This is a genomic window from Sphingomonas sp. SORGH_AS_0879 (assembly GCF_030819175.1).
Classification (GTDB): Bacteria; Pseudomonadota; Alphaproteobacteria; order Sphingomonadales; family Sphingomonadaceae; genus Sphingomonas.
In genome coordinates, this window is the sequence record NZ_JAUTBJ010000002.1 from 3,733,069 (window position 1) to 3,846,926 (window position 113,858).

Genomic DNA, 113,858 nt, shown 5'->3' on the forward strand with positions numbered 1-113,858 from the left:
CATCGGCGCTTGGAGGACCGGGATGCCCGCGATCAGGTCGGTCAGGCACACCGGATCAGCGGGGCGCCTTGGCCCCCTCGATCGCGGCCTGCGGATCGACCGAGGGCGCGCCCTTGGCGGGGGTGCCGGTATTGGCGATCGATCCGGTGTCGCCGCGCACATCCTCCTCGACCTTGTTGACCGCCGCGTCCGCGCCATTGGCCGGGGCGTCGCCTGCTGCGGGTTCCTTGGCCGCCGGGGCGGCGGGCAGCGGCAGGTTCGATCCCTGCTGGTTGAGGTACAGGATCACGTTCGCGCGATCCTGCGGATTGGAGAGACCCGCGAAGGTCATCTTCGTGCCGGGCGCGAACTTGCGCGGGGAGGTCAGCCACGCGTTCATCTTGTCCCAGTCCCAATTGCCGCCGACCGCCTTCAGCGCGTCGGAGAAAGCGAAGCCCGCTTTCCCCTGCGCGATCGCCTCGCCCATCGTGGCATAGAGATTGGGGCCGATGCCGTTCGCGCCGCCCTGGTTGATCGTGTGGCAGGCGGCGCATTTCTTGAACACTTCCGCGCCCTTGGCCGCGTCGGCAGTGGGCAGGAGGGACGCGATCGGCACCTCCGCCGCGGCCCCGCCGCCGCCTTCGGCCTCGACGCCCTCGATCGCATAGCCCATTTTTTCCGGCCGTTCGTCGTGGAACATCATGCCGCCGACGATCGAAAGGCCCAGTGCCGCGCCTGCCGCGCCCAGCACCCATCCCGCGATCGTATTGGTCTTTAGGTCCATCGCTTTTCGCTGCCCCGCCAATATCTCTCCTGAACGCGGACCTTAGGTGCCGCTTTCGCGGACGGCAAGTTTTGTGTCTCGGCTTCCCGCCTTGATCGCGTGCCGCGCCGCGATTAGGCCGCTGGCCCATGGAAAATTACGCCGCCCCCGCCCGCCCGATCGTCGAGGCGATGACGAACGCCGCGCTGGCCGAGCCGCACCGCGCCGTCGCCTTTCAGGGCGCACCGGGCGCGAACAGCCATGTCGCGGCGATGGAGGCCTATCCCGACGGCCTGCCGCTGCCCTGTTTCGACTTCGCCGACGCGCTGGACGCGGTGAAGAGCGGCAAGGCCGACCGGGCGATCATCCCGATCGAGAATTCGCTGCACGGGCGCGTCGCGGACATCCACTTCCTGCTACCCGAATCCGGGCTGGCGATCGTGGGCGAGCATTTCCTGTCGATCCGCCACGCGTTGATGGCGACGGGCACCCGCGAGGAACTGGCCGAGGCGATGAGCCATCCGCAGGCGCTGGGCCAGTGCCGCCACTGGCTTCGCGCGCATGGCATCCGCCCGATCGTCTATGCCGATACGGCGGGCGCGGCGGCGCGCGTGGCGGAGATGGGCGACCCCCGCGTCGCCGCCCTCGCCCCGCGACGCGCGGCCGAACTCTACGGGCTGAACCTGCTGGCCGAGGATATTTCGGACGGCGAGCGCAACATGACCCGCTTCGTCGCGCTGGCGCGGGGCAGCCAGCCGCCGGTCGGCGACGGACCGTGGATGACCAGCCTGATCTTCGAGGTGAAGAATATCCCCGCCGCCTTGTACAAGGCGATGGGCGGCTTCGCCACCAACGGCGTCAACATGACCAAGCTGGAAAGCTATCAGCGCGGCGGCAGCTTCGCCGCGACCGAATTCTATTGCGATGTCGTGGGCAAGCCCGGCGAACCCGCCTTCGACCGCGCGATCGAGGAATTGGGCTTCCATAGCAAATGGGTGCGGATGCTGGGTACCTACGCCCAGGCGCGCGAGAGGGGGTAACGGGGTGCCCTATTCCTCCCCTGCAAGGGGAGGTGGCAGGCCGCAGGCCTGACGGAGGGGTGTCACGGTTAGCGGGGACACCCCTCCACCACCGCTTCGCGGCGGTCCCCCTCCCCTTGCAGGGGAGGACTTACCTGGCCCATGCCTCCAGCAGCGTATGCGCGATCGCATAGGACGGCGGCACGCCGAAGCGCGACGCATCCCCGGCCAGCGCCGCGCGAACCTCGTCCCGCGACACCCAGATCGCATCCTCCAACTCGGTCGTGTCGATGGTCAGCCGGTCATCCACCGCCTCCGCGACGCAGGCGATCATCAGCGACGACGGGAAGGGCCAGGGCTGGCTGGCGATGTAGCGGACATTCCTCACCCGCACGCCCGCTTCCTCGAACAATTCGCGCGCGACCGCTTCCTCGATCGATTCGCCGGGTTCCAGAAATCCCGCCAACGCGGAATAGCGCCCCGGCGGAAAGGCGGGTTGGCGGCCGAGCAGCGCACGCCCTTCATGCTCCGCGATCATGATGACGACCGGATCGACGCGCGGGAAATGCTCGCTCCCGCAGGCAGGGCATTTCCGTCCCCAGCCCGCGCGGAACGGCACCGTCTCCGCCCCGCACCGCGCGCAGAAGCGGTGCCGCGCATGCCAGTCCACCACCGAGCGCGCCGCCGCATAGGTCGCCGCCTCCCCCGCCGCCAGCGCATGGAGCGCGGCGATCATCTCGAACGACCGGCCCAGCGCCGGTTGGCCGGTCAGCCGCGCGAAATGCGGCACAGCGTCCTCGATACCGAGCAGGACATGGTCCTCGGGCATGGCGTCGGGGGTGATACCGGTCCAGACCAGCCGCCCCTCCGCCATCTCCGGCTGATAGTCGTTCAGGACCAGCAGCCGCGCCGCCGGATCGGCCAGGGTCGCCGCGAACCCCTCGGGATCGTGGCGCAACGGATCGGCGCGGTCCAAGCGCCCGCCGGTAAAGCCGATCGTCACGGACGCGGCCGCCCCAGATCCTGATAGAGCGCCGCCGCCAGATCGCGGCGGAGAGGGTATTTGTCGGCGGGGAAATAATTGACCATCACCGTGCCGCGCAGATGCCGGGTCGGATCGACATAGGCGATGGTGCCCGCCGCTCCGCCCCAGCCATAGGTGCCCTTGCCCGGCCCGCCCGGCGTGTCGGCCAGCGTCACCGACCCGCCCGCGCCATAGCCGGTCGGCACCGCCCCCGCGCTGCCCCCGGTCGATCCCGACACGCCGCCAAAGGTCACCCCCTGGGGCAACAGGTTGGACATGGCGAGGCCGACCGTCTCGGCCTTCATCACCCGCACGCCGTCCACCTCCCCGCCATTTTGCAGCATCTGGAGGAAGCGGTCATAGTCCCGCGCCGACATGACCAGCCCCGCGCCGCCATAGGGGAAACTCGGCGCCTGGAGGAACACCGATCTCGCCGCCGGATCGAGCGGCACCAGATTGTCGCCGAGGAAGGTGTAATTGCCGACCAGCCGGTTGGCCGCCGACGCGGGCACCTGCCAATAGCTGGAATTCATCTTGAGCGGGGTGAAGAGCCGCGTCTGCACGAACCGCTCGAAGGGCATTCCCGACACCTTCTCGACCACCGCCGCCATCACGTCGAGGCCGATCGAATAGCTCCATTTGGTCCCCGGCTCGGCGATCAGCGGCAGGGTGGCGACCCGCTCGGCGAATTGCTGGAGGTTGGCGGGACGGGTCGGGCGGACCTGCGCCTCCACCCGCGCATTGGCGGCGAAGGGCACGATCCCCAGCCGCTCATATTCCTTGAGCAACGGCCCCTTGGTCACGATGCTGTATCCCAGCCCCGCCGTATGGGTCAGCAGGTTGCGGATCGTGATCGGCTTGGTCGCCGGGCGGCTGTCGAGCGAGGCGTCGGGGTCGGTCAGCACCCGCATCTGCCGATAGGCGGGATAGATGTCGGACAGCGGCTGATCGAGCTTTAGCTTGCCCTCCTCGATCAGCATCATCGCCGCCATGGCGGTGATCGGCTTGGTCATCGAATAGACGCGCCACAGGCTGTCGGGCGTGACGGCGGGGGCATTGGGCTCGACCCCCGTGCGCCCGGCGGACACGAACATCGCCGGCTTGCCCGGAAGCCCGATCGCGGCGACGATGCCCGGCATCTTCCCCGACCGGACATAGCTGTCGAACAGCGCCTGGGTCGTGGGCAGCGGGGCGACGGTTCGCGCCTGGGGTCGGGCTTGCGCGGCGACCTGCGCCGGGGCGGTGGCACTCAGCAGGGTCAGCATCACCCCGCCCGTCATCATCACACGGCGCATCATCGGCTTCAGACCCCTTTCAAACGATCGGCTGCCCGCGCGAACAATGTGGGCAGGCCAGCGGTTCCCAATTCGGCGATCGGCCACCATTCGCCCGCCCCCGAATCATCCGGTTCGCCCTCGCTCTTCGCAAGCGCCAATTCCAGCTCGAAATGGGTGAAGCCATGGACGACCGTCTCGTTCAGCATCGTCCAGGGCCCCTTGCCCGGCGCATCGGCCAGGCCCGGCCGATCGTCCTCCCAAGGCCCGGTAGGCAGCGCGCGCATCCCGCCCAGCATCCCCTTGTCCGGGCGGCGGACCAGCCAGACCCGGCCGTCCCGCTCGATCCAGAAGACCGTGCCGTGGCGATAGGGGCGCCTCTTCTTGGGGGCCTTGGCGGGCAGCGTCTCGGCGATCCCCTGCGCCCGCGCGTCGCAATCGGCGGCGAGCGGGCAGAGCAGGCATTGCGGCTTCTTCACGGTGCAGATGGAGGAGCCCAGGTCCATCATGGCTTGCGCGAAGTCCCCCGCGCGCGCGTCCGGCGTGATCCGGTCGGTCGCCTCGCGAATCGCCGGGCGCGCGGCGGGCAGCGGCGTCCGAATCGCGAACAGCCGCGCCACGACCCGCTCGACATTGGCATCGACCACCACCGCCCGCTCGCCGAACGCGATCGCCGCCACCGCCGCCGCCGTATAGGCCCCCAGCCCCGGCAGGTCGCGAAGCGCCGCCTCGGTCGCGGGGAAGCGCCCGCGATGCTCGGCGACCACCGCCCGCGCCGCCTTCACCAGATTGCGCGCGCGGGCATAGTAACCCAGCCCCGCCCAGGCGGCCATGATGTCCTCGTCGGACGCCGCCGCCAGACTCGCCACGTCGGGCCAGCGCTCCACCCAGGCGGTGAAGCGCGGGGTGACCGCCGCCACCGTCGTCTGTTGCAGCATCACCTCGGACAGCCAGACACGGTACGGATCGGGCGTCTTCCCCGGCCTGGCTCGCCAGGGCAGGTCGCGGGCATGCCGGTCATACCAGGCGAGAAGCCGGGCGGCGGGCGTTTCGGGTGATGATGAATGCTTGGCGTCCACCCGCCCGCTATGGCATGGGGGCGGATATGAGCAAGCGCGTCCGCGCCCCCCAGGAGCCGCCCCCCCGATCGAATCGCCCCCGCGCGGTGTCCGAACTACTGCCCGCGATCGGCGGCGCGGCCTTTCGCCGCTTCGGCTTCGTCCAGAGCGCGATCGTCAGCCGCTGGCCGGATATCGTCGGCCCCCGCCTGTCGACCGCCAGCGCGCCCGAATCGATCCGCTTTCCGCAGGGCGAGAAGCAGAATGGCGTGCTGACCCTGGTGGTGCGCGGCGCTCACGCGCCGATGATGCAGCATATCTCGCCCGAGATCATCGAGCGGGTGAACCGCTTCTTCGGCTATCCGGCGGTCGCACGGCTCCAGATCCGGCAGGGCGAACTGCCCATGGCCGCCCCCCGCCGCGCCGCGCCGCCCAAGCCCCAGCCGGTGCCGCCGGAAATGGGCGACGGGTTGCGCCAGATCGCCGACCCGGAGCTTCGCGCCGTTCTCGAATCGCTCGCCGCCGGCGTCGCTGCGACGCGCGGCATTCCCAAGGTGTCGTGATGCGTCTTTTCCTGTCGCTGGCCGCGCTCGGCCTTTCGCTGTCCCCCGCCTCCGGCGCCGACGCCGCCCAGGCGCGAGCCAAGGTCGACTGGACGACCCATATCACCCAGACGCCTGCGGGCGCCTATGTCATCGGCAACCCCGATGCGCGGGTGAAGCTGGTCGAATATGTCAGCTATACCTGCCCGCATTGCGCCGCCTTTTATGCCAGCGCGATGCCGGTGCTGAAGGGCCAGTTCGTCCGCTCGGGCTCGACCAGCATCGAGATCCGCCATTATCTGCTCAACCGGGTCGACCTGGCCGCGTCGCTGATCGCGCGGTGCGGCGGCGCGGGCAAATTCGTCGGGCTGACCGAGACGCTGTTCGCGCAGCAGAAGAGCTGGGGCCAGCGCGCCATGGAGTTCGATCAGGCCAATGGCCAGCGCATCGGCACCTATCCGCTCGCGGCGCAGATGCGCGCGATCGCCGATGGCGCTGGGCTGACCGCGATCGGCAAGGCGGCGGGGCTCGGCGATGCGCAGATCACCGCCTGCCTGTCGGACCGCGCCGCCACCGACCGGATCGTCGCGATGACCAGTTCCGCCCCCGAAAGCATCGAGGGGACTCCGGGCTTCTTCATCAACGGCAAACAGGCGATGGGCGTCTTTACCTGGGATCGGCTGATGCCGCTGTTGCGCGCCGCCGGTTCGCGCTAATTCCCTTTTTTTCCTCGGAGCATATGTCGATGAAGTTTCGCCTTCTCCTCCTCGCCCTTCCGCTCGCCCTTGCGGCCTGTGGCGGCGGCAACGGCGACGCCAACAGCACTGCCCCCGCCGCTTCGCCGCTGCCCGCGATCGCCGCCCCTGCGGGCCAGGACTGGACCCAGGTCGTCAGCAAGACCGACGAAGGCTATGTGATGGGCAACCCCAATGCGCCCATCAAGCTGGTCGAGTATGGCTCGCGCCTGTGCCCCGCCTGCGGCGCATTCGCGCGTGAGGGTTACGAGCCGCTGACGAACACCTACGTCAAGTCGGGCAAGGTCAGCTGGGAATTCCGCGAATTCCTGATCCACGGCGCGCCCGATCTGCCCCCGGCGCTGCTCGGCATCTGCGCGGGCGAGGCGACCTTCTTCCCGGTGCTGGAACAGATGTACCAGTCGCAGCAGGGCTTCAACGACAAGCTCCAGGCGATGAGCCCTGCGATGCAGCAGCAGCTTCAGAACGCCAAGCCGGTCGATGTCATCAAGGCGCTGGCCGATCAAATGGACCTGATCAACTTCGTCAAGCAGCGTGGCATCCCCGAAGCCAAGGCGCGCCAGTGCCTGAGCGACATGACGCAGATCGACCGCCTGACCAAGCAGACCCAGGATCGCGGCGCCGACGGCACGGTGACCGGTACGCCGACCTTCATCCTGAACGGCAAGCCGCTGAAGGGCGCGATCGGCTGGGCGGACGTGCAGGCGGCGCTGAAGAACGCGGGCGCGTAAGCAGGTCCGACTTTCGGATTGCGGGAAAGGCGGTCGGGCGAAGGTCCGGCCGCCTTTTTCCATGCCCCCCTTCGTACCCCGGCGGAGGCCGGGGCCTAGTTGCCATGTCTCCGATGGCGCGCGAAGCGGATGGCTGGGGAGCCAATGACGAGGCGGATCGCTGGGCCTCCCCCGCCGGTTTCGACGCCCTCCTCAGGCGCATCGAAACTGGGCCCCGGCCTTCGCCGGGGAACCGGGCCTTCCGATCGCTTCCCACCCCACCCCCCGTTCGCATTGTTCGGGGTCGAGGTGCGTGCCCCGCCGATTGAACTGCGCCCTGCCCATGGCCTTCGACTGCGCTCAGACTGAACGGATGGAGGGAGCGGGGCACCGGGCTCGATCCTGGAAGGTAAGCCTCACGCCCCCACCGCCGTTCGCACTGAGCGAAGTCGAAGTGTACGCCCCGCCCTCCCCCCGAGCGAGTCCCGTGGCCTTCGACTTCGCTCAGGCTGAACGACGATCGGGGAAGGTAAAGCGCACGCAAAAAAGGCCCGGGGATCACTCCCCGGGCCTTCTCTGGCTGTACCGCAAGGACAGGCCGGTCCGGTTCCCGGCGGGCAAGCCCCGCCGGTCCCCGATCCGACTTAGAAGTCCATGCCGCCCATGCCGCCCATGCCGCCACCGGCGGGCATGGCGGGCTTGTCTTCGGGCAGCTCGGCCACGGTGGCTTCCGTGGTGATGAGCAGACCCGCGACCGACGCCGCGTTCTGGAGCGCGGTGCGGACGACCTTGGTCGGGTCGATCACGCCGGCGGCGACCAGGTTCTCATAGGTGTCGGTCGACGCGTTGAAGCCGAACGAGGTGTCGTGCTGGTCGAGCAGCTTGCCCGACACGACCGCACCGTCATGACCGGCGTTCTGAGCGATCTGGCGAACCAGCGCGGTCAGCGACTTGCGAACGATGTCGATACCACGGGTCTGGTCGTCGTTGACGCCCTTGACGCCGTCGAGCGCCTTGGTCGCATAGAGCAGCGCCGTGCCACCACCGGGGACGATGCCCTCTTCGACGGCCGCGCGGGTCGCGTGCAGCGCGTCGTCGACGCGGTCCTTGCGCTCCTTCACCTCGACCTCGGTCGCACCGCCGACCTTGATCACGGCGACGCCGCCAGCGAGCTTGGCCAGACGCTCCTGGAGCTTCTCGCGGTCGTAGTCGCTGGTGGTGTTCTCGATCTGCGCACGGATCGCCTCGGTGCGGCCCTTGATCGCTTCGGCATCACCCGCGCCATCGACGATGGTGGTGTTGTCCTTGTCGATCGTGACGCGCTTGGCGGTGCCCAGCATGCCGACGGTGACGGTTTCGAGCTTGATGCCCAGGTCTTCCGAGATCAGCTCGCCCGCGGTCAGGATGGCGATGTCTTCCAGCATCGCCTTGCGACGATCGCCGAAGCCCGGCGCCTTGACCGCCGCGACCTTCAGGCCGCCGCGCAGCTTGTTGACGACGAGCGTGGCGAGCGCCTCACCCTCGATGTCCTCGGCGATGATCAGGAGCGGACGGCCCGACTGGACGACGGCTTCCAGGATCGGGAGCATCGCCTGGAGGTTCGACAGCTTCTTCTCGTGGATCAGGATGTACGGGTCGTTGAGTTCGACCGTCATCTTTTCCGGGTTGGTGATGAAATAGGGCGACAGGTAACCACGGTCGAACTGCATGCCCTCGACGACGTCGAGCTCGAATTCGAGGCCCTTGGCCTCCTCGACGGTGATGACGCCTTCCTTGCCGACCTTTTCCATGGCTTCGGCGATCTTCTCGCCGACTTCACGGTCGCCGTTCGCCGAGATGATGCCGACCTGGGCCACTTCCTGGCTGCCCGAGACGGGCTTCGAGCGCGACTTGATGTCCTCGACGACCTTGGCGACGGCGATGTCGATGCCGCGCTTCAGGTCCATCGGGTTCATGCCGGCCGCGACCGACTTCATGCCCTCGCGGACGATTGCCTGGGCCAGGACGGTCGCGGTGGTGGTGCCGTCACCGGCGATGTCGTTGGTCTTCGACGCCACTTCGCGCACCATCTGCGCGCCCATATTCTCGAACTTGTCCTTGAGTTCGATTTCCTTGGCGACCGAAACGCCGTCCTTGGTGATGCGCGGCGCACCGAACGACTTGTCGATCACGACGTTGCGGCCCTTGGGGCCCAGCGTGACCTTGACGGCATCGGCGAGGATGTCGACGCCCTTCAGAATGCGCTCACGCGCGTCGCGCGAAAACTTGACTTCCTTGGCTGCCATGGTGGCTACCCTTTCTCTGAAATTTCGTCACCCCAGCGAAGGCTGGGGTCTCGTGCGGGAGAAGATGCCAGCCTGCGCTGGCATGACGGGACTGTCCTCAGCCGATGACGCCGAGAATGTCCGATTCCTTCATGATCAGCAGGTCTTCACCGTTCACCTTGACCTCGGTGCCCGACCACTTGCCGAACAGGATGCGGTCGCCCGCCTTCACGTCCAGCGGGGTCAGCTTGCCGTCTTCGGCCTTCGCACCCGAACCGGCGGCGACGACTTCGCCCTCCTGGGGCTTTTCCTTGGCGGTGTCGGGGATGATGATCCCGCCAGCCGTCTTTTCCTCGGCCTCGACGCGACGGACGAGAACGCGGTCGTGCAACGGACGAAAGTTCATTGCCATGTCCCTTTATCTGGCATGTTACACTTTTCTGGCACTCGAGCCATGCGAGTGCCAACGCCCCGGATATGTGAACGACGGTTCGGGCCGTCAACGGTACATCCCAAAAAATTTCGACGGGCCGCCCGAAAGCCGGGAACAAAATCACAGGCCATCCACATCCGTATTGGCCCCATAATACGGACCATTGCCCAGCCTTCGCGGCTGGGCTAGCCATGCCGGATGACCGACGCTCGCGCAGACGCTCTTCCGCCCGCCTCCCCGCTCGACCAGGATTTCAGTCGCCCGGGGCGCAAGCCCGGCAAGCGCAGCGGCTGGCGGATCGTCAAGGCGGCTTGGCGGCTGCTGGTGGGGATCAAGGATTTCCTGGTCCTGGCGGCGATGCTGCTTTTCTTCGGGCTGATCTTCGCAGCGCTCAATGCGCGGCCGGGGACGAAGGCGATCAGCGACGGCGCGCTCCTCCTCAAGCTCGACGGCCCGATCGTCGAACAGCCCGAGACGATCGCCCCTCTCGCGCTGCTGTCGGGCGGCGACACCCCGCGCCAATATCGCCTGCGCGACGTGGTGCGCGCGATCGACACCGCCAAGGGCGATGGCCGGGTCAAGCTGCTGGTCCTCGACCTCGACGCGTTCGGCGGCGCCTATCCAGCGACGTTGCAGGAAGTCGGCGATGCGATCACCCGCTTCCGAAAGAGCGGCAAGCCGGTGCTGACCTATGCCACCGCCTATACCGACGGCGCCTATCGCCTGGCATCGAATGCCAGCGAGATCTGGGTCAATCCGCTGGGCGGCACGCTGTTCGCGGGGCCGGGCGGCAACCAGCTTTACTATAAGGGGCTGATCGACAAGCTGGGCGTCAACACCCATGTCTATCGCGTCGGCAAGTTCAAATCCTTCGTCGAGCCCTATATCCGCACCGACCAGAGCCCCGATGCGCGCGCCGCGTCGCAGGCCCTGTACGGCACGCTGTTCGCCCAGTGGCGCGAAGCCGTCGCCAAGGCACGGCCCAAGGCGCAGATCGACGCCTTCCTGTCGCAGCCCGACCGCGCGGTGCTCGCTACCCACGGCAATATCGCCGAGGCCAATCTGAAGGCCGGGCTGGTCGACAAGCTGGGCGACCGCATGGCCTTCGGCAAGCGGGTGGCGGAGATCGCCGGGGTCGAGGCGAACAAGCCCGCGGGCAGCTTCCGCACCATCTCCTATGCCTCTTGGGTGCGTGCCAATCCGCTGCCCACCAGCGGCGACGCGATCGGCGTGCTGACCGTCGCGGGCGATATCGTCGACGGCGAAGCGGGCCCCGGCACGGCGGCGGGCGAGACGGTGTCCAAGGCGCTGCTCGACGGGCTGGCTGCCAAGAAGCTGAAGGCGCTGGTCGTGCGCGTCGATTCGCCGGGCGGCTCGGTGCTGGCATCCGAACAGATCCGCCAGGCGATCCTGGAGGCCAAGCGGCAGAAGCTGCCGGTCGTCGTCTCGATGGGCGGTCTGGCCGCGTCGGGCGGTTACTGGGTCTCGACCCCGGCCGACATGATCTTCGCCGAACCCGGCACGATCACCGGGTCGATCGGCATTTTCGGCATCATCCCGACCTTCGAGAACACGCTGGCCAAGATCGGCGTGACCACCGACGGGGTGAAGACCACGCCGCTGACCGGCCAGCCCGACGTGCTGGGCGGCACCACGCCGATGCTCGACACCATCCTTCAGGCGGGGATCGAGAATGGCTATCGCCAGTTCCTGACCCGCGTCGCCCAGTCACGCCACATGACGCCGGAAAAGGTCGACACCATCGCGCAGGGGCGGGTGTGGGACGGCGGCACCGCGCGTCAGATCGGTCTGGTCGACCGCTTCGGCAATCTGTCCGACGCCATCGCCGAAGCCGCGCGCCGCGCCAAGCTGGACCCCGCCAAGGTCCATGCCGAATATCTGGAGAAGAAGCCGGGCTTCGCCGCGATGCTGGCCGAAGGGTTCGACAGCGACGATGACAGCCAGCAGGGCGGCGACGTCTTCGCCATCGCCGCCGCCGAACGCCGCGCGATCGTGGCGCGGGCGCTGGGCGACGTGACCCGGCTGGTGCGCGGCGGATCGGTGCAGGCGCGCTGCCTGGAATGCGGTGGCCTGGGGCCGATGGCCAGGCCGGGCGATCAGCGGTTGCTCGACATGGCGATCGCGAAGCTGGGGCTGTAACGCCCCCTTCCCCACCCCGGTTCAGCCTGAGCGAAGTCGAAGGCCACGCCCCGCCCGATCGGCAAGCGTTATCCCATGCACTTCGACTTCGCTCAGTGCGAACGGGGTGTGGGATTGGCACTTCCCGAACCGCCGCCCTTCACGCTAGGCAGGTCCATCACTTCCGGAGTCCCCGCCCAGCATGATCGCCATCCGCGCCGCCCGCCCCGATGACGCCGCCGCCATCGCCGCCATCTATGCCCCGCATGTTCTGGCCGGTGTCGTGTCGTTCGAGACCCAGGCCCCGGATGCCGACACGATGCGCGCGCGGATGGAGGGGGCGGACGGCCTTTATCCCTGGATCGTCGCGACCCTGGCGGACGAACAGGGGAATGAGGAGGGCGTGATCGGCTATGCCTATGCCGCCCGCTTCCGCGAGCGCGAAGCCTATCGCTGGGTGGTGGAGACGACCATCTATGTCGCCGACGTGTCGCAGCGTTCGGGCATCGGACGGCTGCTTTACGAGGCTTTGGTCGACACGCTGACCGCGCAAGGATTCACCCAGGCGATGGGCGTGATCGCGCTGCCCAATGACGGTTCGATCAAGCTGCACGAAGCGGTCGGTTTCCGCCGCGCGGGCGTGTTCCGCGAGGTCGGGCACAAGCATGGCCGCTGGATCGACGTCGGCTATTGGCAACGCGAACTCGCCGAACCCGCCCCCCATCCCGCCGAACCCAAGCGCTTCGCCGATGTCGGCGTGGTCCGCGATCCGGTGTCGGCGAAGCATCGCCAGGGCTGATCGACCCTCACCCGTCAGCGGAATACAAAGAACGCCCCGCCGGGCTTCCAATCGATCCGCTTGATCCAGACCGAGGCGACGGGCTGGCCATCGGCGGCGATGGCGGGCCGAAACCTGGCTCGCTTCGTCGCCGCTTCGCAGGTCGCGTCCTGGAACGCCTTGTCGCCCCCGGCCTTGGCCACTTCGCATTTCTGGACATTGCCGTCCGTTCCGACCAGCAGGCGAATGATGACGGCGCCCCCCATGCCCATCTGGCTCAATCCCGCCGGATAATCGTCGGGCCGGAACCAGCTGACAGGGCTCTCGACGGGCTCCGGCCCACTCTTCAACTGGCGTTGCTGAACCGGATCGAGCCCCCAGGAGGCGATCAGATTGTCCGAACATTTGTCGAGCGCGGCGAGCGCGTTCGCCATCGCCCCCAAATCCAGCCGGATGGCGTAGCGTCGCACGAAATTGATGCCCAACATGGTCGGCTTCCCCGCCGCGACATCCCCGCGCAAAGCCTTGGGCAGATCGACATCGGGACTGAACCGAAGCGTGGCGGGCGTGTTACGCATCCCCGCAAAGCCCTGCGCCCGCATGCCGGGGACTTCGGCGACGGTCGATGTCGACACCGACACCGCCTGCTTTTCATCGGTCGCGGGAATATGCGGCCCGGCCAGCGCCATTTCCAACCGGTCCAGGACATCATAGCGCGCGATCTGGAGCAGGATCTGCTCCTTGCCCTCACCGAACGTCCGCAACAGGCGGCATTCGGTCGGCGCGTAATCCATGTTCCATTTGGACGTCGGCACCATGGGAGGCTTGGGCTCCGCAGCGAAGAGCATGGACGATGTCATCGTCCCCAACATCGCCGCGCCCCCGGCAAGTGCCAAAGCCATTCGACCGCGCATCATTCCCCTCTCCCTCGGTTCGACCGGACCGGCCGATCGCCCGGCAGGATGCCATGACCCGTCCCACGGCCCAACGATATTGTGAAGCACTCGGCCTTTTCCTCTGCCGCCCTGTCCCCACCATACCAATCTAAGGCTTGGCTTTGCGCACCCGCTTTGGCTAACGCCGTGGGTGAACCCCGTTGGGGACGCATGAAAGGAACAAGCATCATGGCTGCCGACTGGTCGACGATCGAATCGCTCCCGCAGACCCCGCTTCTCGATCTTTTCGCGAATGATCCCAATCGGCTGGCATCGCTCAGCCTGGACGTGGCGGGTATCCATTTCGACTGGTCCAAGACCCATCTGACGCCCGACGCGGTCGCCGCCTTCGCCGAACTGGCCAAGGCCAAGGGGCTGGCCGCCAAGCGCGACGCGCTGTTCGGTGGCGAGGTGGTCAACGTGACCGAAGGCCGCGCGGTCGAGCACACCGCCGAGCGTGGCGAGGGCAAGGCCGAGAGCGTCGCCACCGCCCGCCAGTCCCACGCCCGGATGCGCGCGCTGATCGACGCGATCGAGGCGGAAGCGCTGGGCCCGATCCGCCATGTCCTGCATATCGGCATCGGCGGCTCCGCACTCGGCCCCGACCTGCTGGTCGACGCGCTGGGGCGTGACAGCGACCGCTACGACGTGGCGATCGTGTCGAACGTCGACGGCGTCGCGCTGGAGGAGGTGTTCAAGCGCTTCGATCCCGCCGCCACGCTGCTGGTCGTCGCGTCCAAGACCTTCACCACCACCGAGACGATGCTCAACGCCACCTCGGCGCTGCAATGGATGACCGAGCATGGGGTCGAGGATCCCTATGGCAAGGTGATCGCGCTGACCGCCAACCCCGACAAGGCGGTCGAATGGGGCGTGGACGAGACGCGCATCCTGTCCTTCGCCGAGTCGGTCGGCGGGCGTTATTCGCTCTGGTCGACCATCGGTTTCCCGGCCGCTTTGGGCCTGGGCTGGGACGCGTTCGAGGAATTGCTGGAGGGTGCGGCCGAGATGGACCGGCATTTCCGCCTGACCGACCTCAGCCAGAACGCCCCCGCGCTCGCCGCCTTTGCCGACCTTTATTACACCCAGGTCCGCCATGCCGAGACGCGCGCGCCCTTCGCCTATGACGAGCGGCTTCGCCTCCTGCCCTCCTATCTCCAGCAGTTGGAGATGGAATCGAACGGCAAGGGCGTGACGGTCGATGGCCAGCCGGTCGGCCGTCCCACCGCCGCGATCACCTGGGGCGGGGTCGGCACCGATGCGCAGCATGCGGTGTTCCAGTTGCTCCATCAGGGCACCCACCTCGTCCCCGTCGAGTTCATCGCCGTCATCGAGCCCGGCGATGTGCTGAGCGAGGATCATCATCGCCAGTTGCTGCTCAACGCCTTCGCGCAGGGGGCCGCGCTGATGAAGGGCAAGACGGTCGACGATCCCGCGCGCAGCTATTCGGGCGATCGTCCGTCCTCGACCATCCTGCTCGACACGCTCGACCCGCGCACGCTGGGGGCGCTGATCGCGTTCTATGAGCACCGTGTGTTCGTGAACGGCGTGCTGCTGGGCATCAACAGCTTCGACCAGTTCGGCGTCGAGCTGGGCAAGGAAATGGCCAAGGCGGCGGATCAGGGCGGGCAGGACTTCGACCCCTCGACCGAGGACCTGATCCAGCGGGCGTTCGGCGAATAATCGTCATTCCTCTCCTTGCCAAGGGGAGGTGGCAGGGCGAAGCCCTGACGGAGGGGTGTCACCGTGCGCGATAATGCCCCTCCACCCCCGCTTCGCGGCGGTCCCCCTCCCCAAGCTTGCTTGGGGAGGACTAAGAATGATTTCCGATCACTGTCAGGGGGACGCTGAACTTGGCTCGGCGTCCCCCGTTGTGCTTTTAGGGGGGCCTGTCGTCCCCAATTCCCCGGAGAAGTCTTTCCCATGGCTGAGTATGACTATGACCTGTTCGTCATCGGGGCGGGCTCCGGCGGCACGCGGGCGTCGCGGGTCGCGGCGGCGCATGGCGCGCGCGTGGCGGTGGCCGAGGAATACCGCGTCGGCGGCACTTGCGTCATTCGCGGCTGCGTGCCGAAGAAGCTGCTCGTCTATGGCGCGCATTTCGCCGAGGACCTGAAGGACGCGCGCCGCTTCGGCTGGCAGGTGCCCAGTGACTGCGAATTCTCTTGGGAGACGCTGCGCGACAACGTCCTGTCCGAAGTCGATCGGCTGAACGGCGCCTATAAGAAAACGCTGGAAAGCCACAATGTCGAGATCATCGATCAGCGCGCCACCGTCACCGGTCCGCACAGCGTCCGCCTGGCCGACGGGACCGAGAAGACCGCCGAGCGCATCCTGATCGCGGTCGGCGCGCACCCCGCCGTTCCCTCCTGCCCCGGCCACGAACATGGCATCACCTCCAACGAGGCGTTCCATCTCGACAGCATCCCGAAACGGGTGCTGATCGCGGGCGCGGGCTATATCGCCAACGAATTTGCCGGCGTCTTCCATCAGTTCGGCGCGCATGTGACCCTGATCAACCGCAGCAAGGAGATCCTGCGCGGATACGACCTGACCATCCGCGACCGGCTGCTCCAGATTTCGATGATGAAGGGGATCGAGTTCCGCTTCGACGCGACGTTCGAGGGGATCGAGAAGCAGGCGGACGGCTCGCTCAAGGTCTCCATGTCGGGCCATGCCCCGATCGAGGTCGATCTGGTCATGTTCGCGACCGGTCGCGTCCCCAACACCCATGGCCTGGGGCTGGAGACGGCGGGGGTCGAACTGGACGATCACGGTGCGGTGAAGGTGGATGAGGACAACCGCTCGACCTGTCCCAGCATCTATGCGGTGGGCGATGTGACCAACCGGGTGCAACTGACCCCCGTCGCGATCCGCGAGGGACAGGCCTTCGCCGACACCATCTTCGGCAACAAGCCGACCAGGGTCGATTATGAATGCATCCCCGCCGCGGTGTTCAGCCATCCGCCGATGGCGGGCGTCGGCCTGACCGAGGCGCAGGCCAAGCAGAAACTGGGGTCGGTCCGCGTCTACACCTCCGACTTCCGCCCGATGAAGAATGTGCTGGCGGGCCGCGAGGAGCGCTCGCTCTACAAGATGGTATGCGACGGCGATACCGATCGGGTCGTCGGGCTGCACTTGATCGGCCCCGACGTGCCGGAAATCCTTCAGGCCGCCGCCGTCGCGGTCAAGGCGGGTCTGACCAAGGCGCAGTTCGACGCGACCGTCGCGCTGCACCCGACCATGGCCGAGGAACTGGTGCTGATGCGCTGAACCCGCCTTGCGGGATGGAGCGGATGCCGCTCTGTCCCGCCAAGGCACAAAGGGGCCGATATGTGACAAATTATATATCGCGCTATATTTTATCGCGGTTTAATATTCGGCCGGTATAAGCAAGGCCGACTCGAGGCGCGGGCTTTGGGCAGGATGGCCATGGAAAGCGGAATGAACGATCAGACCACCACGTTCGAACAGGTGATCGCACTCGCCATCGCGGCGATGGAGGGCGCGGATGCGCTGGGCCACAGGCTGGCGGGCAATCACATCGCGGCCGGTCTCGACATGCTACGCGCCGCCCATCGAAAGCGGGAAGACGAGCGCCTTTCGGCCTGAGCCCGGTCGGCCAAGGTCGGCTCGGTCAGACCGCCTCCTCCATCCCGTCGTCAGCGCGCTGGCGCGACGATAGGCGGGGTGGTCGTCCCATCGATCGATATAGGGCGTTCAGCCCACCGATGACCGCGACGGCCCGATCGAAATCGCCATAGCCCGCCATATGGCCTTGATCCGGCGTCACGGTCACGCCGAACGCGCGATTCGCCGCCTCCTCCAGCATTCAGTGAGCGATCCGGCCGCGTGACCGAGGGTTGGTATAGAGCATCAGGTCGGCGGCCGTTTCGTCTCTATTGCGATCACGATTGCGCTGGCGCGGTCATGCGCGATCCAGATGACGGTGCAAAAAGGCGATCGTGCGGTCCCAGGCCTGCTTCGCGGCAGCGGCATCATAGCGTTGGGCGGAGCCGTCATTGTTGAAGGCATGATCGACGCCCGGATAGGTGAAGGCCTCGACCGGCTTGCCCGCCGCCCGCAAGGCCGTGACCCAGGGTTCGCCGGTCGCGTTCACCCGCGCATCCTTGCCCGCATAATGGAGCATGAGGGGCGCTTGCACCCTGGCGGCCTCCGACGGGGCGGGAGCGGGTCCATAATAGGCGACGCCCGCCGCCAGGGCCGGCCCCGCCGCCACCGCCAGCCGGTTGACGAACGCCCCGCCCCAGCAGAACCCCACGGCACCGACCCGGCCGGTGCCCGCCCTGTCACGGGCGGCATGCTCGATCATCGCCCGCGCCTGGGCGAGCGCCAGATCATAGTCGAGCGAGCCGATCAGCGTTCGCGCGCGATCCTCATCGGCCGGGGTGCCGCCTTGCGGTGCGAGCAGATCGGGCGCGACGGCATGGAAGCCCGCCAGCGCCACACGCCGCGCGACATCCTCGATATGCGGGGTGAGCCCCCGATTCTCATGGATGACCAGCACGGTGCCCAGCCGCTTCTTCGCACCCTTGGGCATCGCGATATAGGCCGCCGAGCGGGCGCCCGCCTCCATGCCCTCCCGCCGGTCGATGCGCAGGCGCGTGTCGTGCGGATCGACGATCGCGGCCGCGGCCGGGCTGGCGGCGATCCCCAGGATCAGCGCCTCTGCCGCCGCCACCGATCCCGCCAGCGCAGTCATCTGGCGAAGCAGGGTTCGCCGGTCGTGATGCTCATGGGTGAAGGCGTCGTAAATCCGGACGGCCTGGTCGTGCAGCGCATCGGTCATGCGGACTTCCTCCCTTCGGCCTGGTCCGGTCGTTCGCTGGGACGCGGGTGATGGCCGTGAGAGGAGTGTAAACGGCGCGGGATCAGAGGGCTAGTGCGGGATTGGGGGACAGGGATTCCCGTGGCCTTCGACTTCGCTCAGGCCGAACGGACGTTGGGGGGGCAGGAAGATCTGGAGTCGATCCGAGCCCCTCCCCTTCAGGAGGGGGGCGGCTCGACCTGCTATCATCCCGATCCAGGATATCAGGCGAGGCGATTCAGAGACATGGCCCCCAACCACCGTTCAGCCTGAGCAAAGTCGAAGGCCACGCGACCACCCCAGAGAAAAAGGACCGCCCCCGTGTCAGGAACGGCCCTTTTCGCAACCGAAAAGCCAATCAGGCCCCCAGCGGACTCGGCGAACCGAACGGCCCCGCCCCGCGACGGGTCTTCGGGATCGACGTCCCCGCCTTGGCGATCGGCACCGCCTTAGCCTTGGGATCGTCGCGACCGATATCGTCGCCCGCGATCAGCTTCTTGATCTCGTCACCCGACAGCGTCTCATATTCGAGCAGCGCACCCGCCAGCAGATGAAGCTGGTCGACATGCTCGGTCAGGACATGCTTGGCACGATGCAGGCCGCCCTCGACGATCGACTTGATCTCGTCGTCGATCAGTTGCGCGGTCTGGTTCGACATGCGCACCGGCTGGCTGGACGAATAGCCCAGGAAGCTTTCGCCTTCCGGCTGGGCATATTCGACCGGGCCGACCTTGTCCGACATGCCCCATTTGGTGACCATGTCGCGGGCGAGACCCGTCGCATATTGAATGTCGCCGCTGGCACCGCTCGACACCTTGTCATAGCCGAAGATGATTTCCTCGGCCACACGACCGCCCATGGCGACCGCCAGGTTCGCGTACATCTTGTCGCGGTGATAGCTGTACGAATCCCGCTCGGGCAGGCGCATCACCATGCCCAGCGCGCGGCCGCGCGGGATGATCGTCGCCTTGTGGATCGGGTCGGAGGCGGGTTCGTGCAGCGCGATGATGGCATGGCCCGCCTCGTGATAGGCGGTCATCCGCTTCTCGTCCTCAGTCATGACCATGGAGCGGCGCTCCGCGCCCATCATGACCTTGTCCTTGGCTTCCTCGAACTCGGCATTGGCGACCAGACGCTTGCCCTTGCGCGCCGCCATCAGCGCCGCCTCGTTGACCAGGTTGGCCAGGTCCGCGCCCGAAAAGCCCGGCGTACCGCGCGCGATGACGCGGGCGTCGACGTCGGGGGCCAGTGGCACCTTCTTCATATGGACTTCGAGGATCTTCACGCGGCCATCGATGTCGGGACGCGGCACCACGACCTGACGGTCGAAACGGCCGGGACGCAGCAGCGCGGGGTCGAGCACATCGGGGCGGTTGGTCGCGGCGATGATGATGATGCCCTCATTGGCCTCGAAACCATCCATCTCGACCAGCAGCTGGTTCAGCGTCTGCTCGCGCTCGTCATTGCCGTTGCCCAGGCCCGCACCGCGATGGCGCCCCACCGCGTCGATTTCGTCGATGAAGACGATGCAGGGGGCGGACTTCTTGGCCTGCTCGAACATGTCGCGCACGCGGCTGGCGCCGACGCCGACGAACATCTCGACGAAGTCCGAACCCGAAATGGTGAAGAAGGGCACGCCCGCCTCACCCGCGATGGCGCGGGCCAGCAGCGTCTTGCCGGTGCCCGGCGAGCCGACCAGCAGCGCGCCCTTCGGAATCTTGCCGCCCAGACGGGCGAACTTCGACGGATCCTTCAGGAACTCGACGATTTCCTGCAACTCGTCGCGCGCCTCGTCGATGCCGGCCACATCGTCGAAGGTCACCTTGCCCTCCTTCTGGGTCAGCATCCGGGCGCGGCTCTTGCCAAAGCCCATCGCGCCGCTGGCCCCGCCGCCCTTCTGCATCTGGCGCAGCACGAAGAAGGCGATGCCGATGAACAGGATGAAGGGCAGCGAATTGTACAGCATCAGCATCCAGACCGAGGGCGCTTCCTCGGTCTTGGCGGTGAAGGTCACGCCCTGCTTGCGCAGGCGCGGGATCAGTTGCGAATCGGGAACCGGCGTGGTCTTGAACCGCTCACCCGACGACAGCGTACCGGTGATCGTATCGCGCGAGATGGTGGCGGTCTTCACCGTCCCCTCGTCCACCTTGTCGAGGAAGGTGGAATATTCGATCTGGTTGCCGCTCTGCGCCGAGGAACCGGCGCCCGACAGACTGACGAACAGGGCGAGCGCCATCAGGATGCCTACCCAGATCAACAGGCTCTTCATCCAGGGGTTGCCGCCCCCATTGGGATCGGGGCTCTGCTGCTTGTCGTTGTCATTCATCGGTGCCGGATACCTTTCAGCCACCAAGATAGGCATGGTGAGGTTAATGGCAATGGAACAACGCCGATCAATGTGATCGGTGGGACGGACTTCATTCCTCCCTGCGCGAAGCGCGGCGGTCCCCCTCCCCAAGCAAGCTTGGGGAGGAATTGGAGGGTCAACCCGTTCGGCGCGGGGGTGCGGGGCGGAAGCGCCAGACGCCGGAGCGGACGCTGGCGATCACCCCCGCCTGGGTGGCGCGGCTGCCATGGTGCAGGGCTTCGAGCAGCTTCTCGATATTGCTGCCCTCGGTCCAGGCGGGCGACTCGATCGCCCCGGCGGCACGGACCGTGCCGATCGCGCGGCGGGCCAGCCTGCGCCCCAGTTCGCGGGGCAGGTCGGCGGCCTGGATGCGGACATTGTCGCCGTCGATCTGAACCCGCTGATCCCATAGCCAGTCGACGGTCGCGCGAAGATCGGTGTCCGCCTCCGCCAGTTGCTGCGCCGCACGCGCCAGTTGCGCCACGCCCAGCCATTCATGGCCATCGAGCAACTGGCGGAACCGGGTACGGTCGTGACGCGGATCGTGATTGGCGGGATCGTCCACGAACGGCGCTTCCGCCCTGCGCACGATCTGGCGCAGTTCGGCGCGACGCCAGTCGAGCAGCGGACGCAAGACCACCGCGCCCGCGATCACCGTCCGCGCACGCACGCCCGACAGGCCCGACAGGCCCGCCCCGCGCGCCGCGCGCATCAGGAAGGTCTCCGCCTGGTCGTCGGCATGATGCGCGGTCAGGATCGCCGCCGCGCCGATGGCCCGCGCCTGTTCGGCGAGCAGCGCATAGCGGGCGTCACGCGCCTGCGCCTGGATGCTGGCCCCCGCGATCGCCTCCGGGGGGCGTAAGGCGTGATGCGACACGCCCAGCTTTGCGCAATGCTCCGCCACCATCCGCACCTCACCCGCCGCCTCGGGACGAAGGCCATGGTCCACCGTCGCCACCGCGATCCGTCCCGGCAGCGCCGCCGCCGCCAGCGTCAGCATTGCCATGCTGTCGGGACCGCCCGACACGGCCAGCAACAGGTGCGCCGCATCGGCGGACGGATCGTGAAGAAGCGTCAGATCGGCGGCAAAGCGCGCAATCTGATCGACGGCCGTGGCATCGGTGGCCATGATGCTCTCAAATCTGGTCAGGGACGCGCGCGCTCTGGCCCTTCCGGAGGACGGGCGCAAGGGATTTTGCGTAGGATTTGGCGGTACCGCGAGACCCTCACTCTTCTCACCCGCCTTCGGCGGCGGGGCCCCTTCCCTCTCCCGTCGGGAGAGGGAAGGAGACGCGAAGCGCCGGAAGGGTGAGGGTGGAGGAAGCCCCGGACCTAGCCGATCACTGGCACTTGGCGGCGGTGCGTCCGGCGGTGATCTGCGACTTCATCGAAGCGGACAGCTTGGCGCCGTACACGTCGGACAGTTCGTCATAGACCTTGCAGGCGTCGGCGGCCTTGTTCAGCTTGGTCAGCGCCTGGCCCAGATAGAGCAGGCTGTCGGGTGCGCGCTCGCCGTCCGGGAATTTCTTGTAATTCTCGTAGAACGCCATCGACGCCAGGCTGGGCTTGCCCGAGTCGAGATAGGTACGGCCCAACAGATTCTGGGCATAGCTGGCGCGGCGGCTCTTGGGATAATCCGCGACCACCTTCTTCAACTGCGTCTCCGCCTCGGCATAGCGCTTGGCCGTCCACAGGCGATAACCATAGAGATAGGCGTCCTCCGCCGCATCACCGGTCGAGGGCTTGTCCACCGCCGCGCCACCCGTCGCGGGCGCGGTGCTGGCGGTGTCGCCGGTCACGACCGAAGCCGCCGCCGGGCTCTTGCCGCCCGTGGACGCCGCCGGGGCCGAATCGAGCGGCGCGCTCTGCCCGGCGGGCGCGATCGGCGCGGGGCCGGACTCCAATGCCTTCAGCCGCGCCTCGGTGCCGCGCCTATAGGCGTCGAACTGGTCCTGAAGCTGGCGGGTGCGATAGCCATTCTGTTCGATCTGACCGGTCAGGCTCGCCATCTGCTCTTCCAGCGAGGTGACGCGCGCGGTCAGGTCGCTCAGCGCGCTCGACGCGGGAACGCCGGGGGCCTGCGCCTGGGTCTGCGGCGCGGTGATCTCGGGCTGGACATAGCCGCCCGCGCCGTTCGGAAACACCTTGCGCTGGACCGCGCGCATTTCGCTTTCCAGCTTGCCGACGCGGCCCTCGACATTGGACTGCGCCATGGCGGCGGTCGGCAGGATCGTCAGGGCCGCAATCCCGGCCAGCAACAGATTACGCATCGGTCTCACCCCCCGCTGGGCATCATCAAGAACATAACGGACGCTATCCTGCTCCGTCACGGCTGTCTCCAGCCTGAAGGAGCCGGCCCCTTACAGATCCGCCGGGGCCGTGGTGGCGGTGGTCGGCGATGGCGCGGGGGCCGGAACCGTATCGCCCGCCTGCTCCGACGAGGGCCGTCGCGCAGACCGCTCGCGCGTCGTGCTGCGGCCCGTGCCGGTCGCCGCCGTCGTGGCGGACGGCACGGGCGCGCCGGACAGCCGCGCCGCGATCGAGGCGGGGTCGAGCCGCACATCCTTGATCGCCCGCGATCCGTCGCCCAGCGGCGCAAGCTCCTTGCCGTCCAGCGTCACGCCCAGCTTGTCGGGACGCCCGACATTGAGCAGCGGCCCCTTGGCATCGGCGGGCACTTCATATTGTTCGCCGGGCTTCAGCGTGCCCATCTTCAGCGTGACATTGTCCGCATCATAGACGCGCAGCCAGACCTCGCCCTTGGCGGTCAGCACCACCTTGCCCGCCGTCACCGGGGTCGGGCTGGGCGCCGGGGCGGCTGCGGCCTCGGTCGCGTTGGTCAGCGGGGTGGCGGCGGGCACCTCCTGCGCGGTGCGGTCGCGGCGGAACAGGTCGGTGCCGTACCACAGCCCCGCGATGATCAGCAGCGCCAGCGCCAGCCCGACCCCGACGATCGCCAGCCCGCGCGAGGGAACGCGGGCGGGGTCGGCGATATCCTGCGGCACATATTCGGTGGTACGGCGACCCAGCCGGTCGACATCGGCGCGCACCGCCTGTGCGATCGCCACCTCGTCCGCGCCGACGGCACGGGCATAGGCCTTGGCGAAACCGACCGCATAGGTGGCCGATGGCAGGCTCTGATAATCGGATGCCTCGATCGCCGCGAGATGGCGACTGGGGATGCGGGTGCGAGCCCCGATATCGCCCAGCGAAAGCCCCTGCGCCTCACGCGCCGTGCGCAGGACGTCACCGGCGCGGGCAGGTGCCGCCGGTGCGGCATCGTGGCCGGGATTGACCTCGTCCATTCTCAACTCCGAAGTGACCATGGCCCACCCCATGATCGCGGTCGTTCTTTCAGAGCCCCGTGCGCAAGTCAACGCGGGGCCCCGGCTTGATTTAGGCCAATTCCACACCGTTCGTCGCAGCCCAGGCACCAAGCGCCCCGCGCATGTCGCGCACGGGATGGGCCAGCAGCCGCGCCATCTCCTTGGCGATCGCCGAACGGTCGAGCGAGCGGATCATCGCCTTGACCGGCCCCACCGCGGCGGGCGTGATCGACAGGCGTTCGATGCCCAGCCCGATCAGCGCCATCGCCTCCAGCGGACGCCCGCCCATCTCACCGCATACGCCGATCGGCACCCCCGCCGCGCGGGCGGGATCGACCACCCGGCGGAGGAAGCGCAGGATCGACGGGCTCAGCCAGTCGTAACGCTCGGCCAGCTTGGGATTGGCGCGATCGGCGGCGAACAGGAACTGGGTCAGGTCGTTGGTGCCGATCGACAGGAAATCGACGTTCGGCAGGATCAGGTCGAGCTGTTCGGCGAGCGCGGGCACCTCCAGCATCGCGCCGTAGCGCACGTCGATCGGCGGGCGACGCCCGCGCGCGCCCAGCCAGGCCCGCTGCGCCTCGAACAACGCCTTGGCCTCGTCGAACTCCCAGGCTTCCGACACCATCGGGAACATGATGTGGAGCGTGCGTCCCGCCCCCGCCTCGATCAGAGCGCGGGCCTGTGCCTTCATCAATCCTTCGCGTTCCAGCGCGAGGCGAAGCGCGCGCCAGCCCATCGCCGGATTCTCTTCATCCGCCGCATCGGTGTTCAGATAGGGCAGCGCCTTGTCCCCGCCGATATCGATGGTGCGGAAGATCACCGGCCGGTCGCCCGCCGCCTCCAGCACGTCGCGGTACAGCCGCTGCTGCCGCTCGCGCTGTGGCAGGGTGGCCGATACCAGGAACTGGAATTCGGTGCGGAACAACCCGATCCCGTCCGCCCCCGTGGTGTCGAGCGCGGCGGCGTCGTCGCGAAGCCCGGCATTGACCATCAGCGTGATGCGGCGACCATCCTTCGTCACCGGCGGCACGTCGCGCAGCGCCGCGAAGGCCGCGCGCCGCTTCTGCCGGAGTTGCAGCTTCGCCTCGAACGCCTCCTCCATCGCGGCGGTCGGGCGGACCAGCACGCTGCCCTCGGTCACGTCGAGCAGCAACTGGTCGCCATCGGCGATCTGCCGCCGCATGTCGCGCACGCGGCCCAGCACCGGCACGCCCATCGCCCGCGCGACGATGATGACATGCGCGGTCAGCGACCCTTCCTCCAGAATCACGCCCTTCAATCGCCGCCGGTCATATTCCAGCAATTCGGCGGGCCCCAGATTGCGCGCGAGCAGGATCGTATCCTGCCGCAGCCCGAGTTGCGCCGCCGTGCCCATCTGGCCCGAGACGATGCGGAGCAGCCGGTTGGACAGATCCTCCAGATCGTGCATCCGGTCGGCGAGAAGCGGATCGTCGATCTGGCGCATCCGCTGGCGGGTACGCTGCTGCACCCGCTCGATCGCGGCCTCGGCGGTCAGGCCGCTGTCGATCGCCTCGTTGATGCGGCGCGCCCAGCCCTCGTCATAGGCGAACATCTTATAGGTCTCGATGACCTCGACATGCTCGCCCGCGACGCCGAACTCGGCCTCGCGCGCCATGCGGTCGATCTGTTCGCGCATCTTGTCGAACGCGGCATAGACGCGGCGGCGCTCGGCATCGATATCCTCGGCAACCGTATGCTCGATGACGATGCGCGGCTGGTGATAGACGGCGAAACCGCTGCCCATGCCATCGACCAGCTTTTGTCCGCTCAAACGGACCGAAGCGGTCATCTGCGGCCGCGTGCCCGCCGCCCCCGCCGCATCGATCAGCCCGGCATTGGCGATCAGTTCGGACAGCACCATCGCGACGGTCTGAAGCGCCTCGATCTCGACATCGGCATATTTGCGCGGTTCGCTATGCTGGACCGCCAATACGCCCACCGCCCGCTCGCGCCGGATGATCGGCACGCCTGCAAAGCTGTGGAACCGGTCCTCGCCCGTCTCGGGCTTATAGGCGAAGTCGGGGTGGCTGGCCGCTTCGTCGAGGTTCAGCACCTCGACATCCTCGGCGATGGTGCCGACCAGCCCCTCGCCCAGCGCCATCTTGGTGACGTGCACCGCCTCCTCGGCCAGCCCGCGCGTCGCGAACAGTTCCAGCACCCCTTCGCGCAGCAGATAGATGGAACACACCTCGCTGCCGATCGCCTCGCCGATGATCTGGACGACCTGGTTCAGCTTGGCTTGGGCGGTGGTGCGCGACGCCATGACGTCGTGCAGACGAACGAGGATCTCGCGGGCGGATGCGGCGGCCGAAACGGGCATGGCTACAGGGCTAACAGACGGGATGCGGGGGTGTCATGTCCTAATATCGCGGCACCGTGCCTTTTGGCCATCGGGCGACCCGAACAAAGTCGCTGATATGTATCATGTTTCAAATATTTATCAGGAACAGCGGAGGAAACGACCGGTTGCGTCAAGATCAGTCACGGGAGAGCATCATGCCCAAATTCCTAACCCTCGCGCTTGTCCTCGGCGCCGCCGCCGCGCCCGCCATCGCACAGACCCCGCCGCCCCCTCCCCCCGCCGCCGCCAAGGCGCAGGCCGCCGCCTATGTGAAAGCCGCCGGGATGAGCGATCTCTACGAGATCACGTCGAGCCGGATCGCGCTGCAAAAGTCGAAGAACGAGGACGTGCGGCGATTCGCCCAGATGATGATCGACCATCATATGCAGACGACCGCCGCGACGGTCCGCGCCGCCAAGCAGGACGGGCTGTCCCCCATGCCGCCCAAGCTGGGTGGCGCAGAAGCGTCGATCGGCGAATTGCGCCGCGCTTCCGCTGCGGATTTCGACCGGCTGTATATCGGCCAGCAACTGCCCGCGCATCAGGCCGCGCTCGACCTGCATCAGAGCTTCGCGACGAACGGCGACAAACCCGCGCTGAAGACCAGCGCCCAGAGCGCGGTGCCGATCGTGCAGCAGCATATCCAGATGCTCGAGCAGATGCCGCGTTGACCCTACTTCACTCCTCCCCAGGCCACGCTTGGGGAGGGGATCGCCGCGAAGCGGTGGTGGAGGGGCATTCCCACCAGCGGGGGCACCCCTCCGTCAGACCTTCGGTCTGCCACCTCCTCTTGCAGGGGAGGATTTACACCTCGCTCGCCAGCGCCGTGCGGTCGATCTCCGCGATCGATCGCACGCCGGTCAGGGTCATCGCCACGCGCATCTCCGCATCGATCAGGCGCAGCAGGTTGGCGACCCCGGCCTCTCCATCGGCGGCGAGCGCATAGATGAACGCGCGACCCAGCATCACCGCGTCCGCGCCCAGCGCCAGCATCCGCACCACGTCCAGCCCCGAGCGGACACCCGAGTCGGCCAGCACCTTCAACTCGCCCTTCACCGCATCGGCGATGGCGGGCAAGGCACGGGCGCTGGAGCGGACGCCGTCCAATTGCCGCCCGCCATGGTTGGACACGACAATCCCGTCCGCGCCGAACCGCACCGCGTCGCGCGCATCTTCGGGGTCGAGAATGCCCTTGATGACGATCGCGCCCTTCCAGACATCGCGAATCCATTCCAGGTCGCGCCAGGCGATCGACGGATCGAAATTGGCGGCGAGCCAGCCGATATAATCCTCCAGCGCTGTCGGCATGCCGCGATAGGCGGAGATATTGCCCAGATCATGCGGTCGCCCGCGAAGCCCCACGTCCCAGGCCCAGCGCGGATGCATCGCCGCCTGCACCATCCGGCGAAAGGCCGCGTTGGGCCCCGACATGCCCGCATGCGCATCCCGGTAGCGTGCGCCCGGCACCGGCATGTCGACGGTGAAGACCAGCGTCTTCACCCCCGCCGCCTGCGCCCGCTCCAGCGCATCGCGCATGAAGCCCCGGTCGCGCAGCACATAGAGCTGAAACCAGATCGGCGCGGAGGACGCCGCCTGAACCTCCTGAATCGCACAGACCGAGACGGTGGACAGAATGAAGGGCACCCCCTTCACCGCCGCCGCCCGCGCCGCCTGCACTTCGCCGCGCCTGGCATACATGCCCGCCAGCCCGACCGGCGCGAGGATGACCGGCATCGCCATGCGGGTGCCGAACAACTCGGTTTCCAGCGACAGGCCGGCGACGTTGCGCAGCACCCGCTGCCGGAGTTCGATGGCCGCCAGATCCGCGACATTGTGGCGCAGCGTATGCTCGGCATTCGCTCCCCCATCCAGATAATGGAACAGGAAGGGCGGCAAGCGCCGCCGCGCGGCTTCCCGATAATCGGAGGGGGCGGAAATAATCATCGGACGAAGGGTTCCAAATTCTTCCAGCTGGAGGCTGAGCGACGGGGCACGCGCCTGTCCGTACAACGCCCTATCCCGCGATACAAAGGGAGGCGAACGGCCTGGAGGATCGCCATCGAGCACCCCGGACCACATCCGCGCCACCCGAGCCTATCGCGGGCACGTCAAAGCCCAGCCAATCAGACCCCGAGCGAGAGATTCGGCAAGAGGCCGAACCAATGTTTTGGGTGACTCACCGGCAACAGCGGCCCGCCTGACGTGACCCCCGTTTCTTCATCCAACTGGAAGTAGAGACCGTCTCCTTAAAGGGACGGACGGAATGAAGCGGAAGCAGTTTTCGGAAGAGCAGATCATCGGCATCCTGAAGGAGGCCGAGGCGGGTGCGGTGGTGACGGAGCTGTGCCGCAAGCACGGGATGTCGAGCGCGACTTACTATGCGTGGAAGGCGAAGTTCGGCGGCCTGGAGGTATCCGACGCAAAGCGCCTGCGGTCGCTCGAAGAGGAGAACGCCCGGCTCAAACGGCTACTGGCGGACACGATGCTGGACAATGCGGGGTTGAAAGACCTGCTGTCAAAAAAGTGGTGACGCCCGCCGCGAAGCGGCAAGCGGTCGCGCATCTCCAGGCGACGTTGGGGATGAGCGAGCGGCGGGCATGCACGGTCGTTGGGGCAGACCGCACGAGCATGCGGTATCGCTCGTGCCGGGCGGATGATGGCGACCTGCGGTCGCGGCTGCGCGAGCTGGCGCAGCAACGCCGACGGTTCGGCTATCGGCGTCTGCACATCCTGCTGCGCCGGGACGGCATCACGATCAACCGCAAGAAGACCCAGCGGCTCTATCGTGAGGAGGGTTTGACGGTCAGGCGCCGGAAGGGACGAAGGCGCGCCACAGGCAGCCGTGCGCCCGCGTCAGTGCTGGCGCTTCCCAACCAGCGCTGGAGTCTGGACTTCGTCCACGACCAGCTCGTGACCGGCCGTCGGTTCCGCGTGCTCAACATCGTCGATGACGTCACGCGCGAATGCCTTCGGGCGGTGGTGGACACGTCGATCTCGGGCCGGCGGGTCGTGCGCGAGCTGGCCGATCTGATCGCCGAGCGTGGCAGGCCGAAGATGATCGTCAGCGACAACGGGACCGAACTGACGTCGAACGCGGTGCTCGCCTGGTCCGGCGATGCCCGCATCGAGTGGCATTACATCGCGCCGGGCAAGCCCACGCAGAACGGGTTCGTCGAGAGCTTTAACGGTCGCATGCGCGACGAGCTGCTCAACGAGACGCTGTTCTTCACCATCGGTCAGGCCCGCTCGATTCTGGCCCGCTGGGTCGACGACTACAACAACGAGCGTCCGCACTCCTCGCTCGGCTACGCCACTCCGGCAGCCTTCGCTGCCGGGCTCGAACAGCAACGGGCGGGGTTAACCCCGCCCGTTGCTTCACCTGCGCTTATGCGCGAAAACCACGGTCGGTCTCTGGTTGCCGCTGGATGAAAGACCGGGGTCACGTCACACCGGCAAAAGTTAACGCATCGCCCCAAGCAGCACCTGCACCTGCGCTCCAGGCATGGGACGCTGCAATGGCGCGGCTTCTAAATGCACAACATGAGGAAGCCCTTGAGGATGCGCGGTTCGATCTCGTACGTGCCGCATGGAAACGCACCGCGCCCGATGAAACTGCGGTCGACTGGGCTAAGCTGACGTTTGCCGATCGCCGCGATCTGATGAAGCTCGATATCGATGCATATCGCGCAACACTCATGGCCCCGCATTGGGAAAGACCTATCGTTGCCGACCGTATATCCCAGCGCCTCGCCGCCTTGGAGCAATTACGCGCCTACCGAGAGGCAATTCGAGCCAATGACGAGCGTCACGCTTATTCTCGTGCCGTCGAACGATGTGAATTGGCGATAGAGCGTACCTGCGAGGCAGAAGCCACGCTGATGAACATGCCTGCGCCACATTGCCAAGCCCTCTTGTGGAAGCTGCAAACCATTCTGGTGATCGATGCTGATGGCTCGACCTCCAGTTGGAGCGGTTCGTATGTCGAGCAGACGATAGCCGACATGAGTCGGCTTCTCGGCACCGATGCGCAATTCCACCCTTAGAAGGCCGAATGAAACGTTTATGCGTTCTCGGCGAACACATATTTGACAAGCCTGCCTGCCGGTGTCATGTTCATCAAGAACATAAAACGGGGTTCAGTATGAAACTTGGGATACTTTTGCACTTGGTGGGCCTGAACCGGAACACCTTCAACACCATGAACCGGCGCACGCCGCTGCGCTTCATGGAACGCAACCTTCTGGATGACCGATCCTACGACCGATACACGTTCACCCATGCAGTAGCGGTTGGATGCGTCGTTGAGTTGATGAACGCGGGCCTGCCAGCCAACAGAGCATCAAGCGTTGTCGACGCCACGTTCGACTTCATCGACGCGGCCGTTGATGAATTTTCCAAAAATATATCAAGCAACAATTGGTGGCTGACTGTCACAAATTTTGCCGATGGAAGCTATGGATGGGCTGGCGGCCAAGAAGACGCACGCCCCCTTGGCGATCAAATGGTCCTGAGCAAGTTGACCATTAACATTGAAGCCGTTTGGCAGTCGATGTCTCAGCGGATTGGAACGACGCGCGATCCAAGCAATAAGGATGACTGACATGAGCGATCGAGCCGTCGCCAAGCAGGCGGACCTTGAACGCACGCTGAAAGCTATGCGCAAGGCGGGCTACCCATCCGCGCGGGTTATCATGGAGCCGGGTCGGCTTACCATTGTTGCTGGTCCATCCGAAAACCCGCCCCAAACCAACACCTGTGACGCGCTGTTCGGATGAAATCGAAAAAGTGGCTTCCCGCTAATGTCGGCTCCTACCCAGATCGGCACGGAAAAATCCGTTACCGCTGGCGCAAGAAGGGCTTCAAATCCTACGCGTTCAAAAGTGCGCCAGGGACCGAAGCCTTCTTGCAGGAACTTCGCGCCTGCGAGGACGGGAGCGCAGCGCCTGCGATAGAGCCGGGTGCCGGTCGTATCAAGACGGGCACTTTTGACGATCTTCTTTGCCGCTACTATCGCTCACCCGATTTCCTTGATCCCGGCCCTCGAACTCAGACCGTCTATCGGGGCGTTCTGGAACGCTGGCGCGCGCGGGTGGGCAAAAGTGGCAAGCGCTATGGCGAAGCCCTGGTTCGTGACCTCCATGCCCGGCATGTCGAGAAAATGCTCGCAGAGTTACTGCCACATCGAACGGCGGCAAATATGCTGCGCAAGCGTCTGTCTGCCCTGATGAAATTCGCCGTCCGGATCGATATGGCATCGACTAACCCGGTTGCGGCCACACGCCCATTTAAGGTTGAAGGCAAAGGCTTTTACACTTGGTCCGAAGAGGACATCGCGGCATACGAAGCGCGACACCCGCTCGGCACAACGGCTCGACTGGCGTTCGACCTGATGCTGTGGACCGGACAGCGTGGCGGAGACGCCCGCGTTATGGGGCCCGGCCACATACGCGAACGCCGATTGGTGGTGACGCAGGAAAAGACCGGCGTCGTGGTGTCGCTGCCGATCCTCGCACCGCTTGCCGAATCGATCCTCGCCACGCCGCTTCGCGGCCTCGTTTTCGTAATGAGTGAACACAGCCGCCCCTACACGCCCAAAGGCTTCGGCAACAAAGTGCGCCAATGGTGCGACGAAGCGGGCCTCCCCCGCTGTTCGGCCCATGGCCTGCGCAAAGCCGCCGCGCGTCGTTTCGCGGAAGCCGGTTGCTCCAATCAGCAAATCAAGGCGTGGACCGGCCATACCACCGACAGCGAGGTTGCGCGTTACACGGCTGCGGCCAATCAGCAGGTTCTTTCGGACGCCGCAGGCGAGCAGCTATTGGCTAACCTTCGCGAAAGGTTAGCCACCACAACGGATAAACCGTTGAAAGGCGGTGCATAAATGGAAAAGCTGGCGCGCCCGAGATGAAAGCGATGGGCACTCAGATTGTTGGGAAATTTGGGTGGCGAGGGCGGCGTGACAGCGGGCAATTGATGAGCATGGTCGGCAGGCCGCCGTCAATTACGCCCAATCCCTCAGGCATTCGCATATGATCGCTCCCGGCTAGACAGGCGCGCTGGGACAGCCGGTCTGCGCCACTCGGCTTGTTCGGGCTGAGAGACCCGATGATCCTAACCCAATAGCGTGGCGTGGGGGCTGGGTGATGCATGTCGCCCATGATGGCGCACAAAGCTGGAGCCGGCCGCTGCCATTTTCCCACCAGTGGATCAGCCTAAAGCCGTCGAAACCGGATGGCCTGCCCACCGCCGGACGCAAGATCGAGCGACAACTGGTCTCCGGCAGTCACCACCTGCTGCCGGATTGCCAGTTTTTCCGGGGCGGTGCGCCAGTCGGCGCCCGGACCGTCGGCATAGATGGTCGCCTCGTACCGCGCGCCCTTGTCCAGAAAGTCGAGCGGCACCGTCAGCGTGCGCCGCCGTGTCGCTGGTGATCGCGCCCAGATACCAGTCGGGGCTGTTCCGGTCATGCCGTGCGACGACCGCATATTCTCCGATCCGGCCCTGAAGCGTGCGACTTTGCTCCCAGTCGGTCGGAACGTCGCGGATGAAGCCGAAGGCGTCGGCATGGTCGTCATAATGTTCGGGCAGGTCGACCGCCATCTGCACCGGGCTGTACAGCACGACATACAGTGCCAACTGGTTGGCGATGGTCGAGGGCACGCGATTGTCGGGCCGCGTCGCGCGATAGTCGAAATGGACGACACCGGGCGTATAGTCGAACGGCCCCGACAACAGCCGGGTGAAGGGCAGGATGGTCATATGATCGACCGAATTGCCGCCATCGGGGCTGCCGCCATTATATTCCTGCCCCCGCGCGCCTTCGCGGCTCATCAGGTTGGGCCAGGTACGGCGTAGGCCCGTATCCTTGACGGGCTCGTGCGGGAAGATGGCGATATGGTGCCGCGCCGCCGCCTCGACGACCTTTTGCAGGCTCTGCACGGCATATTGGCCGTCGGGCCATTCGGTTTCGTCCAGTCGCGTGCCGACATAGCCCAGCTTGATCGAACGCACGCCGTAGCGGTCGTAATAATCCAGCGCGGGTTCCAACTGGCGGAGATAGTCCGTCACCTGTCCGCCGGTTTCGTGATGGCCGATCAGGTCCACGCCCTTGGCGCGGGCGTGGGCGGACACTTCGCCCATGTCGAAGGCGGGTTGGGCGCGGTCGAAGACGAAGCGCGAATGGCCGTTCTTCCACCATTGGGGCACGTCCCACCCGACATTCCACCCTTCGACCAGCACGCCGGGAATGTCGTGCTTTGCTGCCCAGTCGATATAGGATTTGGCACGCGCGGTGGTCGCGCCCAGCTTCGGCCCCGGCTCCCAGGTCAGGAGGCCGGTGTGCATCGCCCAGAAGATGCCGATATATTTTTCGGGCTTCACCCAGGACACGTCGCCCAGCCGATTGGGCTCGTTGAGGTTCAGGACAATGGTCGAGTCCGCCAGATGCGCGGCGTCGGGCGCGACCATGACCACGCGCCACGGCGTCACCGCCCCGCCATGCGTCCGCGCCCGGTCGCCATTGGACCAGGGCGACAGATCGGCCTTGAGCGTCCGGCTGTTCTCCTCGGGCATCCGCAGGTTCATCGACGGGAAGTCGACCAGCGCCGCCTCATGCACCGCCATCGCCACGCCGTCCCCCTCCAGCGTCAGCGGGGTCTGCGCGGTCTGGATCGCCGACAGCGCCGAGCGGCTATATTCATATTCGCTATATTTCTCGCGATAGGCGGGGATCGACCAGGCGCGGTAGTTCTGCGCGAAGTGGAACTCGGTTGCCTCATCGGTCACGACCAGCGGCTGCTCCGCCGCGCCGGGCAGCGTGTAGCGAAAGCCGAAGCCGTCATCGAACACGCGGAACTCGATACCCAGCTTGCGGCCGTCCGGCGCGGCGAGCGTCGCGACCAGCCCGCGATAGTTTTCGCGCATCCGTCGCCGCTCGCCCCAGGGTTGTGTCCAGGCCCGGTCGAGCGCGGTCGGGCGGCTGGAAACCAGCGTCAGCTCGTGGTCGATCGGCGCGGCATCCTTGAACCGGAAGCCCAGCCGCGACCGGTCGAGGATCGGCCTGCCGTCATAGCGGGCGCGGTACACCGCCTCGCCATGATCCACCGCCAGATCGACCGCGATGCGGCCATCGGGCGAGGTGACCGTCTGCCACGCCTGTCCCAAGACCGGGGTCGCCGCGACCAGCGCCGCGAGCCCGACGATCATGCCCAGCCGCTTTTGCATCAGAAGCTGTAGGTCAGGCTGGCGCGGACACGGCGGCCGAAGATCGGGCGGCCCTGGAACGCGGTTTCCTGCACCCCGATGATCGAGCCCGCGCGCGGATTGCCCTCGGTCAGGCCCACCTCGTTGAACAGGTTGGTCGCGACCACCTGCGCCTGGAGCGCATCGGTGACCTTCCAGTTCGCGCCCAACCGCACCTCGGTATAGCTGGGCAGGACGATGGTGTTCGCCACATCGACATAGCGCTTGCCGGTATAGGCCGCCTCGCCGAAGATGTTCACCCGGTCGGCCAGCAGGTGCAGCGTCGGGCGGATCGAGGCCTGGACCTGCGGCTGGCGGACGATCTGGTTGCCGCTGAAGTCGAACGGTCCGCTCGCATCCTGTCCGGCGAAGCTCGTATAACTGATCTTCTGGTAATTGCCGCTCGCCGCCAGTTCGAAAAAGTCGACCGGGCGCAGCGAGACTTCGACCTCGACCCCCTTGGACTCCGCCGCCGCCGTCTGGTTGATCGTCTGCGCTTGGCCGTTCGGCCCCGCCACGATCGTCTGGAAAGCGATGTTCGGGAATTTGTTGTAGAACAAGGTGACGAAAGCCGAGAAGGGCCGGGTCGCATATTTCAGTCCGCCCTCGACCAGGTCGATGCGGTTCTCGACCGGCACGCCGCCGAACCACTGGACGAATTCCGGCGTGACGCGGAAGCTGCGGCTGTAGCGGGCGAAGGCGGCGACGCGCTGGCTGAACTCGTAATTCGCGCCCGCCGAAAAGGCCCATTGGCCGGTCTTGAACCGATAGGGCGTATTCGCGCCGGTGAAGACCAGCACATTGTCGTCGGCGACCGTCGTCGCATCGCCCAGATTGGCGCGGGCCGTCTGCGCGATCGTGCCTTCTTTCGCCACATGGTGATAGCGTGCGCCCAGATCGATGCGAAGCGCCTCGGTCACCTGCCACGCATCGGTCATGTAGAAGGCGTTGATCGTCACCTTGTCACGAAAACGCTGGAGGTTGCTGTGCAGGTTGAGCAGGCCGTTCTTGGTCAAGGCCGCCGTCTGCTGCCCCGCCGCGTTCAGTCCGACCACATCGAAATAGCGCGGGCGGTTGATCGCCTCGACCAGGATGTCGTTCCAGTTCCAGTTCTGCGTCTGCTTGAAATGGCTGAAATAATAGCCTGCGGTCAGGGTATGGCGACCGATGCCGGTGTCGAGCTTCTTGGTGACGCTCAGGTCGTTGATCACATTCTCGACATTGACGACCGTGTTGAAGATGCTCTGCGTCAGCGCCAGCTGATTGCCGAGCGCAGAGGCGGCAACGGTCTGGCCGTTACTGGCGTCGCGATAGACGGCGGACACGGTGTCGGGCCGCGCGGCCTGCAACCGGGTCAGGGCGCTTGTCAGAAAGCCCTGCGACGTCGTGATACCCGAGCTGAACAGCCCGTTAAAGTCCACCGTGCCGGTCGTGTAACGCGCGCGGTCGTTGATCTCCCAGCCATCGCCCAGCGGCTTGTTGAAGATCGCGGTGAAGGTATCGGTGTCGGTATGGATGCCCTGGGTCAGGTCCACCCGCTTGTTGAACGCCCCGCTGCCATCGGGCACGGTCAGCCGCGCGAACGCCGTGTTGACCAGCGTGCCGGTGCCCGCGTCCAGGCCGGGCAGGCCCTGGGACGGGCTGGCCAGCGGGATGGCGGTGTAGAAGATGTTCTTGTCGTCCAACTTGCGATAGCTGACGAACAGCGAGCCGGTGTCGGCAAAGTCATATTGCAGGCCGACGCGGAACTGCCCGCCCTGGTTGCCGGTGAAGCCGGGGTTCCGCAGGCCGTTATCCTCGCGGTAGAAGCCGCCGATCACAAAGGACAGCCGATCGCTCAGCGGGCCGGAGACGTTGGCGTCCATCCGGTAATGATCCCAGTCGCCGACCTCGCCCTTCACCATGCCCTGCAACGTGCGGGTCGGCCGCTTGGTCAGGACATTGACGACGCCGCCCGGCGCGTTGGACGCGGTGATCGACGCCGAGCCGCCGCGAACGATCTGGAGCGAGTCGATGGTGCCGTCGACGCGGAAGAATTCGTCGGCATTGGTGAAGGCGCCCGCACCCTCCTCCCAGACCGGCAGGCCGTCCTCCAGTAGCGGGAGATAGCGGTAATTGTCCGCCGGAAGTCCGCGCGAATAGACATTGTTGCCGACCTCGCCGCCCGAACTTTCGACATAGATGCCCGGTGTCGAGGCGATCAGGTCGGCAATGCCCAGCGGGGCCTTTTGCGCGATCGCCTGCGGATCGATGGTGGTGATGGCGTAGGACGTCTCGAACTTGCGGGTCCCGGTGCGGGTGCCGGTGACGATGATCTCGTTCAGGCCCAGGTCATCGGCCTGCGCCGCCTCGGTCGCGGGATCGGCCTTTGCCTCGGCGGCCGGTGGGGCGGATTGCGCCAGCAGGGGGGCGACGGGCACCATCCCTGCAACCGAAGCCATCAACGCCAAGCGACATCCACGCATGATAATCCCCTCCAAGACGCCTCTGACGGGCGGTCCACCTGATGAGGGAAAAATGAGGTCGCGCGCAAAATTATGCAATGCGTATTTGCAAACGATTGCAATTTACATGAAATTGCTGGGCGTCATGTAGATAAGTTGCTTTTTTTCTGTGCCTTGCTGAACCCGCTGGACATTATTTTGCACGAGATCGGCGCCTTTTAGCGGCCGCAGGATTCGCGAATCACAAGGTCGGTCGGCAACCGCTCCGACTTGGCGCGATGGCCGTCGATGATGCGCAGCAGCTTTGAGACCAGGAGATTGCCCGCCTTGATGACATCCTGCCGGATGGTCGTCAGCCCCGGCGTCGACAGCGCCGCCGCGTCGATATCGTCATAGCCGATCACCGCCACATCCTCGGGCACGCGCAGGCCGCGCTGGCGCAGCGTCTGGATCGCGCCGAGCGCCACCAGGTCGGAGGCCGCGACGATCGCGTCGAACGCGATGCCCCGCTCCAGCAGATTGTCGACCGCCTCCGCCCCCTCGAACCGCCCGGCGGTCGGCGTCTGGACCATGGCGGGATCGAACGCCACGCCGTGTGCCGCCAGCGCTGCGCGATAGCCGTCCAACCGGATCGCGATCTGCGAAAAGGGCGTGCGGGCCGCCGCAATCGGCGGCATCGCGCCGATAAAGGCAATGCGCCGCCGCCCTTTGCGCAGCAGATGCGCGGTCGCCTGGAATCCGCCCTCAAGATTGTCGCTGCCGATTGAGCAATAGCTTTGCCCCGCCACCTCGACCCCCCAGGCGACCAGCGGCTTGCCCATATCCGCATAGCGGTTGAGCGTGTCGTGGAACTGCGATTGGCCCAGGAAAATCGTACCCGCATAAGCGCTCTGGTCCAGGAACTGACCCAGCGTCGCATCGTCATAGGGCGTCTGCCACACGATCGACACGTCGCGCCGCCGCTCGCGCAAGGCGGTGCCGATCCCGCCGATCAGCGCCAGTTCGAACGGATTGGCAAGCTGGCTGCCATGCGCGGTCGCGACCGGCACGACGAGGCAGATCTGCTCCGACAGCGACGGCACGGCGCGGCGTATCTTTTGCGGCACATGAACATAACCCAGCCTTTCGGCGGTGCTCAGCACCCGCTCGCGCGTCTCCTCGCTGATCGCGCTATGCCCGGTCAGCACCCGCGATACGGTCGCGACCGACACGCCGGTTTCCGCCGCGATCCCGCCCAGCGTCGGCCCACCCCGTTTCACCCGCGCCATGATCGACCCGATATTTGCATTACCTTGCACTAGGCCAAGGCGGTGTCCGCGTCCATGGTCGACAGACATAGACTCAGCACCGCCCCGATCGCCATCAACCCGCCCGCCAGGGGCAGGACGGGCCAGGCCATGCCGCACAGTCCGTGCGCGATGACCCATCCCATGCTCAGCCCCGCAACCAGCTGTGGCACGACGATGAAGATGTTCATGACGCCGATGAACATGCCCGCCGTCGCGCTGGGCACCGCTCGCCCGGCCAGCACGAAGGGCGCGCTCAGGATCGAGGCATAGGCGATGCCGATCAGCACCGCACAACCGACCAGTCCGGCGGGATGCGCGACCAGCGCCACGCCCGCCAGCCCGAGCGCGCCCGCCGCCAGCGCCGCCGCATGGACCCGCGTCACCCCGAACCGCCGGAACAGCCCCGGCAGCAGAAAGGCGAACAGCCCGGCCACCCCGTTATAGGTCCCGAACAGAATTCCGACAAAATCCGCCCCCCGCGCATAGGCGGCATCAAAGGGCGAGGTCGCGCCGTAAAGCTGCGCCGCGACCACCGGCGTGGCGTAGACCCAGAGCAGATACAGCCCGAACCAGCTGAGAAACTGGATGGCCGCCACCGGACGCAGCGCCTGCCGGAGTGTGGCGAATTCGGCCCGGCGGCCAGGCCTCGCCGACGGATCATGCTGCGGCGCTTTGGTGGCGGCCGGTTCGCGCACCCGCGCCACCGTCCAGCCGACTGCCAGCGCCACTGCCAGCGCCGCCGCCAGGAACGCCACCCGGATCGACGGCGCGGTCTGGCCCGGCTGGGCGACGTTCGACCAGCCGCCCCAGGCGAGCAGGATCGGCGCACAGGCCCCGGCCAGCGCCCCCAGCCCGATAAAGACGGTCTGCATGGCGTAGCCGCCCGCCTGATCCTCGGGCGACAATGTGTCGGCGACCAGCGCGCGATAGGGTGCGTGGAGTGCATTCATCGCGGCCTCCAGTCCCCAGACCGCCGCCACGGCCACCACCAGCGACGTCGCCATCGGCAAGGCGGCCAGCGCGGCGATCACCAGCAGGGCCGATACCAGGATATAGGGCCGCCGCCGCCCGAACCGACCGCCATGACGATCGCTGATCGCGCCGACGACCGGCTGCACCAGCAAGCCCGTCACCGGCCCGGCCAGCCACAGGATCGCGAGTTGATCGACCGAGGCCCCAAGCCCCTGGAACACCCGGCTCAGGCTGGCGCTCTGGATACCAAATGCGATCTGCAACCCGAGATAGCCGACGCTGAGGTCTAGTCCCTTGATGCGCTTCGATGATCCCATTATTCAGGCCATCCACGACTTCGCCTGCCAGCTCAAGGCGTTCGGCGATCGCATGCTCTGCGAATCCATGGTCGAAATCCGGCCATCAGGGTCAGGCCGCTTCATCCACAAGCCGATCCAACAGCCTGCGGGACTGAAGACCTGGCGTCCAATACTGTCACGATGTCGGGTGCCCATCGCTATCCGGCGGACCGCGATGCAACACACGCATATCCGGCGCTTTTTCAAAATGGCGCGCCCGAGGTGAAAGCGATGGGCACTCCGATCATTGGGAAATTTTGGTGCCGAGGGGAGGTTAGCGGTAATTTTGCGCCATAGTTTCAGTCGATCGGGCGCTGATGATGCGACGTCAAAATCCTTGGCTCGTTCATGTTACTGGGTATCAAGGCGAGGATGACCGAATTCGGTCATTCCCGGCCTTCGTATCCAAGATTCCGAGCGGCAGCCCTTGCCAGAAGCCGACGTTCAACTTTCGGCTGAACGGTGCCGTAGAACGCTAAAAACTGGGCCGATTGCGGACTAACCGCCTTTGCCCAGCGCCCATCAAAGCTGACTTACTATAGTACAGTCCTGTACCGCAAACGCGTTCAACAGGCTGCTGAAAAATGGCTTGGCGGGGGCGGCGGGAGGTGATTCATCGCGAATAAAGCGATGAGGGTGAATGGATACGGGGCGGCGACGCGCGGTCGGGAACCGACGATGCTCGTTGGCGATCTCGCGCATTCGCTCGCGGACAGCATCGTCCTTCCCTCGAAGCGGCTCATATTGCCATGCCGACCGGTTGACCCCGAGCAGCCTGCAGGCACGACGCTCCGAGAAGCCGTGGTCGGCCATCAGCTTGCCCACCGCAGCATAGCGATCGACAGACCGGGTCAGTATTTTCCCAGCAGATCCTTCAGCGCCGACACGTCCAGCATCGACTCCGCCAGCAGATTCTTCAGTCGCCGGTTCTCGTCTTCCAACGTCCGTAAGCGCGCCGCCTCTGACACGGTCATGCCGCCGTATCTCGCCTTCCCGTTGTAGAACGTCGCATCGCTGATGCAATGCTTTCGGCACAGTTCGGCGGTCTTCACGCTAGCCTCATGCTCGCGCAGCACGGCAATGATTTGATTCTCGGTAAAACGGCCTCGCCGCATCGCTCGTCTCCATCTGACGAGCTAACCTACCAATGGCATGATTTCCGGGGGAGCAGGTCGAATCCGCACGCATCAGCCGACAGAACATAATCTGTTATCGTATAATGCCAATCTGGTTCTGCGTGCTTCCGATTGAATGCCAGCCAGCCTGACCTGTCGCCTGCAGCAGATGACCGATACCAGAAAAACCGTCTCTCATCCGTCCATATATCCTCGCTTTTCAATCACTTGCTTCGACCGAGATTCGACAATTTATGTCATAAAAACCGTGCCAAAAATTGGATTCTAATTGGATATGGACAAACCGCGCACATTTATACCAGATTAGCTCCAATCAACCAACCTGTCGGATGGGGCGACGGTTGATAAAGGGGGGCTTCCATATGTCTTTGTCGAGATTCGCACGGCGCAACTGGCTGGTGACGACGATGCTGTGTCCGGCAACCGCCGTGGCGGGATTGGTTCTGCCAAGCAGCGCCCTTGCGGCGCAGGCATCTCCCCCTTCCTTCGCTGCCGAACCGGCGACGCAGGACACCGGGGACGCCGGCAGCAAAGGGGACGAAATCGTCGTCACCGGCATTCGGGCCGGACTCATCCGGGCGATCGATGCCAAGCGCAGTTCCAATGAAATCGTCGAAGTCGTCAGCGCGGAAGATATCGGCAAGCTGCCCGGGATCAGCATCGCGGAGTCGCTGGCCCGCCTGCCCGGCGTAGCGGCGCAACGTGTCGACGGCCGTGCGCAGGTGCTGTCGATACGGGGGATGGCGCCGAAGTTCGGGATGACGTTGTTCAACGGCCAGGAGATGGTGTCGACCGGCGACGACCGCAGTTTCGAATATGACCAGTTCCCCGGCGAGCTGGTCAGTTCCGCCACTTTGTACAAGACGCCCGACGCATCGCTGGGCGCGATGGGCCTGTCGGGGACGATCGACATCCACACATTGCAGCCGCTGGATTTCCACGAGCGCAAGATCAACGCCAGCGCGCGCTTCAACGGCAATGCGATGGGATCGGTGCTGCCCGGCACCAGCGGCCATGGCAGCCGCGTCAGCATATCCTATGTCGATCAGTTCGCCGACGACCGCATCGGCGTCGCGGTCGGCTATGCCCGGCTCGATTCCCCCAACAAGAAGAAGTATTTCAACCTGTGGGACTATGGCACCGGCACGCAACTGGGCGTCGACGGGCTGGGCGACAGCTATACGTTCAACGGGTTCGAAACCGGGGTCGCATCGACCCAGACGGTCCGCGATGGCGTGCTGGGCGTGCTGCAGTTCAAGCCCGACGATCATTTTTCGAGCAAGATCGACCTGTTCCATTCGCGCTTCAAGCAGCGGATGCAGGGTGACGAGCTGATCGGCGTGCTCGCCAACTGGGCATCGGGGAGCATCCCGGTCGTCAGCATGGGCAACGGCACGATCCGCGTCGACAATGCCAGCCCGATCCTGACCATGCGCCAGAACGACCGCAACGACGAGTTGAACGCGCTGAGCTGGACCAACAGCTATGCCACCGGCGCCTGGACCTTCAGCGCCAATCTGGGCCTGTCCAAGGCCAAGCGGCGCGAATGGGTCGGCGAAGCCTATCTGATGTCGCGGGCGCCGATGACGCTGAACGTCGTCCTGCCGACGACCTATGACCGATTCGGCCAGGTATCGTCGAGCGTCGACCTCAACAGCACCAGCGCGATGTCGCTGGCCAGCGTGTGGGGCGACAATCTGGGTGGGTTGGTCGCGCTGGCCAATGTCACCGACAAGGTGGAGACTGGCCGGGTCGCGGCGCGGCGCGACATGGACTTCGGCCCGTTCCGCGCGATCGAGCTGGGCGTGCTCTATAGCCACCGGACCAAGTCGCTGGTCTATGACCAGACCAGCTATTCGCTGACCGATCCAACGCCGTGCCTGAATGGCCTGACCTGTCGCCCGATCCCGGCCAGCCTGAAGACGGCATCGGTCGACATGGGCTTTATCGGCCTGCCCGGCGCGCTGTTTTTCCGGCCCGACGCCGCGCTGTACGGCGATGCCTATGACCCCGCGCCCAACCCGAAGGACCCGTCGTGGAACTGGGGCGTCGGGGAAAAGGTGACGACCGGCTTCATCAAGCTGGACATCGACGACAGCCACCTCCTGCCGATCCGCGGCAATATCGGGGTACAGGTGATCCATACGCGCCAGAGCGCAAGCGGCCTGTATGTCGATGCCGAGGGCGCGATCTCGCCGGTCGCGGGCGGCACCAGCTACACCGACATCCTGCCCAGCCTGAACCTCAATGCCGAGATCACGCCATCGACCCGGCTGCGCTTCGGTGCGGCGCGGGCGCAGGCGCGGCCGGAAATGGCGGACATGCGCGCTGGCATCACCGCCGCCGTGTCGCAGGCCGACCGGCGATGGTACGGCGATGGCGGCAACCCCAAGCTGAAGCCGTGGCAGTCATGGGATTTCGACCTGTCGCTGGAACATTATATCGGCCGGTCGTCCTATGTCGCGGCGGCGGCGTTCTACAAGGATATCACGCGCGGCATCGTGACCAAGGACGTGCTGTACGACTTTTCGGGCTACACCAATTCGTCCAACGTCACGCCGATCAGCCAGACCGGCACGCTGACCACGCCGACCAATACCGCTGGCGGCATCCTGAAAGGACTGGAGTTCAGTGGCACGCTGGAGGGTAACCTGCTGACCGACCTGCTCGACGGGTTCGGGATCACCGGCAGTTATTCGAAGACATGGCTCAGCCCGAAGACCGACAAGGACGGCTATTTCCTCAACACCCTGCTCGAAGGATTCTCGGGCGATGTGTGGTCGGGTGCGGTCTATTATGAAAAGGACGGCTATCAGCTGCGCGTGGGACAGCGTTACCGGTCGGGATATTCGGCCCGGCGGCACAACGCCTTCCGCTTCGTGACCGAGAATATCCGGTCCGAACGGATCGTCGATGCCCAGGCAGGCTATACGCTGCAATCCGGCCCAATGAAGGGGCTGGCGATCATGGCGCAGGCGAACAACATCAACAACGAACCCTATGTCACCAGCCAGACGGTGGAGGGGCGTACGGCACCGCAGCAATATCACAAGTTCGGGACCGAGTATCTGCTCGGCCTGTCCTATGCGTTCTGACCGATGACGCGGTCGGGGCGGGAGCGGCGCAGGACCATGCGCGCGGGAAAACTGGTGTCGCTGCTGGCACTGACGGCGGGGCTGATCGCGGCGGCCCCGCCGCCCGGATCGCCGCCCCGGCCATCATCACCGGCGGCAACACGGGGAAAGACACCGCCGATCGCGTTGCGCTGGACCGCCCGCACGGTCGAGAAACAGCACACGGTCGCCACGCTGACGCTGCGCAACGACGGGACGGTGCCGTTTCCGCTGCGGGGCTGGTGGATCCATGTCAGCGCGCTGTCGCCGATCGACCCTCCATGGCCCGGCGACGGGGTGGAGGTCGCGCCGATCGCCGGTCCGCTGGTACGGCTGCGTCCCGTCGGCGGGGCGGAGATGCTGGCCCCCGGCGCGACGCTGTCGCTGACGCTACGCCATGCCGATATCATGATCCTGCCCGACAAGGCACCGGTCGGCCCCTATATGGTACGCGATGACGATCCAGGGCGCGGCGTGGCGCTGACCGATTACCACATCGAACCCCTGCCTGCCGCCGCGCAGATACCCGGCGCTCCGGTCGGCGTCGGATCGGTCGTCGCGCCGGAGGGTCGCTATGCCGCCAATGCCCGGATCGCAGCGGTGCCGGTCGATACGCTGTCGCCGGTCTTCCCGACCCCGAAGCGGATCGACCGTCGCAACGGAACCTTGCCGGTTGCCGCCTGGTCGGTGCGTGCGCCAGCGACGCTGCGCAACGAGGCCAGATTCGTTCCCACGCCGACCGAAGGACCCGCCGCGACCGGGCCGGTCGTACCGTTGTCGCTGGCGATCGGCGCGGTCGCGGGGGAAGCGTCGGACGAAGCCTATCGCCTGACGATCCGCCGCGACGGCGTCGCCATCACCGGCGCATCCGCCGCCGGGGTGTTCCGCGCCCTGCAGTCATTACGCCAGATCGTCGATGCCGCGCCCGCGACCGGGCGGGGACGCGCCTTGCCGTTGCTCGCAATCACCGACGCGCCGCGCTTTGGCTATCGCGGGCTGATGCTGGACGTCGCGCGCAATTTCCAGAGCCGCGACCAGGTGCTGCGCGCCATCGACCTGATGGCGGTCGCGAAGCTGAACCGCCTGCATCTGCACCTGACCGACGATGAAGGCTGGCGGATCGCGATCCCGGCCTTGCCCGAACTGACCGAGGTGGGTGGGCGCCGCAGCCAGGATTTCGCGAGCGGCGCGACGCTTCCCCCCGCCTATGGATCGGGGCCGGAGGCCGACGATCCGCATGGCAGCGGCTTCTACACCGCCGCCGATTATATCGCGATCCTGACCTATGCCCGTGCGCGCCATATCGAGGTGATCCCGGAGATCGAGATGCCCGGCCATGCCCGCGCCGCTGTGCAGGCGATGGCCACCCGCGCGGCGCGATGGCGCGCGGCGGGGCGGCCGGATGCCGACCGCTGGCGGTTGCGCGATCCGGCCGACCGGTCGATCTATCATTCCGCCCAGGGCTATTCGGACAATGTGATCGATCCGGGAGCACCCGGCACCTATCGCTTCATCGAGACGGTGGTCGCCCATCTGGTGGCCCTGCACCGGCAGGCTGGCGTGCGGCTGCGCGTCCTGCATGTCGGCGGAGACGAACTGGCCGATGGCGCGTGGGAGAAATCGCCCGCCGCCGCGCGCGCCATCGCCGCGCTGCCCGACGGAGCGGTCGAGGGCACGGCCGGGTTGTGGGACCATTTCTACGATCGGATCACCGCGATCCTGGCGGCGCACGGTGTCGCCGCCGCGGGATGGGAGGAACTGGGGATGCGCAAGGTGGCCGCCCCCGCCGGCGGGGGACCGGTGGTCAACCCGCACTTCCTGAACCGGCCGGTCGCGCTGCACGTCTGGAACAACCAGGGGGCGGCCACGGGGCTGGCGAACCGGTTGGCCAATGCGGGCTATCCGGTGGTGATGTCGCCCGCGACCGCGCTGTATTTCGACATGGCCCATGCCCGCGACCGCAGCGAGCCGGGGCATAACTGGTCGGGCTATAGCGACCTTGAGACGGTGTACCGGTTCGAACCCTTTGCGCTGGTCGATGGCGTGGATGCGGCGTCGGGCGGCCAGTCTCCGGCGGACGGACTATCGGAGACTGGCCGATCGCGGGTGATGGGGATCGAGGCGACGCTGTTCAGCGAAACCGTGCGCGAACCGTGGCGGATCGGCCATATGCTGTTGCCCAGGCTGTTCGCGGTGGCGGAGCGAGGGTGGAGCATGGCGCCCGACTGGACCAGCCTGCGGGGACCGGCGCGTGACGCCGCCTATGCCGCCGGCTGGTCGCGCTTTGCGACGCAACTGGGCCGGCGCGTGCTGCCACAGCTGGAACGCGACCTGCCGGGCTTTGCCTATCGCATCGCGCCGCCGGGGCTGGTGGTCCGCGATGGGCGGATTCTCGCCAATGCCGCGCTGCCGGGGTTCGTGCTGCGCTACACGATCGACGGATCGGAACCCGATCGCGACAGCCCGGTGGTGAGCGGACCGATCGCTGCGCACGGCACGATCACCGTCGCGGCGTTCTCCCCCGCCGGGCGGCCGGGGCCATCGGCACGGATCGTCCAGCCGTGACCGTCCGGTCATATTGTCGCCTCGCCCTGCTGGTCGGAGCGCTCCTCTCCGCCGGCCCCGTGCCGGCACAGGAAACGGGCGGCGACTGGGCGGCGCTGGCCACTTATCGCCAGCGCGACACCGACCTGATCGCGGGGGGGGCCGTCGCGCACCGCGTGGTGTTCATGGGCGATTCCATCACCGAAGGATGGGACCGTGACCATCAGTCGGTCTTTGCCGACCCGCTCCATATCAATCGCGGGATCAGCGGTCAGACGACCGCCCAGATGCTGGTGCGGTTCCGGCAGGACGTCGTCGCGCTGCACCCCGAAACCGTCATCCTGCTGGGCGGCACCAACGACATTGCCGGCAATGGCGGCGAGGTCGACGACGCGACGATCCGCGGCCATGTCCGATGGATGGTCGAACTGGCACGGGCCAACGGCATCCGCGTCGTGCTGGTGTCGATCCTGCCGACCAATCATTATTGGTGGGCGCCGCAGGTCGCGCCGGCGGCGCGGATCGCGGACCATAATCGGTGGCTGCGCGACTATGCAGCCCGGATGGGCCTCACCTTTGTCGATGCGTACGCCGCGATGCTGGCGGAAGCGGGAGCGATCGACCCGGGGCTCAGCGGCGACGGGGTGCATCCCAACGCGGCGGGCTATGCGGTGATGGAGCGCGTGCTGCGTCCGGTGCTGGGGCAGGGAAGGAGGGGAAGCCGATGAGCGATGCGACAGGAACCAACGGACGCTATCTGGCGATCGACGTGATGCGTGGGGCGACCGTGGCTCTGATGATCGTCGTCAACATGGCGATCAGCGAGGCACTGTCCTTCGGGCAGATGCTGCACAGCAGCTGGGACGGGTTCACGCTGACGGACGCTGTCTTTCCGACATTCCTGTTCGTGACGGGCGCGTCGCTCGCCTTCACCGCCGAACGTTATGCGTGCGGTGGCTCGGGGACGTATTTCCGCCGGATCGCGAGCCGGTCGCTGCGCATCTTCCTGTGCGGTGTATTCGTGTCCAACTTCCCGTTCCTGTCGATCGTGCAGGGGCAGGTCGCGTGGCATTCGATCGATACGCTGCGGATCATGGGCGTGCTGCAACGGATCGCGCTGACCTATTTCCTCGCCGCCTCGCTGCTGTATTTCGTGCGCTGGCGCGGTGCGTTGCTGGGGGCGGTCGTCCTGCTGGCGATCGGTGGGGGGATCGCGCTCGGCTTCGGCGATCACAGCCTGACGGGCAGTGCGGTGGTGCGGATCGACACCGCAATGCTCGGCGCGCGGCACCTCTATCAGCTCGAAGGCGCACCGTTCGATCCGGAAGGGCTGCTCGGCACCTTGCCCGCGACGGCCAATGTGCTGGCCGGCTATCTGGCGGTCACTTTTCTCCGCCATCGCGCGGCGAAGGGGCGACTGGCGGGACGCGACCTGGCGGCGATGGCGGCGACCGGCGGCGGGCTGGTGCTGCTCGCGCTGGCGCTGCATCCGGTGGACCCGATCAACAAGAAATTGTGGACGACCGCCTATACGCTGCTGACGATCGGCATCGATGTCGTCGTGTTGGCGATGCTGGTTCAGCTAGTCGATCGCTGGCGGGCGACGCGCGGGACCGGGTATTTCGCGACGTTCGGCAAGAACGCGCTGGCGATCTATATCGTCGCCGACCTGACCATGGCGATCGCCTGGACCCTGCCGGTCGGCCATGTCGCGCTGTTCCGCTGGGTGTACGATCACGGCTTTGCATGGATTGGCGGGAAATGGGCATCGCTCGTCATGGCGCTCGCCTTTGCGCAAATCTGCTGGGCGTTGGCCTGGCTGCTCGACCGACAGCGGATCTATGTCAAGCTCTGACCACACGGACGCGTTTCCGGTTGGCCTGTTTCAAGCCCGCGCGCTACCCACAGCTTAACAACGCTTGCTGCCAAGTCGGATTGAGGTGGTGCCGCCTTGCCGGACAGTTTGGCGGCTGAGCTAAGCTATGCCCCCGGTTGTTTTACGCCGCCATGCTGGTGTTCGCCCGCCGAAGCGGGAGTGAGGCCGGTGCTCGTTGTAATAGCCGATCCACCGGCTGAGGCGCGCTGCGCAGCTAGAGCAAATTCCGATCAGTCTGCATCGTAACCGGCAGCAGCGAAGTAGTTGGCGCACTCGGCCGGCGTGAACGTGTCGATGGCGGCACCGATGGCGCGGTACAAGTCGTCGCGGGTGCGGGCGGCGGCTTTGCGCAGGAGCGCCTTGAGCTTGGCGAAGGCGTTTTCGATCGGGTTGAAGTCGGGCGAGTAAGGCGGAAGGAAAAGCAGCCGGCCCCCCCTTGCCTCGATCGCCATGCGTGCCACGACGCTCTTGTGGGCGGGCAGGTTGTCGAGGATGACGACGTCGCCGGGCTTCAGCGTCGGGGCGAGCGCGCGGGCGACCCAAGCCGCGAACCACGCCCCGGTCATGGGTCCGTCGATGACGAGCGGCGCGGTCATGCCCGAGAGCCGCAAGCCCCCGACGAACGTTGTCGTTTTCCAGTGACCGTGCGGCACGGCCATGCGCAGCCGCTGCCCGCGCGGCGCACGTCCGTAGCGGCGCGCCATCTTCGTGCTGGCACCGGTCTCGTCGACGAAGACCAGCGTTTCCGGATCGAGGTCGGGCTGGCCATCGAACCAGGCCTCGCGCGCGCTCAGGACGTCGGAGCGATCCTGCTCCTGCGCGTGGCCGGTCTTTTTTTGCGCGTATGCCCGTGGCGCGCGAAGAACCGCCACAGCGTCGATACCGCCACCGCGTTCCCCTCGGCGGCCAGTGCCGCGCGCAACTCGGCAAGGGTGATGTCGGGTGCCGCCTCGTACAGCGCCCATATGCGCGCCGCCTTGGCCTCCGTCGCAGCGTAAGCGTGGTCAGCAGGCCGCCTTGCGGTAGCGCTGGCGGTCAGGATGCTTGTCGCCTTTGACGAGGGCGCGGGCGGTGCGGGAAGTTTTCGGTTATACGACAGGTCATACGAGCACTCGTATGACTGGTCGGATGGAGGTGGTCGGCCGTGTGTCGGGTCGACGGCGATGGTCGGACGCGGAGAAGCTGGAGATCCTGGCGGAGGCGTTCCGGCCGGGGGTGCGGGTTTGCGACGTCATCGCCCGGCGTGAGGTGTCGAGCAGCCTGATCTACACGTGGCGCAAGCAGTTGCGGGAGGGCAAGCTGGCGAGTGCCGTGCCGTCGTTGCCGGTATTCGCCGAAGTGCAGGTGGCGGAACCGGTCGTGCGGACACCGCAGCCGGCACCATGTCCACCGGGGTTCATCCATATCGAACTGCCGGGTGGCGTGCGGGTGAGCGTGGATGCTGCCGTGGATGCAGGGGCGCTGGCACGGGTGCTGTCGGTGCTGCGATGAGCCCGGTGCCGTTGCCGACGCGGGTGTTCCTGGCATGCGGCGTGACCGACATGCGCAAGGGGTTCGATGGTTTGGCGGTGCTGGTGCAGCAGGTGCTGGTGCAGAACCCGCATTCCGGAGCGTTGTTCGCGTTCCGCGGCAAGCGGGGTCATCTGGTCAAGTTGTTGTGGTTCGATGGGCAAGGCCTGTGCCTGTTTTCCAAGCGGCTCGACCGTGGCCGCTTCGTCTGGCCGGTGACCGCGACCGGCACGGTGGTGCTGACGCCGGCGCAATTGTCGATGCTGCTGGAGGGCATCGACTGGCGTCGGCCCGAGCGGACGTTTACGCCGACGCTGGCGGGGTGAGAACGGCGGTTTTACGCCGCTTTTGCTCGCTCGCCGACCTGCAATCTGCTACGAAGACAGCGTGTCGGAAGCGCCTGTTTCCCCTGCTGATGCCACCGCGCGGATCGCCGCGCTGGAGGCCTTACTCGCCCGGGCCAATGCCGCGCTCGCCGCCCGCGATCTGCTCATCGATACCCTGCGCGGACAGATCGCCCGGCTGCGGCGGATGCAGTTCGGTGCCTCGTCCGAAAAGCTCGGCCGCGAGATCGAGCAGCTCGAACTGGCGCTGGAGGAACTGGAGACGGAGCGCAACGCGCCTGGGGCTGAGATGGCCGACAGCGGCGTGGCGGTTCGGCCGGTGCCCGTCCGCAGTCTGCCCGCACATCTGCCACGCGAGGACGTCATCCATGAGCCGGCATCGGGTGCCTGCACCTGCCCGGACTGTGGCGGCGCGTTGCGCCCGCTCGGCTCGGACGCACACGAGATGCTCGACATCGTGCCGGTGCGCTGGCGGGTCGTGCGCAACGTCCGCCCCAAATACAGCTGCCGTTCCTGCGACAAGATCGTCCAGGCTCCCGTCCCGGTCAGGGCCGTGGCGCGTGGCAAGGCCACCTTCGCCACGCTGGCGCACGTCGTCGTCTCAAAGTTCGACCACCATTTGCCGCTTTACCGCCAGGCCGAGATGATGGCCGCGCAAGGGCTCGACATCGACCGCTCGACGCTGGCGGGCTGGACTGGACAGGCCGCGGTGCTCCTCGACCCCATCGTCAGCCGCATCCGTGACGAGGTGCTCAAGGCCGACAAGATCCATGCCGACGACACGCCCGTGCCGGTGCTCGACCCCGGCCGGGGGAAGACCGCGACCGGGCGGCTATGGGTGTACGCAGCCGACGACCAGGCGTCCGGCGGCACGGCGCCGCGCGCGACCTGGTATCGCTTCACGCCCGACCGCACGGCCGCGCACCCGATGGCCCATCTCGCCGGCTTCCGCGGTTTCCTTCAGGCCGATGCCTATGCCGGTTATGACGGACTGTATCGTGGTGGCGTGACCGAAGTCGCGTGCTGGGCACACTTCCGGCGCAAGGTCTTCGATCTGCACGAGCGGTCGCCCACGCCGCTGACCACCGACATTCTCGAGCGGATCGGAGCGATCTATGCCGTCGAGGCCGAGGTGCGCGGCCAGCCGCCCGACATACGGTGTTGTGTCAGGCAGGAGCGGAGCAAACCGCTGGTCGAGGCCCTGCGCGAGGTGCTCGACGCCGCCCTTCGCCATCTGTCGCCCAGGTCCGACATGGCCAAAGCCATCGCCTACGGCACCAAGCGCTGGCAGGCACTGTCGCGCTTCCTGGGTGAGGGTCGTCTGGAAATCGACAACAATATCGCGGAGCGTGCACTGCGCGGTGTTGCCATTGGACGCCGCAACTGGCTGTTCGCCGGTTCGCGCGCAGGTGGCGAACGGGCCGCTGCCATCTACACCGTCATCCAGACCTGCAAGGCGAACGGCGTCGACCCGCAGGCCTATATCGCTGACGTTATCGCCAAGGTCGCGGGCGACTGGCCTGCCAGCCGATGGGACGAACTCATGCCCTGGAATTGGATGCCGCAGGTAGATCAGTCGACCGCACAAGCAGCATAATCTGCGGCCTCCACGCCACGCTTACGTCGCAGCCGAGCGCATGTCACCTCCTTGCGGCTTGGCCACCGGCTTTCCCTGATCGCGCTGAAGCGCCGCCCACCGCACCGCACTGGCCGCGCTCACCCCGAACCGTGCTGCCGCCGCACGGCGCGACATACCTCCCGAAATCGCACCAACCACCCGCTCGCGCAGGTCCATCGACAACGGCTTGCCCATCTGACCGGCCTCCCGTCACCGGTGGCAATCATGAATCAGACTTCAAGCCGCTTGGGAATCCCTCATCGATTCACGACGCTCGGAATTTGCTCTAACTTCCACCGGCCACCTCATAGTACAGCTGCAGCTAAGCCATACTCGGGCGCATAATCAAGCAGCTGCGCCAAGTATACTCCCGACGTCGTGACACGTCGATCCAACTCACGGAGCGAATCGCGTATCGTGCCAATCTGCTCGCAAGCGCGATCGACAACCAATATGCGCGTCTCGACGACCCAACTCCACCTACAAGCCGTAGGCGGTGGCGGCGTTTCGCATCATAGCATCTACGCCCGCGTTAATCTGCGCTTCGACCGCGTCTTTTTCGCCGAGGACGAACTCGTGGCCAGCACTATCTTCAAGCGCGCCTGGGCCGCCCCTGACCCCATTCAGTCCACGCGGCCATCGACTGCCCTCCAAGCCGACGAGGCCAAGCTTTACGTGTATTGCGCCTGCCCCGCCCAACGCGCGACACAATCGGTAATGGTACGTCAGCCAAGCAGCCCAGCGCTCTGCAGCATACTCAGTGGCGAAGATTGACTCCTCGGAGTTCGACCCCACGAAGCGTCCATCGATGCCCCAAAACTCGCCCGTATCCCGAAACCAGCGCGTTGCCGTGGTGCTCACCTGCTCCTGTTCAATCTTCTCGTTCCAGCGGGTCACAAGAAAGCCCCCCGTTGCCGCTCCCCAGCTCATCCCGCCCACGCGACCAAGCGGAAATGGATGGGTGCCGCTGCGCGTAAGCCGTGCAAGGGCATCTGGCGAGCACGTCCATTTCGAAGGCAGGATGCGGGCATAACCGGCGGGGTTGCTGTCGAACGCGATGCCCTTCCTGATCGCGAACCCGACGGCCTGACGGATAAATTGCTGCTCAGGGTGCTTGCCCCCGCAACTGCCTGACGCAGCACCCGGGCGCTTTTCCATCACGATCGTGTAGCGCTTCGGATCGAACACCCGCGCCGCCGCCGCCTCATTCTCCGCTTCTTGGAAAGCGATCACGTCGGCATCAAGCGTGTCGACGATCTGGCGCATGGCCGTATAATCGGCATCGGTTCGCGGCTCGCACCCCGCGCCGTCTTTCTCGGCCAGAAACTCCAAGTTCCACGACGCAACCTTCAGCGGGCGGGTCGAAAGATTATCCGCCGCGACCTGTCGGGGAAGGGCTTGGGGGACGGTGCAGGACGCAAGGCTAGAGCAAAATCCGATCAGCGTGAATCGTTGAGGGATTCCCAAAGGGATTGAAGTCTGATTCATGCTCGTCTCCGGCGAGGGGAGGCCGGTCAGATGGGCAAGCCGTTATCGATGGACCTGCGCGAGCGAGTTGTTGGTGCCATTTCGCAGGTCATGTCACACCGGGCGGCCGCGGCGCGGTTTGGGGTCAGCGCAGCCAGTGCAGTGAGGTGGGCGGCACTTCAGCGCGATCAGGGAAAGCCAGCGGCCAAGCCACAGGGCGGTGACACGCGCTCGGCCACGACCGAGGCCAAGGCGGCGCGCATCTGGGCGCTGTACGAGGCTGCTCCGGACATCACTCTTGCCGAGCTGCGCGAGGGGCTGGCCGCCGAAGGGATCGCGGTTGCAGTATCGACCCTGTGGCGCTTTTTCGCCCGCCACGGGCATACGCGCAAAAAAAGACCGGCCATGCAAGCGAGCAGGACCGCGCCGACATCCTGAGCGCGCGTGAAGCCTGGTTCGATGGTCAGCTCGACCTCGATCCGGAAACGCTGATCTTCGTCGATGAGACGGGTGCGAGTACGAAGATGGCACGCCGCTATGGACGCGCTCCACGCGGCGAACGGCTGCGCATGGCTGTACCGCACGGACACTGGATGACGACCACGTTCGTCGGTGGCTTGCGGCTCTCGGGCATGACCGCACCGCTCGTCATCGACGGACCGATGACCGGGGCGTGGTTCGAGGCCTGGGTTGCCCGGGTACTCGCTCCAACGCTGAAACGGGGCGACGTTGTGATCCTGGACAACCTGCCCGCCCACAAAAGCGTCGCGGCGCGGGAGGCGATCGAGGCAAGGGGCGCCCGGCTGCTCTTCCTTCCGCCTTACTCGCCCGACTTCAATCCGATCGAAAACGCCTTCGCCAAGCTGAAAGCACTCCTGCGCAAAGCCGCTGCACGCACCGTCGACGATCTGTCCCGCACCATCGGTGCCGCCATCGATACCTTCACGCCCGCCGAATGCGCCAACTACTTCGCCGCTGCCGGATACGATGCATACTGATCGGAATCTGCTCTAGCTAGCAGCAACGCGGCGATAACAGATCGGAATGCCATGCTCGACATGTGCCGAGTCACACTTGCTGGCACAATAGCCATCCCGCCCTCCACGCAATCACTACGAATTTGGTCAGGCCCGAAAGACGGGCAAAGATGACGCCACCGAACAGGTACAAATCCTCCATAACGGAGGTTTACCATGAATGATCGTCAATATGAGTCGCTTACCCCTACCGAGCGCCGCGTTCTCCGGCTGGTTCACCACACCCGCAAATCGGACGTCGTGGCGTCGATGGCTGGCATGAGCCGACATACGGTCGACCAGCATATCAAATCGGCGCGCGCGAAGCTGGGCAACGTCGGGCGATATGTTGCGGCCGACATGCTTCGAGCTTTCGAGGCAACGCATCCCTTATCGTTGGGGAACCCAGCACAGGGGATGGTTCAACCGATCAATCAGGCTCCACCGATGCTCCGACCCGCCGGGCCGGCCGAGCCAATGGTTGCCGAGGAGCGAACCGCTTTCGAGGGACTGGTGTCGATCAACCCGTCGGGTCAGGCCGATCATCTGGAAGAATGGTTGCAGGAAAGGTCGATGCTGTCGCGCTTCGTACTGGTGCTCGCAGCCGCGTTCCTTTTGCTGCTGCTTATAATTTCAGCCCCGCTGCTGGCAGAACGGATGGGGAGGATCGGTCACCTTCTCTATGGCTAGGAAAACCTATGAAGCTCTACAATCAGTCCATCGATCATGTGGCCGCAACCATCAATCCGGCGGAAGTTTCGGCAGATGCCGCCGCATTGGATGCATCTCGAGCGCTGACTGCTCTGCTCGAATCCCGCCAGCAGATGGGTCTCCCGATCTCCACCGCCCTCGCCGCGATCAACAAGGTTGCTCAGGCTACCATCATGGCCGTGAATGCCCGCGAGGAACTGATCCGCGCGCACGGCATGCTTAACCGGGTGGGTGCCGATCTGGGCGTCCGGATGGAGGATTACGGCAAGGATGTTCCACCTCAGACCGCCACCGATCGGACCTTCGGAAATACGACCGCTCCGGCTTGATCGTGTTAAGCTTCCATGCTCCTAGCGGGGCATGTGGTACGCCGTATACGGTTTCTGGCTGTTCGTTGTTCTGACATCGCTCGCCGCTTGGCGATGGGGCAGTCGGATCGAGCGCGGCGTCGCGGGATCATATCTCGCTGCCGCGCTCGCAACCGTCGCACTTCGCCTCCCCGGGTCGTCTGACTATGCCACCGTAAACGCGGGCGTTTTCTTGATCGACCTGACGCTTTTGATGGGCTTGGTGTGGACCGCTCTGAAACATGCTCAATGGTGGTTGATCGCGTCAGCCGCGCTACAGCTCGTCACCGTGCTCGGTCATGTCGCGATGTTCGACGCTCAGCGGACTGGCCCATTCTCGTATTTCGCAGCAGTCGTGGGATCGAGCTATCCCTCACAGATCCTGCTGGCCTATGCGATCGCCCGACGTGTCATGCGAGCCAAGACCGGCCGGGGGTTTCGCTATTCCCAATCGCGGAGCCCGAACGTGTCGAGCTTGCACGAATCCTGAACGGAACCGAAGCGCGCGTTGTGTCGGTCGGGCGTTCGACGATCATTCAGTTGCTCAGGGTCCTGGAAGCGCAAGACGGTTTTGATCCGACGCGAATTGATCCCTAAGATTTTACCGACATGACGGTCAGGGATCGCATACGCTTGGCGAACAACGCTTCTACTTGTTGATCGGCCTTAGACGATCCCCTCGTATACCGACTTCAAAGCAGCCGCTGGTCATCGTCCGGGTTGTGGTGTCAAGGACAGGCCACAAAGTCAGAATCCTTGCCGCCATTCCATGGAATGGCAGGCCCATCACTGCCGGAAGCGGGAAAAAGCCGATTAGTCCGGACCTGAGAAACAACTCGCGAGAGGGTTTCTTTGTCGCAATGCGTCGATCCCCAGACAGAACGGCCCACCCGCCTTCCCTGCCCAATTCCACGATCCATTCCTCATCAGGCAGGCTACCGGTCCCAAACTTGTCCTTGATGTGCTCCACATGGTGACGGCCATCAAACAACACGGCCAATCCTCGACCCAGTCGCGGCGGCAGATTGTTGTCGACAAGCAGCTTCACGCCGCTTTGCGCCGCTCAATCATTTGCTCGTAAGCCAACGCATCACGGATGAGGCGTGGCTTCAATTCGTACAGTTTGGCCACTTCCTCAACGGACCCTTCGGCCTCGACAGCCTCTGCTATCCTTGCGGTGGTGATACCAGTCGCCGCAATGATCGGTTGCCCGAATGCACGCTCTGGATCAGCTACGATTGTCCTCTTACCGTGCAACAGCCACCAGCGTTCGGCGCCATCCTTACCAAACTCAAGGTCGGCCAGACTTGGGGCCACCACGCGATTGAATACGCCCTGACTCTTTTTGAGATCGTACAGCTGGGGCTCATCCAATCCTCTTGTGATTTGCAAGAAGATCGACTTGCCGTCGGTCTTGAATTGCGAAGTCGAAAAGGGGCGGTCTTGACCAACAATCTCTCGCGCCCGCTCCATGCAGACCCGGATTGTCGGGAGTCCTATGCGTTTGGCCCGAAGCGCGTGAACGATACGCGCTTCGATTAAATCACGGAACCCAAGCAGGACACCGTCGTCGTCGTTGACCTCGTATTGCGGCTGCCATAGCGGACGCTCATGCTTGGCATCATGGTCGTACCCGAGCAACCAACGACGAAGGGTCGCTGGCCGCATGCCGACCATCCGCGCCGCTTCGGGGGCGGTGTAAATCCCAATGCCGAAAAGCGCTTCGTCCATACCTGTAGCTATAGCTTCATCACGCATTCTGCATATACGAAATGTATTAACGCCGAGCACGTCGATCAGTCTCAGGCTGCCTCATCTGATACTACGATCCGTTAAGCATCCCACGCCATTGTGGAGCGATGCCCGACCTTCTCGCCCTCCCCAGCCTGAGCGTCATCGGTTCCGAAGCCACACAGGTTGATCTGCGCATTGATGCCGACCTGATCGCAATTCCGTCCTGCAACGCTCAAGGTCGAATTCGAACTGGGGTGTACGGCGCTCTGTCGGTGTGCGCTCCACCTACAATCGTCAGTCGCGCTGAACGACCGCCTCAGCCACCGCCCTTTGGCTGTTGGACCGCCAGCATTGCTTCAGTTTTGTGGGCGCCGGTCGGCATGACGATGGTCGCAGGCTGCTTGTTGATGCCATAGTGAGTGCCGATAGCGTGCAGAGCGCGCAGGTGAATTTGTTGTCGCCCTTTCGTTGACGTCTAGCAGGCCCGTAGAATGGCCGGTGATGTCATAAGCCGACTTCCCGGCGCTGCGTCGGAAGGGCGTGATCTGGTCGCCTGCTGCCGGAAGCAATCGCCAGATCGTGGGACAAAGCGGCGTTACCGTTGGGGAGCTCGAACGTCCGGTCCTCCCAGGCCTGCCAATCAATGCCCCAATTGGGGCGGACCCGTTACCTGAAACCGGTCACATCTGTATCTGCGAAAATGACGTCGACGATGGCCGTAAAATGGGCCGTTAGCAGACAGGCAGCTGTGAAGAGCGCCACCGACCAAAGCCGCCTATGAGCTCGGCTATTCGCCAACGGGCCTCCCTGTCCCCAGGTCGCAACAGATCAGCGCGATCGCTTGATCCACCAGCTGCTCGATGCGCGCATCCTCGAGATCGATGCGCATCAGCGCGATATGATAGATGATGCTGCCGACCAGAGTCTGGCTGGCGAAATTCAGATCCGCCAGCGTCGCGCCCGGCGCGATGCGGCGCAGCTCGCGGCGATAATAGTCGATCTCATAGTCCATCTGGCGCGCGGTGGACGCGCCCAGCTCGGTGTTCGCGCGCAGCACCGAATCGAGCCGCATCAACGCGCGCCCCTGGTTGCCCGACATCAGCGCGCGACACGCAAGCGCATGGGCGATCAGCGCCGCGCGGGGCGTGGTCTCGGGCAGGATCACCGGCTCCACCGCGCGCGACGATTCGTCGAGGATCGTCGCCAGCAGCGCATCCTTCGACGCGAAGCGGCGGTACAGGGTCGCGCGGCTGCACCCGGTGAGCTGCGCCAGCGCCTCGAATGTCAGCCCTTCATAGCCATGGTCGGCAAGCAGCGCCCAGGCCGCGTCGCGGATGCCGGCATCGATCGCTTCGTCGCGCGGTCTGCCCCTGCCGCGCAGCACTTCGTTCTCGGCGGTCAAAATTCTTCGCTCCTGCAGCAATTGTGTCACGGAATATCGATACGTGACCGTCTCACAAATAACCGGGGGTTGGAACCATGTATAGATTTCTTTTCTGTTCCAGTATGTTGATCCTTGGCGCCGCCCAGGCGCACGCCCAGACGGCCGACACTTCGGTGCACCATGATTCCGCGCCGACCGTGGCACAGGATCGCGCGCCGGCCCAGTCGGCCGCTCAGAATGACGAGGCGGCGATGGGCAACGACATCGTCGTCACCGCGCAGAAGCGCGAGCAGCGGATCAGCGATGTTCCGATGTCGATCACCGCGCTCAACGCCGAAAATCTCGAGCTGATCGGCGGCACCGAACTGAGCAAGGTCTCCGCGATCACGCCGGGCTTCGTCATCCAGCTCCAAGACAAGTTCGCGCCGGGCTTCTCGATCCGCGGCATCACCTCGAACGACTTCCAGCCCCAGGCCGAGCTGCGCGTCGCGCTGTTCCAGGACGGCGTGCCGGTGACGCAGGCGACCGCGTCCTATACCGAGCTGTTCGATATCGACCGGATCGAAGTCGAGCGCGGCCCGCAGTCGACGCTGCACGGTCGCTCGGCGCTGAACGGCGGCGTCTCGATATACCAGAAGCGGGCTGGCGACACGCTCGGCTTCGAGGGCAAGATCGCCGGCGGGAATTACAACTACTGGTCGGCGCAGGGCGTGGTGAACCTGCCGCTCAGCGACACGCTGGCGATCCGCGTCGGCGCGCTGGCACGCAAGCGCGACGGCTTCGTGTCGGACGCCCAGTTCGACCGGACGTACAACGCGGTGAACGCGCAGGCCTATCGCTTCGCCGCGCGCTGGACGCCCGCGGACGATTTCGAGATGAACCTGATCGCCACCTATGACCGCGACGATACGCGCGGCGGCGTCCCCTTCAAGTCGCGCACCTTCCTGCCGCTCAACCAGACGACCGGCGCGATCATCGGCGACCTGAACTTCTGGACCCCCACCCATCTCGACACCTTCGGGACGTTTCGCGAGCCGCTGTTCACCCGCGACATCGTCAACATCAGCAGCACGATGGACTGGCGGCTGAGCGACAAGTTCAGCATCACCTCGATCAGCGGCTTTCGCTGGGCCGACGCGCTGCAGACCGGCGACAATGACGGCACGCCGACCAACATGATCGCCTATGAGCAGAATAATTTCGGCTATCAGGTGTCGGAGGAGCTGCGCCTCAATTTCAGCGATGTCGGCCCGTTCCAGGGCTTTGTCGGCGCCAGCTTCTTCCGTGCCGACAACGGCATGGACTTCGATCTAGGCTATGACGAGCGCGCGATGGCGCTTCTCCTCGGCGGCACGCTGCAGACGCTCGCGCCGCGCGGGCTGACCAACGCCCAGATCAACGCGATCCTGGGGCCGGCCGCGGCGGCGCTCAAGCCGTTCCACATCGATCGCCAGATCACCCGCGCCAAGATCAACACCTATGACATTTTCGGCGACGTCACCGCCGATGTGACGGCCAGGCTCCAGGTCTTCGCGGGCGGGCGCGTGACCTTCGACAAGAAGGAAGCGTCGACCCAGGGCCTGCTCCCGCTCGGCCCCAGCCGCCTCACCGGGCGCGGGCTGCTGCTCCAGCCGACCCCGAACGGCGCGGTGCTGACCGGCGAGAATGATTCGACCACCGTCACCGGCCGCGCCGGCCTTCGCTACACGCTGGCGCGCGACGTCAACGTCTATGCCGTGTACGGCTTGGGCAAGCGCCCCGAGGTCGTGCAGGTACTCAACACCGGCGCGCAGATCATTCCGGCGGAATCGCTCGAATCGGCCGAAGCGGGCATCAAGGCCCGTGCGCTGGGCGGACGCCTGAGCGGCGATCTCTCGGTCTATCACTACAAGTACAGCAATTTTCAGACGCTCGGCACGGTCAACGGCACGATCGGCACGATCAACGCGGGCAAGGCGAAGGCCACCGGCGTCGAGGCGCAGCTTAGCTACACGCCGGTCAACGGCATCCGGCTGTTCGGCAGCTATGGCTGGAACAAGGCGCGGTTCGAGAACGGCATCTATGACGGCAATCGCTTCCGCAACAGCCCGGACAACAAATACGCGATCGGCGCCGATTTCTATGCCGATCTCGGCAGCGGCCGGGTGAGCTTCGCGCCGCTCTACAGCTGGCAGTCGAAGATGTTCTTCGACGACAATAACGACCGTTCCGACCTGCAGGTCCGCACGCCCGCGAGCTTCTCCGACAAGGTGGTCGACGAGTATCAGGGCGCCTTCGGCCTGCTGAGCGCACGCCTCTCCTTCACCGGCGATCGCGACCGCTGGAGCTTCGCGCTGGTGGGCGACAACCTCACCGACGAGAAGTTCATTGTCGATGCCGGCAACACCGGCGACAATTTCGGCATCCCGACCTTCATCGCCGGCACCCGCCGCACCTATCGCGCCGAATTCGGCGTCAAGTTCTGATCCCCCCGCTCAGGAGTAAGACCATGCGCAAGACCGCAACGCTGCTCGCCGCCGCCGCCCTGTTCGCAGGCGCGGTGCCGGCACTCGCCCAGGACCGCAGCTTCACGATCGCCGCGATCCCCGACACCCAGAACTATACCGACTATACCCACCAGACCGCCGAGGGCTTCAAGTTCGACGCGGACAAGATGTTCCTCGACCAGATGGCCTATATCGCCGCGAACCTGCGCGCGAACGGCGGCGACATCGACTTCGTCACCGCGCTTGGCGATGTATGGCAGCACCAGACGCTGCAGATGGACCCGGGCCATGCCGCGCGCGGCTTCAAGCGCGTCGCCAACCCGATCCTCGACGCCCATTTCGCGCCGACGCCCAAGGTGACGACGGTGGAAATCGCCACCGCGCGCAAGGGCTATGAGATGATCGCGGGCAAGGTGCCCTTCTCGGTCGTGCCGGGCAATCACGACTATGACGCGATGTGGACCGACTCCAATCATCCGCCCGCGGCCAAGTTCACCGACATGGCGAGCCTCGGCATGCTGCATCCGGGCGGGCTGAACAATTTCCGCTCGCTGTTCGGCGCCGACAAGTCCTTCTTCAAGGACAAGAGCTGGTATGTCGCCAGCCATGACGGCGGCGCCGACAGCGCGCAGGTCTTCACCGCGGGCGGCTACACCTTCCTGCACATCGGGCTGCAATTCGACGCGCCCAACGCCTCGCTCGAATGGGCCGCGAGGATCATCGCCCAGCATCCCGGGCTGCCGACGATCGTCTCGACGCACGACTACATGACCAAGGAAGGCGAGCGCGTCGCCAATCCGATGATCGACGGCCACGCCGCCGATCCCGAGGACAACAACCCGCAAATGGTGTGGGACAAGTTCATCAGCCAGCACGACCAGATCTTCCTGGTGCTGTGCGGGCATGAGCATGGCCAGGCGATGCGCGTCGACAACAACCGCGCCGGGCATCCGGTGTGGCAGGTGCTCGCCGACTATCAGGACCGCAAGCAGAGCGCGATCGACGCGGGCGCTAAGATGGGCCCGGGCGAAGGTATCGGCGATGGCTGGCTGCGCCTGATGCGCTTCGACATGGGCAGCGCGACGCCGACGATCCGCGTGCGCACCTATTCGACGCACTACAAGAAGCAGAGCAGCGACACGCCCGATTATGCCACCTGGTACAAGGCGGCGGAAAAGCCCAAGCTGAGCGACGAGGCCTTCCACGGCGAGGACGATTTCAAGATCGACCTGACCGGCTTCCGCGCCCGCTTCGGCAATCCGCGCTGACGCATAGGGGGCCGCTCCGGCGGATCGGCCCCCAACACCCGGCTCCGGACGGTCGCCTTTGCGGGATTTGACGGGCTCAGCCGGCGGGTTGTGCGGTGTTCCAAGTAGCTCCGGGGCCCTGCCGACTGGAAAATCCATTCGAGAAGACAATGGGCTCGCACTCGACAACGCTCCGAACATGCGCCCCGCAAACCAACGGCAGGTTTGAGGATTCTCGATCAGGCTAGGAACGACTGGGACTGGGGCGCACTGCGGCCGGTCTGCTCAATGAGGTTGGAATGGCGGGTTTCGGCGTGAGCAGCCGCCCAATGCGCGCGTTGGAACGGCTTGAGCTGGTCGAAAGTGGACTGGCTGGCGGTCGATTGAACGCTGTCGTCCCGTCGACCGCCAGCGATGTGCTAGCCCTGTCAGCGTTGATGGTACGCACACCTTACGCACCAATGAGGCTGACGACGCCTCACGCTGCCGCCCGCACCACGTCCGTCGGTATCGCGTCGGCGTAGCTGCCCCCGGCGGGGATGAAGAGGGAACCGTGCAATTCGATGCCGCGCATCTGATCCGCGGCTTCCCGCCAGCGCCGGTGCGCGCGTTCGATGCCGCGTTTGATCCGGCTGCGGGACGGCAGCGGCGACGCGGTCAGGATGGCGCGTGGCCCGACCGACCAGCGATGCGTGTCGCTGAGCAGTTCGATGACCCCGTCGTCGCTGGCGAGGTAGGGCTGCACGTCCGCGTGCCAGTCGACAAGGATGTTGCCGCGGGTGGCGAGCGAGATGCCGACCGGCCCGTCGGCGATGGGCAGGTCGAATTGAACCAGCACGAAGTCGCGGTTGGTCTGCTCGACGATGGCGGCGATCTCGAGCGCCTCGGCGAAGTTCTTGCGCCCGCCCGAGGCGTAGCTGATCGGATTGCCGATGGGCGCATATTGCGGATAGCCCATGGCGAGGCGCAGGCCGACGGTCCAGGCCTGCATCGTGTCCATCGATTCAATGACGCTCATATCGTTGATCCTTCTTTCTTTTCCGCCCCTTCGAAGAGGCCATCATCACGGCTCAGTTGCAGGCCGAGGCTCCCAGGGTTTCCAGTTTGCGGGCTTCCGCCGCGAAGGTCGCGGCGAGCAGGTCGTCGGCGTAGCGCTGCCAGTCGGATGCGTAGGGGCGGTGGGCGCAATGCTCGGCGACGAAGCCGGTCAGCCGCCGCATTGCCTCCAGGACGGAGGCGGTGCCGCCGGATAAGTGGCGCCAGCGCATCAGCAGTGCCGCCGTGCTCAGTACGTCCCCCTCCGCGACCGAGCGGACCGCCGACCACTTGCCCTGCTGCATCAATTGCGAGACGAGGTCCGGCCGACAGGTCAGCTTGCCCGGGATGCCCAGCCGGGCGGCGATCTCGGCAAGGTGCGCGGGTGCGGCCCCGCCGCACATTTCGCTGCAAAGGTCGAGATGGCCCGATGCGTCGCGTCGCCACGGCGACAACAGGCCGGTGAGGCAAGACGGCAGCTGCAACCCGGCGTCGATCGCCCCGATCAGGATTTGCGGCAGGTCGGAATGGAATCCGCCCCAGGTGACGAGCTGGACATGGCCAAGCTGTTCCATGTCGGCGAAGAAGGCCTTCAGGACAGCGGCTTCGTCCTGTTCCGGCAGGCCGCGCGTTTCCAGCCGCACCGGGCGCAGGCCGTCTTCCGCCTCGATCATCACCAGCCACGACAGGGTGGTGATCCGATGGCACGGCCAGCGCGGCGTCACGCGTGGGTCGGTACGCAGTTCGCGCGGCGACAGATGCGCGGCATCGGCGGGCAGGAAACGCTCGCTCGCCTGATAGCGGGCGTGCGCTTCATGGTCATAGGCGAGTTCGGCATCAAGGACGACGACGAAGCGCGGCGTGTTGCTCTTCCAGAGCGAGGTCAGGTCGTGGTGCATGGTGGTTCTCCGGCGGGCGCGCGCGCGGCCGCATGTCGATGGGGATTGGTCAGCGGGTGGCGGGCTGCTCGCCGCGCCAGCGATCCAGCGCCTTGAGCGCGACTTGTGCGGGGTGGTCGGAGTCGTCGAAATCGCCGAATAGTCGTGCCCAGCACTGCCATCCGGCGATGGCCTCGCCGACCAGTTCGACTGCGGTGGTCGCCGGGTCCGGCAGCAGCGCGGTCGGCGTGGCCGCGTCGCATTCGTCGACGGGAGTGCCGGGGCGGCAGATGCACGGCATGAGATGCGCACGTGCCTGATGCATATGCCACGTGTGCCCGCGCGGCATGTCACGCCATCGCCCGGCCGTGTCGCCAGCGGCGGTGATGATGCGCGGATGACGCGCAGGATCGGCGAGCGCCAGCAGTCGGTGGGGGACGCGGCCCCAATTGTCCCAGCTTATTGCGGCGCCGGTCGCGGGGATGCGCTGCTCCAGCCAGTCGAGCAGATCGCCGACGGTGTCCCCTTCACCCAGGCAGCGGGCATCGGCGGAGAACTGGTAACCGCCACCATCATCCGCCACGACGGTGAGGATGCCGACGCCGCAGAGGATGCGGGCGTCCGGTCGGTGGCGGGCGGCGGGACAGGCGCCGATGGTGCGCACGGCGAGCGCGATCGACGCGGGCGCGAAACCGCGCTCCTCGATCGATAGATCAATGAGAGACATAGTTTTTCCTGGAGGTTGGCCGCGATGCGGCCGGGTTCGATCAGTCGGCGGCGGACAGCAGGTCCGCGACATGGAGCCGGGTGGCGGCGCAATCGGCTTCGCCCAGCCATTCGGCGAAGTGGCTGCTTATGGCCGTAGCGATGCTGCGGCCGACCGGATTCACCTTGGCGAGACGGCGTATGACCAGTCTGAACGTGGCGATCGCGTCGACCTGTGCGTCCTGCTCGATCTCGGCGACATTGGACTGCACCCAGTCAGCGAAGCGCCGGTTCGGATCGACCGGCGCACACAGGATCTGCGAATGGACGCAGGCTTCCTGGAGGGTCAGCGGCCCATCGTCGACGCTGGCCGACAGATCGAGCAGATATTGCTGGCCGCAGCCCGCCAGCGCGCGGAGGGCGGGCGACCATTCGGCGCCGGGCAGCCGATCGAGCAGTGCGATGGCGTCCTTCATGCGATAGCCGGTAATCGTCGCGCCTTCGGTCGTCAGGCGTTGGTCGAGCCACGCCAGCAGCGCGTCGGCGGGGTCCGATGGTCGCAAGATGTAGCTGTCGAGCGAGAAGTGGACTGTCGGACCTTGCAGGCGGGCGGTCAGGACGGCAGCGCCGATGGGTATCTGCCGATCAAGGCCGAGCCGATGGCCGACGTCGAGGGCCGCGACGTTCACGGTGGTGATGGTTGGTGTGGGAAGCATAGGGCAGTGCTCCATGCGCGCATCCTCGCCCCCATGCCGCGCGAAGCGGCTAGGGCGAGGATATGCGGACGGTGAGGATGACCGGCAGGGCCGATCGACGACGAAAATTCTGACGAGGGCCGAGCCGACGGATGCCGACCCTGTTTTTCCCTTCTTTCAGAACCTTCGCATCGTCCGTCCGTTAGGATCAGCGCCCGCAGCGCCGTTTTCTATGCCGCTAGCATGGCGGTGCCGTCCGAAAGCCTTCCAGACTGTCGCAATCCGTTAAGGATTGGGCTATAGCTTGAGATGGCCTGTGGGAGTCTGTCCTGTGGGCCGGGGCGTGGAAACCCCGCAAACAGAGCCGGCCGAAAGGCCAAGGTTTACAGGACCTAGTTCTGTGACCGGGTGGCGGACGCGTATGTCCAGAGCCGCCCGGCTTAAAGGCGTTCGCGCCTGTCTGTTTGCAGGTTTCCAACATTCCGGTCTCCAGAAGGCCGGCACCCTGGGTTCAACGGGGTGCCGCCGGCTGTCCAGCGCGCATCCCCATCGAGGAATGAAGATGGTCGGGATACGGGGGATCAGAGCGGCGTCAGCGAGCATGTTGGCGTTGACGATCGCCGCCTGCGGGGGCGGCGGCGGGATCAGCAGTGCGGGCAGCGTAGCGACGCCACCGCCGACTGGCGGCTCGACGCCGACGCCCAGTCCATCACCAACGCCGACGCCTGCGCCAAGTCCGACACCGTCGCCGAGCCCCACGCCGTCGCCGAGTCCGTCACCGACGCCGTCACCTACGCCCACGCCGACACCGGCTCCCACGCCAACGCCAACGCCAACGCCAACGCCAACGCCAACGCCAACGCCAACGCCGCCGGTCTATTCGGCGCCGGTGCCGCCGCCGGCGGGATACGTAATTACCCCATCGGACAAGCAGCCGGTCCGCTCGGTCAACGACACGCCTGAGTTCCGCCGCAACTACGGCGCTAACGAGTTCATGAACGCCCTCTATGCGCTCGACAGCGGGCACATGGGCCAGGGTGTCACCGTCGCCGTGGTCGACGACGGCGTCATGAACGTGAACGGCGAGCTCGACGGCCGCATCGACCAGACGCTGTCGAAGGACTTCGGCTATGTCGTGGCCGCCGACGGCACGCGGACGAAGCGGAGCGAGTTGGGCAGCGCGGCGTCCGACCACGGGACGGCGGTCGCCAACATCATTGCCGCTAGGGTCAATGGCAACGCGACTGCCGGCTACGCCCCGTCCGCGACGATCGTCGCGCTGCGGGTCGCCGACTGGGACGAGAAAACGCAAGGCGAGATTCTGTCGCACACCGATGAGGCCATCCGCTATGCGGCGGACAAGGGCATCAAGATCGTCAGCAGCTCGCTGGTCGGCGGCAGCGCGGGCTGGACCTCAGCGACCGAACGGCTGGCGACGACGGGTGGCCTGCTCGTCAACTCGACCGGCAATTTCGGTGGCGCTGACCCCTATAATGCGCAGTGGATCACCACCGATAACCGCAAGGCGGTCCTGTTCGTCGGCGCACTCAGCCCGGCGCTGAACAAGTACGAGATCGAGGCCTATTCCAACAAGGCGGGCACGATGAAGGACCGCACCGTCGTCGCGGTCGGCGCCAATGTGACGACGCTGGTCGACGGCACGGTCGGCGTCTTCTCCGGCACCAGCTCGGCGGCGCCGGTGGTGGCAGGACTCGCCGCCGACATCCTGTCGAAATGGCCGCAGCTGTCCGGCCAGCAGGCGGGTGACGTCATCCTTCAGACCGCCAAGGACATCGGCGCGCCGGGGCCGGACGAGGTGTTCGGCATGGGGCTGGTCGACTTCCAGGCGGCGCTGTCGCCGGTCAATCCGAAACTTTCGAACGGCAGCACCCAGACCAGCATCGCCAAGTCCGTGATGGTGGTGCCGGGTGCCGTCGGCACCGCTGCGATCCAGACAGCGCTGTCCCATGTCACTGTGCTCGACGCCTTTGGCCGTGACTTCACCGGCTCGATCGCCGCGCTGGTCGTCCAGCCGCAGGTCATGGCGGACCGCCGGATCGAACGTCGCGTCCGGCAGATGGGGCAGCAGGCGAGCCTAGCGTTCGGCGGCTTCAGCGGCACCATGGGCTATACCAGCGTCCGCTTCGGTCCCGGCCAGGATCAGGTCCGGTCCGCAGCGACGGCGGGGACCTTCGGCTATACCGACGGGACGACCGGGGTGCATGCGGCGTGGAATGCCGGCGATATGCTCCAAGCGGACGTGATGGGGCTGGCGCCTTTCGCCGATGGTGTGCTCGCCTATGTCCCGCAGGCCGGGACCAGCCTCAGCATCGATCGGGCGGTCGGTGGCGGGCGGCTCGGGCTGACCATGGCGGCGGGTCGTGCCGCCGGTAGCGCCGCGCAGGCGATGACGCTGGCCTGGAGTCGTGGTGACCTCGATCTGCGCGCCTCGTACATCGACGAGGACGGCACGCTGATGGGCATGCCGACCGGCAGTGGCGCGCTGCGGCTGGGACGCGGTGCCCGCACGGTGATGGTCGAGATGCATCACCGGATCGGCGTGACCGATGGCTGGTCGCTGGAGGGCTATGGCTCGCTGGGCATGACCCGGCTGAAGATCGACGCCGCCTCGCTCGTCACCGGCGCCACCCCGATCCTCGGCAGCCGGGTCGGCGTGCAGGCGAGCGGCGTGGTGCCTGGCGGCCTGCTGACGCTGGGGATCGCGCAGCCGCTCGCCATCGAGGCGGGGGCGGCAGAGCTGACGCTGGGCACCGGCTACGACCTTGCGACCCGCTCGGTCATGTACGGCGTCACCCGCGCCAGCCTTGCCGGAGCCCGCCGCGTCCAGCTGACCGCCGGGTACGTCACCCGCACCGCCATGCCGCTCCGCCTAGGCGTCATGCACGACGTCACCGACGGCTCCGTCGCCGCGCTCGTCGGCTGGCACACCGGCTTCTGATCCGACCGATATCACAGGGAGAGAACCACATGCGTTTGACCATTGCGCTCGTCATCGGGCTGGCCGCCGTGCCCGCTGCCGCACAGCGGGCACCGATCACCAAGTTGCTCGATAAAATACCATCCGTCTTCGGCAGTAGACCGACGCAACCCGTCATCACCATGCCGGCCACACCCGTCATTCTCGGTCTGACGCGCGCTGCCGAACGCAGCGTTGCGGGTGATCCGGTGACCTTCGATCTCGGCGGCTTCCGCCTCGGCATGAGCGAGGCGGAGGTGTCCGAAGTCGCGATGTCCCGTAAGTTGATCACCAAGGGCGCTACTCGTTTCGTCGACTTCGAAGGCCAGGTTCGCAGTGCGATCAATATCGCGGGTGGCGCTGGTGGAGCCCCGATTCGACGCAGCGTCCTCGGCGAGGCGACGCTTCAGGACGATGCGGGCGGGCGATATATGCTGCGGATGCTCGTCTGGCCGGATGGATCGCACCTGTCCGGGATCACCTATATCGCGCCACAAGGTACGGCGGCCGCCGAATGGCGGCAGATGCTCGTCACCAAATGGGGTGCGCCCCATCAGGAGAGCGGCCGTGACACCTTCTCCGCGCGCTGGGGAAAGGCCGGGCTGGATGGCTACCACGCCGACGCCGACGTCGGACTTCGTGGTGGTACGGTCGGCATTGGTTCCCCCGATGGATCATCCCAACGGCCAGCCGCGCTGGTGGCACAAGCGACTGATGCCTTCATCGCTGCCCGCGCCAGGAAGCCGACGCTGTGATGCCCGCTGCAATGAGGATGTCGTTGATGAATCGCTTCGTTATCCTGGCGATCGGCTGCGTCAGCGTGGGTGCCTGCTCGAAGACCGAAAAGCCTGAGGATGTCGCCCGCGCGTTCATCGTCGACAATGCGGCCGGGCGAGGTGCCGAGGTGCTGGAGCGGATCGACCCCGCTGTTCGCCCTCTCGCGGGGATGATGGTGGCGGCCGCGCCCAAGACGGCCACATCCGGTCCACCGCCTCATGGCGGCATCAAGACGGTAGAAGTGCTCGACACCAAGACCGTCGATCCCGATTATGCTATCGTTGAGACGGTATCGCATTTCGGTGACGGCACCGAGGTGAGCCGGACCGCGAAGCTGCGTCGTGTCGATGGCAAGTGGTACATCACCATGTGATGGACCGCTCAGCGTGACATCGTGCCCGGATCATCGATGATCGGCGTCCGGCGTGTCGCCCCACCTCCGTTACCATCCGCATGACGCGGAGAGGTTTCGGGAGATGCGGGCGGCGCGGCGGGTTGAACGCCGTTTCTCGACGATGGCGGGCGGGCTGTTTGATGCCGGCGCATCCTGCACCCCGGTTTGCCGCGCTTCCCCCGTCGGCGTGTCGGTCATCGTCAACACCGGCTTCGCCGCGGTCACAACGTCGGTCCCCGTCCGCTCGGCGAGCATCCCAAGGATGCGTTGAACCTTATCGTCATGCCGCCACGCCTCGACCAGTTCCCGCATGACGGCCGGGGCGGCCGGGACCAGCGACCAGCCCGCATCGCTCCGCACCAGCTGATCGGGGTGCGCCGTGGCATAGCTCGCGATCATGCCGTGCTCGCCGAGTTGCTGTGCCGCGATATCTTCGAGTTGGCGCTGCACCCGTTCGGTCTGAACATCGTCGTCACGCAGGCCGAAGGTCGCCAGCGTGTGCGCATCGACCTGTCGGCGACCGTCGATCGTCGGCACAGGACGGCGTTCCCTTTCGATCGTATCCAGCATCGCGGTGGTCCGGTCGGCACGGTCGTCGTGCCGGACGCGTTCGAGGAGGGCGCGACGCAGGTCATCGTCGCCGATGCCGACCGCCGTCACCGTGTCACGCTCACGCGGAGGCAGGACGGACCAGTCGGGTTCGATCCGCTTGCCGTTCCGGCGATAGGGGCGCGGTTCCGCGTCGCGCAGGATGCGGCAGGCTTCCTCGACCAGTGTACGTCGAGCGGCTTCGGCGGCGTGTTCGGCTTCCACGCGTTTCGCCGCTGCGTCGGCGGCCTTGCGTTGTTCGGCTGCACGCTGCTGGTCGAGACGATGACGCTCGCGCAGGGCGCGGCCGAGATCATCGTGCGGCAGGCTTTCGATCATTTGCCGCGCCGCCATGGGCATGGCGGACAGATCGAGGATCAGGCGGTTGTGCTCCCGCCGATAGGGCGTCGGTTCGGCGGTGAGGATCAGGCGGCGAGCCTGTTCGTGCGCGTGTTGCCGGTCACGCGCAACGAGGCGCTGGTGGATCGCTGCGGCTGCGGCGCGCTGCTCGGTTAGTTTTTGATGCAGTACCGCCGACGTGGTCCGACCTGCCACGATCGTCGCGACGCGCCGGGGCTGCATCAGCGCGGTCCGGGACGGTATGATCGGTGCCGGTACTGTGCCGATCCGCTCCGCGACCGTTCGAGCCGTGACCGCCAATGTCATCGCCGTGTTCCGCACCGCGGGCGACGGCCGATGCACGACCCGTCGCTGCTGGATACGCCGCAGGATCGCCTGGGCGTGATCGCGGATCTTAAGAACGGCTTGTGGAGCGACGGGTCGCGCGACAGCCTTTGCTCGGCGGACTCGTTCGATCATCTCGCGGGCTGACGTCGCGATGACCTTCGTGCGGGCAGTGATCGCAGCGGCGTGGGCCCGCAGGTCAGCCACCTGTATCTGCCGTTCGAGCAGACCTGTCAGCCGTGCATGGGCCTGCACCTCCCGTTCAACCCGTACCTTTTCGATCGCGAGCTCGTTGCTCTCGGCGATGACGGCATTGCGGGCGATGGCATGGACATGCTCGCCGCGTTCATGCGCCGCCATCGCAGCGGCACCGACATGCGCCTGCCGCTGGGCGTCGATGCCGCGCTCCTTGTACGTCTGATGGGTGAAGCGCTCGCGCCGCCCGGCCGCGCGGCAGGCGCGGTTCATGTGCGCGGCGGCTAGCGCCCGCATCAGCTTCAGGCCGTCCGGGTCGGTCAGGCCATTCACCTTCTCCTGCGCGATCGACCATTCATGGTCGCCGGTGCGCTCGCACGGGCGCACCGAGAAGCAGATATGCGCGTGAAAGTTGCGCTGATCGCCCTTAGCGTCCGGCGTGTGGATCGCGGCGACCCACGGCAGGCCGAGTCGGCCGAAAGTCCGCTGGCAGAAATCCTCGACCAGCGCGCGGCGCTCGACCGCGGTCAGGTCATGCGGCAGGTTCCAGATGATGCGATGCTGGACGATGGCATTGGCGCGATAGCCTTCCTCGACCGCCTCCAGCGCGCGCCAGCCTGCCGCGATCTCCTGCGCGTCCTTGCCCATGTTCGACATCGGCACGGAATCGATCGCGTCATCGCCGATCCGCTCGAGCGCGTCCTCGCGCAGAATATAGAGCGCGTGATCGGCGGGCAGGCCCGCGCGCCATTTCTTCGATTTGAAGCCGACGTAGCGAATGCGGAAGTACAAGGAGACGCGGCCGCGTTCGTCGACCATCGGCACTTGGTAGGTGCGGATGGCGCGTTTCGACACGCCGGTGAGCATCGCCATCTTACGGGACGGTGCGGCGCTGCCCGTTTCCCGTCTGTCGGCCCAGGCCATGCGGACGCGCAGCGGATGGCCCCAGGCGCGCGCGAGTTCCTGATCGAGTCGGCGGTTGGCTGCCGCCTGTTCACGCGCTGCGTCAGCGTGCCGACGCTGGCGCAGCGCCGCGACGCGGCGGAAGGCGGCGGCGACCGTGCGCTCCGCCGCCTGGATACGGCGCTCGGTCCGCCCTCCGTCCATGAGCAGGCGGAAAACACGCGCGTCCGCCCGCGCCCATATCCCTTCCTCGGTCTCCAGCAGCATTGCGCGCCCTCGATCGTGACGCCGCAGGCTGGGGGGTGGGATCAGGAGCGGATGCGCCGTTGACCGGGGTCAACATTTCTTTCGCATCCCACCCCCCAATCCCTTCCTCGACTGCGGCCTTTCGCTTCGTAGGGACCGCTGCTCACCGCCGTTGCGGGGGGCGCTCCATTTGATCGATGCGGAACCGCGCGCCGAACGCGGGTTCCGGTCCGGCGTTGCGACCGGCGGTCAATCGCACACCCACGCATCCATCTTCAGCGAAAGTGGAGCGCCCCCCGCAACGACCGGAATCGGAGGTCCGTATCGTCAGCCCGTCCATCACGGACGAGGAGAAGACCCATGGAATATGACGCCATCGAAGCCCGCCGCCGCCGCGAATATGAGGCGGCCATCGCGGTAGAACGCAGGGCTGAGGAACGGCTGGCCGAGATCAAGCGAAGGGCGCGCAATGCCAAGGGGCGATTATTGTCGACCACGCGATCGGAGCAGTGGCACCGCATGGCCCTCGCGTGGCTCGAACGCGATGTGGGATACACGGGCGAAATGGCGGCGGCACGCGTCTGGCTGCGCCACCAGCCGCTCGACGCTTATATCGAGCTGGTCGCACCCTTCGCCGCCGCGATGCCGGGCGCCACGATCATCGCGGCCGAGGTTGCGGCGGTCCGTGCCCATCTCGACGAGTGGACGAAGCGCGGCGAGGCGCTACTGCTCGATCGCGCCAGCCGCGCCTATGCGGAGGACGTCGCGGGCTTTCGCGTCTGGCAGCGTGATCATCCGGACAGCAATGCATGGCGGCGCAAGGCGATGACGAAATCGCAGGGATTCCTGATCGGACGGATGGTGGCCGCGCTCGATCTCGAGCCGCCCGCCCGGATGAATCGCGGTGAGGCGCACGACTGGATCGAACGGCATGGCGGAAATCCACGGCTCGCCGGCCCGCCGGTCGATCCCGATACCCCGCACGGGCCGCCGCCCGCCTCGGCCGACGTCGCAGCCGCGTCGACCGGCCAGGTGATCAGCGCAACCGATCGACCCTTGCTCGACGACACGAGCACCGTGGGGAACGCGGCATGACCGACATCCTCGACGAAATCCGCTCGGTCGTCGTCGGCGACCGCGTCGAGCGCTTCCAGGGGTACGACGCGCTGGCGCGTCGTGCCGAAGGCCTGATCGGCCGGATGCAGCAGATCGAAAGCGCGCTGGGTGCGAACCCGCGCGACGCGGAAGAGGAGTGGCACGATCTGGCGACCGCCGCCGAAGCGCTCGTCGCCATCACGGCGGCGCAGGAAGCGTGGCTTGCGGATTACGACGCGGCGTTGGCCCGCACGGTCGAGCAAGCGCGCGGCGACATACGATCCCTCAACATCCAGCAAGGTAACGTGAACGCGGGAGACGATTCATGAGCATCATCGACGAAATCGCCGCAGCGGTCGCGCAAGCCGACCTTGACGACGGCATCGATCCGTCGGTCGGTCTGCGGCGCGGCTGGGACTATTGGGTGCCGGGCCAGCCGCTGAGCGATGGCTGCGGCATCGCCCGCACGCCCCATCGTCTCCCGATCGATACGACGTCGCTGCCTGAAGGTGCGGTCGCGATCATCGACGGTACCATGACCGTGGCGCGCCTCAGCGGATCGGTCTGGCGGCAGATCATGGTCCGCCCGCGTGAGTCTGGTGCGGGGGAAGGCCAAGACGTATTTGCCGTCAGCAGCATGGCCGCGCATTGCGGGCGGGCCGAGCATCTGGTCACGCTGGTCGGTCATTCGCCCCGCGATCTGGCGATCTATCTCGACGACTTGCGACTGCGCGACCGTGCCGTCTTCGACCGGGTGATCGCCAAGGATCTCAAGGGGGCGGTCGCGCTGCGTCGTGCGATCGTCGATGATCCGTGGCCGGATCGTGTGCGGGGGCTGTGGGAAAAGCCCGAGGCGGATTATCTCCCGCCCTTCCTCGTCGCGGTCCTCTACAGCGAACTGGCCCGCCTGGCCATGAATCATGCCGGGCTGCTCGTCATGGCCTTCGACGCGGGCATCGAGCTTTCGACCCGTCGCCTTGTGCCGCGCATACCGCTGGCGGCCGGCCCCCATCAGCCGGCCGCCGTCAGGCGAAGCATCGAGATGCTGCCCTTTCAATCGATGGCCCTGAACGCGCCGGGGACCATCCTGCAGCGCGGCGATGCCGAAGCCGCAGCGGCCTGGGCCAAGATGTGCGCGGCGAGCCTGTCGGTGACGGCCGAGGAACGGGACGGTCTCGATATCGCGCCCGCCACCCCCAAGCAGGCCAAGGCGATCGCTCGCAATGTCGAGGCCAGCCCCGCCTTCTGGCTGGAACAACGTAAGGACCATGGATGGTCGCGCCAGAACCGCCCCGCCGCGACATATTGGGGGCTGGATTGGCGTCAGCACGCCTCGGTCGGGCTGGTGGAGATCATGCTGACCGCCCAGGACTGGAACCGCCGCTACAGGCCGGATGGCCCGAGGCTCGACACCATGTCCATGCGGCGCGTGTCCTGGGCGATCGCGACGATCAGCTATGCATGGATGGCGGAGAACAATCCGGCTGCCGCCCTCTGGCTGTTGCGGCAGGCGCAAGGCAAAGAGGTCGACCTGCCGCTCGCGTTCAGCCCCTTCGCGATGGACGATATCCTCAAGGAAAAGTCGGGCAACACGCTGCGCAAGAGCGCCCTCGCGCTGGTCGCCGACCGGCCGAAGCCCGGCGAACTCGGCTATACGGCGCGCTATCAGCCCCATTTGTGGTTGGACGATCGTGGGGACGACATCGCGCATTACCGCCATTATCAGCAGGACGCGATCGTTGGGTACCGCGAGGCGAAGGCGGGCATCCTGCCCGAGATCCTGCGGGATACGAGCCGTGTGCCCGAAGAGGTGGTCGCGGTGCTGGGACGGGCACACGGCGTGTCGCCGACCCATGGTGGCATCGGACATAACAACCCGCCATCCTCAGCCATGACCGAGGACATTGCTGCCGCCCGCGGTTCGCAGAACTTCGGCATGATGATTTCGCCCCCGTCGACTGATCTGATGCGCGAAATGCTGTCACGGAAGCCGAAGGACACGCCGAAAAAGACGAAAAAGAAGAAGGCTAAGGCCAAGAAGCGATGACCGCGTCCGTGCCATCCGTTTTCAGCAGATGACCGCGTGTGAATCTGTCAAAGCTGCTTGCGGGCCGATCGAGGCAGTGGGGCGGTCGGCTTGATGTCGTATCCCGACATGTCGCCAACCGCCCCCCGCGACCTTAGAACTTTTTCCGGACCTGCACCGCAGTCGTCGCGGCCCGCTCGCCATCGGCAACCCGGACGCTGAGGTCGAGCCCGAGATCCCAGCCCGACGGCAACGTGAGACCGACGCCGGGGGCGAACAGGAACTGTTCCCGCGACCACCCCGATGCCATCAGGCTGTAATAGGATGGCCCCGTCACATCGGCATAGTCCAGTCCCTGGCGGGTGCCGCTGGTGAACTCGTGCAGCCACTCGGTCCGCAACCGCCCGGTCAGCAACCCGACCGACAAGGGCCGCTGCCACGCCAGGCGAAGGCCCAGCGCACCCGTCACTGACAGGAGATCGCGGTCGTCGAAGCGCAGGTTGTAGATCCCCGCGCCTTCCTCGACATAGCGCGTCAGGCGTCCGTCCAGATACTCCGCCCGGCCATAGAGCGACCAGCGCAGCGCGCCTGTGGTACGGTCGATCCCCGACGACAGCGCGCCCGTGGTGAACGTGCCTGTCCGATCCGCGGTCGCCATCGCGCCGGTAGCGGCATCTTTACGTCGCAGCGAATAGTCGAGCCATCCGCGTGCCAGCATGCCGTCGACGAACAGCCCACGCAGCGGCGTCGCGCTGCCATAGACCGCCAGTACCTGGCTGTCGCTGTTCACCTGGCCGGCCCCGCCCGCAATCGTGCTGCGGTCGTGGCCGAGGCCCCCGCCGATACCAAGCGTGACACCCTGGGCGACGTGCAGATCGACGCCAACGCTCAGGCCCGAGGTCGTGGCGCTCACCTTCGAACGCCCGGTGATCGCATCGCGCGTGCCGATGTCGATGGTGCCGCCCGTCCACAGGCCGACGCGCCCACCGCAGCCTGCCGGAGCAGCGCCCTCCTGGGCTGAAGCCTCGCCACTACGCTGCGCGCGTCGATCGCCATCGGGAGCGATGCGCTCGATCGGCTGTCCCGGCACGTGCCCATCATAGGTGCGATCGGTCGAACTCAACCGCACACCGTTCGTCGAACGGGCGCAGTCGGCCCCGTGCAGCGTCTCGGCATGGCCCATGAAGTTGGCGACCTGCGTCCGCGAGAAGCGGCGCGCCGCTTCCGCCTGGGCATCACTCATCGCGCGGACATTCGCGTCGCGCGATGGGTCCGGGCGAGCCGTGACCGTGACGGTGACGGTGGCCGGCGACGACGTACCGAAGGCGTTGGCGAGGGTATAGCCGACTGCGATCGTCCCGTTGAAGTGGGCCTTGGGCGTCACCTGCAGGCGGAAGGTGCGTGCGTCGGCGGTGCCTCCCGCGACGATCGTGGCGGTCGCCTGATCGGCAGGCGAGACGCTGGTGATCGCGGCAGCCGTGAACGGACCACCGGAAGCGGCAGCGGTCAGGTCGACCGAGACGGGCTGGCCATCGATGGCCGATGCCGTGATGCCGTTTGCCTTGGGTGCCGTGCCGACCACCTGGATGGTGGCGGTAGCGGGTGCCGACGTGCCACCCGGTCCGACGGCGACATATTGAAAGCTGTCGCTGCCATGGTAGCCTGCTTCCGGGGTATAGACCGCGATGACCTGGCCTGGGACGGAAACCGAGGACGCTGCCAGTGCAACCGCCATCAGGGGCGATCCGCCGAAGCCACGCATGGCCAGGGTCCGTGAGATCGTGACCGTGCCATGGGCAGGTTGGGTTACGATCCGGATTTCATCGAACTGGCCGCTCACCAAGCTCGACAGGTTGAGGCTGACGCTCTGTCCGGCCTCGGTCTTGGTATTGGCCGCAACCGACGTCGTAACCGGATCGGTGGCGACCGGGGGCGGTGGGGTGCCTACCGCAAGCGTGTAGGTCGCGTTGCCGGTGGCACCATGCGCGTCGATGATGTTGACGGTGACGGTGTAGTTGCCAGCGGTGGTCGGGGTGCCCGACAGGGTGCCATTGGCCGCAAGCGTGACGCCGGCGGGCAGACCCGTGGCGGTGTAGCTGTACGGCGCGGTGCCGCCCGAACTGGTCAGCGTCTGGCTGTAGGCGGTGCCGACGGTGGCCGCCGGGAGCGAACCTGAGGCCGGCGAGACGACGAGCGTCGGCGCGGAAACCGTGACGGTGACGGTCGCCGGGCTGCTGGTGCCGGACGCATTGGTGGCGGTGTAGGTGAAGCTGTCGCTGCCCGAGAAGCCGGCGGTCGGCGTGTAGCTGATGGTCGTGCCCGACGCCGTGGCGGTGCCATGCACGGGTGCCGTAGCGACGGCGACCGAGGTCGCGGTGCCACCCGACAGGGCAAGCGTCACCGCATTGCCGCTGCTGTTGGCGGCGACGGTCGTGCTGACGGCCTCCGCGACCGGTGCCTGCGCGGCGACCACGATCGTGTAGGTCGCGGTGCCGGTGGCGCCATGTGCGTCGGTGGTGGCGACGGTGACGGTGTAGCTGCCCGCCGTGGTCGGCGTGCCCGACAGAGTGCCGTTGGCCGCAAGCGTGACGCCGGCGGGCAGGCCCGTGGCGGTGTAGCTGTACGGTGCGGTGCCGCCCGAACTGGTCAGCGTCTGGCTGTAGGCGGTGCCGACGGTGGCCGCCGGGAGCGAACCCGACGCAGGTGAGACGACGAGCGTGGGCGCGGAGACGGTGACCGTGACGGCCGCGGGGCTGCTGGTGCCCGAGGCGTTGGTGGCGGTGTAGGTGAAGCTGTCGCTGCCCGAATAGCCAGCGGTCGGCGTGTAGCTGATGCTCGTACCCGAAGCCGTGGCGGTGCCGTGCACGGCCTGGGTGGCGACCGCGACCGAGGTGGCGGTGCCACCCGACAGGGCAAGCGTCACCGTATTGGCGGTGCTGTTGGCAGCGACGGTCGTGCTGACGGCCCCTGCGACCGGTGCCTGCGCGGCGACCACGATCGTGTAGGTCGCGGTGCCGGAGGCACCATGCGCGTCGGTAACAGTGACGGTGACGCTGTAGCTGCCTGCCGTGGTCGGCGTGCCCGACAGAGTGCCGTTGGCCGCAAGCGTGACGCCGGCGGGCAGGCCCATGGCGGTGTAGCTGTACGGTGCGGTGCCGCCCGAACTGGTCAGCGTCTGGCTGTAGGCGGTGCCGACGGTGGCCGCCGGGAGCGAACCCGACGCAGGTGAGACGACGAGCGTGGGCGCGGAGACGGTGACGGTGACGGCCGCGGGGCTGCTGGTGCCCGAGGCGTTGGTGGCGGTGTAGGTGAAGCTGTCGGTGCCCGAGAAACCGGCGGTCGGCGTATAGCTGATCGTCGTGCCCGAGGCGGTGGCGGTGCCGTGGCTTGGTGCCGCATCGACCGCGACCGAGCTGGCCGCGCCGCCCGACAGGTTGAGGGGGACGGTGTTGGCGGTGCTGTTGGCGGCGACGGTCGTGCTGACCGCACCGGCGACCGGTGCCTGGACGGCGACCACGATCGTGTAGGTCGCGGTGCCGGAGGCACCATGCGCGTCGGTAACAGTGACGGTGACGCTGTAGCTGCCTGCCGTGGTCGGGGTGCCCGACAGGGTGCCGGTCGACGACAGCGTGACGCCGGTCGGCAGCGCGCCCGAGCTCACCACATAGTTGTAGGGCGCGGCACCACCCGAGGCGCTCAGTGCCTGGCTATAGGCGGTGCCGACGGTAGCGGCCGGGAGCGAACCCGACGCAGGCGAGACGGTCAGCGTCGGCGCGGTCACCGTGATGGTCACGGTCGCGGGCGAACTGGTGCCCGACGCATTGGTGGCGGTGTAGGTGAAGCTGTCGCTGCCCGAATAACCGGCGGTCGGCGTGTAGCTGATCGCGGTGCCCGAGGCGGTGGCGGTGCCGTGGCTCGGAGCCGTGTCGACCGAGACCGAGATGGCCGCGCCGCTCGACAGGTTGAGGGGGACGGTGTTGGCACTACTGTTGGCGGCGACGGTCGTGCTGACGGCCCCTGCGACCGGTGCCTGCGCGGCGACCACGATCGTGTAGGTCGCGGTGCCGGAGGCACCATGAGCGTCGGTGATGGTGACGGTGACGCTGTAGCTGCCCGCCGTGGTCGGGGTGCCCGACAGGGTGCCGGTCGACGACAGCGTGACGCCGGTCGGCAGCGCACCCGAGGTCACCGTATAGCTGTAGGGTGCGGCACCACCCGAGGCGCTCAGTGCCTGGCTATAGGCGGTGCCGACGGTGGCCCCCGGAAGCGAACCCGACGCAGGCGAGACGGTCAGCGTCGGCGCGGTCACCGTGATGGTCACGGTCGCGGGCGAACTGGTGCCCGACGCATTGGTGGCGGTGTAGGTGAAGCTGTCCGGGCCGGAATAGCCAGCGGTTGGGCTGTAGGTGATTGATGTGCCCGAGGCGGTCGCCGTGCCGTGGCTGGCCTGGTTCGCGATCGCGACCGAGGTGGCGGTGCCACCCGACAGGGCAAGCGTCACCGCATTGGCCGTGCTGTTCGCGGCGACGGTCGTACTGACCGCGTTGGCGACCGGAACTTGAACCGCGATGGCGATCGTATAGGTCGCGGTGCCGGTTGCGCCATGCGCGTCGGTCACGTTTACCGTAATGGTGGCGTTGCCGGTGCCCGTGGGCGTGCCGGTGATCGCACCGGTCAAAGCGTCGATCGTCAAGCCGCCAGGCAGGCCGGTAGCCGAATAATTGTAGGGTGCGGTGCCGTTTGAGGCCGCGACACTCTGGCTGTAGGCGGTGCCGACAGTGCCGCCGGCTAGCGTGCCGGAGGCGGGCGTTAGCGCGAGGGTCGGCGCGGTGACGGTGATCGTCACGGTCGCGGCCGAGGACGTGCCGCTGGCATTGGTTGCCGTGTAGGTGAAGCTGTCGTTGCCCGAATAGCCGGCGGTCGGCGTGTAGCTGATGGTCGTGCCCGAGGCGGTGGCGGTGCCGTGCGCGGCCTGGGTCGCGACCGCAACCGAGGTGGCGGTGCCGCCCGACAGGGCAAGCGTCACCGCGTTGCCGGTACTGTTCGCGGCGACCGTCGTGCTGGTTGCACCGGCGACCGGCGCCTGGGCGACGACGGTGATGGTGTAGGCGCGCGACGCGGTGAAGTTCTGCGCGTCGGTCGCGGTGACGGTCAGGTTGAAGCTGCCCGACATGGTCGGCGTGCCCGACAGCGTGCCGTTCGTCGCCAGCGTGAGACCGGTCGGCAATGCGCCGGCGGTGACGGCATAGCTGTACGGCGCGGTGCCGCCCGTGGTGCTGAGCGCTTGGCTATAGGCGGTGCCCGCAGTGCCACCCGGCAGGCTGGTGGGTAAGATCGCCAGCGTCGGCGCGGTGACCGTGACGGTGACGGTCGCCGGGCTGCTGGTGCCCGAGGCATTGGTGGCGGTGTAGGTGAAGCTGTCGCTGCCCGAATAGCCTGCGGTCGGCGTATAGCTGATGGTAGTGCCCGAAGCGGTGGCGGTGCCGTGCGCGGCCTGGGTGGCGACCGCGACCGAGGTGGCGGTGCCACCCGACAGGGCGAGCGTCACCGCGTTGCCGGTGCTGTTCGCGGCGACCGTCGTGCTGGTTGCACCGGCGACCGGCGCCGGTGTGGTCACCGTAATGGTCACGGTTGCGGCCGCACTAGTGCCCGAGGCATTGGTTGCCGTGTAGGTGAAGCTGTCGTTGCCCAAATAGCCGACGGTGGGCGTGTAGCTGATGGTCGTGCCAGAGGCAGTTGCAGAGCCATGGGTTGCTTGCGTGCCGATCGCGACCGAGTTGGCTGCGCCGCCCGACAGGTTGAGCGTAATCGGGTTGCCGTTGCTATTCGCCGCGACGGTCGCGCTGACCGCGCCAGCAACCGGGGCCTGGAGTGCCGCCACAGGCGTCACTGCATTGGACGCAGCCGAGGCTGTTCCGGTGCCAGCGCTATTGGTGGCAGTGACGGTGAACGTATAGGACGTGCCGTTAGTAAGGCCGGTGATCGTAATCGGGCTTCCGGTTCCGCTGGCGGTCGCGCCGCCCGGACTGGCGGTGACGGTATAGCCGGTGATCGCCGCACCGCCGGTATCGGTAGGGGCGGTGAATGTCACAATGACCTGCCCGTCACCCGCCGTCACCGTGCCGATCGTTGGTGCGGCGGGGGCAACCGCATTCACGGGAAAAGACCGAGAAACCGTTGGTGCAGCGCTATAGGAGCTATTGCCGCCCTGATCGGCATTGATCGTGCAGGTTCCGGTGCTGACGAATGTCAGTACGCCGCCGCTGGTGATGGTGCAGACACCGGTCGTGGACGAGGTGAAGGTGGGTGTCAGTCCCGAGGACGCCGTAGCGGTCAGGGTCGGCGTCGTGCCATAGTTGTGCGAGCCGGGATTGGCGAAGGTGATCGTCTGGCTGGCCAGGACCGCATTGACCGTCAGCGTCGCGGCGTTTGATGTCGCCGAGGGCGAGGTACCGCCGGTCGCGATGGCGCGATACTGATAGCCGTTCATGCTCGTGGTCGCGCCGCTGACGGTCAGCGTGGTGGTCGTCGTACCGGAATACACGCCGCCATCAGCAATATTGGCAAAACCAGACCCGGTGTTCGCTTGCCATTGATAGCTTGAAGCATTTGAAGCGGTGATGCCGAAGGTGGCGTTCCCGCCGGCGTTGACCGTCGCATTGGATGGTTGCGAGGTTATGGCCGGCGCCGCGGCACCGCCACCAAAGGGCGTGCAACTTATCGCCCATGTTATGGAGGCCGTGCTGTCGAATGCGCCGCCAGAGGAGGCATTCCCGTTGATGTAGATACGCGTGACAGGGGCCAAGTTTGTGACCGTATAATCACCTGATTGGGTGGCGCCTGGAGTAATGCCAGCCGCATCGACGATGCTGAAATTCGACGTATTGTAGCGAATAATGAGGCGAGCATTCGATCTGCCCGTGCCGCCACCCGTATATTGCCAATGAATGATGTCGCCCGGAGTGAAAGTGTAAGACGAGTCGATAAAAAAGCCGCCACCCGCTGAATTGAGGGTTTTGCTTATCATGCCGCTATTCACGGCGTCACACGCCGTTGAGGCGAGTGCGGCGCTGGTGGTGCCAAAAATTGCCAACATACAAAAAATTAATACAAATATCGCCGTTCTCACGTCGCGAAATATGCGAGAAATTTCCACTTGGCGAAATTCAGTTACATCTCTGATCACAGCCCCACACCCCTGTCTCCGGACGTGTGGGCCCACCCCGACCCACGGACGATTTGTTTTTCACGCGTGTAAAACGCAAGGTTTCGGGCATATGCGGTCGTGCGGACGTTTCTTGGGATCCGGGCACTGCTCGCAACGCGCCCGGGCGGTTACAGATGGGGCACGTGGGAAGTATATATCGTCGTTATGCGCGGTGATGCTGGGAGGGGCAGTAGTGGATTGGAGTGTTGTCGTTCGCGAGGTGCGCAGGATGCATCGCCTCAAACAGGAGGCGTTCGCGCAACTAATCCAAGTCTCCCAGACGACAATTTCCCGCTGGGAAATGGGCCGGCAAATCCCGGAACTTCGGTTTCAGAACTGGTTCATCGAAAATTTACGGAAACTCGATCCGGTTTCGCCAGACGACATGATCGTATCGTTGATCCGGCGTTCAGCGACGCCGCGGTGCATGGTGAATAGCGACTTTAGATATGTGCTTGTCTCCGACGGAGAAAGGCGCTTGTTGGGCGCTGATGTCGAGAAGGTCATAAACGGCTATATTGGAGATATCATTGCTCAACAGGCTGGGCATTTAATCGACGAATATTTTGCTCAGATGCTGCGACCAGGCTGCGAAATCACTGGCCTGAGCTACGATGACGAGGGATACATTGCCAAAGGCAGAAAATTCCGGAGAACGTGGAATGTCGTCACGGTGGACGGTGTCCGTTTCTTAGCGGGCGAGGATATCGAGCTTGATGAGCCCCTGGATAATGAAAAGGACCTGAATCTACGCATCTTCAACGATGCGGGGCTGGCGCGAAATATGCTCGGCTGTCGATAACCTCAACTCTAAACGGAGCATGATTATGCGGCGGCATATCTGACAAGCGGTGCCCGCTCAAGCGCACGATCCCAATAACGTATTCGACGGGACGCTCCCGGCTTAAACTTTCTCAAAGACCTGTTCTCATTTACAATATCCCAAAACCATCGGCCCAATAATGGTAGATCGGTAACGCCATCGCCGAGTTGGCGATAGAGATTAAAGCATTGAAATTTCGCCCCCCCTTCTTGTCGACCTGACACGGTGAACCCGTAACGCAGGCCCTTTCGGAAGATTCGCGAGCGCCCCCCGCAACGGCACCGCGCTGAACCTGTCACGACCGGCCCATGAGCCGGCGCGCATCACCTCCAACGACCCGGGCGACCTCTGCGTCGCCGGTCGGTGATGCGCGCTTCAACAATCCGGGGCTTGTCAGCGCGGCCTTCGACGATTCATGGTCGACCCTCGAGCAGGAGGTGGCGCTGATTGACCGACTGTTCGGCGGCGAGATCGCCGCGCTGTTCGAAAGGCCTGGTCATGGGAACCGAAATGTTCGCGGGTAAGCGTGTCTTCGTCTATGCGCGGGTATCGACGACGCGACAGGAAAAGAACGACCTGTCGCTGCCGGACCAGATCGCCACCGCCGAACGCTGGGTCGAGGATCATGGCGCCCAAGCCGTCCGCGTCTTCTCGGAGGCGGGCAGCGCCACCGATGACCATCGGCGCGCCTTCCGTGAGATGATCGCGCTCGCCGAGTCGGATGAGCGCCCGGTTGACATCATCCTCGCGCATTCGCTGTCGCGGCTATTCCGCAACGCGCTCGACTTCATGCAGTATCGTGAGCGACTGCGCCGCAAGAAGATCCGCATCATCTCGGTGACGCAGAATTTCGGCGACGATCCGACGTCCGACATGGCCGTGTCGATGCTCGCCATCTTCGACGAATATCATTCGGCCGAGAACGCCAAGCATGTTCGCCGCACCATGGTCGCCAATGCCGTCAACGGCTTCTGGAACGGGCAGACGCCGCCGATCGGCTTTCGCACCTGCACCGTGCCACAGGCGCGCGGCAAGGACCGTAAGAAGCTGGAACACGATCCCGAGACGGTCGACATGGTCCGCCACATCTTCAAAACCTATCGCGAAGGCACACCCAACGGCCCCATCGGTGTCACGGGCCTTGCCCATCACCTGAACGAACGCGGCTACCGCATCCGGGGCAAGCGGTTCAGCATCGGCACGCTGCACAACATCCTGACCAACACCGCCTATATCGGCTACGTTATCTTCAACCGCCGGGATTCGCGCACGGGCGAGACGCGGCCGGAAAGCGAGTGGGTGCCGATCCCGGTCCCGCCGATTATCGATGAAGAGACGTTCTACGCGGTCCGCCAGCAGATGGCCGATCGTGACCCACGGATGGGCGAGGCTGCCGCGAAGACCAACACGAACCTGCTGACCAGCCGCGCGGTCTGCGGCTGCGGCGGGGACGGCTGTGGTGCGGGGATGATGACCAGCACCGGCAAGTCCGGTCAGTATCGCTATTACGCCTGTTCGGCGCGGATCAAGCGCGGGCCGGATGCGTGCGCGGGACGCCGCGTTCCGATGGAGCAGCTGGACGATCTGGTCGTCGGCGCGGTGACCCGCCATCTCGTCCAGCCGGAACGGCTGACCGCGCTTCTCCAGACATGGCTGGACCGTTCGGAAACCGCCGTCGCGGAGCGCGCCGCTGAATTGAAGCGGCTGCGAGGCCGGCTGACCCAGCTTGAGGGCGAGAGCGCCCGCGTGATCAAGCTGGTCCGGCTCGAGGTACTCAGCCCGGACGATCCGCAGGTCGCCAGCGAACTCGGCAACATCCGCGCGCAGAAGGCCAGCACCCAGGCGGACATCGCCGTGCTCGAACGGCAGCTTGATGCTGGCGATCGGCGAATCACGCCTGCGATCATCGCCAAATTCGGCGATCTGCTCCGCCGGAAGCTCCACGAGCCAGACGGCAGGACGCGCAAGGAATACATTCACCTTCTCGTCGATCGTGTCGAGGTCGGCGACCGCGAGGTTCGGATAACGGGCCGCAACGCGATGCTGGAACGCGCGATCATAGCATCCCAGACGCCGGGTGCCGCAGTGCCCAAAGCTGAACAGAAATGGCGCACCCGACAGGATTCGAACCTGTGGCCTCTGCCTTCGGAGGGCAGCGCTCTATCCAGCTGAGCTACGGGTGCGTGGGCTGGCCGACTAGCATCGTGCGCCACCCCGCGCCAGCCCTTTTATGATGGGGGCACCGCTTTTGCGGGTTTGGCGACGGGGGCGGGCGTCTTGGGGCGATAGGCGCACAGATCCTCGACCGGACAGCGCCAGCATTCGGGGCGGCGCGCCTTGCAGATATAGCGGCCGTGCAGGATCAGCCAGTGATGCGCATGGACGCGGAACGGCGCAGGCGTCGCCTTGTCCAGCTTCAACTCCACCGCCAGCGGGGTCTTGCCCTTGGCCAGGCCGGTGCGGTTGCATACGCGGAAGATATGGGTGTCGACCGCGAACGTCTCCTGCCCGAAGGCGACGTTGAGCACGACATTGGCGGTCTTGCGCCCCACCCCCGGCAACCGCTCCAGATCGGCGCGCGCCTCGGGCACCTGGCCACCATAGTCGTCGACCAGCATCCGCGACAGGGCGATGACGTTCTTGGCCTTGGTGTTGAACAGGCCGATCGTCTTGATATGCTGCTTCAGCCCGTCTTCGCCCAGTTCCAGCATCTTCTCGGGCGTGTCGACCTCGGCGAAGAGCGCGCGGGTCGCCTTGTTGACCCCCACATCGGTCGCCTGCGCCGACAGCGCGACCGCGACGACCAGCGTATAGGGATTGCGGAATTCCAGCTCGGTCTCGGGATGCGGGTTCGCCTCCGCCAGCCGGTGGTAGAATTGGACGACGTCCGCCTTCTTCATGCGCGTTACAGGCCCAGCACGTCGCCCATGCGGTAACGGCCCGGCCCCTGCCCTGCCAACCACAGCGCGGCGCGCACCGCCCCACGGGCGAAAATGGTGCGATCCTGCGCGAAATGGCCCAGCGTCACCCGCTCGCCCTCGCCCGCAAAGATCACCTCATGGTCGCCAATCACCGAGCCGCCGCGCAGCGCCGCCATGCCGATCGTCCCCTCGGTCCGCGCGCCGACCAGCCCGGCGCGGCCATCGACCCGGAGATCGGACAGGGCATGGCCGCGCCCCGCCGCCGCCGCCTCGCCCAGCAGCAGCGCGGTGCCGGAGGGCGCATCGACTTTGTGCCGGTGATGCATCTCGGTGATCTCGATGTCCCAGTCCGGGCCAAGCCGCGCCGCCGCCTCGCGCACCAGATTGGCGAGCAGGGTGATGCCGAGCGAGGTGTTGCCGGTCTGGAGCACCGCGATCTCGGTCGCGGCCTCGTCGATCGCCGCGTGCTGGGCGGGTGAAAGGCCGGTGGTGCCGATCACGATCGGGGTGCGTGCGGCCCGAGCCGCCGCCAGATGCGCATCGAGCGCGCCCGCGATCGAGAAGTCGACCAGCACATCCGCCGACTTGGCCAGCGCGTCCGGATCGTCGCGCGAATCGCAGCCCCCGGCCAGCGTCGCGCCCTCGCCCTCGATCAGGTCCGCGATGGCGCGGCCCATGCGCCCGGCGCTGCCGTAAATGCCGATGGCGGTCATGCGGGGGTTCCGGTGGCGAAGAGAGAGAGGGTCGTCATGCGGCGTTCCTTGGCACAGCTACTTCTCCGAGGGAACCGGCGGCTGGCTGCATGACCAATGATCGATGACCGCTTGTGGGGCAGACCGCCCCGATATTTCGATCCCAGGCACGAGCGGCGTAGCGGAACCCGTTATCGGCTGGCCCGGGCCGGGCTTATTTGCCTTCGACGACGTCGATCGGCGTCGCGCAGGTCGCATAGGCCTGTCGATAGGACTTGTCCCAGCACCGCGCGAAGCCGTCGAGCACGTTGAGGTTCATAGGCCAGCGGATCGTGATCGGCTTTCCATCGGGGCCGCGCGGGTCGAACCCCTCGGGCTTCGGCAGGGCGGCAAGGGCGGCATGCGCCTTGTCGAAGGAGGGGCGATCGCGCCGCAGGAACGCAATGCTGCCATCGACATAGAGGTTCCAACCCATGCCGCGATCCTCCTCCACGGTCTTGCGCGCGCGCTCGAACAGCGCGATCGCCGCGACATTCTCACCGAGGTTCGCCCGCAACTGGCCCTCATGCCAGTAGAGAATGCCGCGACTGCGCTCGGGCGTATGTGCCGTTCGCCAGTCGCGGATCAGGTCCGCCGCCTCCTTTTCACAGCCGCGCATCGACAGCGCCCGCCAGCCGCCGGACATATCCTGATCGAAAGCCTGTTGCGGCAAGGCGAGCATCGCGGCGCGGTCATAGGTGCAATCGGACGCGGCAGCGGCAAGCAATAGGGCGATCATCATGGCATGATGTGATCCAGGACCGCTTGAAATGGCAAGAGCGAAGCTTGTGCCGCCACCTCGCCATACTGATCGCTCGACCGCGAAGACTTTGTTATTTCAACACTAGTCCTCACGGAAATTATGTTTGGCGGGCTATTCCTATGCCACTCCCCCCTTACGGTCATGCCGACACCAAGGTAGAACACGGTGATGCGCGGCATTCGTAATATCGTCATCCTCACCGGCGCGGGCATATCCGCCGAGTCCGGCATCGCCACCTTTCGCGGGCCGGGCGGGTTGTGGGAGGGGCATCGGGTCGAGGATGTCTGTACCCCCGAAGCACTGGCCGCCGATCCGATGCTGGTCCACCGCTTCTATGACCTGCGGCGCGCGGGGCTGGCGGCGGTCAGGCCCAATGCCGCGCATGAGGCTTTGGCGCGGCTGGATCGGGTATGGCCGGGCGAATTGCTGATCGTCACGCAGAATGTGGACGATCTGCACGAACGGGCGGGGGCGAGGCGGTTGCTGCATATGCACGGCGCGCTGAAGCGGGCCCTGTGCACGGCCTGTGGCGAGCGGTTCGGGTGGGAAGAGGCGCTGCCGCCGGGGACGCCCTGCCCCGCCTGCGCCGCACCCGCCTTGCGTCCTGATATCGTGTTCTTCGGCGAGATGCCCTATCATATGGAGCGGATCGAGGCAGCGCTGGCGGAGGCGGACCTGTTCGTGTCGATCGGCACCTCGGGCGCGGTCTATCCGGCGGCAGGGTTCGTGCGGATGGCGAGCGCTTACGGCGCGCGGACGCTGGAACTCAATCTCGACCGATCGGAGGGCAGCGGCTGGTTCGACGAGAGCCGGTTGGCCTCCGCCGGGCAGTTGGTGCCCGAATGGGTCGAGCAGATGCTCAGCGGCTGACCGGCACGATCACGTCGCGCGCGCGCGGAGCCAATCGCTCGACCGCCGCATCCTGCAAGCCCCTTGCCGTCACCAGCACGCCGAAGGCGCGCGGATCGGGCTTGTTGAAGAGCAAAGGCTGGCCCAGCGCATCGGCCACCCCCGCCCCCGCTTCGGACGCGATCAGCGCGGCGGCGGCGATGTCCCATTCATTGCCCCAGCGCAGCGTCGCGACCAGATCGGCCTCATCGGCGGCGACCATCGCGATGCGCAGCGCGATCGAATTGGGCTTGAACACGGCGACCAGATCGCGGTCCGCCTTGGGGAGCGCATCGACCGGCACGCGCGCGCCCGGCATCTGGCGGCAATAGCCCGCGCTCAATGTGCGGCCGTTGCGGGTCGCACCGCCGCCCGCCTGGGCCAGCCACAACTCGCCCCGCGCGGGCGCGGCGAGCACGCCGATCACCGGCCGCCCGTCCTCGACCAACGCGACCGACACGGCCCAGCCTTCGCGTCCACGGATATAGTCGCGGGTGCCGTCGATCGGATCGACCACCCAGACGCGGCGGGCGGCCAGCCGGTCGGGCTTGTCCGCCGTCTCCTCGGACAGCCATCCGGCATCGGGGATCAGCGCCTGAAGCCGGGCATGGAGCATCCGGTCGACGTCCAGATCGACCTCGCACACCGGGCTGCCCGGCGTCTTTTCCCATTGGCGGAAATCGGTGCGCCAACGGGCGAGCGCCATTGCCGCCGCCTCGCGGGCCGCCGCCACGACCCCCGGAATGATGTCAGGGGCTCGGATCAGATCAGCCGCTGGCAACCGTCATTCCATCGATGCGCAGCGTCGGCACATTGACGCCGTAGCGGAATTCCAGATCATTGGCCGGCGTCATGGCGAGGAACATCTCTTTCAGATTACCTGCCACGGTGAACTCCGCAACCGGTTCCGCGATCCGCCCCTCCACGATGCGGAAGCCCGCCGCGCCCCGGCTGTAATCGCCGGTGACGGGGTTCACGCCACTGCCGATCAACTCGGTGACATAGACGCCGTCGGCGATATCGGCGATCAGCGTATCGACCGGCACGCGCCCCGCCGCCATGAACAGGTTGCTGGTCGACACCCCCGGCGCACCCGCGCCCCCCCGCGCGGCATGACCGGTCGGCTCCAGCCCCAATTGCCGGGCGGAGGCGGAATCGAGCAGCCAGGTCTCCAGCACGCCGTCCTCGACGATCGCGGTCGGCGACACCGCCAGCCCCTCGCCATCGAAGGGGCGCGAACGAAGCCCGTGCGGACGGTGGGGGTCGTCCTCGATCCGGATACCCTCGGCCATCACCCGCTCGCCCAGCCGGTCGAGCAGGAAGCTGGTCCGCCGGGTGATCGCCGCGCCCGCAATCGCGGAGACGAGGTGGCCGACCAGCGACGAGCCGACGCGCGGGTCGAAAACGATCGGCATCGTACCGCTCGCCAGCTTGGCCGGATTCAGCCGCGCGACGGTCCGCTCGCCCGCGCGGGTGCCGATCGCCTCGGGGCCTTCGAGCAGGCGGCGAAGGCGTGCGCCGTGATGGGCATAGTCGCGCTGCATTCCCGCCCCCTCGCCCGCGACGACGCTGACCGACAGGCCGTATCCGGTCGCGGCATAACCGGCGGCGAAACCGTGGCTGGTGGCCAGTGCCGACACGACGCGTGAGGCGGAGGCCCCCGCTCCTTCCGAATTGGTGACGCCGGCCACGGCACGCGCGGCCTCTTCGGCGGCCAGGGCGGCGGCGCGAAGTTGTTCGGGCTCGACCTCGCCGCCGTCGTCCAGGTCGAGCATCGGCGGCGCGCCGTGCAGCAACCGCTCCTCGGGCGCCAGGCCCGCCCAGCGATCCTCGGGCGCCTCCCGCGCCATGGCGACGGCGCGTTCGACCGCGAGGGTGATCGCATCGCCCGACAGGTCCGATGTCGAGACGCTGGCCGAGCGCCGCCCGACGAACACGCGCAGGCCCAGTTCCTCGCTCTCCGACCGCCCGACATCCTCCAGCGCGCCGAGGCGCACCGACACCTCCAGCGCGGCATCGGCGGCGAAGACGGCGTCGGCGGCGTCGGCCCCGGCGGCACGGGCACGGGCGACGATATCGGCGGCCCGGTCACGGGCCTGTTCGGGGGTCAACATGGGTAGGGACTTAAGGGCGCGGGGGGCGGGATGCCAGTACGCGCTTGCCACGACCGCGACAAAGATGGGAAACATGGCCGGTCAGTGGAAGGGAAGGACGACGCAATTCCTGCGCATGGCCGTTCTGATCCGCTTGGCCCGTCGCTACGTCTTTCACCCCTCCGCGTCCTGCGCCGATAGCTGGATGATGCCGACGTCGTTTAGCGTTATGGCGCGTGAACGGATAGGGCGCCGCCGCGTTGATCGCCCATGTCCCATTCCATCGCTCCACGCGGCCCCAACCATCAGTCCGCCACCCTGCGTGCCAAGATCGGGCGCAAGGTCGTCCTGCGGGCCAAGGTGCGGGTGACGTCGGGCGGACTGCTCGCGATCGGCGGGCTTGTGTCGTCCATCCTCTTGTCGACGGCGGTGCTGGTCGGGGTCGCCACCCGCCACCGCGCGACGCCGGATACCGACTAGACCGGCGCGGCGTCCGCCCCCGCGCCGTAATGGTGCCAGGTGAAGATCGCCAGCGCGCTGCGGTGCGGGCGAAAGGCTTCGGCAAGGGCGCGCACCTGCTTTTCCGAAGGCCGCGCGTCATGGCCCAAAATGCGCCCCATCTCGATCTGCACCGCCAGGTCACCGGCGGGCCAGATATCGGTGCGCCCTTCCGCGAAGAGCAGATAGACCTCCGCCGACCAGCGGCCGATGCCCTTGACCGCCACCAGTTGCGCGATCGCCTCCTCGTCGTCCTCCGGCAGGTTCGACAGGTTCAGGCGACCGCTCGTCACCTCTTCGGCCAGGCTGCGCAGATAACCGGCCTTTTGCCGCGAGATGCCGGCACCGCGCAGTTCCTCGTCGGTGACGCCCTGCATCGTCGTCGGATCGGTCGCATCGCCCAGGAGTTCGTTCAGCCGCCGCCAATGCGCATCGGCGGAAGCGACCGAGACCTGCTGGCCCAATATGGTGCGCACGAGCGTCGCATAGCCCCGCGCCCGGATGCGCGGCGCGGGATAGCCGATCCGCGCGAGCGCCGCCGCGATGGCGGGCTCGGCGGCGGCCAGCGCGTCCATGCTTTGGCGAATCTGTTCGGCGCTCAGCCCCATGATGCTTGATCCGTGCGTTGAGGATCGGCAGAGCCGCTACCGACAAGGAGAATGGACATGCCCAAGCTTATCGTCATGACCCGCGACGGGGAAGAACGCGAAATCGACGGCGAGGCCGGTCTGTCGGTGATGGAAGTCATCCGCGACGCAGGCGTAGACGAGTTGCTGGCGCTGTGCGGCGGATGCTGCTCCTGCGCGACATGCCATGTGCATGTCGATCCGGCATTCGCGGGCACGTTGCCCGCGATCGGACCGGACGAAGACGACCTGCTCGATTCGACCAGCGAGCGGGATGCGACCTCGCGCCTGTCGTGCCAGTTGCCCTTCGGTGCGGCACAGGACGGGATGCGCGTGCGGATCGCGGCAGAGGACTGATCGGGCATTTCGCGAGAACGCGGGGGGCGGGGCGATGGCCCCGCCTCTTTTTTGCGCCGGGGCCCGGACGGAACGGCGTAACTTGGGCTCGCAGCCTCCTCGGAGTTTTTGTTCGCGCGGAGGCGCGGAGATGTCCGGTATAGGGCCAGCGAAGGCCGCCCTCGCGACCGGGAGACTTTGCGGCGGCCGACAGGGCTGGAGAGGCCTTGCGGCCGGATTCACAATCTCCGCGCCTCCGCGTCTCCGCGCGAACCACATGCCCATGGCCTTCGACTGCGCTCAGGCTGAACGGAGGCTGGGAGCGGATCTTCTGGAACCTACCCGCCCCGAATACCCCGCCAACACGACCGACAGCCGTTCACGCTGAGCGAAGTCGAAGCGCACGCCCGGCGCTTGCCCCAAACCCCTCTGCGCCCTCCGCGCCTCTGCGCGAACGAAAAGGCGGCAGGACCACCCCCGCCGCCCTCACAAATCACCGCGCCGCCACCGCGTACAGCGCGATCGCCGCCGCGTTGGAGACGTTCAGGCTCTCCACCTTCGGGCTGATCGGCAGCTTGGCGAGTTCGTCGCAATGCGCCTCGGTATTCTGCCGCATCCCCTCGCCCTCCGCGCCCAGCACGATGCAGATGCGCTGCGTCCCCATCGCCTGCGCCAGCGTCTGATTGGCATGGCCGGTCAGGCCGATGCGCCAGAAGCCCGCTTCCGCGATCTCCTCCAGCGCGCGCGCCAGGTTCACCACGCGAATCCACGGCACCGTCTCCAGCGCGCCGCTGGCCGAGCGGGCGACCGTGCCCGATTCGGGCGGCGCGTGCCGGTCCTGGGTCACGATGCCCAACGCGTCGAACGCCGCCGCCGAACGCAGGATCGCACCGACATTGTGCGGGTCGGTCACCTGGTCGAGCACCACCAGCGGCCGCTGGTCATCCTGCCCCTCGTGCAGCAGGTCGCCCAGCCACATATCCTCCAGCGGATCGACTTCGGCCACCAATCCCTGATGCGGCGCATCGGCGGGGACCAGGCGCCCCAGATCGGCCGCATCGGCATAGGTGATCGGCACCACCGGCGGCAGGTCGAGCGCGGCCAGCGCCTCGCGCGTGCCCCAGATCTTTCGCACCGTGCGGTTGGGGTTGGCGAGCGCCGCCGTCACCGCATGCCGTCCCCAAAAGCGTGGGCGGTTGGAAGAAGCCTGGCTGGGGCGATGTCCTCGGCGTGCCATCAGTCGTCATTGTCCGTATAGTCGAAGGGCTTGGTCGTTGCCGGTTGGGTCGGAACCGGCGGACGTGGCAATGCCTTGTCCGCATTCGCCGCCGCGAGCAAGACCCCCGCGAGCACGACCGAGACCTGGCGCATGTCGTCGCCCTTCAAATGGTCGAAGGTATCGGCCGAACTGTGATGGATGCGGCTGCCATAATCCAGCGGGTCCTGGATGAACTGGAACCCCTGCACGCCGACCGCCTGCATGAAGACATGGTCGGTGCCGCCGGTGGTCCGCTGCACGACATTGCCCGCCCCCATCGCGGCATAGGGCGACAGCCATTCCTTGAGCATCGGCACCGCCGCCGGGTTGTTCTCGGCATAGATTCCGCGCAGCTTGCCCGAGCCATTGTCGATGTTGAAGTACGCGGCAAGGTCGCCGTAACCGGGCTTGGGGCTAATCGGCCAGCGATTGGTCCAGCCATAATAGCGCTTCAGGCCCGACTGCGGCGCATCGCCCGGCCGCCCGCGCGTCGCCAGATGCTGCTCGACATAGGCCATGGAGCCGAGAATGCCCTGCTCCTCACCCGACCAGAGCGCGAAGCGGATGGTGCGTTTCGGCCGCTGGCCGGTGGCGGCGAGGATACGCGCGGCTTCCATCACCATCGCGCTGCCCGCCGCATTGTCCGCCGCGCCGTCGCCCGCGACCCAGCTATCGAGATGCGCGCCCGCCATCACATAGCCGGCCTTGGGGTCCGTACCGGGAATCTCGGCGATGATGTTGTAGGCATTCTCGTCGCTGTCATCGTAGCGGACGTCGCTGAGCACCTCGATGGTCGGCGCGGGGCCAGCCTTGGCCAACCGGGCGAGGCGTCGATAATCCTCGGCGGCCAGTTCGATGCCCGGCACGGCGGGCGTCTCGCCGCGCCCGAACAGATAGCCTTCACCGTGCAGCAGCTTGCCGTCGCGATAGCTCTGGGTGACATAGGCGACCGCGCCCTCGGCCTTCAGGAACGCGTCCAGCTTCTGCGAGAAGTCGAGCCGCTTCAACCGGCGGTCGGCGGTTTCGGGATCATGCTCGGGCTGGACGTACACGTCGAGCTTGGCGATGTCCTCGCCCGACAGGCGGCGGAAGGGCGCGGTGCCGGGTTCGTCGCCGGTGCCGGGCATCGACACCATCACGATCCTGCCGCGCAACTGCCCCCGAAACTTGTCGAAATCGCGCTCCCGCTTCATCGGCGCGACGATCACGGGGGCGGTGACCGCGCCGTTGGTGGCGGGCGTCCAGGCGATGGGAATCGCGGTCAGTTGCAGCGGGCGGGGCGAGACCATCCGCACGCTCGCCCGCTCGATCGACCAGCCGCGTCCGAAAGGAAAACCCTCCTTATGAACGTTCTTCAGCCCCCATTGGCGGAACCGCTCGGCGGTCCAGCCCTCGGCGGCGCGCATCGCGGGGCTGTTGGTCATGCGCGGGCCGATCACATCGGTCAGATGCTGCGCGGTCTGCATGACCTGACTGTGGTTCATGCCCTCGTCGATGATGCGATTGGCGGCGCTGCGGTCCTGCGCGGTGGCAGTGGCGACAGGCAGCAAGGCGATCGCCGCGACGGCGGCGAGCAAGGAAACGCGCATAGGAAACGAAACCCCGGTTGGACTGATATTGGGTCAGAGGCTATGTCCCGATCCCGCGCGATGCAAGCAACCGGATCAAGCGGGGAGGCGCGAAAACCCGCAAAACGGCGTTGACAGCCGCGTTCAGCTTCGGCATTGGGCCCGCCTCGCTCCGGTGGAGCGACACCCCGGAAGGGTGGCCGAGTGGTTAAAGGCAGCAGACTGTAAATCTGCCCGCGTGAGCGTACACTGGTTCGAATCCAGTCCCTTCCACCATCCCCGCCCATCGGCTAGGGTCGATCACGGCGCTGGATATTGAGCGGGTATAGCACAATGGTAGTGCAGCAGCCTTCCAAGCTGAATACACGGGTTCGATTCCCGTTACCCGCTCCAACCACCTGACATCCCGCTCGTCCTTCCTGATCGACATTAGGCACCGGGTGCTTGACGCTTACGTCAGGTCACGCCAGTCCGCCCCGTTCCCACAAGATGAGAAAGAGTGAAGCGACATGGCATCGGTCAATTTCGACATTCCCCATGAACTGGGTCATGCCGAGGCGCGTCGCCGGATCGAACAGGGACTGCCCAAGCTGGAATCCAAGATTCCCGGCGGTGGCCAGGTGATCTCCGAATGGGCCGCCGACGACCGGCTGATGCTGACCATCATCGCCATGGGCCAGACGGTGAAGGCGGACATGAACATCGCCGACCGCGCGATCTCCGGCACCGTCGCGATCCCGATGATGCTGTCGATGATGGCCGGACCCATCGGCGAATTCGTGAAGACCAGCGCGGAGAAGATGCTGGCGAAGGCCTGATCTTACGTCCCTCCCTGCCTGGATTCCTCCGCGAACTCATACATCACCCCCTCGGCGGGGGCCGGGGTGGTATATGCTTTTGGGCAACGGACCTTCTTTCGCAGAGGAACGATCGGGAGGAAAGCGATCCGGACACTTCCCCCTTGCCCCGAGCCGCCCGGCACGCCACCATTTCCGGCGATGCCCACATTGCCCGCCGTCGCCACCATCGCCCAGACCATTCAACTGTCGCTGGCCCCCGTTTTCCTGCTCGCCGCGATCGGGCAGTTGCTGAACGTACTGGCGGGACGGCTGGCGCGGGTGATCGACCGGGCGCGCGGGCTGGAGATGATGATCCACAAGGTCGATGACAGCCCCGAGCGGATGCGCCACAAATGGGAACTGCGGCTGCTCGACCGGCGCATGTCGATCATCAACGCCGCCCTGTTCCTGGCGGTGTCGAGTGCGGTGATGGCGTGCATCGTCATCGCAGTGCTGTTTATCGCCAATCTCGGCAAATTCCATATCGGCACCTGGATCGCGCTGGCCTTCGTCCTGTCGGTCACGCTGCTGACGATGTGCCTGATCGCCTTCATGATCGAGGTCCGCATTTCGCTGCGCGCGATCCATGTTCGCAAGGAAATCCTGGATTGAGCCGCCACGCCATCGAACGGCGCGCGCTGCAACTGGTGGTCGCGATCGCCTGCCTCGTCCCCCTTTCCATCGGGGGGATCAGCGTGGTGCAGGGGCCTGTCTGGCTGGGCGGCGCGTCGGTGATCCCGACCGATCTGGACAGCCAGTTCCGCTATGTCTCCGGCATCTTCCTGGGACTGGGACTGGCGTTCGTCACCTGCATCCCCGCGATCGAGCGCAAGGACGCGCGGTTTCGGTGGCTCGGGCTGCTGGTCGTCGCGGGCGGCCTGGCGCGCGCCCTGTCCTGGGCGACGGTTGGAGCGCCGTCGACGGGACATCGACTGGGGCTGGCGATGGAACTGGGCGTCGTTCCGCTTCTTATGCTGTGGCAGGCCCGTGTCGCGCGTGGCCGTCGCTGATCCCAGGAGCATTTCCATGCGCTTTGCCGAGCCTATCCTCCCCGCTCCCGGCGGGACGGCATGAGGATCGTCCGCCGGATCGCCAAGGGACTGGCGCTGATCCTCATCCTGATCGGCCTGGCGGCGACGATCGTGCCGCATTATCTCGACCGCCTTTATTATGAGGGGCCGGAGAGCGGCCATTATGATGGCGAGCGCTTCTTCAACCCCGATGGCGATGCGGACACGTTGCGGATGCCGACGCGGGGCGGACGGGGCGGGTTTCTCTGGCGGCAACTGACCGGCGATGACGGACGCCCCGCTTGGCCGGAGACGGTGGCGGTCCGCGCCTCCAGGCCCGAACCCCGTGTCGAGGGACAGCGCATGGTCGCGACCTGGATCGGCCATGCGACCGTGCTGGTCCAGACCCAGGGCCTCAACATCCTGACCGACCCCATCTATGCCGAGCGTGCCGGGCCCTTCGGCTTCGGCCCGAAGCGTGTGGCGAAGCCGGGCGTGGCGTTCGACGACCTGCCGAAAATCGATCTCGTCGTCATCAGCCACAATCATTACGACCATCTGGATCAGGCGGCTCTCAAAAGGCTGTGGCAACGCGACCGGCCGCTGGTGGTCACCAGCCTGGGCAATGACAGCGTGATCGGCCAGGTCGGCGTGCCCGCCACCGCGCTCGACTGGGGGCGGGAAAGGGTCATCAAGCCGGGTGTCTCGGTGGTGGTGACGCGCAACCATCATTGGGGCAGCCGCTGGTTCGCCGACCGCAACCGCGCGCTCTGGTCGAGTTTCGTCGTCAAGCTGCCGGGCGGGAACATCTTCTTTGCCGGCGATACCGGCATGGGCGACGGACGCTGGCCCGAGGAAGCCGCGAAGCTGGGCCCCGTGCGCCTGGCCCTGCTCCCCATCGGCGCGTTCCGCTTCGTGCCCGGCCAGATGGCATCGGGGAGCCATATCGGCCCGCCGCAGGCGGTGCAGATTTTCGAGCGACTGGGCGCTTCGACGGCGATCCCGATCCATTGGGGCACCTTCCGCCTGTCCTACGAGGCCTATGATACGCCGCCGAAACTGCTCGATGCGGCGATGCGCTGTTCGGGCGAGCGGGGGCACTTTGCGGCGGTCCGGATGGGCGAGCCGGTGGAGGTCGGGCCTTTCCGGGCCGGGAGCACGGCGGGGCGGACGAGCGATGCGGCGATGCAAGCGTGTCTCCACACGGCGCAGGTTCGGGCGTTGCGATAGGCGGAGGGATACCCTTGGCCTTCGACTTCGCTCAGGCTGAACGGGATTTTGTGTCCGGCCCCGATCCCAACCTCCGTTCAGGCTGAGCGAAGTCAAAGCCCACGCCTCAACACCGGAACCACTGGAACAAAAGCGCAACCGGGACCATATTCCCCTTATGGCGATCCAGATCCGCACCACCCTCGACGAACCCGAAACCGGGGTCAGTTTCATTCCCCACCGCCCGTCGCGCCCCGAAAAGGCCGAAGGGGGCAAGCGGTTCGAGTTGGTCACCGAATATACCCCCAGCGGCGACCAGCCCGCCGCGATTCGGGAACTGACCGCGGCGGCGCGCGCGGGCGACAAGGATCAGGTGCTGCTGGGCGTCACCGGCTCGGGCAAGACCTTCACCATGGCCAAGGTCATCGAGGAGTTGCAGCGCCCCGCCCTGATCCTCGCACCCAACAAGATCCTGGCTGCGCAGTTGTACGGGGAGTTCAAGAACTTCTTCCCCAACAACGCGGTCGAATATTTCGTCAGCTATTACGACTATTACCAGCCCGAGGCCTATGTGCCCCGGTCGGACACGTATATCGAGAAGGAAAGCTCGATCAACGAGTCGATCGACCGGATGCGCCACTCGGCCACCCGTGCGCTGCTGGAGCGCGACGACGTCATCATCGTGGCGTCGGTATCGTGCCTTTACGGTATCGGCTCGGTCGAAACCTATTCGGCGATGATCTTCGATTTGAAGAAGGGGCAGAGCGTCGACCAGCGCGAGATCATCCGCAAGCTCGTTGCCCTGCAATATAAGCGCAATGACGCCGCCTTCATGCGTGGCAATTTCCGGGTGAAGGGCGACAATCTGGAAATCTTCCCCTCGCACTATGAGGACTCGGCCTGGCGCGTGTCCTTCTTCGGCGATGAGATCGAGGAGATCGTCGAGTTCGATCCGCTGACCGGCAAGAAGTCGGCCAGCCTGAATTCGGTGCGCATCTACGCCAACAGCCACTATGTGACCCCCGGCCCGACGATGAAGCAGGCGGTCGAGGCGATCAAATTCGAACTGACCGAGCGGCTCAAGGAACTGGAGATCGAGGGCAAGCTGCTGGAGCGCCAGCGGCTCGAACAGCGGACCAATTTCGACCTTGAGATGATCGCCGCCACCGGATCGTGCAACGGCATCGAGAATTACAGCCGCTTCCTGACCGGCCGCCTGCCCGGCGAGCCGCCGCCTACGCTGTTCGAATATCTCCCCGAAAACGCGGTGCTGTTCGTCGACGAAAGCCATGTCACTATCGGCCAGATCAACGGCATGTCGCGCGGCGACCATCGGCGCAAGATCACGCTGGCCGAATATGGCTTCCGCCTGCCTTCCGCGATCGACAACCGGCCGCTGCGCTTCAACGAATGGGACGCGATGCGCCCGCAGACGGTCAGCGTCTCGGCCACGCCCGGCCATTGGGAGATGGAGCAGACCGGCGGCGTCTTCGTCGAACAGGTCATCCGCCCCACCGGGCTGATCGACCCCCCGGTCGAGATCAAGCCGGTCGAGGAGCAGGTGCAGGATCTTATCATCGAGGCGCGCAAGACGACCGAACTCGGTTACCGCACCCTCGTCACCACGCTGACCAAGCGGATGGCGGAGGATCTGACCGAATATATGCACGAGGCGGGGATCAAGGTCCGCTACATGCACTCCGATGTCGAGACGCTGGAGCGTATCGAGTTGATCCGCGATCTGCGGCTGGGCGTCTATGACGTGCTGATCGGCATCAACCTGCTGCGCGAGGGGCTGGACATTCCCGAATGCGGGCTGGTCGCGATCCTCGACGCGGACAAGGAAGGGTTCCTGCGTTCGGAGACTTCGCTGATCCAGACGATCGGGCGCGCGGCGCGCAACGTCGATGGCCGGGTGATCCTCTATGCCGACCGGATCACCGGATCGATGGAACGCGCCATGTCCGAGACGTCACGGCGTCGCGAGAAGCAGATGGCGTATAATACCCAGCACGGCATCACGCCGCAGACGATCCGCCGCCAGATCGGCGACATCATCGCGCATGTGGCGTCGGGCGATCAGGTGACCGTGCCGATCGATGAGGATCGTCCGCACATGGTCGGCCATAATCTGCGCGCCTATATCGAGGAACTCGAAAAGAAGATGCGCAAGGCCGCCGCCGACCTCGAATTCGAGGAAGCCGGGCGGTTGCGCGACGAAATCCGCCAGTTGGAGAATGAGGAACTCGGCCTGCCCGTCCATGAGCAGAAGGCACCGATCATGGGCCGGTCGAACGAGGGCAAGCCGGGGACGCGCAAGACGCGGTTCGGCAAGAGCAAGAAGTTCGCCAGCGGGCGGAAGGCGAATTGATTTTCGGGGGTGGGGGTTGCTTGGCGTTTGCCCTCCCCCATCCCCTCCCGCCTGCGGGAGGGGTGCGTTACCGGGTGATCGTCAGGGCATTACGTCCGGGAGATTCCAAACGCTGCACCGGGCACGCCCCTCCCGCAGGCGGGAGGGGATGGGGGAGGGCATCGCCACAAGCACATCCCTCAAAAAATCACCCCAAATCCAGATTCTCCGTCCCCACCCCATAATAGCCCGCCACCCGGTCGGCATAAGCCTGATCGAAGATCGGCGCGTTGTTGGCCCAACTCGGCCCGCCCTCCAGCAAGCGGCGGTCGACGGTGATGACATATTGATCGTTCACCGGATCGAACTGCAACAGGCTGAACGGCACCGGATAGAAGCTCTTGCCCATGCCCAGAAAGCCGCCCAGCGCCAGCACCGCATGCGTCGCCCGGCCCGAACGCTTGTGGACCATGAAGGAATAGACGCTGCCGATCGTGTCGCCGTCGCGACTTTCCAGCTTCAACGTCCCCGCGACGTTGGATTGGACCAGGATCAGGGTCGGCGTGTCGTGATCGGCCATTCTTAACCTCCGTTTATCGCCCTCAAAACCCGCCAGAGCGAGGCACGGTTCCGATGCCCGCCGCATCGGCACGGTCCGCCGCAGCACAGGGTTGAGCCCGAACGCCCCCTCGCCCATAGGCTGGACACGATGCGTCGCCTGTCCCTTGCCCCCCTTGCCCCGACGATGGTCGCGGCTGCCGCCCTGTCGGGCTGTATCCCCGCCACCCCGCGCCCCGAGGCGCCGCCGCCGGTACGTCACACGCCCCAGCCCCTGCCGCCGACGCCGCGTCCGGTACTCGGCTCGGACTGGCGCGACTGGCCGTTGACGCCGGGCGACTGGCGGTATCAGCGGACCGCGCAAGGATCGGGCGCCGCGTTCGGCACGGAGGGCGTCACCCGCCTGTCGCTGACCTGCGATCCCCGCACCCGGCAGGTCCGGCTGAGCCGCCCCGCCTCGATCGCGGGAAGCGTCACCATCCGCACCTCCAGCACGACCAAGGTCCTCGCCGCCCAGGCGGTCGCCACGGGCGCGGAGATGGTGCTGACGGCCAACGACCCGTTGCTGGATGCCATGGCGTTCAGCCGGGGCCGGTTCACGATGGAGCAGCAGGGCCAGGTCCCGCTGGTCATCCCCGCCTATGCCGAGATCGGGCGGGTGATCGAGGATTGCCGGGGCTGAGGAGCCGATGTTCGGCGGCGCAAGATGGTCGGCCAAACATCGTTGCATTTCAAGTCTTGTTTATGCGCGTCCGACTACGCACATTGTAATGGCGTTCTTCAAAGGGGCGCGTTGGCTATCCACTAGCGAAAGGAGGTGATCCGATGTCTCATGGTTCAGCAATGGGGTCGGTTCAGTTCGTTCGGGGGACCGGCTTCTGACATCGATGGGCGTGATTCGGGGGGTATCCTCCCCCAATCAACGGTCGCGCCTGATGTCATGAGGCCCACATGGTCTCCCGGGCTGGAGCTCTCCGGCCGCTGACCATGTTTAGGGGTTGCCGGGGCCGTCGCGATGACGTCCCGGCAGCCTCTTTTCATTTGGGGGCAATCCTGCCGCCATCGTGAGCGGCTCAGGGCTTGGGCGAAGTAGGGTCCTGCGTCACCAGCCGCAACGGCTTGTCGCCCGGCACCAGCAGCGAGGGCACATCCTCACCGGCGCGCAGTAACACCTGATCGAGCGGAATCGCATCGTCGCTCTCGCCCGCGATGAAGGCCTGCACCAGTCGCTCGCCCTTTTGCGGCACGAAGCCCGCCGGAATCACCATGGGTCGCCGATTCATCGCCGCCAGCCAGTCGGGACGCCCCTTCACCATGCGGGTTTCGGGGTGATAGACTTGCAGGTCGACCGCCCCGGCATATTGGCCGACCGTCATGGGATGCTCACCGTCGAACAGCACGACCGATCGCGCCACCGTCCTGGCTGCCAGAGCACGACGCGCCAGCCCGTTGGAACCGCCCATCAGCGGCCCCAGAATCGTTTGATCGATGGTCAGGGGATCGATACCCGTCTTGGCCATCAGCCGCGTGGCCATCCAACGTTCCTTGGCGTCGTCCGGCCCGTCAATTGGTTGCTCGGTGACATGGCTGAAACCGACATAGACGAAGAATTTGGCCTTGGGGTCGGCGGCCAACGCCTGTGCCAGATGATTGGCCTGCGCCTCTTCACGCCGGGCGATGCTCTCCGTCCGGCCAGTCGGCTTGCCCCGCTCCTCCTCCGTCTGTTCATAGCTTAGTGGTCGATAGCCCAGCGCCAGCGACTGGCGAACAAAATCGCCGAAGACGGGATCATGCGTATAATAGCCCGTCCTCTGTGTCGGATAGCCCTGCTTGGTCAGCTTCGACATGGCGACACCCTTGTCGCCGACCATGAAGGTTTCTGCCGCCAGGACGGAATAGCCCAGCGGTCGAAGCGCCCGCGCCACCTCCAGCGCGAAGGCACGATCGCGTGGGAGTCCGTGATTTTCGTTGAGAATGACCACACGGGTCTTGGCGGCACGCGCAACGATCTCGGAAATCGCATCCCGCAAGATCGCCCCCGCCACGCGCTCCGCCATGGCCTTGGCCTCCGCGTCCTCGGCAGGTGACGGCTCCGGATCGACCGGCTCGGCGGTCATCAGCGCGTACAGTTCCGCCCATTGATCGTGGACAAAGCCAGGCTTTGGTTTGCCCGCCGCATCGAAAGCCAGTGGACGCAATGCCTCTGCCGCGTCCAGATAACGACCGGTATCGAGCCGATCCCCCGCAGCGCTGGCGGCCACGAAATCCGCCTTGCTCGGCCCGTCCTGCGCCATCGCGGCGGTGGGGAGCATCATCAACACCACCGCCGCCGCGCGCGCACTCATTCCGCCTTTTCCTCGCGATATTTCATTTCCAAGAATCGCCCGCGCGTCGACAGACTGTCGAGATCGGCCTGGGCCAGTCGCTGGGTCATGTCGCCGATTTCCTGCTCGATCAGCTTGAGGCCATCGACCAGTTGCGCGTCGGGGGTACGGCCGTTGCGTTCGACCCGACGGAGCGGTTCGGGCACGCGTTCATAGTCGCGCAGGAAGGCGGGGAGTTGTTCGCCGATCAGGCGGCGGACCTCCATCGCCTCGGCGGTGTCGTTGTCGACGCCCGCCAGTTGCGGCGACAGCGTATCCAGCCGCCGTCCGATCCGGTCGACCAGTTGCACGGCGGGTGCGGGCAGCAGGGGCCGTTGCGCCTCCAGCCAGCGCTCGGTCTGGGCGGGCAGCGCCTTGATATCGACCTGCGCCAGCTTGGCGGGGGTCGGCGCGCGCGCGGCGGGGGCCAATGCGATGGCCAGCGTTACCGCCAGCATCAGCATCATCGCCGCCAGCGCCCCGAAAATGCCGATCCCCCCGGGCAGGATCAGCCCCGTCACCATCGCCGCGATCAGGATGATCGCATTGGCGACCGCGATCAGGATCAGCCGCTGGAGCGCCGAACGGGCACGGCGACGCACCCGCTTGACGGTCTGCTCCGCCTGGCCCCGATAATCCTGCGAGATGCGCGCCATCACTTCGCGCGCACGCTCGATCTGGGCATCGACCTCGTTCGAGCGGGGGGTGGTCACGACCTTACAGCGCCTCCAGCTTGAACGACGATGCGCCGCTGGTCAGTTGCGGATTCTGTGCCCCCTCGGCGCGGGCGATATAGCCCTTCGACTTCTCGACCTCCTGGCCCAGCGTGTTGACCGTGGTCTTCATCGAATCGAGCGCCTTCAGCTTGAAGCTGTCGATCGCGTCCATGGTGTCATAGATGTTCTGGAAGGCGCGTTGCAGCGTCTCCAGCGGAATGGTCGAGGCCGCCGCCTGCTCGTGGATCTGCGCGGTCTGGCTGCGGAGCAGCTTGCCGGTCGAGTCGATGATGTTGGCGGTGGTGCTGTTGAGCGCGGTGATCTGGTCGAGCACCAGCTTCTGGTTGGCCAGCGCCTGCGCCACGGTGACGGCGGTGCGCAGGGCCGAGACGGTGGTGGTCGAGGCGCGGTCGACGCCCTTCACCAGTTCGACATTGTTCTTCTTGACCAGGTCGAGCGCCAGATAGCCCTGCACCGTCACCGCCATCTGGGTCAGCAGGTCCTGGGTCCGCTGGCGGGTGTAGAACAGCGCGGTCTCGCGGATCGCCTTCGCCTTGGCGGGATCGGTGTGATCCAGTTCGTTGGCGGTATCCTCCAGCTTGGCGTCCATCGTCTTGGACAGATGGATCATCTGCTCCAGCCGCCCCATGGCGGACCAGAGATTCGCGCGCTCGGTATCGATCGCGGCATTGTCCATCAGCAATTCGTCGCGGCCCGAGGCCAGGCTCTTCAGGATCGCGGCGATATGCGACTGCGACGAGCGATAGCCGTCGAAATAGTCGCGCATCCTGTTGCCGAAGGGGATGATGCCCAGCAGCTTGCGCGGCGCGGACAGATTGCCCTGCTTGCCGGGGTCGAGGCTTTCGACCACGCGGCGCAACTCGGTCAGGTCCTTGCCGACGCCGGTCTCGCCGTCCATCGCCTTGACCGGGCGATCGAGGAAGCGATTGGACTGGCCCGCCGCCTCGCGGATTTCCTTCTGCCCCATCGCGGTGATCGCATCGACGCGGCGGCCGAATTCGGGGCTGTTGACGTCCTGCGCGATCAGTTCGGCGACGAAGCCGTCGACCTTCTGCTCCAACTGGGTCCGGGTCTTGTCGTCCACGGGCACCAGCCCGGCGGCCTGGGAGGGCGCGACCATGGGCACGGGATCGGGCGGCGTCAGCGTCAGCCCCTTTTCCTGCGTCACGGTATCGGCGGTCGTGGCCATTCCAAAGTCTCCAAAAGCGCGTGTCTAGTGTGGAGGGGATGAGGCCTGGGTTCAAGTGTATTATAGGGATAATACTATGGACCACATCCTGCGGCGGTCCCTGCACCCACCTCCGTTCAGCCTGAGCGAAGTCGAAGGCCACGCCAGACGGCCCGCCACATTTCCGCTAGTGTCGACGGTCCGGTCCGTGGCCTTCGACTTCGCTCACGCTGAACGGGCGCTGAGATCGTGGATGAACGGCGGGCGGAGGACTGACGCCACGCCTATGCGTCGAACAACCCATCCTGCGACCCCACCGGCGGGTTCAGCCCCAGATGCTTCCATCCCCCCGCATTCAGGATACGCCCGCGGGCCGTCCGCGCCAGCAGGCCAAGCTGGATCAGGAACGGCTCGATCACCTCCTCGATCGTGTCGCGCGGCTCGGACAGCCCGGCGGCGAGCGTCTCCACCCCCACCGGCCCGCCGCGATAGACATCCGCGATCATCGTCAGATAGCGCCGGTCCATCGCGTCCAGCCCCAGCGCATCGACCTCCAGCCGGTTGAGCGCCTGGTCCGCCGCCGCCGCATGGACGATCTCATGCCCCGCCACGCTGGCGAAGTCGCGGACACGGCGCAGCAACCGCCCCGCGATACGCGGCGTGCCCCGCGAGCGCCGCGCCACCTCGATCGCGCCGTCCTCGGAAATGGGCAGGTCTAGCAACCGCGCGGCGCGGGTGACGACGCGGGTCAGTTCCTCGACCGTGTAGAATTGCAGGCGCACCGGAATGCCGAAGCGATCGCGAAGCGGCGTGGTCAGCAGCCCCTGCCGCGTCGTCGCGCCCACCAGCGTAAAGCGCGGCAGGTCGATCCGCACCGAGCGGGCGGACGGCCCCTCGCCGATCATCAGGTCGAGGACGCGGTCCTCCATCGCGGGGTACAGCACTTCCTCGACCGCCGGTTGCAGCCGGTGGATTTCGTCGATGAACAGCACATCGCCGTCTTCGAGGTTGGTCAGCAGCGCGGCGAGATCGCCAGACTTGGCGATGACCGGGCCGGAAGTCGCGCGGAAGCCCACCCCCATTTCGCGCGCGATGATCTGCGCCAGCGTCGTCTTGCCCAGCCCCGGCGGGCCGAAGAACAGCACATGGTCGAGCGCATCGCCGCGCCCGCGCGCCGCCTGGATGAAGACGCGAAGGTTGTCGCGCGCCGCCTGCTGCCCGACGAACTCGTCCAGGCTCTTGGGGCGGAGCGCGGCGTCGACATCCTCGGGACGGCGGCTGGCGGACAAGAGTCGGTCTTGGTCGGTCACGACATGGGCCCTAGCGAGAGGATGACGGGCCTGTCGAGCATGGGGATCGTGACGGTATCGGCGAACATTGCACGAACATAGCAGCGGATGGGCCACAGGGACAGCCGGTGCGGCACGGATACCAACCTGGATGGCGGACTTGGGACGAAAATTGCGTTAGATCAGACGCCATGCCGCAGGACATCTTTCTGGCGACCGCCATCCCGCCCGCCCTGGAAATCGCGCTGGCCGAATGCTTCACGCTCCATCGCGACACGCCGCCGCCGACCACCCGCGCCATTGTCGGCGGGGGCATGATGACGGTCGACGCCGCGCTGCTCGATCGCTTGCCGGAATTGCAGATCATCGCGGTGCACGGCGTCGGCTTCGACGGCATCGACCGGGACGCGACCGCCGCGCGGGGTATCCGCATCGCGATCACCCCCGACGCGCTGACCGACGATGTCGCGGATCAGGCCATCGCGCTGTGGCTGGCGGTGGACCGGCGGATCGCGGCCAATGACCGGGCGCTGCGGATGGGCAATTGGACCGTGCCGCTGGGGCGTCGCGCAAGCGGACGGCGGATCGGGATTTTCGGGCTGGGCCGGATCGGTCAGGCCATTGCGAAACGCGCTGCCCCCTTCGCCGGGGAGATTCTCTACACCACCCGTTCGGAAAAGCCGGTGGCATGGCGGTTCGTACCCGATCTGCCGCAACTGGCGGAGGAGAGCGACGTGCTGATCCTCGCCGCACCGGGCGGAGCGGAGACGCGCGGGGTCGTCGATGCCGAGGTGCTCGACCGGCTGGGCGCGGACGGGGTGCTGGTCAATATCGCGCGGGGCAGCCTGGTGGACGAAGACGCGCTGATCGCCGCGCTGGAGGCGCACCGGATCGCGGGAGCGGGCCTGGATGTCTTCGTCGACGAGCCCGAAGTGCCCTATGCGCTGCGTCGGATGAACCATGTCGTGCTCGCCCCGCATCAGGGCAGCGCGACGCGGGAGGGTCGGGCGGCAATGGCGGAGATGGTCGTCGCCAATCTGGAGGCGCATTTCGCGGGGCGGGAGGTGCCGGGGTTGTTGGGTTAGCGGATTCCCGTGGGCTTCGACTTCGCTCAGCCCGAACGGAGGTTGGAAAAGCCTTATCCCACCAGCCGTTTCAGGCTGAGCGAAGTCGAAGCCCACGCCCCAACCCCGCCTATTTCGCCGCCTTGCGCAGCGCCAGCCGAACCAGAGCATCCAGTGAGGCCGCCGCCCCCAGTTCCTCTTCCGCCGCCGCCACCGCCGCGCTCGCCTCGGCGGGTCGGAAGCCGAGGTTGAGCAGCGCCGACACCGCGTCCGCCCCCGCCCCGACCGGGGCCGCCATGCCGCCGCCCGAACCCGGCGCCAGCACGATCCCGCCGACCTTGTCCTTCAACTCCATCACGATCCGCTGGGCGAGCTTGGGCCCGACGCCATTGGCGCGCGCGACCATCGCCTTGTCGCCGCTGGCGATCGCCCGCATCAGGTCGGCGGGCTCCAGCGCCGACAGGATCGCCAGCGCCACCCGCGCGCCCACGCCCTGCACGCCGGTCAGCAAACGGAACCAGTCGCGCTCATCGGCGCTGGCGAAACCGACCAGCCGGATCGAATCCTCCGACACCAGCATCTCGGTATGCAGCATCGCCGCCTCCCCCACCGGGCCGATGGCGGACAGGGTGCGCGCCGAAGCGCCGACCAGATAGCCGACCCCCCCGACATCGATGACGGCATGGTCGATACCGGTGGAATCCAAACGTCCCTTGAGATGCGCGATCATGAGAGTGGGTTAGAACAAAACGGGGCTTTCGTCACGCCCTTCGGCGCGTGAGTGGGCGCGCGAATACAGTTCACGCGAAGCCGCGAAGACAGAAAAGAAGGATTGTTCGCGCAGAGGCGCAGAGGACGCAGAGCTGTTATGCCCGCCGCGCCAGCGGCCCTTCAATCGCGATCAGTGAGTGAAGCGGATAATGCGCCAAACAGGACGCCAGCTCCGCGCTCTCTGCGCCTCTGCGCGAAACCACCTTCTTCTTCGCGGCATCGCGGCTTCGCGCGAACCAAAATTCCTATATCGCCGAAGCCCGCCGCTGCATCGCCCGCGCGCTGGCCAGATGATGCGCATGGGTGATCGCCACCGCCAGCGCATCCGCCGCATCAGGGCCGGTCAGCTTCACGCCCGGCAGCAAGTGGCCGACCATTGCCTGCACCTGTTTCTTGTCCGCGCCGCCGGTGCCGACCGTCGCCTTCTTGACGATGCTGGGGTGATACTCCCCGACGACCAGCCCCGCCTGCGCCGCCGCGAGCAGGACGATGCCGCGCGCCTGGCCCAGCTTCAGCGTCGATTGCGCGTTGCTGTTGCCCAGCACCTCTTCCACCGCCGCGCCGTCGGGCTGTTGCTGGCGGATCACGTCGTAGAGCGCGGCGTGGAGGTTCGCGAGACGCCGGGGAAGCACCATCGACGGCTCGGTCTTGATCTGGCCGTTGGCGACGTGGCGCAGCCGGTTGCCCTCCACCGCGATCACCCCCCAGCCGGTGGTGCCGAGGCCGGGGTCGAGGCCGAGGATGATGGCGGGGGGTGGAGGCATGTCGGGCTTTCGGGAGGGGTCAGTATGTGCCGCCTGGCCCCTCCACCACGCGGCTATGCCGCGCGGTCCCCCTCCCCAGGCAGAGCCTGGGGAGGATTGGGTTAGGCCAGCTTTTCCATCACTTCGTCGGGAACTTCGTAATTGCCCCAGACGGTCTGGACGTCGTCGTCATCGTCCAGCGTGTCGATCAGCTTGAACAGCGTCGCCGCCGCCGCTTCATCGACCACGACCATGGTCTGCGGACGCCAGGCGAGTTTGGCACCTTCCGCCTCGCCCAGCACGGGCTCCAGCGCCTTGGCGACTTCGTGCAGATCGCCTTGCGCGGTCCAGATCTCGTGGCCGTCCTCGGTGGAGGTCACGTCCTCGGCACCCGCTTCCAGCGCCGCCTCGAAAACCTTCTCGGCATCGCCCGCGCTGGCGGGATAGTTGATGAGGCCCATCCGGTCGAAGCCATGGCTGACCGAACCGGCGGTGCCCAGGTTGCCGCCATTCTTCGACACCGCGGTGCGCACGTTCGTCGCGGTGCGGTTGCGATTGTCGGTCAGCGCCTCGATGATCAGGCTGACGCCGCCGGGGCCGAAGCCCTCATAGCGGATTTCCTCGTAATTCTCGCCATCGCCGCGCGAGGCCTTGTCGATCGCGCGGGCGATATTGTCCTTGGGCATCGACGCCGCCTTGGCCGCGTTGACGGCGGCGCGCAGACGCGGATTCATGTCCGGGTCGGGCGTGCCCATCTTCGCCGCGACGGTGATTTCGCGCGAAAGCTTGGAAAATGCTGCCGAGCGCTTCTTATCCTGCGCGCCCTTGCGGTGCATGATGTTCTTGAATTTGCTGTGGCCTGCCATCGGTGCCTCTTGAGATGAACGCGCTCTCTACGACCGCGCAAGGGCATTTGCCAACCCGTCGATCTTCGCTTCCAGCGAGTCGAGCCGTTCGGTGACGACATTGTCCAGCTTGTGATGCAGCCGGAGGATATCGATCTCGGCGCGCAAATTGGTGCGATAGTCGAGACTCGCCGCCAGCCGATCCTTCGCCGACTGCCGGTTCTGGCTCATCATGATGACCGGCGCCTGGATCGCGGCCAGCGTCGAGAGCATCAGGTTCAGGAAGATGTACGGATAGGGATCGAAGACCAGCCCGAAATGGCCGAGCACATCCGAGTTGAGCAGCATCCAGCCCAGCAGAATGACGGAAAAGGCGATGATGAAGCCCCAGCTTCCGCCGACCGCCGCGACCCGATCGGCCAGCTTCTCGCCCCAGGTCGAGGTCTCGTCCGCGACATCGGCGGCGTCGCGCGCGCTGAGTTGGCCCGACTCGATATCGGCGATGACCTGGGCTTCTTCCTCGTCCAGTTCATGGGCCGGCTTGCCCAATGTGCGGCGGGCGATTTCGGCGGCGGTCGACAGGGCCATGGCCAGGGCGCTCCTTTCGGGGAATCAAATGCCTTGCCCCTTGGGGCGTTGATCGGCCAAACGCCAGAGTCATGACGGTACGCGTGGATATGGGAACCGATGAGCGTGGCTCGTCGGTGCCGATCGATCTTGAGGAACTGCTGGCGACCCGCCTGCTGGTGCAGGGCAATTCGGGCTCGGGAAAGTCGCATCTGCTGCGCCGGTTGCTCGAGAAATCGGCGGGCCAGGTACAGCAGGTGGTGATCGACCCCGAGGGCGATTTCGTCACCTTGTCGAAGGCTTACGGCCATGTCGTGATCGAAGCGGGCGACTATGCCGAACGCGAGGTCGGGCGTTTCGCCACGCGGATTCGCGAACACCGCGCCTCGGTCGTCCTGAGTCTCGAAGGGCTGGAGATCGAGGGGCAGATGCGCTGCGCCGCGACCTTCCTCAACGCGCTGTTCGATGCCCCGCGCGAGCATTGGTATCCCGCGCTGGTGGTGGTGGACGAGGCGCAATTGTTCGCTCCCACCACCGGCGGTGAAGTGACGGAAGAGGTCCGCCGCGCGTCGCTGTCGGCCATGACCAACCTCATGTGTCGCGGACGCAAGCGCGGCCTGGCGGGCGTGATCGCGACCCAGCGACTCGCCAAGCTGGCCAAGAATGTCGCGGCGGAAGCGTCCAACTTCCTGATGGGCCGCACCTTCCTCGACATCGATATGGCACGCGCGGCCGATCTGCTCGGCATGGAGCGGCGCCAGGCCGACTCGATCCGCGACCTGGCGCGGGGCACCTTTCTGGCGCTCGGACCCGCCGTGTCGCGGCGGCCGATCACGGTGAAGATCGGCGCGGTCGAGACCTCGGCGCGGTCGGGCAGCCCCAAGCTGACCCCCCTGCCCGACGCGCCGCCGCCGGACTTGCAGGAACTGCTCTTCGCGCCGGTCGAGGAAGCGCCGACCCTGCCGATGACCTTCGACCCGCGCCCGCGCCGGGTGCCCGCCGAGGAACTCATGGCCGATCTGGGGCGTCCGCCTCTACCGACCACCGCCGCCCCGCCCGCACCGGAAATGGACGAGAGCGAGGTCGAGGCGATTTATGAACAGGTGCTGCGCGCCATCGTCGACGACCCCGAATCGACCTTCCGCCCTGCCTCGGTCCTGTTCCAGGATTTCCAGGTGCGCTGCCGGATGGCGGGGCTGGCCCGGCCGCCGCTCGACCTGAACGGCTTCGCGCGCCGCCTGTCCTGCGCGCGGGCGGGAATTTTCGATGTCAGCGATCCCGACTGGCAGGAGGCTCTGGCGCTGGCGGGGATGCTCCCCGACGATATGCTGGGCGCGTTCCTGCTGGTCGCGCGCGCCGCGCGCGAGGGGCTCCCCTGTCCGCCGGATACCAAGATCGCCGAAACCTATGGCACCAGTTCGCTGGGCCGGGTGAAGCGGCTGATCGCCTATATCGAGAGCCGGGATTTGTTCGTGTGCCGGACGGACCTGACGGGGAAACGGTCGATCACGATTCCGCGGCTGGGGTGGACGACCCAAGCGGCGGAGATGGGGTAAGGGTTTGCCCTTGGCCTTCGACTTCGCTCAGGCTGAACGGGGGGTAGGGTAGCAGGCGGTCTCCCGCGCAGCCACAATATCCCCCTCCGTTCAGCCTGAGCGAAGTCGAAGGCCACGTTCCACAGCCTGCCAAACAAAAAGGGCGACGGAGCCACCAGCCCCGCCGCCCTTCGCATCTCCGAACCCGGAACCGGGATCAGATCATGCCCAGCGCCTTCATATACACTTCGAGGATGGCTTCCTCTTCCTGATACTCTTCACGCTTCTTCTTGCGGATCTGCATGATCTTCTTGATCGCCTTGGGGTCATAGCCACGCGCCTTGGCTTCGGCGAAGACGTCCTTGATGTCGTCCGAAATGCCCTTCTTCTCTTCTTCCAGCCGCTCCGCGCGTTCGATCAGCAGGCGCAGTTCGTCCGCCGTCACATTGCCGCTGCTGTCGAAATTCTCGTCCGCCATGTCTCTAACCCTTTGAAATCCTGTCTGCCCCCATGACCCCGCCGCCACGACCAAGGCCTCGCCCGGGGGCAAGGTCGGTCCGGCGCGGATGTCGGGATCGGCGCGGGTCTAGGCGGTTCCGGGCCTCGGCTCAAGCGGGCGTTAACGGTTCCTCTCTTCACGCTTTCGGCCATGCGCGCCAGTTGCTCCGGCGTCGCTTCAACCTGATGCTCCGCCTTCCACTGGTCATAGGGCATGCCGTAGATCGCTTCGCGTGCGGTCGCCTTGTCGACCCCGGCCGCCTCGCCCACCCAGTCGGACAGGCAGTTGCGGCAAAAGCCCGCCAGCCCCATAAGATCGACATTCTGCGCGTCCGTCCGGTGACGCAAATGCAGGACCAGCCGCCGAAACGCCGCCGCCGCTGCTTTGTCATCGATTGCATTCAATGCATCCACGGTATCGGCCATATTCGTCGCTCCTAGGTTGATCGTAACGCATTAGGCTTTAGGACACTGGCCGCAAAGAAGCAGGATGTGATCATGACCCAGGCCCTCCCACCGCGTTCACGCAAAGTCCGCGTCCTCGCCACGCTTGGCCCGGCCAGCAGCGATCCCGAAACGATCGCCACCCTGTTTCAGGCAGGGGCCGACGCCTTCCGAATCAATATGAGCCATGGCGACCAGCAGTCCAAGGTTCCGCTGATCCAGGCGATCCGCGCGCTCGAGGAGCGGTTCGGTCGCCCGACCACGATCCTCGCCGATCTTCAGGGCCCGAAGCTGCGCGTCGGCAAGTTCGCCGAGGGCAAGGTGATGCTGGAAACCGGCAGCACTTTCGTTCTCGACCGCGATCCGACGCCGGGCGATGCGACCCGCGTCGAACTGCCCCACAAGGAAATCTTCGCCGCGATCGAGCCGGGTGCGCGTCTGTTGCTCGACGACGGCAAGCTCGTGCTGCGCGTGGCGTTCCATGACGCCGACAAGATCACGACTCTGGTCGAGGTCGGCGGCGCGCTGTCCAACAACAAGGGGCTGAACGTCCCCGACGTGGTGCTGCCCATGGCCGCGCTGACCGAGAAGGATCGGTCCGACCTG

Annotated in this window: 101 protein-coding genes, 3 tRNA genes and 6 pseudogenes (2 of these 110 only partly in view); 54 read left to right on the forward strand and 56 right to left on the reverse strand. The window is 66.1% G+C overall.

Features of this window, described 5'->3' with window-relative positions; all coding sequences use genetic code 11:
* On the reverse strand, window positions 1–51 hold the 5' end (the start) of the coding sequence (locus tag QE379_RS17480; RefSeq protein WP_307002440.1) for a nitronate monooxygenase family protein. 993 nt of this gene lie to the left of the window's left edge; the window shows 51 of its 1,044 coding nt (coding positions 1–51); it begins with the start codon at window positions 49–51; its stop codon lies beyond the left edge, outside the window.
* A gap of 4 nt (window positions 52–55) precedes the next feature.
* Window positions 56–763 (reverse strand): cytochrome c family protein, encoded by a 708-nt coding sequence (locus QE379_RS17485; RefSeq protein WP_307002442.1) that lies wholly within the window; start codon window positions 761–763, stop codon window positions 56–58.
* A 128-nt stretch (window positions 764–891) separates the two neighbouring features.
* Between QE379_RS17485 and QE379_RS17490 the strand changes: the two genes are divergently transcribed.
* Window positions 892–1,782, forward strand: a complete 891-nt coding sequence (locus tag QE379_RS17490; protein WP_307002445.1) for a prephenate dehydratase — start codon at window positions 892–894, stop codon at window positions 1,780–1,782.
* A gap of 130 nt (window positions 1,783–1,912) precedes the next feature.
* On the opposite strand, the gene nudC is transcribed toward QE379_RS17490, so the two are convergent.
* Genes nudC through mutY form a run of 3 tightly spaced genes read right to left on the reverse strand, consistent with a single transcriptional unit; the run spans window position 1,913 to window position 5,138 of the window.
* Window positions 1,913–2,764 (reverse strand): NAD(+) diphosphatase, encoded by an 852-nt coding sequence (nudC, locus tag QE379_RS17495; protein ID WP_307002446.1) that lies wholly within the window; start codon window positions 2,762–2,764, stop codon window positions 1,913–1,915.
* The gene (locus QE379_RS17500) at window positions 2,761–4,080 is read right to left on the reverse strand and encodes a serine hydrolase (protein ID WP_307003283.1); all 1,320 of its coding nucleotides are present in this window, start codon (window positions 4,078–4,080) and stop codon (window positions 2,761–2,763) included. Before QE379_RS17500 ends, nudC begins: the two co-directional genes overlap by 4 nt.
* An 8-nt stretch (window positions 4,081–4,088) precedes the next feature.
* Window positions 4,089–5,138 (reverse strand): A/G-specific adenine glycosylase, encoded by a 1,050-nt coding sequence (gene mutY / locus QE379_RS17505; RefSeq protein WP_307002448.1) that lies wholly within the window; start codon window positions 5,136–5,138, stop codon window positions 4,089–4,091.
* A 26-nt stretch (window positions 5,139–5,164) separates the two neighbouring features.
* Between mutY and QE379_RS17510 the strand changes: the two genes are divergently transcribed.
* The 3 genes from QE379_RS17510 to QE379_RS17520 are packed head-to-tail and all read left to right on the forward strand — an operon-like array spanning window position 5,165 to window position 7,145.
* The gene (locus tag QE379_RS17510; protein ID WP_307002449.1) at window positions 5,165–5,680 is read left to right on the forward strand and encodes a DUF721 domain-containing protein; all 516 of its coding nucleotides are present in this window, start codon (window positions 5,165–5,167) and stop codon (window positions 5,678–5,680) included.
* Window positions 5,680–6,375, forward strand: coding sequence for a thioredoxin domain-containing protein (locus QE379_RS17515; RefSeq protein ID WP_307003285.1), 696 nt, complete (start codon window positions 5,680–5,682; stop codon window positions 6,373–6,375). The genes QE379_RS17510 and QE379_RS17515 overlap by 1 nt, the downstream gene beginning before the upstream one ends.
* A 29-nt stretch (window positions 6,376–6,404) precedes the next feature.
* Entirely contained in the window at window positions 6,405–7,145 is a 741-nt protein-coding gene (locus tag QE379_RS17520) for a thioredoxin domain-containing protein (protein ID WP_307002451.1), read from the forward strand.
* 623 nt (window positions 7,146–7,768) lie between these two features.
* Here QE379_RS17520 and groL read toward each other — a convergent pair.
* Entirely contained in the window at window positions 7,769–9,409 is a 1,641-nt protein-coding gene (gene groL, locus QE379_RS17525; protein WP_307002452.1) for a chaperonin GroEL, read from the reverse strand.
* Window positions 9,410–9,506: 97 nt separating this feature from the next.
* On the reverse strand, window positions 9,507–9,794 hold the full coding sequence (gene groES / locus QE379_RS17530) for a co-chaperone GroES (RefSeq protein WP_267435017.1): 288 nt from the start codon (window positions 9,792–9,794) through the stop codon (window positions 9,507–9,509).
* 225 nt (window positions 9,795–10,019) lie between these two features.
* On the opposite strand from groES, the gene sppA reads away from it, so the two are divergent.
* Together sppA and QE379_RS17540 are read left to right on the forward strand one after the other, a co-directional pair.
* On the forward strand, window positions 10,020–11,981 hold the full coding sequence (gene sppA / locus QE379_RS17535; RefSeq protein WP_307002454.1) for a signal peptide peptidase SppA: 1,962 nt from the start codon (window positions 10,020–10,022) through the stop codon (window positions 11,979–11,981).
* 181 nt (window positions 11,982–12,162) lie between these two features.
* Complete coding sequence (locus tag QE379_RS17540) at window positions 12,163–12,759, forward strand: GNAT family N-acetyltransferase (protein WP_307002456.1); 597 nt, start codon at window positions 12,163–12,165, stop codon at window positions 12,757–12,759.
* A gap of 14 nt (window positions 12,760–12,773) precedes the next feature.
* Here the strand turns inward: QE379_RS17540 and QE379_RS17545 are convergent, their stop codons facing one another.
* Window positions 12,774–13,556, reverse strand: a complete 783-nt coding sequence (locus QE379_RS17545) for an energy transducer TonB (protein ID WP_307002458.1) — start codon at window positions 13,554–13,556, stop codon at window positions 12,774–12,776.
* Between the two features lie 306 nt (window positions 13,557–13,862).
* On the opposite strand from QE379_RS17545, the gene pgi reads away from it, so the two are divergent.
* From pgi to QE379_RS17560, 3 genes are all read left to right on the forward strand, one after another.
* Entirely contained in the window at window positions 13,863–15,356 is a 1,494-nt protein-coding gene (gene pgi / locus QE379_RS17550; RefSeq protein ID WP_307002460.1) for a glucose-6-phosphate isomerase, read from the forward strand.
* 240 nt (window positions 15,357–15,596) lie between these two features.
* The gene (gor, locus tag QE379_RS17555) at window positions 15,597–16,946 is read left to right on the forward strand and encodes a glutathione-disulfide reductase (RefSeq protein ID WP_307002462.1); all 1,350 of its coding nucleotides are present in this window, start codon (window positions 15,597–15,599) and stop codon (window positions 16,944–16,946) included.
* Between the two features lie 171 nt (window positions 16,947–17,117).
* Window positions 17,118–17,285 carry a hypothetical protein gene (locus QE379_RS17560; RefSeq protein ID WP_307002464.1) on the forward strand — a complete coding sequence of 56 codons (168 nt, stop codon included), beginning with the start codon at window positions 17,118–17,120 and terminating at the stop codon, window positions 17,283–17,285.
* A 25-nt stretch (window positions 17,286–17,310) separates the two neighbouring features.
* Here the strand turns inward: QE379_RS17560 and QE379_RS17565 are convergent, their stop codons facing one another.
* From QE379_RS17565 to ptsP, 7 genes are all read right to left on the reverse strand, one after another.
* Complete coding sequence (locus QE379_RS17565; protein WP_307002466.1) at window positions 17,311–17,505, reverse strand: hypothetical protein; 195 nt, start codon at window positions 17,503–17,505, stop codon at window positions 17,311–17,313.
* A 96-nt stretch (window positions 17,506–17,601) separates the two neighbouring features.
* Window positions 17,602–18,483, reverse strand: a complete 882-nt coding sequence (locus QE379_RS17570) for a dienelactone hydrolase family protein (protein ID WP_307002468.1) — start codon at window positions 18,481–18,483, stop codon at window positions 17,602–17,604.
* A gap of 376 nt (window positions 18,484–18,859) precedes the next feature.
* Window positions 18,860–20,827, reverse strand: a complete 1,968-nt coding sequence (ftsH, locus tag QE379_RS17575) for an ATP-dependent zinc metalloprotease FtsH (RefSeq protein WP_307002470.1) — start codon at window positions 20,825–20,827, stop codon at window positions 18,860–18,862.
* Window positions 20,828–20,984: 157 nt separating this feature from the next.
* On the reverse strand, window positions 20,985–21,977 hold the full coding sequence (tilS, locus tag QE379_RS17580; RefSeq protein WP_307002471.1) for a tRNA lysidine(34) synthetase TilS: 993 nt from the start codon (window positions 21,975–21,977) through the stop codon (window positions 20,985–20,987).
* Window positions 21,978–22,188: 211 nt separating this feature from the next.
* Window positions 22,189–23,118 carry a tetratricopeptide repeat protein gene (locus QE379_RS17585; protein WP_307002472.1) on the reverse strand — a complete coding sequence of 310 codons (930 nt, stop codon included), beginning with the start codon at window positions 23,116–23,118 and terminating at the stop codon, window positions 22,189–22,191.
* Between the two features lie 90 nt (window positions 23,119–23,208).
* Window positions 23,209–24,153, reverse strand: coding sequence for a helix-turn-helix domain-containing protein (locus QE379_RS17590; RefSeq protein WP_307002474.1), 945 nt, complete (start codon window positions 24,151–24,153; stop codon window positions 23,209–23,211).
* Between the two features lie 91 nt (window positions 24,154–24,244).
* Window positions 24,245–26,518: a phosphoenolpyruvate--protein phosphotransferase gene (gene ptsP / locus QE379_RS17595; RefSeq protein WP_307002476.1), complete on the reverse strand. Its 2,274-nt coding sequence runs from the start codon at window positions 26,516–26,518 to the stop codon at window positions 24,245–24,247.
* A 176-nt stretch (window positions 26,519–26,694) separates the two neighbouring features.
* Here ptsP and QE379_RS17600 point away from each other — a divergent pair, with 176 nt between their 5' ends.
* A complete protein-coding gene (locus tag QE379_RS17600; protein ID WP_307002478.1) occupies window positions 26,695–27,210 on the forward strand; it encodes a DUF4142 domain-containing protein in 516 nt (171 codons plus the stop codon).
* Window positions 27,211–27,343: 133 nt separating this feature from the next.
* Here QE379_RS17600 and lldD read toward each other — a convergent pair whose 3' ends face one another.
* Entirely contained in the window at window positions 27,344–28,483 is a 1,140-nt protein-coding gene (gene lldD, locus QE379_RS17605) for an FMN-dependent L-lactate dehydrogenase LldD (RefSeq protein ID WP_307002480.1), read from the reverse strand.
* A 319-nt stretch (window positions 28,484–28,802) separates the two neighbouring features.
* On the opposite strand from lldD, the gene QE379_RS17610 reads away from it, so the two are divergent.
* The 5 genes from QE379_RS17610 to QE379_RS17630 all read left to right on the forward strand — a co-directional run bounded on the left by QE379_RS17610 (window position 28,803) and on the right by QE379_RS17630 (window position 32,417).
* A protein-coding gene (locus QE379_RS17610; protein WP_373461696.1) for an IS3 family transposase occupies window positions 28,803–29,968 on the forward strand; the annotation gives its coding sequence in 2 pieces (ribosomal slippage) (window positions 28,803–29,064 and window positions 29,064–29,968; 1,167 coding nt in all).
* Window positions 29,969–30,054: 86 nt separating this feature from the next.
* The gene (locus QE379_RS17615) at window positions 30,055–30,582 is read left to right on the forward strand and encodes a hypothetical protein (protein ID WP_307002482.1); all 528 of its coding nucleotides are present in this window, start codon (window positions 30,055–30,057) and stop codon (window positions 30,580–30,582) included.
* Between the two features lie 8 nt (window positions 30,583–30,590).
* Complete coding sequence (locus QE379_RS17620; protein WP_307002485.1) at window positions 30,591–31,139, forward strand: hypothetical protein; 549 nt, start codon at window positions 30,591–30,593, stop codon at window positions 31,137–31,139.
* 1 nt (window position 31,140) lies between these two features.
* On the forward strand, window positions 31,141–31,314 hold the full coding sequence (locus tag QE379_RS17625; protein WP_307002486.1) for a hypothetical protein: 174 nt from the start codon (window positions 31,141–31,143) through the stop codon (window positions 31,312–31,314).
* A complete protein-coding gene (locus QE379_RS17630; protein ID WP_307002488.1) occupies window positions 31,311–32,417 on the forward strand; it encodes a tyrosine-type recombinase/integrase in 1,107 nt (368 codons plus the stop codon). The genes QE379_RS17625 and QE379_RS17630 overlap by 4 nt, the downstream gene beginning before the upstream one ends.
* 331 nt (window positions 32,418–32,748) lie before the next feature.
* Here QE379_RS17630 and QE379_RS17635 read toward each other — a convergent pair whose 3' ends face one another.
* The 5 genes and pseudogenes from QE379_RS17635 to QE379_RS17655 all read right to left on the reverse strand — a co-directional run bounded on the left by QE379_RS17635 (window position 32,749) and on the right by QE379_RS17655 (window position 39,799).
* Window positions 32,749–33,111 carry a glycoside hydrolase family 97 C-terminal domain-containing protein gene (locus tag QE379_RS17635; protein ID WP_307003287.1) on the reverse strand — a complete coding sequence of 121 codons (363 nt, stop codon included), beginning with the start codon at window positions 33,109–33,111 and terminating at the stop codon, window positions 32,749–32,751.
* A pseudogene (locus tag QE379_RS17640) lies at window positions 32,999–34,759 on the reverse strand (glycoside hydrolase family 97 catalytic domain-containing protein); the annotation flags it as partial. The pseudogene QE379_RS17640 and the gene QE379_RS17635, both read right to left, overlap by 113 nt.
* On the reverse strand, window positions 34,759–37,200 hold the full coding sequence (locus QE379_RS17645; protein WP_307002492.1) for a TonB-dependent siderophore receptor: 2,442 nt from the start codon (window positions 37,198–37,200) through the stop codon (window positions 34,759–34,761). The gene QE379_RS17645 and the pseudogene QE379_RS17640, both read right to left, overlap by 1 nt.
* 239 nt (window positions 37,201–37,439) lie before the next feature.
* Entirely contained in the window at window positions 37,440–38,489 is a 1,050-nt protein-coding gene (locus QE379_RS17650; RefSeq protein ID WP_307002494.1) for a LacI family DNA-binding transcriptional regulator, read from the reverse strand.
* Between the two features lie 29 nt (window positions 38,490–38,518).
* The gene (locus QE379_RS17655) at window positions 38,519–39,799 is read right to left on the reverse strand and encodes an MFS transporter (protein ID WP_307002495.1); all 1,281 of its coding nucleotides are present in this window, start codon (window positions 39,797–39,799) and stop codon (window positions 38,519–38,521) included.
* Between QE379_RS17655 and QE379_RS17660 the strand changes: the two genes are divergently transcribed.
* Window positions 39,780–40,046: a hypothetical protein gene (locus QE379_RS17660; protein WP_307002497.1), complete on the forward strand. Its 267-nt coding sequence runs from the start codon at window positions 39,780–39,782 to the stop codon at window positions 40,044–40,046. The genes QE379_RS17655 and QE379_RS17660 overlap by 20 nt on opposite strands.
* A gap of 296 nt (window positions 40,047–40,342) precedes the next feature.
* Here the strand turns inward: QE379_RS17660 and QE379_RS19685 are convergent, their stop codons facing one another.
* Window positions 40,343–40,633, reverse strand: coding sequence for a hypothetical protein (locus QE379_RS19685; RefSeq protein WP_373461820.1), 291 nt, complete (start codon window positions 40,631–40,633; stop codon window positions 40,343–40,345).
* Between the two features lie 38 nt (window positions 40,634–40,671).
* Window positions 40,672–40,935, reverse strand: coding sequence for a transposase (locus tag QE379_RS17665; protein ID WP_373461821.1), 264 nt, complete (start codon window positions 40,933–40,935; stop codon window positions 40,672–40,674).
* 383 nt (window positions 40,936–41,318) lie between these two features.
* On the opposite strand from QE379_RS17665, the gene QE379_RS17670 reads away from it, so the two are divergent.
* From QE379_RS17670 to QE379_RS17685, 4 genes are read left to right on the forward strand one after another with little or no spacing between them, the layout of a single operon-like run.
* Window positions 41,319–44,051 carry a TonB-dependent receptor gene (locus QE379_RS17670; protein WP_307002498.1) on the forward strand — a complete coding sequence of 911 codons (2,733 nt, stop codon included), beginning with the start codon at window positions 41,319–41,321 and terminating at the stop codon, window positions 44,049–44,051.
* Window positions 44,052–44,087: 36 nt separating this feature from the next.
* Window positions 44,088–46,634 (forward strand): beta-N-acetylhexosaminidase, encoded by a 2,547-nt coding sequence (locus QE379_RS17675; protein ID WP_307002500.1) that lies wholly within the window; start codon window positions 44,088–44,090, stop codon window positions 46,632–46,634.
* Complete coding sequence (locus QE379_RS17680; RefSeq protein WP_307002502.1) at window positions 46,631–47,341, forward strand: SGNH/GDSL hydrolase family protein; 711 nt, start codon at window positions 46,631–46,633, stop codon at window positions 47,339–47,341. Before QE379_RS17675 ends, QE379_RS17680 begins: the two co-directional genes overlap by 4 nt.
* Complete coding sequence (locus tag QE379_RS17685) at window positions 47,338–48,468, forward strand: acyltransferase family protein (protein ID WP_307002504.1); 1,131 nt, start codon at window positions 47,338–47,340, stop codon at window positions 48,466–48,468. The genes QE379_RS17680 and QE379_RS17685 overlap by 4 nt, the downstream gene beginning before the upstream one ends.
* A gap of 156 nt (window positions 48,469–48,624) precedes the next feature.
* On the opposite strand, the pseudogene QE379_RS19690 reads toward QE379_RS17685, so the two are convergent.
* Window positions 48,625–48,708, reverse strand: a pseudogene (locus QE379_RS19690) (integrase core domain-containing protein); the annotation flags it as partial.
* Window positions 48,709–48,719: 11 nt separating this feature from the next.
* Window positions 48,720–49,474, reverse strand: a pseudogene (locus QE379_RS17690) (IS630 family transposase); the annotation flags it as partial.
* 131 nt (window positions 49,475–49,605) lie between these two features.
* Here QE379_RS17690 and QE379_RS17695 point away from each other — a divergent pair.
* The 3 genes from QE379_RS17695 to QE379_RS17705 all read left to right on the forward strand — a co-directional run bounded on the left by QE379_RS17695 (window position 49,606) and on the right by QE379_RS17705 (window position 51,939).
* Complete coding sequence (locus QE379_RS17695) at window positions 49,606–49,980, forward strand: transposase (RefSeq protein WP_267436060.1); 375 nt, start codon at window positions 49,606–49,608, stop codon at window positions 49,978–49,980.
* Window positions 49,977–50,324 carry an IS66 family insertion sequence element accessory protein TnpB gene (gene tnpB / locus QE379_RS17700; RefSeq protein WP_267436059.1) on the forward strand — a complete coding sequence of 116 codons (348 nt, stop codon included), beginning with the start codon at window positions 49,977–49,979 and terminating at the stop codon, window positions 50,322–50,324. The genes QE379_RS17695 and tnpB overlap by 4 nt, the downstream gene beginning before the upstream one ends.
* A gap of 61 nt (window positions 50,325–50,385) precedes the next feature.
* On the forward strand, window positions 50,386–51,939 hold the full coding sequence (locus QE379_RS17705; protein WP_373461822.1) for an IS66 family transposase: 1,554 nt from the start codon (window positions 50,386–50,388) through the stop codon (window positions 51,937–51,939).
* 33 nt (window positions 51,940–51,972) lie between these two features.
* Here QE379_RS17705 and QE379_RS17710 read toward each other — a convergent pair.
* Both QE379_RS17710 and QE379_RS17715 read right to left on the reverse strand, forming a co-directional pair.
* Window positions 51,973–52,155, reverse strand: a pseudogene (locus tag QE379_RS17710) (IS630 family transposase); the annotation flags it as partial.
* A gap of 285 nt (window positions 52,156–52,440) precedes the next feature.
* Window positions 52,441–53,448 carry a hypothetical protein gene (locus QE379_RS17715; protein ID WP_307002506.1) on the reverse strand — a complete coding sequence of 336 codons (1,008 nt, stop codon included), beginning with the start codon at window positions 53,446–53,448 and terminating at the stop codon, window positions 52,441–52,443.
* Window positions 53,449–53,478: 30 nt separating this feature from the next.
* Here QE379_RS17715 and QE379_RS17720 point away from each other — a divergent pair.
* From QE379_RS17720 to QE379_RS17735, 4 genes are all read left to right on the forward strand, one after another.
* Window positions 53,479–54,425, forward strand: a protein-coding gene (locus tag QE379_RS17720) for an IS630 family transposase (RefSeq protein WP_307002508.1) whose coding sequence is annotated in 2 segments (ribosomal slippage) — window positions 53,479–53,824 and window positions 53,824–54,425 — 948 coding nt in all. Because the reading frame shifts where the segments join, the coding sequence is not laid out codon by codon here.
* A gap of 195 nt (window positions 54,426–54,620) precedes the next feature.
* The gene (locus QE379_RS17725) at window positions 54,621–55,133 is read left to right on the forward strand and encodes a helix-turn-helix transcriptional regulator (protein WP_307002510.1); all 513 of its coding nucleotides are present in this window, start codon (window positions 54,621–54,623) and stop codon (window positions 55,131–55,133) included.
* Window positions 55,134–55,141: 8 nt separating this feature from the next.
* A complete protein-coding gene (locus QE379_RS17730; RefSeq protein WP_307002512.1) occupies window positions 55,142–55,483 on the forward strand; it encodes a hypothetical protein in 342 nt (113 codons plus the stop codon).
* A 211-nt stretch (window positions 55,484–55,694) separates the two neighbouring features.
* Window positions 55,695–55,991, forward strand: coding sequence for a hypothetical protein (locus QE379_RS17735; RefSeq protein WP_307002513.1), 297 nt, complete (start codon window positions 55,695–55,697; stop codon window positions 55,989–55,991).
* A 159-nt stretch (window positions 55,992–56,150) separates the two neighbouring features.
* Here the strand turns inward: QE379_RS17735 and QE379_RS19695 are convergent, their stop codons facing one another.
* The 3 genes from QE379_RS19695 to QE379_RS17745 form a co-directional block, all read right to left on the reverse strand.
* Window positions 56,151–56,549: a hypothetical protein gene (locus QE379_RS19695; RefSeq protein ID WP_373461823.1), complete on the reverse strand. Its 399-nt coding sequence runs from the start codon at window positions 56,547–56,549 to the stop codon at window positions 56,151–56,153.
* The gene (locus tag QE379_RS17740; protein ID WP_307002515.1) at window positions 56,546–57,232 is read right to left on the reverse strand and encodes a DUF433 domain-containing protein; all 687 of its coding nucleotides are present in this window, start codon (window positions 57,230–57,232) and stop codon (window positions 56,546–56,548) included. Before QE379_RS17740 ends, QE379_RS19695 begins: the two co-directional genes overlap by 4 nt.
* Before the next feature lie 790 nt (window positions 57,233–58,022).
* On the reverse strand, window positions 58,023–58,637 hold the full coding sequence (locus tag QE379_RS17745) for a TetR/AcrR family transcriptional regulator (RefSeq protein ID WP_307002517.1): 615 nt from the start codon (window positions 58,635–58,637) through the stop codon (window positions 58,023–58,025).
* Between the two features lie 104 nt (window positions 58,638–58,741).
* Here QE379_RS17745 and QE379_RS17750 point away from each other — a divergent pair, with 104 nt between their 5' ends.
* The gene (locus QE379_RS17750) at window positions 58,742–61,084 is read left to right on the forward strand and encodes a TonB-dependent receptor (RefSeq protein ID WP_307002518.1); all 2,343 of its coding nucleotides are present in this window, start codon (window positions 58,742–58,744) and stop codon (window positions 61,082–61,084) included.
* Between the two features lie 23 nt (window positions 61,085–61,107).
* Entirely contained in the window at window positions 61,108–62,373 is a 1,266-nt protein-coding gene (locus QE379_RS17755) for a metallophosphoesterase (protein ID WP_307002519.1), read from the forward strand.
* Window positions 62,374–62,830: 457 nt separating this feature from the next.
* Here the strand turns inward: QE379_RS17755 and QE379_RS17760 are convergent, their stop codons facing one another.
* Genes QE379_RS17760 through QE379_RS17775 form a run of 4 tightly spaced genes read right to left on the reverse strand, consistent with a single transcriptional unit; the run spans window position 62,831 to window position 65,659 of the window.
* Window positions 62,831–63,370 (reverse strand): hypothetical protein, encoded by a 540-nt coding sequence (locus QE379_RS17760; RefSeq protein WP_307002521.1) that lies wholly within the window; start codon window positions 63,368–63,370, stop codon window positions 62,831–62,833.
* Window positions 63,371–63,422: 52 nt separating this feature from the next.
* A complete protein-coding gene (locus QE379_RS17765; protein WP_307002524.1) occupies window positions 63,423–64,286 on the reverse strand; it encodes a hypothetical protein in 864 nt (287 codons plus the stop codon).
* Between the two features lie 49 nt (window positions 64,287–64,335).
* Window positions 64,336–64,992 (reverse strand): hypothetical protein, encoded by a 657-nt coding sequence (locus QE379_RS17770; protein ID WP_307002526.1) that lies wholly within the window; start codon window positions 64,990–64,992, stop codon window positions 64,336–64,338.
* 40 nt (window positions 64,993–65,032) lie between these two features.
* Entirely contained in the window at window positions 65,033–65,659 is a 627-nt protein-coding gene (locus tag QE379_RS17775; protein WP_307002528.1) for a hypothetical protein, read from the reverse strand.
* Between the two features lie 525 nt (window positions 65,660–66,184).
* Between QE379_RS17775 and QE379_RS17780 the strand changes: the two genes are divergently transcribed.
* Genes QE379_RS17780 through QE379_RS17795 form a run of 4 tightly spaced genes read left to right on the forward strand, consistent with a single transcriptional unit; the run spans window position 66,185 to window position 69,792 of the window.
* Window positions 66,185–66,628: a hypothetical protein gene (locus tag QE379_RS17780; RefSeq protein ID WP_307002530.1), complete on the forward strand. Its 444-nt coding sequence runs from the start codon at window positions 66,185–66,187 to the stop codon at window positions 66,626–66,628.
* Between the two features lie 31 nt (window positions 66,629–66,659).
* Window positions 66,660–68,624: a S8 family serine peptidase gene (locus tag QE379_RS17785; RefSeq protein WP_307002531.1), complete on the forward strand. Its 1,965-nt coding sequence runs from the start codon at window positions 66,660–66,662 to the stop codon at window positions 68,622–68,624.
* Between the two features lie 29 nt (window positions 68,625–68,653).
* Window positions 68,654–69,397, forward strand: a complete 744-nt coding sequence (locus QE379_RS17790; protein WP_307002532.1) for a hypothetical protein — start codon at window positions 68,654–68,656, stop codon at window positions 69,395–69,397.
* Window positions 69,398–69,423: 26 nt separating this feature from the next.
* Window positions 69,424–69,792, forward strand: a complete 369-nt coding sequence (locus tag QE379_RS17795; protein ID WP_307002533.1) for a DUF4878 domain-containing protein — start codon at window positions 69,424–69,426, stop codon at window positions 69,790–69,792.
* 69 nt (window positions 69,793–69,861) lie between these two features.
* Here the strand turns inward: QE379_RS17795 and QE379_RS17800 are convergent, their stop codons facing one another.
* Window positions 69,862–72,204, reverse strand: a complete 2,343-nt coding sequence (locus QE379_RS17800; protein ID WP_307002534.1) for a MobA/MobL family protein — start codon at window positions 72,202–72,204, stop codon at window positions 69,862–69,864.
* 15 nt (window positions 72,205–72,219) lie between these two features.
* Between QE379_RS17800 and QE379_RS17805 the strand changes: the two genes are divergently transcribed.
* The 4 genes from QE379_RS17805 to QE379_RS17820 all read left to right on the forward strand — a co-directional run bounded on the left by QE379_RS17805 (window position 72,220) and on the right by QE379_RS17820 (window position 75,571).
* Window positions 72,220–72,513, forward strand: a complete 294-nt coding sequence (locus tag QE379_RS17805; protein ID WP_307002536.1) for a hypothetical protein — start codon at window positions 72,220–72,222, stop codon at window positions 72,511–72,513.
* 276 nt (window positions 72,514–72,789) lie between these two features.
* Complete coding sequence (locus QE379_RS17810) at window positions 72,790–73,524, forward strand: hypothetical protein (protein WP_307002538.1); 735 nt, start codon at window positions 72,790–72,792, stop codon at window positions 73,522–73,524.
* Window positions 73,521–73,853: a hypothetical protein gene (locus QE379_RS17815; protein ID WP_307002540.1), complete on the forward strand. Its 333-nt coding sequence runs from the start codon at window positions 73,521–73,523 to the stop codon at window positions 73,851–73,853. Before QE379_RS17810 ends, QE379_RS17815 begins: the two co-directional genes overlap by 4 nt.
* Window positions 73,850–75,571 (forward strand): hypothetical protein, encoded by a 1,722-nt coding sequence (locus QE379_RS17820; protein ID WP_307002542.1) that lies wholly within the window; start codon window positions 73,850–73,852, stop codon window positions 75,569–75,571. The genes QE379_RS17815 and QE379_RS17820 overlap by 4 nt, the downstream gene beginning before the upstream one ends.
* 133 nt (window positions 75,572–75,704) lie before the next feature.
* On the opposite strand, the gene QE379_RS17825 is transcribed toward QE379_RS17820, so the two are convergent.
* Complete coding sequence (locus QE379_RS17825; protein WP_307002545.1) at window positions 75,705–82,094, reverse strand: Ig-like domain-containing protein; 6,390 nt, start codon at window positions 82,092–82,094, stop codon at window positions 75,705–75,707.
* Between the two features lie 838 nt (window positions 82,095–82,932).
* Between QE379_RS17825 and QE379_RS17830 the strand changes: the two genes are divergently transcribed.
* The 3 genes and pseudogenes from QE379_RS17830 to QE379_RS19700 form a co-directional block, all read left to right on the forward strand.
* On the forward strand, window positions 82,933–83,559 hold the full coding sequence (locus QE379_RS17830) for a DNA-binding transcriptional regulator (RefSeq protein ID WP_307003289.1): 627 nt from the start codon (window positions 82,933–82,935) through the stop codon (window positions 83,557–83,559).
* 329 nt (window positions 83,560–83,888) lie between these two features.
* Window positions 83,889–84,104 carry a hypothetical protein gene (locus QE379_RS17835; protein ID WP_307002546.1) on the forward strand — a complete coding sequence of 72 codons (216 nt, stop codon included), beginning with the start codon at window positions 83,889–83,891 and terminating at the stop codon, window positions 84,102–84,104.
* Window positions 84,091–85,122 (forward strand): annotated as a pseudogene (locus tag QE379_RS19700) (recombinase family protein); the annotation flags it as partial. The gene QE379_RS17835 and the pseudogene QE379_RS19700, both read left to right, overlap by 14 nt.
* A gap of 564 nt (window positions 85,123–85,686) precedes the next feature.
* Here QE379_RS19700 and QE379_RS17845 read toward each other — a convergent pair.
* From QE379_RS17845 to QE379_RS17860, 4 genes are all read right to left on the reverse strand, one after another.
* A tRNA-Arg gene (locus QE379_RS17845) sits at window positions 85,687–85,763 on the reverse strand.
* Window positions 85,764–85,808: 45 nt separating this feature from the next.
* The gene (gene nth, locus QE379_RS17850; protein ID WP_307002549.1) at window positions 85,809–86,480 is read right to left on the reverse strand and encodes an endonuclease III; all 672 of its coding nucleotides are present in this window, start codon (window positions 86,478–86,480) and stop codon (window positions 85,809–85,811) included.
* Window positions 86,481–86,485: 5 nt separating this feature from the next.
* The gene (gene dapB / locus QE379_RS17855) at window positions 86,486–87,214 is read right to left on the reverse strand and encodes a 4-hydroxy-tetrahydrodipicolinate reductase (protein WP_307002551.1); all 729 of its coding nucleotides are present in this window, start codon (window positions 87,212–87,214) and stop codon (window positions 86,486–86,488) included.
* Window positions 87,215–87,407: 193 nt separating this feature from the next.
* Entirely contained in the window at window positions 87,408–87,974 is a 567-nt protein-coding gene (locus tag QE379_RS17860) for a hypothetical protein (protein ID WP_307002553.1), read from the reverse strand.
* 189 nt (window positions 87,975–88,163) lie between these two features.
* Between QE379_RS17860 and QE379_RS17865 the strand changes: the two genes are divergently transcribed.
* Window positions 88,164–88,865, forward strand: coding sequence for an NAD-dependent deacylase (locus QE379_RS17865; RefSeq protein ID WP_307002555.1), 702 nt, complete (start codon window positions 88,164–88,166; stop codon window positions 88,863–88,865).
* Here QE379_RS17865 and QE379_RS17870 read toward each other — a convergent pair.
* The gene (locus QE379_RS17870; protein WP_307002556.1) at window positions 88,855–89,616 is read right to left on the reverse strand and encodes a 3'(2'),5'-bisphosphate nucleotidase CysQ; all 762 of its coding nucleotides are present in this window, start codon (window positions 89,614–89,616) and stop codon (window positions 88,855–88,857) included. The two genes, QE379_RS17865 and QE379_RS17870, sit on opposite strands and share 11 nt — an antisense overlap.
* Window positions 89,617–89,650: 34 nt before the next feature.
* Window positions 89,651–90,997 (reverse strand): TldD/PmbA family protein, encoded by a 1,347-nt coding sequence (locus tag QE379_RS17875; protein WP_307002558.1) that lies wholly within the window; start codon window positions 90,995–90,997, stop codon window positions 89,651–89,653.
* 249 nt (window positions 90,998–91,246) lie between these two features.
* On the opposite strand from QE379_RS17875, the gene QE379_RS17880 reads away from it, so the two are divergent.
* On the forward strand, window positions 91,247–91,456 hold the full coding sequence (locus QE379_RS17880) for a hypothetical protein (RefSeq protein WP_307002561.1): 210 nt from the start codon (window positions 91,247–91,249) through the stop codon (window positions 91,454–91,456).
* Here QE379_RS17880 and QE379_RS17885 read toward each other — a convergent pair.
* The gene (locus QE379_RS17885) at window positions 91,453–92,082 is read right to left on the reverse strand and encodes a DNA-3-methyladenine glycosylase (RefSeq protein WP_307002562.1); all 630 of its coding nucleotides are present in this window, start codon (window positions 92,080–92,082) and stop codon (window positions 91,453–91,455) included. The genes QE379_RS17880 and QE379_RS17885 overlap by 4 nt on opposite strands.
* Before the next feature lie 57 nt (window positions 92,083–92,139).
* Here QE379_RS17885 and QE379_RS17890 point away from each other — a divergent pair, with 57 nt between their 5' ends.
* Complete coding sequence (locus tag QE379_RS17890) at window positions 92,140–92,457, forward strand: 2Fe-2S iron-sulfur cluster-binding protein (protein ID WP_307002563.1); 318 nt, start codon at window positions 92,140–92,142, stop codon at window positions 92,455–92,457.
* A gap of 472 nt (window positions 92,458–92,929) precedes the next feature.
* Here the strand turns inward: QE379_RS17890 and rlmB are convergent, their stop codons facing one another.
* The gene (gene rlmB / locus QE379_RS17895; RefSeq protein ID WP_007405685.1) at window positions 92,930–93,673 is read right to left on the reverse strand and encodes a 23S rRNA (guanosine(2251)-2'-O)-methyltransferase RlmB; all 744 of its coding nucleotides are present in this window, start codon (window positions 93,671–93,673) and stop codon (window positions 92,930–92,932) included.
* On the reverse strand, window positions 93,673–95,283 hold the full coding sequence (locus QE379_RS17900) for a M20/M25/M40 family metallo-hydrolase (RefSeq protein ID WP_307002565.1): 1,611 nt from the start codon (window positions 95,281–95,283) through the stop codon (window positions 93,673–93,675). The genes rlmB and QE379_RS17900 overlap by 1 nt, the downstream gene beginning before the upstream one ends.
* A gap of 169 nt (window positions 95,284–95,452) precedes the next feature.
* On the opposite strand from QE379_RS17900, the gene QE379_RS17905 reads away from it, so the two are divergent.
* The 7 genes from QE379_RS17905 to uvrB all read left to right on the forward strand — a co-directional run bounded on the left by QE379_RS17905 (window position 95,453) and on the right by uvrB (window position 100,691).
* Window positions 95,453–95,538, forward strand: a tRNA-Tyr gene (locus QE379_RS17905).
* Between the two features lie 43 nt (window positions 95,539–95,581).
* Window positions 95,582–95,655, forward strand: a tRNA-Gly gene (locus tag QE379_RS17910).
* Window positions 95,656–95,771: 116 nt separating this feature from the next.
* Window positions 95,772–96,080, forward strand: coding sequence for a polyhydroxyalkanoic acid system family protein (locus tag QE379_RS17915; protein WP_307002567.1), 309 nt, complete (start codon window positions 95,772–95,774; stop codon window positions 96,078–96,080).
* A 180-nt stretch (window positions 96,081–96,260) separates the two neighbouring features.
* Window positions 96,261–96,713, forward strand: coding sequence for a DUF2721 domain-containing protein (locus QE379_RS17920; RefSeq protein WP_307002568.1), 453 nt, complete (start codon window positions 96,261–96,263; stop codon window positions 96,711–96,713).
* Window positions 96,710–97,111 carry a DUF4345 domain-containing protein gene (locus QE379_RS17925; RefSeq protein WP_307002569.1) on the forward strand — a complete coding sequence of 134 codons (402 nt, stop codon included), beginning with the start codon at window positions 96,710–96,712 and terminating at the stop codon, window positions 97,109–97,111. The genes QE379_RS17920 and QE379_RS17925 overlap by 4 nt, the downstream gene beginning before the upstream one ends.
* A gap of 60 nt (window positions 97,112–97,171) precedes the next feature.
* Window positions 97,172–98,341, forward strand: coding sequence for an MBL fold metallo-hydrolase (locus QE379_RS17930; protein WP_307002571.1), 1,170 nt, complete (start codon window positions 97,172–97,174; stop codon window positions 98,339–98,341).
* Window positions 98,342–98,498: 157 nt separating this feature from the next.
* Window positions 98,499–100,691, forward strand: a complete 2,193-nt coding sequence (gene uvrB / locus QE379_RS17935; protein ID WP_307002573.1) for an excinuclease ABC subunit UvrB — start codon at window positions 98,499–98,501, stop codon at window positions 100,689–100,691.
* A 187-nt stretch (window positions 100,692–100,878) separates the two neighbouring features.
* Here uvrB and QE379_RS17940 read toward each other — a convergent pair whose 3' ends face one another.
* Complete coding sequence (locus tag QE379_RS17940) at window positions 100,879–101,250, reverse strand: PRC-barrel domain-containing protein (RefSeq protein WP_307002574.1); 372 nt, start codon at window positions 101,248–101,250, stop codon at window positions 100,879–100,881.
* A gap of 165 nt (window positions 101,251–101,415) precedes the next feature.
* Between QE379_RS17940 and QE379_RS17945 the strand changes: the two genes are divergently transcribed.
* On the forward strand, window positions 101,416–101,910 hold the full coding sequence (locus QE379_RS17945; protein WP_307002576.1) for a hypothetical protein: 495 nt from the start codon (window positions 101,416–101,418) through the stop codon (window positions 101,908–101,910).
* A 391-nt stretch (window positions 101,911–102,301) separates the two neighbouring features.
* On the opposite strand, the gene QE379_RS17950 is transcribed toward QE379_RS17945, so the two are convergent.
* The 4 genes from QE379_RS17950 to ruvB all read right to left on the reverse strand — a co-directional run bounded on the left by QE379_RS17950 (window position 102,302) and on the right by ruvB (window position 106,806).
* Window positions 102,302–103,573, reverse strand: a complete 1,272-nt coding sequence (locus QE379_RS17950; protein WP_307002578.1) for a hypothetical protein — start codon at window positions 103,571–103,573, stop codon at window positions 102,302–102,304.
* Entirely contained in the window at window positions 103,570–104,304 is a 735-nt protein-coding gene (locus QE379_RS17955; RefSeq protein WP_307002579.1) for a hypothetical protein, read from the reverse strand. The genes QE379_RS17950 and QE379_RS17955 overlap by 4 nt, the downstream gene beginning before the upstream one ends.
* Window positions 104,305–104,308: 4 nt before the next feature.
* The gene (locus QE379_RS17960; RefSeq protein WP_307002580.1) at window positions 104,309–105,517 is read right to left on the reverse strand and encodes a toxic anion resistance protein; all 1,209 of its coding nucleotides are present in this window, start codon (window positions 105,515–105,517) and stop codon (window positions 104,309–104,311) included.
* Window positions 105,518–105,780: 263 nt separating this feature from the next.
* On the reverse strand, window positions 105,781–106,806 hold the full coding sequence (gene ruvB, locus QE379_RS17965; protein WP_307002582.1) for a Holliday junction branch migration DNA helicase RuvB: 1,026 nt from the start codon (window positions 106,804–106,806) through the stop codon (window positions 105,781–105,783).
* Window positions 106,807–106,976: 170 nt separating this feature from the next.
* Here ruvB and QE379_RS17970 point away from each other — a divergent pair, with 170 nt between their 5' ends.
* Window positions 106,977–107,870, forward strand: a complete 894-nt coding sequence (locus QE379_RS17970; RefSeq protein WP_307002584.1) for a 2-hydroxyacid dehydrogenase — start codon at window positions 106,977–106,979, stop codon at window positions 107,868–107,870.
* A gap of 109 nt (window positions 107,871–107,979) precedes the next feature.
* Here the strand turns inward: QE379_RS17970 and ruvA are convergent, their stop codons facing one another.
* The 4 genes from ruvA to QE379_RS17990 all read right to left on the reverse strand — a co-directional run bounded on the left by ruvA (window position 107,980) and on the right by QE379_RS17990 (window position 110,796).
* Window positions 107,980–108,579, reverse strand: a complete 600-nt coding sequence (gene ruvA / locus QE379_RS17975) for a Holliday junction branch migration protein RuvA (protein ID WP_307002585.1) — start codon at window positions 108,577–108,579, stop codon at window positions 107,980–107,982.
* A gap of 286 nt (window positions 108,580–108,865) precedes the next feature.
* On the reverse strand, window positions 108,866–109,384 hold the full coding sequence (ruvC, locus tag QE379_RS17980; RefSeq protein WP_307002587.1) for a crossover junction endodeoxyribonuclease RuvC: 519 nt from the start codon (window positions 109,382–109,384) through the stop codon (window positions 108,866–108,868).
* A gap of 101 nt (window positions 109,385–109,485) precedes the next feature.
* Complete coding sequence (locus tag QE379_RS17985; protein WP_307002589.1) at window positions 109,486–110,229, reverse strand: YebC/PmpR family DNA-binding transcriptional regulator; 744 nt, start codon at window positions 110,227–110,229, stop codon at window positions 109,486–109,488.
* Window positions 110,230–110,256: 27 nt separating this feature from the next.
* Window positions 110,257–110,796: a DUF1003 domain-containing protein gene (locus QE379_RS17990; RefSeq protein ID WP_307002591.1), complete on the reverse strand. Its 540-nt coding sequence runs from the start codon at window positions 110,794–110,796 to the stop codon at window positions 110,257–110,259.
* 71 nt (window positions 110,797–110,867) lie between these two features.
* Here QE379_RS17990 and QE379_RS17995 point away from each other — a divergent pair, with 71 nt between their 5' ends.
* Window positions 110,868–112,331, forward strand: coding sequence for an ATP-binding protein (locus QE379_RS17995; RefSeq protein ID WP_307002592.1), 1,464 nt, complete (start codon window positions 110,868–110,870; stop codon window positions 112,329–112,331).
* Window positions 112,332–112,527: 196 nt separating this feature from the next.
* Here QE379_RS17995 and QE379_RS18000 read toward each other — a convergent pair whose 3' ends face one another.
* Both QE379_RS18000 and QE379_RS18005 read right to left on the reverse strand, forming a co-directional pair.
* Entirely contained in the window at window positions 112,528–112,788 is a 261-nt protein-coding gene (locus tag QE379_RS18000) for a DUF2312 domain-containing protein (protein WP_058746354.1), read from the reverse strand.
* Window positions 112,789–112,940: 152 nt separating this feature from the next.
* Window positions 112,941–113,234 (reverse strand): annotated as a pseudogene (locus QE379_RS18005) (DUF1244 domain-containing protein); the annotation flags it as partial.
* Window positions 113,235–113,306: 72 nt separating this feature from the next.
* On the opposite strand from QE379_RS18005, the gene pyk reads away from it, so the two are divergent.
* Window positions 113,307–113,858, forward strand: the start of a protein-coding gene (pyk, locus tag QE379_RS18010; RefSeq protein WP_307002594.1) for a pyruvate kinase. It continues 918 nt past the right edge of the window; the window shows 552 of its 1,470 coding nt (coding positions 1–552); it begins with the start codon at window positions 113,307–113,309; the stop codon falls past the right edge of the window.

Bases quoted from the DNA above. Each gene is read 5' to 3' on its own strand.
- QE379_RS17485 (WP_307002442.1), bottom strand. From the start codon at position 763: ATGGACCTAAAGACCAATACGATCGCGGGATGGGTGCTGGGCGCGGCA.
- QE379_RS17490 (WP_307002445.1), top strand. From the start codon at position 892: ATGGAAAATTACGCCGCCCCCGCCCGCCCGATCGTCGAGGCGATGACG.
- QE379_RS17500 (WP_307003283.1), bottom strand. From the start codon at position 4,080: ATGCGCCGTGTGATGATGACGGGCGGGGTGATGCTGACCCTGCTGAGT.
- QE379_RS17510 (WP_307002449.1), top strand. From the start codon at position 5,165: ATGAGCAAGCGCGTCCGCGCCCCCCAGGAGCCGCCCCCCCGATCGAAT.
- QE379_RS17515 (WP_307003285.1), top strand. From the start codon at position 5,680: ATGCGTCTTTTCCTGTCGCTGGCCGCGCTCGGCCTTTCGCTGTCCCCC.
- QE379_RS17520 (WP_307002451.1), top strand. From the start codon at position 6,405: ATGAAGTTTCGCCTTCTCCTCCTCGCCCTTCCGCTCGCCCTTGCGGCC.
- groL (WP_307002452.1), bottom strand. From the start codon at position 9,409: ATGGCAGCCAAGGAAGTCAAGTTTTCGCGCGACGCGCGTGAGCGCATT.
- groES (WP_267435017.1), bottom strand. From the start codon at position 9,794: ATGAACTTTCGTCCGTTGCACGACCGCGTTCTCGTCCGTCGCGTCGAG.
- sppA (WP_307002454.1), top strand. From the start codon at position 10,020: ATGACCGACGCTCGCGCAGACGCTCTTCCGCCCGCCTCCCCGCTCGAC.
- QE379_RS17540 (WP_307002456.1), top strand. From the start codon at position 12,163: ATGATCGCCATCCGCGCCGCCCGCCCCGATGACGCCGCCGCCATCGCC.
- QE379_RS17545 (WP_307002458.1), bottom strand. From the start codon at position 13,556: ATGGTGCCGACGTCCAAATGGAACATGGATTACGCGCCGACCGAATGC.
- pgi (WP_307002460.1), top strand. From the start codon at position 13,863: ATGGCTGCCGACTGGTCGACGATCGAATCGCTCCCGCAGACCCCGCTT.
- gor (WP_307002462.1), top strand. From the start codon at position 15,597: ATGGCTGAGTATGACTATGACCTGTTCGTCATCGGGGCGGGCTCCGGC.
- QE379_RS17560 (WP_307002464.1), top strand. From the start codon at position 17,118: ATGAACGATCAGACCACCACGTTCGAACAGGTGATCGCACTCGCCATC.
- QE379_RS17565 (WP_307002466.1), bottom strand. From the start codon at position 17,505: ATGCTGGAGGAGGCGGCGAATCGCGCGTTCGGCGTGACCGTGACGCCG.
- QE379_RS17570 (WP_307002468.1), bottom strand. From the start codon at position 18,483: ATGACCGATGCGCTGCACGACCAGGCCGTCCGGATTTACGACGCCTTC.
- ftsH (WP_307002470.1), bottom strand. From the start codon at position 20,827: ATGAATGACAACGACAAGCAGCAGAGCCCCGATCCCAATGGGGGCGGC.
- tilS (WP_307002471.1), bottom strand. From the start codon at position 21,977: ATGGCCACCGATGCCACGGCCGTCGATCAGATTGCGCGCTTTGCCGCC.
- QE379_RS17585 (WP_307002472.1), bottom strand. From the start codon at position 23,118: ATGCGTAATCTGTTGCTGGCCGGGATTGCGGCCCTGACGATCCTGCCG.
- QE379_RS17590 (WP_307002474.1), bottom strand. From the start codon at position 24,153: ATGGACGAGGTCAATCCCGGCCACGATGCCGCACCGGCGGCACCTGCC.
- ptsP (WP_307002476.1), bottom strand. From the start codon at position 26,518: ATGCCCGTTTCGGCCGCCGCATCCGCCCGCGAGATCCTCGTTCGTCTG.
- QE379_RS17600 (WP_307002478.1), top strand. From the start codon at position 26,695: ATGCCCAAATTCCTAACCCTCGCGCTTGTCCTCGGCGCCGCCGCCGCG.
- lldD (WP_307002480.1), bottom strand. From the start codon at position 28,483: ATGATTATTTCCGCCCCCTCCGATTATCGGGAAGCCGCGCGGCGGCGC.
- QE379_RS17615 (WP_307002482.1), top strand. From the start codon at position 30,055: ATGGCGCGGCTTCTAAATGCACAACATGAGGAAGCCCTTGAGGATGCG.
- QE379_RS17620 (WP_307002485.1), top strand. From the start codon at position 30,591: ATGAAACGTTTATGCGTTCTCGGCGAACACATATTTGACAAGCCTGCC.
- QE379_RS17625 (WP_307002486.1), top strand. From the start codon at position 31,141: ATGAGCGATCGAGCCGTCGCCAAGCAGGCGGACCTTGAACGCACGCTG.
- QE379_RS17630 (WP_307002488.1), top strand. From the start codon at position 31,311: ATGAAATCGAAAAAGTGGCTTCCCGCTAATGTCGGCTCCTACCCAGAT.
- QE379_RS17635 (WP_307003287.1), bottom strand. From the start codon at position 33,111: ATGACGACCATGCCGACGCCTTCGGCTTCATCCGCGACGTTCCGACCG.
- QE379_RS17645 (WP_307002492.1), bottom strand. From the start codon at position 37,200: ATGGTGCCCGTCGCCCCCCTGCTGGCGCAATCCGCCCCACCGGCCGCC.
- QE379_RS17650 (WP_307002494.1), bottom strand. From the start codon at position 38,489: ATGGCGCGGGTGAAACGGGGTGGGCCGACGCTGGGCGGGATCGCGGCG.
- QE379_RS17660 (WP_307002497.1), top strand. From the start codon at position 39,780: ATGCGCTTCGATGATCCCATTATTCAGGCCATCCACGACTTCGCCTGC.
- QE379_RS17655 (WP_307002495.1), bottom strand. From the start codon at position 39,799: ATGGGATCATCGAAGCGCATCAAGGGACTAGACCTCAGCGTCGGCTAT.
- QE379_RS19685 (WP_373461820.1), bottom strand. From the start codon at position 40,633: ATGGCCGACCACGGCTTCTCGGAGCGTCGTGCCTGCAGGCTGCTCGGG.
- QE379_RS17665 (WP_373461821.1), bottom strand. From the start codon at position 40,935: ATGCGGCGAGGCCGTTTTACCGAGAATCAAATCATTGCCGTGCTGCGC.
- QE379_RS17670 (WP_307002498.1), top strand. From the start codon at position 41,319: ATGTCTTTGTCGAGATTCGCACGGCGCAACTGGCTGGTGACGACGATG.
- QE379_RS17675 (WP_307002500.1), top strand. From the start codon at position 44,088: ATGCGCGCGGGAAAACTGGTGTCGCTGCTGGCACTGACGGCGGGGCTG.
- QE379_RS17685 (WP_307002504.1), top strand. From the start codon at position 47,338: ATGAGCGATGCGACAGGAACCAACGGACGCTATCTGGCGATCGACGTG.
- QE379_RS17695 (WP_267436060.1), top strand. From the start codon at position 49,606: ATGACTGGTCGGATGGAGGTGGTCGGCCGTGTGTCGGGTCGACGGCGA.
- tnpB (WP_267436059.1), top strand. From the start codon at position 49,977: ATGAGCCCGGTGCCGTTGCCGACGCGGGTGTTCCTGGCATGCGGCGTG.
- QE379_RS17715 (WP_307002506.1), bottom strand. From the start codon at position 53,448: ATGAATCAGACTTCAATCCCTTTGGGAATCCCTCAACGATTCACGCTG.
- QE379_RS17725 (WP_307002510.1), top strand. From the start codon at position 54,621: ATGAATGATCGTCAATATGAGTCGCTTACCCCTACCGAGCGCCGCGTT.
- QE379_RS17730 (WP_307002512.1), top strand. From the start codon at position 55,142: ATGAAGCTCTACAATCAGTCCATCGATCATGTGGCCGCAACCATCAAT.
- QE379_RS17740 (WP_307002515.1), bottom strand. From the start codon at position 57,232: ATGGACGAAGCGCTTTTCGGCATTGGGATTTACACCGCCCCCGAAGCG.
- QE379_RS17750 (WP_307002518.1), top strand. From the start codon at position 58,742: ATGTTGATCCTTGGCGCCGCCCAGGCGCACGCCCAGACGGCCGACACT.
- QE379_RS17755 (WP_307002519.1), top strand. From the start codon at position 61,108: ATGCGCAAGACCGCAACGCTGCTCGCCGCCGCCGCCCTGTTCGCAGGC.
- QE379_RS17760 (WP_307002521.1), bottom strand. From the start codon at position 63,370: ATGAGCGTCATTGAATCGATGGACACGATGCAGGCCTGGACCGTCGGC.
- QE379_RS17765 (WP_307002524.1), bottom strand. From the start codon at position 64,286: ATGCACCACGACCTGACCTCGCTCTGGAAGAGCAACACGCCGCGCTTC.
- QE379_RS17770 (WP_307002526.1), bottom strand. From the start codon at position 64,992: ATGTCTCTCATTGATCTATCGATCGAGGAGCGCGGTTTCGCGCCCGCG.
- QE379_RS17785 (WP_307002531.1), top strand. From the start codon at position 66,660: ATGAACGCCCTCTATGCGCTCGACAGCGGGCACATGGGCCAGGGTGTC.
- QE379_RS17790 (WP_307002532.1), top strand. From the start codon at position 68,654: ATGCGTTTGACCATTGCGCTCGTCATCGGGCTGGCCGCCGTGCCCGCT.
- QE379_RS17795 (WP_307002533.1), top strand. From the start codon at position 69,424: ATGAATCGCTTCGTTATCCTGGCGATCGGCTGCGTCAGCGTGGGTGCC.
- QE379_RS17800 (WP_307002534.1), bottom strand. From the start codon at position 72,204: ATGGCCTGGGCCGACAGACGGGAAACGGGCAGCGCCGCACCGTCCCGT.
- QE379_RS17805 (WP_307002536.1), top strand. From the start codon at position 72,220: ATGGCCCCAGGCGCGCGCGAGTTCCTGATCGAGTCGGCGGTTGGCTGC.
- QE379_RS17810 (WP_307002538.1), top strand. From the start codon at position 72,790: ATGGAATATGACGCCATCGAAGCCCGCCGCCGCCGCGAATATGAGGCG.
- QE379_RS17815 (WP_307002540.1), top strand. From the start codon at position 73,521: ATGACCGACATCCTCGACGAAATCCGCTCGGTCGTCGTCGGCGACCGC.
- QE379_RS17820 (WP_307002542.1), top strand. From the start codon at position 73,850: ATGAGCATCATCGACGAAATCGCCGCAGCGGTCGCGCAAGCCGACCTT.
- QE379_RS17830 (WP_307003289.1), top strand. From the start codon at position 82,933: ATGCTGGGAGGGGCAGTAGTGGATTGGAGTGTTGTCGTTCGCGAGGTG.
- QE379_RS17835 (WP_307002546.1), top strand. From the start codon at position 83,889: ATGAGCCGGCGCGCATCACCTCCAACGACCCGGGCGACCTCTGCGTCG.
- nth (WP_307002549.1), bottom strand. From the start codon at position 86,480: ATGAAGAAGGCGGACGTCGTCCAATTCTACCACCGGCTGGCGGAGGCG.
- dapB (WP_307002551.1), bottom strand. From the start codon at position 87,214: ATGACCGCCATCGGCATTTACGGCAGCGCCGGGCGCATGGGCCGCGCC.
- QE379_RS17860 (WP_307002553.1), bottom strand. From the start codon at position 87,974: ATGATGATCGCCCTATTGCTTGCCGCTGCCGCGTCCGATTGCACCTAT.
- QE379_RS17865 (WP_307002555.1), top strand. From the start codon at position 88,164: ATGCGCGGCATTCGTAATATCGTCATCCTCACCGGCGCGGGCATATCC.
- QE379_RS17875 (WP_307002558.1), bottom strand. From the start codon at position 90,997: ATGTTGACCCCCGAACAGGCCCGTGACCGGGCCGCCGATATCGTCGCC.
- QE379_RS17880 (WP_307002561.1), top strand. From the start codon at position 91,247: ATGTCCCATTCCATCGCTCCACGCGGCCCCAACCATCAGTCCGCCACC.
- QE379_RS17885 (WP_307002562.1), bottom strand. From the start codon at position 92,082: ATGGGGCTGAGCGCCGAACAGATTCGCCAAAGCATGGACGCGCTGGCC.
- QE379_RS17890 (WP_307002563.1), top strand. From the start codon at position 92,140: ATGCCCAAGCTTATCGTCATGACCCGCGACGGGGAAGAACGCGAAATC.
- rlmB (WP_007405685.1), bottom strand. From the start codon at position 93,673: ATGGCACGCCGAGGACATCGCCCCAGCCAGGCTTCTTCCAACCGCCCA.
- QE379_RS17900 (WP_307002565.1), bottom strand. From the start codon at position 95,283: ATGCGCGTTTCCTTGCTCGCCGCCGTCGCGGCGATCGCCTTGCTGCCT.
- QE379_RS17915 (WP_307002567.1), top strand. From the start codon at position 95,772: ATGGCATCGGTCAATTTCGACATTCCCCATGAACTGGGTCATGCCGAG.
- QE379_RS17920 (WP_307002568.1), top strand. From the start codon at position 96,261: ATGCCCACATTGCCCGCCGTCGCCACCATCGCCCAGACCATTCAACTG.
- QE379_RS17930 (WP_307002571.1), top strand. From the start codon at position 97,172: ATGAGGATCGTCCGCCGGATCGCCAAGGGACTGGCGCTGATCCTCATC.
- uvrB (WP_307002573.1), top strand. From the start codon at position 98,499: ATGGCGATCCAGATCCGCACCACCCTCGACGAACCCGAAACCGGGGTC.
- QE379_RS17940 (WP_307002574.1), bottom strand. From the start codon at position 101,250: ATGGCCGATCACGACACGCCGACCCTGATCCTGGTCCAATCCAACGTC.
- QE379_RS17945 (WP_307002576.1), top strand. From the start codon at position 101,416: ATGGTCGCGGCTGCCGCCCTGTCGGGCTGTATCCCCGCCACCCCGCGC.
- QE379_RS17950 (WP_307002578.1), bottom strand. From the start codon at position 103,573: ATGAGTGCGCGCGCGGCGGCGGTGGTGTTGATGATGCTCCCCACCGCC.
- QE379_RS17960 (WP_307002580.1), bottom strand. From the start codon at position 105,517: ATGGCCACGACCGCCGATACCGTGACGCAGGAAAAGGGGCTGACGCTG.
- QE379_RS17970 (WP_307002584.1), top strand. From the start codon at position 106,977: ATGCCGCAGGACATCTTTCTGGCGACCGCCATCCCGCCCGCCCTGGAA.
- ruvA (WP_307002585.1), bottom strand. From the start codon at position 108,579: ATGATCGCGCATCTCAAGGGACGTTTGGATTCCACCGGTATCGACCAT.
- ruvC (WP_307002587.1), bottom strand. From the start codon at position 109,384: ATGCCTCCACCCCCCGCCATCATCCTCGGCCTCGACCCCGGCCTCGGC.
- QE379_RS17985 (WP_307002589.1), bottom strand. From the start codon at position 110,229: ATGGCAGGCCACAGCAAATTCAAGAACATCATGCACCGCAAGGGCGCG.
- QE379_RS17990 (WP_307002591.1), bottom strand. From the start codon at position 110,796: ATGGCCCTGTCGACCGCCGCCGAAATCGCCCGCCGCACATTGGGCAAG.
- QE379_RS17995 (WP_307002592.1), top strand. From the start codon at position 110,868: ATGACGGTACGCGTGGATATGGGAACCGATGAGCGTGGCTCGTCGGTG.
- QE379_RS18000 (WP_058746354.1), bottom strand. From the start codon at position 112,788: ATGGCGGACGAGAATTTCGACAGCAGCGGCAATGTGACGGCGGACGAA.